Origin of the sequence: Phytohabitans aurantiacus, from assembly GCF_027923225.1 — a bacterium.
GTDB classification, from domain to species: domain Bacteria; phylum Actinomycetota; class Actinomycetes; order Mycobacteriales; family Micromonosporaceae; genus Phytohabitans; species Phytohabitans aurantiacus.
Genome location: NZ_BSDI01000041.1, coordinates 1 through 92,342, shown reverse-complemented (window position 1 = coordinate 92,342; position 92,342 = coordinate 1). Strand labels below are relative to the sequence as shown.

The 92,342-nt window shown below is 70.8% G+C and carries 80 protein-coding genes; 31 read left to right on the top strand and 49 right to left on the bottom strand.

All coding sequences use genetic code 11. The annotated features are described in order from the left end of the window. Positions 1 to 229: 229 nt before the first annotated feature. A complete protein-coding gene (locus QMG73_RS32465) occupies positions 230 to 2,122 on the bottom strand; it encodes a beta-galactosidase (protein WP_281902083.1) in 1,893 nt (630 codons plus the stop codon). A gap of 180 nt (positions 2,123 to 2,302) precedes the next feature. Between QMG73_RS32465 and QMG73_RS32460 the strand changes: the two genes are divergently transcribed. Beyond that, entirely contained in the window at positions 2,303 to 2,977 is a 675-nt protein-coding gene (locus QMG73_RS32460) for a S1 family peptidase (protein ID WP_281902082.1), read from the top strand. A 72-nt stretch (positions 2,978 to 3,049) separates the two neighbouring features. Here QMG73_RS32460 and QMG73_RS32455 read toward each other — a convergent pair whose 3' ends face one another. Genes QMG73_RS32455 through QMG73_RS32445 form a run of 3 tightly spaced genes read right to left on the bottom strand, consistent with a single transcriptional unit; the run spans position 3,050 to position 6,695 of the window. After that, entirely contained in the window at positions 3,050 to 3,970 is a 921-nt protein-coding gene (locus tag QMG73_RS32455; RefSeq protein WP_281902080.1) for a carbohydrate ABC transporter permease, read from the bottom strand. Next, positions 3,967 to 5,019: an ABC transporter permease gene (locus tag QMG73_RS32450; protein WP_281902078.1), complete on the bottom strand. Its 1,053-nt coding sequence runs from the start codon at positions 5,017 to 5,019 to the stop codon at positions 3,967 to 3,969. The genes QMG73_RS32455 and QMG73_RS32450 overlap by 4 nt, the downstream gene beginning before the upstream one ends. Next, a complete protein-coding gene (locus QMG73_RS32445; RefSeq protein ID WP_281902076.1) occupies positions 5,016 to 6,695 on the bottom strand; it encodes an extracellular solute-binding protein in 1,680 nt (559 codons plus the stop codon). Before QMG73_RS32445 ends, QMG73_RS32450 begins: the two co-directional genes overlap by 4 nt. A 180-nt stretch (positions 6,696 to 6,875) precedes the next feature. On the opposite strand from QMG73_RS32445, the gene QMG73_RS32440 reads away from it, so the two are divergent. The 3 genes from QMG73_RS32440 (at position 6,876) to QMG73_RS32430 (ending at position 12,279) form a co-directional block, all read left to right on the top strand. Further along, positions 6,876 to 8,102, top strand: a complete 1,227-nt coding sequence (locus QMG73_RS32440; protein WP_281902074.1) for an ROK family transcriptional regulator — start codon at positions 6,876 to 6,878, stop codon at positions 8,100 to 8,102. A 267-nt stretch (positions 8,103 to 8,369) separates the two neighbouring features. Then, positions 8,370 to 11,237 (top strand): glycoside hydrolase family 3 protein, encoded by a 2,868-nt coding sequence (locus tag QMG73_RS32435; RefSeq protein ID WP_281902073.1) that lies wholly within the window; start codon positions 8,370 to 8,372, stop codon positions 11,235 to 11,237. Further along, complete coding sequence (locus QMG73_RS32430; RefSeq protein ID WP_281902071.1) at positions 11,230 to 12,279, top strand: LacI family DNA-binding transcriptional regulator; 1,050 nt, start codon at positions 11,230 to 11,232, stop codon at positions 12,277 to 12,279. The genes QMG73_RS32435 and QMG73_RS32430 overlap by 8 nt, the downstream gene beginning before the upstream one ends. Here the strand turns inward: QMG73_RS32430 and QMG73_RS32425 are convergent, their stop codons facing one another. The 6 genes from QMG73_RS32425 to QMG73_RS32400 form a co-directional block, all read right to left on the bottom strand. Next, positions 12,280 to 13,188, bottom strand: a complete 909-nt coding sequence (locus QMG73_RS32425; protein WP_281902093.1) for a sulfite exporter TauE/SafE family protein — start codon at positions 13,186 to 13,188, stop codon at positions 12,280 to 12,282. It abuts the gene before it with no gap. A gap of 96 nt (positions 13,189 to 13,284) precedes the next feature. Further along, positions 13,285 to 13,734 (bottom strand): RrF2 family transcriptional regulator, encoded by a 450-nt coding sequence (locus QMG73_RS32420; protein WP_281902069.1) that lies wholly within the window; start codon positions 13,732 to 13,734, stop codon positions 13,285 to 13,287. Positions 13,735 to 13,831: 97 nt separating this feature from the next. Further along, a complete protein-coding gene (locus tag QMG73_RS32415) occupies positions 13,832 to 14,707 on the bottom strand; it encodes an acyl-CoA thioesterase (protein WP_281902067.1) in 876 nt (291 codons plus the stop codon). Then, positions 14,704 to 16,155: a pyruvate kinase gene (pyk, locus tag QMG73_RS32410; protein ID WP_281902065.1), complete on the bottom strand. Its 1,452-nt coding sequence runs from the start codon at positions 16,153 to 16,155 to the stop codon at positions 14,704 to 14,706. The genes QMG73_RS32415 and pyk overlap by 4 nt, the downstream gene beginning before the upstream one ends. A gap of 89 nt (positions 16,156 to 16,244) precedes the next feature. Further along, on the bottom strand, positions 16,245 to 16,505 hold the full coding sequence (locus QMG73_RS32405) for an HPr family phosphocarrier protein (protein ID WP_281902063.1): 261 nt from the start codon (positions 16,503 to 16,505) through the stop codon (positions 16,245 to 16,247). Further along, positions 16,489 to 16,866: a PTS-dependent dihydroxyacetone kinase phosphotransferase subunit DhaM gene (locus QMG73_RS32400; protein WP_281902062.1), complete on the bottom strand. Its 378-nt coding sequence runs from the start codon at positions 16,864 to 16,866 to the stop codon at positions 16,489 to 16,491. Before QMG73_RS32400 ends, QMG73_RS32405 begins: the two co-directional genes overlap by 17 nt. Positions 16,867 to 16,891: 25 nt before the next feature. On the opposite strand from QMG73_RS32400, the gene dhaK reads away from it, so the two are divergent. From dhaK to QMG73_RS32380, 4 genes are all read left to right on the top strand, one after another. Then, on the top strand, positions 16,892 to 17,890 hold the full coding sequence (dhaK, locus tag QMG73_RS32395) for a dihydroxyacetone kinase subunit DhaK (RefSeq protein ID WP_281902060.1): 999 nt from the start codon (positions 16,892 to 16,894) through the stop codon (positions 17,888 to 17,890). A gap of 1 nt (position 17,891) precedes the next feature. Next, entirely contained in the window at positions 17,892 to 18,503 is a 612-nt protein-coding gene (gene dhaL, locus QMG73_RS32390) for a dihydroxyacetone kinase subunit DhaL (protein WP_281902058.1), read from the top strand. Next, entirely contained in the window at positions 18,500 to 20,020 is a 1,521-nt protein-coding gene (locus QMG73_RS32385; RefSeq protein ID WP_281902057.1) for an aldolase/citrate lyase family protein, read from the top strand. The genes dhaL and QMG73_RS32385 overlap by 4 nt, the downstream gene beginning before the upstream one ends. 118 nt (positions 20,021 to 20,138) lie before the next feature. Continuing rightward, complete coding sequence (locus QMG73_RS32380; RefSeq protein ID WP_407676888.1) at positions 20,139 to 20,906, top strand: matrixin family metalloprotease; 768 nt, start codon at positions 20,139 to 20,141, stop codon at positions 20,904 to 20,906. A gap of 21 nt (positions 20,907 to 20,927) precedes the next feature. Here the strand turns inward: QMG73_RS32380 and QMG73_RS32375 are convergent, their stop codons facing one another. The 5 genes from QMG73_RS32375 to gltB form a co-directional block, all read right to left on the bottom strand. Beyond that, positions 20,928 to 22,508 carry an amidase gene (locus QMG73_RS32375; RefSeq protein WP_281902056.1) on the bottom strand — a complete coding sequence of 527 codons (1,581 nt, stop codon included), beginning with the start codon at positions 22,506 to 22,508 and terminating at the stop codon, positions 20,928 to 20,930. Further along, positions 22,505 to 22,804, bottom strand: coding sequence for a hypothetical protein (locus QMG73_RS32370; protein ID WP_281902055.1), 300 nt, complete (start codon positions 22,802 to 22,804; stop codon positions 22,505 to 22,507). Before QMG73_RS32370 ends, QMG73_RS32375 begins: the two co-directional genes overlap by 4 nt. A 110-nt stretch (positions 22,805 to 22,914) precedes the next feature. Next, positions 22,915 to 23,442 (bottom strand): ATP-binding protein, encoded by a 528-nt coding sequence (locus QMG73_RS32365; protein WP_281902053.1) that lies wholly within the window; start codon positions 23,440 to 23,442, stop codon positions 22,915 to 22,917. A 426-nt stretch (positions 23,443 to 23,868) separates the two neighbouring features. Further along, on the bottom strand, positions 23,869 to 25,344 hold the full coding sequence (locus tag QMG73_RS32360) for a glutamate synthase subunit beta (protein WP_281902051.1): 1,476 nt from the start codon (positions 25,342 to 25,344) through the stop codon (positions 23,869 to 23,871). Next, positions 25,337 to 29,905, bottom strand: coding sequence for a glutamate synthase family protein (gene gltB / locus QMG73_RS32355; protein WP_456107258.1), 4,569 nt, complete (start codon positions 29,903 to 29,905; stop codon positions 25,337 to 25,339). The genes QMG73_RS32360 and gltB overlap by 8 nt, the downstream gene beginning before the upstream one ends. Before the next feature lie 115 nt (positions 29,906 to 30,020). On the opposite strand from gltB, the gene QMG73_RS32350 reads away from it, so the two are divergent. After that, positions 30,021 to 30,848 (top strand): GNAT family N-acetyltransferase, encoded by an 828-nt coding sequence (locus tag QMG73_RS32350; RefSeq protein ID WP_281902047.1) that lies wholly within the window; start codon positions 30,021 to 30,023, stop codon positions 30,846 to 30,848. On the opposite strand, the gene QMG73_RS32345 is transcribed toward QMG73_RS32350, so the two are convergent. From QMG73_RS32345 to lgt, 3 genes are all read right to left on the bottom strand, one after another. After that, positions 30,845 to 33,832, bottom strand: a complete 2,988-nt coding sequence (locus QMG73_RS32345; RefSeq protein WP_281902045.1) for an AfsR/SARP family transcriptional regulator — start codon at positions 33,830 to 33,832, stop codon at positions 30,845 to 30,847. The two genes, QMG73_RS32350 and QMG73_RS32345, sit on opposite strands and share 4 nt — an antisense overlap. Before the next feature lie 129 nt (positions 33,833 to 33,961). Continuing rightward, positions 33,962 to 35,158, bottom strand: a complete 1,197-nt coding sequence (locus tag QMG73_RS32340; RefSeq protein ID WP_281902044.1) for an FAD-dependent oxidoreductase — start codon at positions 35,156 to 35,158, stop codon at positions 33,962 to 33,964. Positions 35,159 to 35,176: 18 nt separating this feature from the next. Then, positions 35,177 to 36,439, bottom strand: a complete 1,263-nt coding sequence (gene lgt / locus QMG73_RS32335; RefSeq protein WP_281902042.1) for a prolipoprotein diacylglyceryl transferase — start codon at positions 36,437 to 36,439, stop codon at positions 35,177 to 35,179. Between the two features lie 118 nt (positions 36,440 to 36,557). On the opposite strand from lgt, the gene QMG73_RS32330 reads away from it, so the two are divergent. Continuing rightward, on the top strand, positions 36,558 to 37,064 hold the full coding sequence (locus QMG73_RS32330; protein WP_281902040.1) for an NUDIX hydrolase: 507 nt from the start codon (positions 36,558 to 36,560) through the stop codon (positions 37,062 to 37,064). 68 nt (positions 37,065 to 37,132) lie between these two features. Here QMG73_RS32330 and trpA read toward each other — a convergent pair whose 3' ends face one another. From trpA to trpC, 3 genes are read right to left on the bottom strand one after another with little or no spacing between them, the layout of a single operon-like run. After that, complete coding sequence (gene trpA / locus QMG73_RS32325; RefSeq protein ID WP_281902038.1) at positions 37,133 to 37,951, bottom strand: tryptophan synthase subunit alpha; 819 nt, start codon at positions 37,949 to 37,951, stop codon at positions 37,133 to 37,135. Further along, positions 37,948 to 39,165 carry a tryptophan synthase subunit beta gene (gene trpB / locus QMG73_RS32320; RefSeq protein ID WP_281902036.1) on the bottom strand — a complete coding sequence of 406 codons (1,218 nt, stop codon included), beginning with the start codon at positions 39,163 to 39,165 and terminating at the stop codon, positions 37,948 to 37,950. Before trpB ends, trpA begins: the two co-directional genes overlap by 4 nt. Then, positions 39,162 to 39,965, bottom strand: a complete 804-nt coding sequence (gene trpC / locus QMG73_RS32315; RefSeq protein WP_281902091.1) for an indole-3-glycerol phosphate synthase TrpC — start codon at positions 39,963 to 39,965, stop codon at positions 39,162 to 39,164. Before trpC ends, trpB begins: the two co-directional genes overlap by 4 nt. A 378-nt stretch (positions 39,966 to 40,343) precedes the next feature. Here trpC and QMG73_RS32310 point away from each other — a divergent pair, with 378 nt between their 5' ends. Beyond that, a complete protein-coding gene (locus QMG73_RS32310; protein WP_281902035.1) occupies positions 40,344 to 40,610 on the top strand; it encodes a hypothetical protein in 267 nt (88 codons plus the stop codon). Here QMG73_RS32310 and QMG73_RS32305 read toward each other — a convergent pair. The 3 genes from QMG73_RS32305 to hisI form a co-directional block, all read right to left on the bottom strand. Next, the gene (locus QMG73_RS32305) at positions 40,538 to 41,011 is read right to left on the bottom strand and encodes a Trp biosynthesis-associated membrane protein (RefSeq protein WP_281902034.1); all 474 of its coding nucleotides are present in this window, start codon (positions 41,009 to 41,011) and stop codon (positions 40,538 to 40,540) included. The genes QMG73_RS32310 and QMG73_RS32305 overlap by 73 nt on opposite strands. 65 nt (positions 41,012 to 41,076) lie before the next feature. Next, positions 41,077 to 42,609: an anthranilate synthase component I gene (locus tag QMG73_RS32300; RefSeq protein ID WP_281902033.1), complete on the bottom strand. Its 1,533-nt coding sequence runs from the start codon at positions 42,607 to 42,609 to the stop codon at positions 41,077 to 41,079. Next, positions 42,606 to 43,022 carry a phosphoribosyl-AMP cyclohydrolase gene (gene hisI, locus QMG73_RS32295; RefSeq protein WP_281902031.1) on the bottom strand — a complete coding sequence of 139 codons (417 nt, stop codon included), beginning with the start codon at positions 43,020 to 43,022 and terminating at the stop codon, positions 42,606 to 42,608. Before hisI ends, QMG73_RS32300 begins: the two co-directional genes overlap by 4 nt. Positions 43,023 to 43,556: 534 nt before the next feature. On the opposite strand from hisI, the gene QMG73_RS32290 reads away from it, so the two are divergent. The 4 genes from QMG73_RS32290 (at position 43,557) to QMG73_RS32275 (ending at position 50,969) form a co-directional block, all read left to right on the top strand. Beyond that, positions 43,557 to 45,113, top strand: coding sequence for a hypothetical protein (locus tag QMG73_RS32290; RefSeq protein WP_281902029.1), 1,557 nt, complete (start codon positions 43,557 to 43,559; stop codon positions 45,111 to 45,113). A gap of 272 nt (positions 45,114 to 45,385) precedes the next feature. Then, positions 45,386 to 46,249 (top strand): SCO2525 family SAM-dependent methyltransferase, encoded by an 864-nt coding sequence (locus QMG73_RS32285; protein ID WP_281902027.1) that lies wholly within the window; start codon positions 45,386 to 45,388, stop codon positions 46,247 to 46,249. Between the two features lie 2 nt (positions 46,250 to 46,251). Continuing rightward, complete coding sequence (locus QMG73_RS32280) at positions 46,252 to 47,124, top strand: 50S ribosomal protein L11 methyltransferase (protein ID WP_281902025.1); 873 nt, start codon at positions 46,252 to 46,254, stop codon at positions 47,122 to 47,124. 107 nt (positions 47,125 to 47,231) lie between these two features. Then, positions 47,232 to 50,969, top strand: coding sequence for a P-loop NTPase fold protein (locus QMG73_RS32275; RefSeq protein WP_281902022.1), 3,738 nt, complete (start codon positions 47,232 to 47,234; stop codon positions 50,967 to 50,969). Here the strand turns inward: QMG73_RS32275 and QMG73_RS32270 are convergent. Genes QMG73_RS32270 through QMG73_RS32260 form a run of 3 tightly spaced genes read right to left on the bottom strand, consistent with a single transcriptional unit; the run spans position 50,962 to position 53,176 of the window. Next, positions 50,962 to 51,762, bottom strand: coding sequence for a nucleotidyltransferase domain-containing protein (locus QMG73_RS32270; protein ID WP_281902089.1), 801 nt, complete (start codon positions 51,760 to 51,762; stop codon positions 50,962 to 50,964). The genes QMG73_RS32275 and QMG73_RS32270 overlap by 8 nt on opposite strands. Before the next feature lie 53 nt (positions 51,763 to 51,815). Continuing rightward, the gene (locus QMG73_RS32265) at positions 51,816 to 52,811 is read right to left on the bottom strand and encodes an aldo/keto reductase (protein WP_281902020.1); all 996 of its coding nucleotides are present in this window, start codon (positions 52,809 to 52,811) and stop codon (positions 51,816 to 51,818) included. Further along, a complete protein-coding gene (locus QMG73_RS32260; protein ID WP_281902017.1) occupies positions 52,808 to 53,176 on the bottom strand; it encodes a MerR family transcriptional regulator in 369 nt (122 codons plus the stop codon). The genes QMG73_RS32265 and QMG73_RS32260 overlap by 4 nt, the downstream gene beginning before the upstream one ends. 111 nt (positions 53,177 to 53,287) lie before the next feature. On the opposite strand from QMG73_RS32260, the gene QMG73_RS32255 reads away from it, so the two are divergent. Genes QMG73_RS32255 through QMG73_RS32245 form a run of 3 tightly spaced genes read left to right on the top strand, consistent with a single transcriptional unit; the run spans position 53,288 to position 55,349 of the window. Next, positions 53,288 to 54,007, top strand: a complete 720-nt coding sequence (locus QMG73_RS32255) for an ABC transporter ATP-binding protein (protein ID WP_281902015.1) — start codon at positions 53,288 to 53,290, stop codon at positions 54,005 to 54,007. Beyond that, positions 54,004 to 54,741 (top strand): ABC transporter permease, encoded by a 738-nt coding sequence (locus QMG73_RS32250; protein ID WP_281902013.1) that lies wholly within the window; start codon positions 54,004 to 54,006, stop codon positions 54,739 to 54,741. Before QMG73_RS32255 ends, QMG73_RS32250 begins: the two co-directional genes overlap by 4 nt. Positions 54,742 to 54,752: 11 nt before the next feature. Further along, entirely contained in the window at positions 54,753 to 55,349 is a 597-nt protein-coding gene (locus tag QMG73_RS32245; RefSeq protein WP_281902011.1) for a TetR/AcrR family transcriptional regulator, read from the top strand. Between the two features lie 58 nt (positions 55,350 to 55,407). Here the strand turns inward: QMG73_RS32245 and rpsD are convergent, their stop codons facing one another. Continuing rightward, complete coding sequence (gene rpsD, locus QMG73_RS32240) at positions 55,408 to 56,016, bottom strand: 30S ribosomal protein S4 (protein WP_281902009.1); 609 nt, start codon at positions 56,014 to 56,016, stop codon at positions 55,408 to 55,410. A gap of 66 nt (positions 56,017 to 56,082) precedes the next feature. On the opposite strand from rpsD, the gene QMG73_RS32235 reads away from it, so the two are divergent. Then, positions 56,083 to 56,844: a DUF2470 domain-containing protein gene (locus QMG73_RS32235; protein ID WP_281902007.1), complete on the top strand. Its 762-nt coding sequence runs from the start codon at positions 56,083 to 56,085 to the stop codon at positions 56,842 to 56,844. Positions 56,845 to 56,902: 58 nt separating this feature from the next. Here QMG73_RS32235 and QMG73_RS32230 read toward each other — a convergent pair whose 3' ends face one another. Beyond that, complete coding sequence (locus QMG73_RS32230) at positions 56,903 to 58,645, bottom strand: ABC transporter ATP-binding protein (protein ID WP_281902005.1); 1,743 nt, start codon at positions 58,643 to 58,645, stop codon at positions 56,903 to 56,905. Then, entirely contained in the window at positions 58,642 to 60,450 is a 1,809-nt protein-coding gene (locus QMG73_RS32225; RefSeq protein WP_281902003.1) for an ABC transporter ATP-binding protein, read from the bottom strand. The genes QMG73_RS32230 and QMG73_RS32225 overlap by 4 nt, the downstream gene beginning before the upstream one ends. A gap of 94 nt (positions 60,451 to 60,544) precedes the next feature. Here QMG73_RS32225 and QMG73_RS32220 point away from each other — a divergent pair, with 94 nt between their 5' ends. Then, positions 60,545 to 61,174 carry a TIGR03085 family metal-binding protein gene (locus tag QMG73_RS32220; protein WP_281902001.1) on the top strand — a complete coding sequence of 210 codons (630 nt, stop codon included), beginning with the start codon at positions 60,545 to 60,547 and terminating at the stop codon, positions 61,172 to 61,174. 28 nt (positions 61,175 to 61,202) lie between these two features. Here the strand turns inward: QMG73_RS32220 and QMG73_RS32215 are convergent, their stop codons facing one another. Beyond that, positions 61,203 to 61,637, bottom strand: a complete 435-nt coding sequence (locus QMG73_RS32215; protein WP_281901999.1) for a septum formation initiator — start codon at positions 61,635 to 61,637, stop codon at positions 61,203 to 61,205. A 252-nt stretch (positions 61,638 to 61,889) separates the two neighbouring features. Here QMG73_RS32215 and QMG73_RS32210 point away from each other — a divergent pair, with 252 nt between their 5' ends. From QMG73_RS32210 to QMG73_RS32185, 6 genes are all read left to right on the top strand, one after another. Further along, positions 61,890 to 62,297, top strand: a complete 408-nt coding sequence (locus QMG73_RS32210) for a hypothetical protein (protein WP_281901997.1) — start codon at positions 61,890 to 61,892, stop codon at positions 62,295 to 62,297. A gap of 201 nt (positions 62,298 to 62,498) precedes the next feature. Continuing rightward, positions 62,499 to 63,179, top strand: coding sequence for a response regulator transcription factor (locus tag QMG73_RS32205; RefSeq protein WP_281901995.1), 681 nt, complete (start codon positions 62,499 to 62,501; stop codon positions 63,177 to 63,179). Continuing rightward, a complete protein-coding gene (locus QMG73_RS32200) occupies positions 63,176 to 64,399 on the top strand; it encodes a sensor histidine kinase (RefSeq protein WP_281901993.1) in 1,224 nt (407 codons plus the stop codon). The genes QMG73_RS32205 and QMG73_RS32200 overlap by 4 nt, the downstream gene beginning before the upstream one ends. 156 nt (positions 64,400 to 64,555) lie before the next feature. Then, on the top strand, positions 64,556 to 65,011 hold the full coding sequence (locus QMG73_RS32195) for a PepSY domain-containing protein (RefSeq protein ID WP_281901991.1): 456 nt from the start codon (positions 64,556 to 64,558) through the stop codon (positions 65,009 to 65,011). Positions 65,012 to 65,149: 138 nt separating this feature from the next. After that, positions 65,150 to 65,545, top strand: a complete 396-nt coding sequence (locus QMG73_RS32190) for a GNAT family N-acetyltransferase (protein WP_281902087.1) — start codon at positions 65,150 to 65,152, stop codon at positions 65,543 to 65,545. A 99-nt stretch (positions 65,546 to 65,644) separates the two neighbouring features. Then, positions 65,645 to 67,471: an AMP-dependent synthetase/ligase gene (locus QMG73_RS32185; protein ID WP_281901989.1), complete on the top strand. Its 1,827-nt coding sequence runs from the start codon at positions 65,645 to 65,647 to the stop codon at positions 67,469 to 67,471. Between the two features lie 9 nt (positions 67,472 to 67,480). On the opposite strand, the gene QMG73_RS32180 is transcribed toward QMG73_RS32185, so the two are convergent. From QMG73_RS32180 to yczR, 3 genes are read right to left on the bottom strand one after another with little or no spacing between them, the layout of a single operon-like run. Then, positions 67,481 to 68,722: a low temperature requirement protein A gene (locus tag QMG73_RS32180; RefSeq protein ID WP_281901987.1), complete on the bottom strand. Its 1,242-nt coding sequence runs from the start codon at positions 68,720 to 68,722 to the stop codon at positions 67,481 to 67,483. Further along, complete coding sequence (locus QMG73_RS32175) at positions 68,712 to 69,269, bottom strand: DUF1349 domain-containing protein (RefSeq protein ID WP_281901985.1); 558 nt, start codon at positions 69,267 to 69,269, stop codon at positions 68,712 to 68,714. The genes QMG73_RS32180 and QMG73_RS32175 overlap by 11 nt, the downstream gene beginning before the upstream one ends. Next, entirely contained in the window at positions 69,266 to 70,723 is a 1,458-nt protein-coding gene (gene yczR, locus QMG73_RS32170) for a MocR-like transcription factor YczR (RefSeq protein WP_281901983.1), read from the bottom strand. The genes QMG73_RS32175 and yczR overlap by 4 nt, the downstream gene beginning before the upstream one ends. Before the next feature lie 58 nt (positions 70,724 to 70,781). Between yczR and yczE the strand changes: the two genes are divergently transcribed. Both yczE and QMG73_RS32160 read left to right on the top strand, forming a co-directional pair. Continuing rightward, entirely contained in the window at positions 70,782 to 71,393 is a 612-nt protein-coding gene (yczE, locus tag QMG73_RS32165; RefSeq protein ID WP_281901981.1) for a membrane protein YczE, read from the top strand. Between the two features lie 96 nt (positions 71,394 to 71,489). Continuing rightward, on the top strand, positions 71,490 to 71,924 hold the full coding sequence (locus QMG73_RS32160) for a hypothetical protein (protein WP_281901979.1): 435 nt from the start codon (positions 71,490 to 71,492) through the stop codon (positions 71,922 to 71,924). 11 nt (positions 71,925 to 71,935) lie between these two features. Here QMG73_RS32160 and hisF read toward each other — a convergent pair whose 3' ends face one another. The 8 genes from hisF to hisD form a co-directional block, all read right to left on the bottom strand. After that, complete coding sequence (gene hisF / locus QMG73_RS32155) at positions 71,936 to 72,694, bottom strand: imidazole glycerol phosphate synthase subunit HisF (protein ID WP_281901977.1); 759 nt, start codon at positions 72,692 to 72,694, stop codon at positions 71,936 to 71,938. A gap of 115 nt (positions 72,695 to 72,809) precedes the next feature. Beyond that, positions 72,810 to 73,529 (bottom strand): bifunctional 1-(5-phosphoribosyl)-5-((5-phosphoribosylamino)methylideneamino)imidazole-4-carboxamide isomerase/phosphoribosylanthranilate isomerase PriA, encoded by a 720-nt coding sequence (gene priA / locus QMG73_RS32150; protein WP_281901975.1) that lies wholly within the window; start codon positions 73,527 to 73,529, stop codon positions 72,810 to 72,812. 10 nt (positions 73,530 to 73,539) lie between these two features. Further along, a complete protein-coding gene (locus tag QMG73_RS32145; protein ID WP_281901972.1) occupies positions 73,540 to 73,857 on the bottom strand; it encodes a hypothetical protein in 318 nt (105 codons plus the stop codon). A gap of 84 nt (positions 73,858 to 73,941) precedes the next feature. Then, a complete protein-coding gene (hisH, locus tag QMG73_RS32140) occupies positions 73,942 to 74,550 on the bottom strand; it encodes an imidazole glycerol phosphate synthase subunit HisH (RefSeq protein WP_281901971.1) in 609 nt (202 codons plus the stop codon). Then, the gene (locus QMG73_RS32135) at positions 74,550 to 74,720 is read right to left on the bottom strand and encodes a hypothetical protein (protein ID WP_281901969.1); all 171 of its coding nucleotides are present in this window, start codon (positions 74,718 to 74,720) and stop codon (positions 74,550 to 74,552) included. The genes hisH and QMG73_RS32135 overlap by 1 nt, the downstream gene beginning before the upstream one ends. Next, positions 74,717 to 75,328, bottom strand: coding sequence for an imidazoleglycerol-phosphate dehydratase HisB (gene hisB / locus QMG73_RS32130; protein WP_281901967.1), 612 nt, complete (start codon positions 75,326 to 75,328; stop codon positions 74,717 to 74,719). Before hisB ends, QMG73_RS32135 begins: the two co-directional genes overlap by 4 nt. Further along, positions 75,325 to 76,377 carry a histidinol-phosphate transaminase gene (locus QMG73_RS32125; protein ID WP_281901965.1) on the bottom strand — a complete coding sequence of 351 codons (1,053 nt, stop codon included), beginning with the start codon at positions 76,375 to 76,377 and terminating at the stop codon, positions 75,325 to 75,327. The genes hisB and QMG73_RS32125 overlap by 4 nt, the downstream gene beginning before the upstream one ends. After that, complete coding sequence (gene hisD, locus QMG73_RS32120) at positions 76,374 to 77,663, bottom strand: histidinol dehydrogenase (RefSeq protein WP_281901963.1); 1,290 nt, start codon at positions 77,661 to 77,663, stop codon at positions 76,374 to 76,376. The genes QMG73_RS32125 and hisD overlap by 4 nt, the downstream gene beginning before the upstream one ends. Positions 77,664 to 77,749: 86 nt before the next feature. On the opposite strand from hisD, the gene QMG73_RS32115 reads away from it, so the two are divergent. Further along, entirely contained in the window at positions 77,750 to 78,448 is a 699-nt protein-coding gene (locus QMG73_RS32115; RefSeq protein ID WP_281901961.1) for an LON peptidase substrate-binding domain-containing protein, read from the top strand. Here QMG73_RS32115 and QMG73_RS32110 read toward each other — a convergent pair. Then, positions 78,363 to 79,169: a DUF2567 domain-containing protein gene (locus tag QMG73_RS32110; protein ID WP_281901959.1), complete on the bottom strand. Its 807-nt coding sequence runs from the start codon at positions 79,167 to 79,169 to the stop codon at positions 78,363 to 78,365. The genes QMG73_RS32115 and QMG73_RS32110 overlap by 86 nt on opposite strands. Before the next feature lie 881 nt (positions 79,170 to 80,050). Next, a complete protein-coding gene (dnaE, locus tag QMG73_RS32105; protein ID WP_281901957.1) occupies positions 80,051 to 83,605 on the bottom strand; it encodes a DNA polymerase III subunit alpha in 3,555 nt (1,184 codons plus the stop codon). 271 nt (positions 83,606 to 83,876) lie between these two features. On the opposite strand from dnaE, the gene QMG73_RS32100 reads away from it, so the two are divergent. Next, complete coding sequence (locus QMG73_RS32100; protein ID WP_281901955.1) at positions 83,877 to 85,646, top strand: hypothetical protein; 1,770 nt, start codon at positions 83,877 to 83,879, stop codon at positions 85,644 to 85,646. Positions 85,647 to 85,926: 280 nt separating this feature from the next. Here QMG73_RS32100 and QMG73_RS32095 read toward each other — a convergent pair whose 3' ends face one another. The 5 genes from QMG73_RS32095 to QMG73_RS32075 all read right to left on the bottom strand — a co-directional run bounded on the left by QMG73_RS32095 (position 85,927) and on the right by QMG73_RS32075 (position 90,325). Beyond that, complete coding sequence (locus QMG73_RS32095) at positions 85,927 to 87,204, bottom strand: AAA family ATPase (RefSeq protein ID WP_281901953.1); 1,278 nt, start codon at positions 87,202 to 87,204, stop codon at positions 85,927 to 85,929. Positions 87,205 to 87,405: 201 nt separating this feature from the next. After that, entirely contained in the window at positions 87,406 to 88,380 is a 975-nt protein-coding gene (locus QMG73_RS32090; protein ID WP_281901951.1) for a hypothetical protein, read from the bottom strand. Between the two features lie 24 nt (positions 88,381 to 88,404). Further along, positions 88,405 to 89,334: an RluA family pseudouridine synthase gene (locus QMG73_RS32085; protein WP_281901948.1), complete on the bottom strand. Its 930-nt coding sequence runs from the start codon at positions 89,332 to 89,334 to the stop codon at positions 88,405 to 88,407. Continuing rightward, a complete protein-coding gene (gene lspA / locus QMG73_RS32080) occupies positions 89,331 to 89,939 on the bottom strand; it encodes a signal peptidase II (RefSeq protein ID WP_407676887.1) in 609 nt (202 codons plus the stop codon). The genes QMG73_RS32085 and lspA overlap by 4 nt, the downstream gene beginning before the upstream one ends. Beyond that, positions 89,903 to 90,325, bottom strand: coding sequence for a TraR/DksA family transcriptional regulator (locus QMG73_RS32075; protein ID WP_281901945.1), 423 nt, complete (start codon positions 90,323 to 90,325; stop codon positions 89,903 to 89,905). The genes lspA and QMG73_RS32075 overlap by 37 nt, the downstream gene beginning before the upstream one ends. Between QMG73_RS32075 and QMG73_RS32070 the strand changes: the two genes are divergently transcribed. Beyond that, entirely contained in the window at positions 90,306 to 91,559 is a 1,254-nt protein-coding gene (locus QMG73_RS32070; RefSeq protein WP_281901943.1) for a hypothetical protein, read from the top strand. The two genes, QMG73_RS32075 and QMG73_RS32070, sit on opposite strands and share 20 nt — an antisense overlap. Positions 91,560 to 92,342 lie beyond the last annotated feature (783 nt).

Sequence of the window (92,342 nt, the reverse complement as noted above, 5' to 3'; positions counted from 1 at the left end):
CAACTCAACCGACGGCCACGACAAACCCTGAACTGGCATACTCCAGCCCAGAAGCTCAACCAGCACCTCGTTGCACTGACCCCCTGAAACCGCCGATCCAACCACGTGCGTTCGCCCTTGATCGGCGAACGCGGCGCGCGAACAGCGGCGCGCGGACGGCGGCGCGCGGACAGTGCGCGGCAAAGCGGCGCGTGGACGGTGGTGTTGGAGGGTGGGGCTGTGTCGGCTGTTAGGGGTGGGGGCGGATTATGGCGTACGCGCCGGCAGGCAGGGTCAGGACGCCGGTCACGGGGGCACCGGTCAGGATCTCGATGCCCTCGGCGGGTATGTCGTGGGGCTCGTCGGTGTGGTTGAGGGCGAACACCCATCCCCCATCGCGGCGCACCACCTCGACACCGGGCGCGACGCCGGCAATCGCCACTCCGGCGTCGCGTGCGGCCGCTGTCAATACGTCCTGGTATGTGGGGTCGTCTAGGCGCGCTGAGATGTACCACGCGATGCCCGCGCCGTACTCGTGCCGCGTTACGCCTGGCTGTACCTGTGTCGCACCGGCCAGGCTCACCAGCTCCGCCCAGCCTTCCGGCGACGGCTGGAACTCTTCGACCCGTACGCCCAGCACGTCGCGGAGCGCGCCGGGATAGCCGCCGAGCCGGACTCGGCCGTGCTCGTCGGCAACGCCGGAAAGGTAGGTTGCCACAAGGTGGCCACCACTGTCCACATAGGCGCGCACCGCCTCAGCCGCCTCGTCGGAAATCAGATAGTGCGCGGGGAGGACCAGCAACGAGTATGGCAAGGGATCGGTGAGCGCGACGAAGTCGGCGGTCACCCCAGCGTGCCACAGTGCGCGGTGAGCCGCCTGCACCTCCGCCGCGTAGTCGATTTCCATGGGCATGCCGGGCGCCTGCAAGGCCCACCACGACGCGGCGTCCCACGCGATGGCTGTTGATGCCATGACCGATCCATCTACTTCGGACAGTCGAGACAGGACGCCGCCCAGGGTCACCGCCTCGCGGTAGACGCGGCTGTCTGGTCCGGCGTGCGGCACGAGTGCCGAGTGGTACCGCTCGGCTCCGCCCCGCGGCGCCCGCCATTGAAAGAACATCGCGCCGCGCGAGCCGCGCGCCACGTGCGACAGGCTGTGCCGGATCATCCGCCCCGGCTCTTTGGCGTGCATGCGGTCGCGAGTGTAGATGAGGTTCGGCGCGCTCTCCATGAGCAGCCACGGCTTGCCGCGCGCCCATGAGCGTGCCAGGTCGGCGCCGAACGCGGTCTGTTCCTCTGCGCCCAGGCCGGCGTCCGAAGGGTAGTGGTCGATCGCGACCAGGTCGACCTCGCGTGCCCAGCGGGCGTGGTCGACGGGCACCCAGCCGCCGAAGACGTAGTTGGTGGTGATGGGCACGTCGGGTGTGGCGGCGCGGAGCAGGTCGCGCTGCTCCACGTACGCGGACAGCAACTCGTCGGACCAGAACCGCCGGAAGTCCAACAGCTGTCCCGGATTCGGCATGTACTGCGTCGCGCGCGGCGGGAAGATCTGCTCCCACGCCGAATAGTGCTGGCTCCAGAACGCGCTCACCCACGCGTCGTTGAGCGCGTCGAGGTCGCCGTACTCCTTGCGCAGCCAGCCACGGAAGGCGGTCGCCGCGTGGTCGCAGTGGCACGCCGTGCCGTACTCGTTGTGCACGTGCCACAGCGCGAGCGCGGGATGTCCGGCGTAGCGCTCGGCCAGCGCCCCCGCGATCCGCCGGCACGCGTCGCGGTACGCGGGCGCGCTCGCGCAGTACGTGTCGCGGCTGCCGTGCAGCAGCCGCGTGCCGTCACCGCGCACCGGCAGCGCGTCGGGATACGCCAGAGAGAACCACGGGGGCGGTGACGCGGTCGGCGTCGCGAGTGCCGCTTTGACGCCGCCCTCCGCCAGCAGATCGAGTATCCGGTCCAGCCACCCGAAGTCGTAGTGGCCCTCGACCGGCTCCAGCCTCGACCAGGCGAACACCCCGACGCTCACGAGGTTGACGCCGGCGCGGCGCATCAGCTCGATGTCTTCGCGCCACACGTCTTCGGGCCACTGCTCCGGGTTGTAGTCGCCGCCGTAGCAGAGCCCATCCACGCCCTTCGGCCAGTGCACCGTCCGCCCCCTCCGCCTTTTGTTTGGAGTCCAGCCGAAGTATGGTAGCTGGCAAGGCGCGTGGTGCCATGGTGGGGGCACCACGCGCTATTACTGAAGCGGTATCGATCCACCCTTGTAGATGCACCGATACCGCCCTAGCCTGATGCGTCAAACGGCCCCTCCCATAAGGAGTTCACCGTGCGCATCCGTCTGGTCCTCGCCACCCTCGCCACCACCGCCCTCACCGGCGTGCTGCTCGCACCCACCGCGGCCAGCGCCGCCCCGCAGCCGATCATCGGCGGCGGCACCGTCTCGTCCGCGCCGTGGGCGGCGGCGATCTTCAGCGGTGGCTCGTTCACCTGCTCCGGATCGATCGTCGCGTCGCGCTGGGTGCTGACCGCCCGCCACTGCGTCGGCGGCAGCATGTCGGTGCGGGTCGGCAGCGTGTACTACGCATCCGGCGGCGTGACCCGGACCGTCACCTCGACGTCCACCCGTTTCGACCTGGCCCTGCTGTACCTGAACAGCGCGGTCAGCACGACGTACGTGACGCTCGCCAACAGCAACCCGCCGGTGGGCTCGACCAACCAGATCTACGGCTGGGGCCGCACCTGCACCAACTGCGCCGCGTCCGCGCAGCTGAAGACCGCTAACGTCCAGGTGACGAGCAACAGCGCGACCGACGCGTACGGCGGCCAGGCGATCCGCAGCACCGGCGTCAACGGCGTGGCCTGGCGTGGCGACTCGGGTGGCCCGCAGTTCTACAACGGCCAGCAGGTCGGCGTCTGTTCGACGGGCAACGGCTCGACGTACCAGAACTACGGCAGCGTGGCCAACAGCCGCGCCTGGATCACATCGGTCGCGGGCGTCTAAACCCCCATGATCAGGGCGTCCCTCAAGTTGCTCTAACGACTTGAGGGACGCCCTGATCACGGAGGGAAAGGGTTAGCCCTTGATGGCGCCGAGGATGACGCCCTTGACGAAGTGGCGCTGGATGAACGGGTACACGATGGCGATTGGGGCGACCGCCACGACGACAACCGCCATCTTCACCGCCAGCGTCGGCGGCATCGCCGTGCCGACGGGCAGGCCGGAGAAGGTCGGCGACTGCCCCTGCAGGACGATGCTTTGCAGGATCCGCTGGATCGGGAACTTGTCGTTGTCGTCGATGTACAGCAACGCGTTGAACCACGTGTTCCAGTACCCGACCGCGTAGAAGAGGCCCACCACCGCGATCACCGCCTTCGACAGCGGCAGCACGATCCGGATCAGGATGCGCAGCTCGCCGGCGCCGTCGATGCGCGCGCTGTCGAGCAGTTCCTGCGGGATGGCCTGGAAGAACGCCCGGATCACCACGAGGTTGAAGACGCTGACCGCGGTCGGCAGGATCAGCGACCACAGGCTGTCTTTGAGCCCGAGCCCGGTCACCACCAGGTAGCTGGGCACCAGGCCCGGATAGATGAGGAACGTCAGCAGGAAGTAGAACAGCAGCGACCGGTGCCCGAGCGAGCCCGGGCGGGACAGCCCGTACGCGGCGAGCACGGTCAGCAGGAGGCTCACCGCGGTGCCGGCGACGGTCACGAGGGTGCTGATCCACAACGCCTTGGTGACGGTGCCACCGGAGAAGATCGTCACGTACGCGGACGCGTCGATCCCCTTCGGAATCATCACCAGGCCGCCCGCCTCGTTGATGGTCTGGCGGGACGAGAGACTCGTTACCACGACGGTCCACAGTGGCACGAGCACGGCGAGAACCACGGCGGTGAGGACGAGGCCCTTGACGGCGAGGCCAACCGGGGTCGGCTTCTCCTCCCAGGCCGGACGGCGCGATGGCTTGCGCAGCTTGGTGGCGAGTTGGACGCTCATGATTTCGAGTAGATCCCCCGTTCGCCCAGCAGGTGTGCCATCTTGTTCGCGGCCAGGATCAGCACGAGCCCGATGGCCGCCTTGAAGAGGCCGGCCGCGGCTCCGAAGCCGTAGTCGCCGGTCGCGATGGCGTGGTAGTACACGAAGGTGTCGAGCACCTCGGCGGCGCCGCGGCCGACCGCGTCGCGCTGCAGGATGAACTGCTCGAAGCCCACCGACAGCGCGTCGCCGAGCCGCAGGATCAGCAGCAGTACTATGACCGGCCGCAGGCCGGGCAGGGTGACGTGCCACAACCGCCGCCACCGGCTCGCACCGTCCACAGCAGACTGTTCATAGAGGTCGGTGTCGATGGTCGACAGCGCGGCGAGGAAGATGATGGTGCCCCAGCCGACGTCTTTCCACACCGACTCGGCCGTCACCAGGATGATGAACGTGTCCGGGTTGGTCATGATGTTCCACGGCTGGAGGCCGGCCTCGCGCATTTCCTGCGCGAGCAGGCCGGCGCCGCCGAGCATCTGCACGAAGAACGTCACCACCAGCACCCAGCTGAAGAAGTGCGGCAGGTACACCACGGTCTGGATGAACGACCGCAGCCTCGTCGACAGCACGCTGTTGAGCAGGATCGCGAGCGCGATCGGCAGCGGGAAGAAGAACACGAGCTGGAACGCCGTGATGGACAGCGTGTTCCAGACCGACTCCCAGAACGCGTCGCTGCTGAAGAGGTTTTCGAAGTTGGCGAACCCGATCCACTCGCTGCCCAGAAACGCCTGGAGCGGGCTGTCGCCGGCAAACGGGTTGTAGTCCTGGAAGGCGACCACGTTGCCCAGTGCCGGCAGGTAGTGGAAGACGAGCAGGACGAGCGCGCCGGGCAGGGTCATCAGCAGCAGGGGCCAGTCGCGGCGCAGGCGGGCCCGGAACGGTACCCGATGGCGCTTTGAGGGCTTGCGGCGTGCGGACACCGCGCCCTCCGCGGCGCGCGTGGTGCCCGGAGGCGGGGTACGGGACGCGCCCGACCCCGCCGCCGGTGGTGCTTCTTCGCGAGTGCTCATTTTCCAGCGTCGGACAGCGTCTTGGCGAGGAAGTCGCGGGCCTCGTCACCGCCGTTGCTGCGCCACTCCTGCACGACCTTGTCGAGGTCGCTCAGCGGGCGCCGGCCGCGCACGACGTCAGTGATCTTGTCTTCGGTGGGGACGGTCTCGGCCTTGTACTTGGTCGGGAACTCCAGCTTGAAGTCGTCCCAGGGGCTCTTCTCCAGGAACTTGACCATCGAGTTCGAGTACGTGATCAGGTCCTTGACGTAGTTCGGCGTCTGCGGGGTCGGCGCGACGACCGGGCTGCGACCGCTGACGAAGAAGTACTGGTCGCCTGCCTCCTTGAAGCCCAGCTCGGTCTTTTGCGGCCCGGTCGGCGTCATCGTGTAGTGCGTGCCCTCGACGCCGTACTGGCGCAGCTGCCACTCCTTCGTGCCGAACGGCGCGGAGCACCAGTTGATCACCCGAAGCAGCTCCTCGACCCGCTCCTTCCCGAGGCCCTTCTTGATGAAGGTGTACGAGATCGGCTTGTCGTCACCCCAGACCAGCGGGTCGCCCCCGGTCGCGGAGAAGATCGGCACCGGCTGGATGTTGAAGCCCGGCGTGACCTTCTGCTGCTCGGCCTGCATGCCCTGCCACATGCCCATGCCGTCCTGCTTGAAAAGGATCTTGCCGCTCTCCAGCAGCTTCTTGGAGTCGGCGCCCTTGCTGGCGACCAGCTCCGGGTGGACGAGGCCGTCCTTGTAGATCTGGGCCATCACCTCGGCGGCCTGCTTGAACTCGGCGGTCTCGTACTTGTGCTCCGGCGTGCCGTCCGCCTTCAGGCGCCAACCGGTGTCGGCGCCCGGCACCTTGTGGAACATCTGGACCATCGCGAACATGTCGTCGAACGCCCACACCCCCTTGCTGGGGTTGGTGACCGCCTTGCCGACGGCGAGCAGCTCCTCGATGCTCTTCGGGTACGTGTGGCCGAGGGCGTCGAGCAGATCCTTGCGGTAGAAGAAGCCCCAGGCGTAGGGGCCGTCGGTCGGGTTCGGGATCGCCATCAGGCGCTCGTTCCACACCGACCGGCGCCAGGCGCCCGTCGGGAAGGTCGCCATCATCGGGTACGCGTCGATCTTGTCGCCGGAGAGGTAGTCGGTGAGGTCCTCGAAGAGCGCCTTGACCGCGTCACCGAAGCGCGGCAGCTTCTCGACCTCCCAGTCGGGGATGCAGAGCAGGTCGGGCACGTCGCGGGCGGCGAGCAGGGCGTTCATCTTGTCCGCGTACACCAGGCCGTCCTGCGCGCTGGGGTCCACGTCGATGCCGAGCTCTTTGTTGACCGCGGCGAGGTACTGGTTGGAGCCCAGCGCCGGCGCCGGCGGGCCCCAGGCCGGGTACATCGTCTTGATGACCTTGCCGCTCTTGCCCGGCGTCTCGCTGATGGCGTCGACGAGCGTGGACGGGTAGGTCGTATAGCCGTCGGCGATCGGGCGCACGCCCGGCACGTCCGGCTTGGGGATGCCGAGGTTGAGCTCCTTGAGCCTCGGCAGCAAGCTGGCGATCTTGTCAGTCCCGGTCGCAGCGCCCTCGCTGCCGGTCTCTCCGCCGCAAGCGGAGAGCAGGCCGCCGCCGGCGAGAGCCGCCACGCCGAGACCCGCCAGGCCGAGGAAGTTTCTGCGGTTGGTGGCCGCGCCCGCGAGGGGTGACGTCACGGCGCACTCCCTTCCGTTGCTAAAAAGTGATAGAACTGTAGAGTTAGTTCGTCTGCCGACTAAACAAACTAGACCAACGGTGACCGCCGCCACAAGGGCGCACCCGGTACGGCATGATGGTCAAGCCAGCCCGGGGCACCATCAAGACATCTCGCCGGGAACGGGGCTGACTTGATCACGATGCAGACAGGGCCACAGCCGGCCGACTTCGCCGACGTGCGGGCCACCAACCTCGCCGTGGTGCTGCGTCACGTCCGCAACCACGCGCCCTGCTCGCGCGCGGACATCGCCGCCGCCACCGGCCTCAACAAGGCCACCGTCTCCAGCCTGGTCGCCGACCTCATCGAGCGGCGGCTGTTGCGCGAGACCGGCCTCGCCGAGCACCGCATCGGCCGGCCCGCGACCATGCTGGTGCTCGACGGCCAGCCGTACGCGGCGATCGGGCTCGCGGTCAGCGCCGACCAGCTCACCGCCGTCGCCGTCGACCTCGCCGGCGAGCAGCTGCTGTCGTGGCGCCGGTCATTCCCCGCGCTCGCCTCGTCGCCGGGCAAGGCCGTCAGCGCCATCGCCGCCCTCGCCGGCCGGGTCGCCGGGCGCGTCGGCAGCCAGAATCGGCAAGTACTCGGGCTCACCGTCGGCGTACCGGGACTCGTCGACTCCGACGGCACCGTGCGCCTCGCCGCCAACCTCGGCTGGCGCGACGTCGACCTGCGCGCCGACCTCGTGCACGCGCTGCGCGATCCCAAGTACGACGTGGCGGTCGACAACGACGCCAACCTGTCGGCACTGGCCGAGCACCGGTACGGCGCCTTCGCGGGCTCGTCCGACCTCGTGTACCTGACCGGCGAGGTCGGCATCGGTGCCGGCGTGATCGTCGATGGCCGGCTGCTGCGCGGCGGTCGCGGGTTCAGCGGCGAGATCGGCCATGTCCAGATCGACCCGAGCGGGCCCCGCTGCCCCTGCGGGCGCACCGGCTGCCTCGAAGCCATGGCCGGCATCCCCGCGATCATCCGCCGGGTGCTGCCCGACGCCGAGGCCGACGGCCCGATCACCGACTTCGCCCCCGAGGTCGACGAGGTGGTCCGGCTCGCCCGGCGCGGCGATCCGGCCACAGTGGACTCGCTCGCGGCCGTCGGCCGGCACCTGGGTCATGGGGTGGCCATCCTCACCAACGTCATCAACCCCGACGTGGTGGTGCTGGGCGGCAACTTCGTGCCGCTGGCGCCGTGGCTGCTGCCCGCCGCCGAGGCCGAGCTGGCCGCGCGGGCGGTCGCGCCGGACGCCGGCGGGTGTCGGATCGTCGCGTCGACGCTCGGAGCCGGGACGGCGGCCGTAGGTGGCGCCGCTCGCGCCTTGGCCACGGTAGACGCTGGTCACCTACCCCCGCCCCCCTCGCCACCGTCGTGATCAGGGCGTCCCTCAAGTCGTTAGGGCGACTTGAGGGACGCCCTGATCACGGAGGCCAGGGATTTGGGAGCGCTCCCTATTGACCTCAACCACTGTGTGATGCCAGTCTCAAAGGGCTCCGGCGTAACACGGCGGAAACTCGTGCCAGCGACGGAGTTTTCTTCGACAGGTTGTCGAAGCGCTTCGAGACCGGCGACTCAGCTGCGGGTGGCCTGTCGAAGCGCTTCGCGTGATAGCCCAGGGCACACGAAGATCGGGTGATCGGTGATGACAGAAGCACCGGAGGGAATGCTCTTCCGCGACCCTGACCAGCCCCTCCCCGCCCGAGTCGCTGACCTGGTCGGCCGGCTCACCCTCGCCGAAAAGGTCGGCCTGCTGCACCAGTACCAGGCGCCGATCCCCCGACTCGGACTCGGCCCGTTCCGCACCGGCACGGAAGCCCTGCACGGCCTCGCGTGGGTCGGTCCGGCCACCGTCTTTCCGCAGGCGGTCGGGCTCGCCACCACGTGGAACCCCGACCTCGTGCGCGAGGTGGGCAGCGCCGTCGGCGACGAGGTGCGCGGCTTTCACCACAAGGACCCGGAGCGGATAAGCCTCAACGTCTGGGCGCCCGTGGTCAACCTGCTGCGCGATCCCCGCTGGGGGCGCAACGAGGAGGGGTACGCCGAGGACCCGTGGCTGACCGGCGTCATGGGCACCGCCTACTCGAACGGCCTGCGCGGCGACCATCCGCGCTATCTGAAGACGGCTCCGACGCTCAAGCACTTCCTCGGGTACAACAACGAGACCGACCGCTGCACGACCTCCAGCAATCTTCCGCCGCGGGTGCTGCACGAGTACGAGTTGCCGGCCTTCCGGGCACCGATCGAGGCGGGCGCGGCGGTCGCGGTCATGGCGTCGTACAACCTCGTCAACGGCCGCCCGGCACACCTCAGCCCGCTCATCGAGGGCGAGCTGCGCCGCTGGACGGCTGACGACCTGATGGTCGTCAGCGACGCCGCCGCCGCGTCCAACATCGCGGGCGCACAGGGCTATCACACAGACCATCCGGCCGGGTACGCCGCCGCGCTGCGCGCCGGGATCGACAGCTTCACCGAGGACGACGCCGACTCCAACCCGACCATCGAGCGGCTGACGGCGGCCCTGGAGCGGGGCCTCATCGACGAGTCCGATGTGGACCGTGCGGTGCGGCGGGTGCTGTCGACCCGGTTCCGACTGGGCGAATTCGATCCGGCGGAGGCCAACCCGTACAACGCGGTCACGGCCGAGGTCATCAACTGTGCCGCGCATCAGGAGCTGGCCCGCGAGGCGGCCCGCCAGTCCATCGTGCTGCTGAAGAACGACGGCCTCCTTCCCCTGTCCACCACCAAGGTCGCCGTGATCGGGCCGCTCGCCGACACCGTCTACGAAGACTGGTACAGCGGCACGTTGCCGTACGCGGTCACGGCGTACACGGGACTGGTGAACCGGCTCGGCGCGCACGGCGCGGTCTTCCATGAAGGTGTCGACCGCATCGCGCTGCGCTCCTCCGGCGGGTACGCGTGGGCGGTCGACCGCCAGGTGGGCGGCCCGGTGCGGGCCGACGTGCCGGTGGCGGCGCCGGAGGCGTGGTTCGACGTGTTCGACTGGGGCGAGGGCGTGGTGGCGCTGCGCGCCTCGGCCAACGGTCGCCACGTCGGCGTCGACGACGACGGCACCCTCGTCAACGACCGGGCGCAGCCTGGCGGCTGGGTGGTGACAGAGACGTTCCGCCTCGTCGAGCGCGGCTCCGGACACGTGGTGCTGCACCACCTCGCCACCGACCGCTACGTCACCGCGGGCGCCGACGCGGTGCTGCGCGCGGACGCGGAAGACGCGGAGCGCGCCACGGAGTTCACAGTGGAGCTTGTCACCGACGGCGCGCGCGACGCCGCGGCGCTGGCCGCTGACGCGGACGTCGCCATCGTCGTGGTCGGCAACCACCCGATGGTGAACGGGCGGGAGACGGAAGACCGGGCCAGCCTCGCCTTGCCGGCCGGGCAGGAGGCGCTCCTCAAGGCGGTGCACGCGGCCAACCCGCGCACCGTGCTCGTCGTCAGCAGCAGCTACCCGTACGCGGTGGGATGGGCAGACGAGCACCTGCCCGCGGTGCTGTGGTCGTCGCACGGCGGCCAGGAGTACGGCCACGCGCTCGCGAGCGTGCTGCTCGGTGACGCCGATCCGGGCGGCCGGCTCACGCAGACCTGGTATCAGAGCGCGGCCGAACTGCCCGACCTCCTCGACTACGACATCATCGCGTGCGACGCCACCTACCTCTACTACCGCGGCACACCGCTGTACCCGTTCGGGCACGGCCTGAGCTACACCACCTTCGAGTACGGCGATCTGCGGCTGCAAGCGACCGAAGTGGACGCCGACGGCACCGTCGAGGTCAGCGTCGACGTCACCAACACCGGCAACCGCACCGGCGACGAAGTGGTGCAGCTCTATACGCGGCAACGGCGCTCGCAGGTGAAGCAGCCGCTGCGGCAGCTGCGCGGGTTCCGCAAGCTCACGCTGGCACCCGGCGAACGGGCCACCGTGACCTTCGAGCTGCGGGCGGCCGACCTGGCGTTCTGGGACGTGACCCGGGGCGGGCCCGTCGTCGAGACCGCGCGGCACACCATCCAGGTCGGACGGTCCAGTCTGGACATCGCGCTGACCGCCACGCTCTCCGTACGCGGTGAGGTGATCGCGCCCCGGCACCCGGTCGATGGTCCACTGCGAGCGATCGACAACGACGGGTACGCCGGCACCGTGCCGCTCGACGACGTACCGGGCGGCATCGACGCGGTCGGCGCGGCCGAGCCGGCGGGCTGGATCGGCTTCGAGCGGGTCGATTTCGGCGCTGGCGCCTCGGCCGTGGCCGCGCGGGTGACCAGCCGCAGCCGGGAGGCCGCCGGAGCACGGGTCACGCTGCGCCTCGACGACCCGGTGTCCGGTCCGGTCGCCGGTACGGTCACTGTCCCGTCGGCGACCGGACGGCACGACTGGACCGAGGTGCGAGCCCCGGTCACCGGAGCGGCCGGGGTACGCGACCTTTACCTGTCGTTCGAGGCGCCAGGCGCTACCGTGAGCTATCTGACTTTCGAAGAAAATAAGGAGTCTGGTGGCTGAGGGCGGGGCGAAGCGCGCCGACATGGTGACCATCACCGACGTCGCGCGGCACGCGGGCGTCGCGGTGAGCACGGTCTCCTATGTGCTGAGCGGCAAGCGGGCGATCTCGGCGACGACGCGGCAGCGGGTGCTCGCCAGCATCCGGGCACTGGGCTACCACCCCAACGCGGGTGCCCGCGCCCTCGCGAGCCGCCGCGCCAACGTGATCGCGCTCGTCCTGCCGCTTCGCTCCGGCATGCACCTGCCCGTGCTGATGCAGTTCGCGACGGCGGTCGTGACGACGGCGCGCCAGTTCGACCACGACGTGCTCCTGGTGACCGCCGACGAGGGCCCCGACGGGCTGCGCCGCATCGCCGCCAGCGCGATGGTCGACGGCATCGTCCTCATGGACATCGAGATGCACGACCCGCGCGTGCCGCTGCTGCGCGACCTGGAGCGGCCGAGTGTCCTTATCGGCTTCCCCGCCGAGGCCGCCAACCTCACGTGCGTCGACCTCGACTTCTATCGCGCCGGCGCCATCTGCGTGGAGCATCTGGTCGCGCTCGGCCACCGCGACATCGCGCTGCTCGGCGCGCCGGCGGTGGTCTACGAGCGCGACACCGGGTTCGCGCATCGCACGCGCGCGGGATTCACGGAGACGGCCGAGCGCTACGGCATCGACGCGATCGCGCAGCCGTGCGAGGAGAGCTTCGACGGGGTACGCCAGGAGTTGGCCGGCCTCCTCGAACGCCACCCGAACCTGTCCGGCCTGGTCGTGCACAACGAGGCCGCGGTCGCCCACGTGCTCGCCACGCTGCCGCTGCTCGGGCGCCAGGTGCCGCACGACATCTCGGTGGTGGCGATCTGCCCCGACGAGGTGGCCGAGCGCGCCAGCCCGGCCCTGTCGTCGGTGCTCATCCCCGCCGAAGACGTGGGACGGCAGGCGGTCGCGCTGCTGATGCGCAAGCTGGAAGGGCATCCGGTGCCGGCCGCGACGCTGCTCGACCCGCGCCTGACCGTCCGCGCCAGCACGGCGGCGGTGGCCACCGCGGTCTCTTCGTAGTCAGGCGGGGTCGAGAACCGGCACGGGGGCTGGAGCGGGAGCTGCGGCTGCCCGGCGGGTGCGACGCAGCGCGCGCACCGACAACGTGATCGCCAACGCCCAGGCGGCCACCACGAAGGCGTACACGATGGGCCTGATCCCCGACGCGACGTCCGCGGCTTTCATGATCGTGCGAGCGTTTGTCAGGACGATCACGCCGCCCACGGCGGCGCCGAGGAGCTGGGCTGGGACGATGCGCACGAGGTACGCGGCGATCGGCGCCGCGATCAGGCCTCCGATGAGCAGTGCGGCGACCGTCGGCAGCACGAAGCCTTCGGAGCCGAGCCCGATCAGGAAGCCCACGCTGGCCGCCCCGGCGACCATGAACTCGGCGGTGTCGACCGACCCGACCACCTTGCGGGGCTCCATCCGGCCGGAGACCAGCAGCGACGGGGTGGCGACCGGGCCCCAGCCGCCGCCACCGGTGGCGTCGACGAAGCCGCCGACCAGTCCGACCGGCGCGAGGAACGCGGTGCGCGGGCTACGGTTCGAGGTGCGCGGGCGGAGCGGGCGGGCGAACCGGACAAGAAGGTAGATACCAAGCGCGAGCAGGATGCCGGACATCCAGGGCGCGGCCGCCTCCGTGGAGATCGAGCTGAGGAACGTCGCTCCCGCGAACGCCCCGATCGCGCCCGGCAGCGCGATGCGCCGGACAACACTCCAGTCGACGTTGCCGAACCGCCAGTGTGCCGCGCCCGCCGCCAGGGTGGTGCCGAGCTCGGCCAGGTGCACGGAGGCCGAGGCGGACGCCGGCGCCAGCCCGGCCACGAGCAGGAGCGACGAGGAGGTGACGCCGTACGCCATGCCGAGCGCGCCGTCGACGAGCTGGGCAAGGAGCCCGACCAGAGCGAGCACGATGAGCTTTCGCACTGTCACCTACCTCCTTGGCATTTCCGATCGACTTGGTCGAGAATCGCTCATGCCAGGGGTACTGGTCAACCCTCGTACCGCGTCCTGAGATGCGGGTTACTCCCAGGCGCTCGGATTCGCGGCCAGGTCGCGGACACGGTCGGGGAGCTTGCCCGTCGCCACGTCGGCCAGCGTCACCAGTTCGAGGATCTCGCGCTCGCTGGCGCGCAACGCGATCCACACCTCCTGGAGCGCGGCCGCCGATCCCCCGTAGCCAACGTCTTCGGGGCGCTGGCCACGGATGTGCGCGAGCGGGCCGTCGACCACCCGGATGATCTCGGCCAGGGAGATCTCGGCGGCCGGGCGGGCGAGCCAGTAGCCGCCCTCGGGCCCGCGCTGGGCGTGCGCGATGCCTCCCCGGCGCAACTGCAACAGGATGCTTTCCAGAAACTTGGGCGGGATTTCCTGCGCCTTCGCGATGCGCTCGGCCGTGAGTGGCCGGTCAGGCGAGGCGGCGAGCTCGGCAGCGGCGCGTAGCGCGTAGTCGACCCGGGCGGACAGTCGCATGAAACCTATTATCCCGGTCGGCTTTACCGACCTGGTGATCAGGGCGTCCCTCAAGTCGTTAGGGCGACTTGAGGGACGCCCTGATCACGGTGAGGAGCTAGGCGCCGACGCGGCGGAGGAGGCCCTCCTGGACGGCGGTCGCTATGTGGCGGCCCTCCAGGGTGAACATGCGCCCGGTCGCCAAGCCGCGGCTGCCGGACGCCGACGGGCTCCAGCAGTCGTACAGGAACCACTCGTCGGCGCGGAACGGACGGTGGAACCACAGCGCGTGGTCGAGGCTGGCGCCCACGACACCGCCGGGCCCCCACACCTCGCCGTGTACGGACAGGACGGAGTCGAGCAGCGTCAGGTCGGACGCGTACGTCAACGCGCAGGCGTGCAGCAGCGGATCGTCGGGCAGCTTGCCGTCGAGGCGCATCCACACTCGCTGGTGCGGGTCGGCGGGACGGTCACCGGGGCGTACCCAGCCGGGCTCCCCCACGTACCGGACGTCGATCGGGCGCGGGATCGCCGCCCAGATGCCGGCGCGCTCGGAGTACTTCGCCAGCCGGTCGGCCATCGTGGGCAGCTCGTCGGGGCGCGGCACGTCGAGGGGCGCCGGCGCGTGGTGGTCGAGCCCCTCCTCCTGGCGGTGGAACGAGGCCGACATGAAGAAGATCGGCTTGTCGTGCTGGTACGCCACCGAGCGGCGAACCGAGAACGAGCGCCCGTCACGGATGTTCTCCACCCGGTACTCGATGGGCTCGGTCGGATCGCCCGGCCGCACGAAGTATCCGTGCAGGGAGTGCACGAAGCGGCCGGGGTCGACCGTGCGACCGGCCGCCACCAGCGCCTGGCCGGCGACCTGCCCGCCGAAGACCCGTTGCGGGCCGACCGGCGGGCTCTCGCCGCGAAACGCCGACTCTCCGGTCTGGGTCAGGTCGAGCAGTTCGAGGAGCTGGTCGACCGCCGACTGGCCGGTGAGCCCGCTCATCGCGTGCCGCGGGCCGCCGACGCCGCTTCCACCAGGGAGCCGAGCTGGTGCACCCGCAGGGTGTTGGTCGAGCCAGGAGCGTTGGGCGGGCTGCCGGCGACCACCACGACGTAGTCGCCCGGGTTGGCCCGGCCGAGGCCGATCAGCGCCTGGTCGACCTGCCGGAACATGTCGTCGGTGTGCCGCACGAACGGCACCAGGAACGTCTCGACGCCCCACGAGAGGGCGAGCTGGTCGCGCACCTCCTGCACCGGGGTGAACGCCAGCAGCGGCAGCTCGCAGTGCAGCCGCGACAGCCGCCGGACGGTGTCGCCGGTCTGCGAGAACGCGACCAGCGCCTTGGCGCCGATGTTGCGCGCGATCTGGGAGGCGGCCACGGTGAGCGCGCCACCGTGCGTGCGCGGGTCGTGCTGGAGCCGCGGCACGTTGATCGAACCGGCCTCCGTCGTCGTGATGATCTTCGCCATCGTGCTGACCGTGAGCACCGGGAACTTGCCGACGCTCGTCTCGCCGGACAGCATCACCGCGTCGGCGCCGTCGAGCACGGCGTTGGCGACGTCGGATGCCTCGGCGCGGGTCGGGCGCGAGTTTTCGATCATCGAGTCGAGCATCTGGGTGGCCACGATGACCGGTTTGGCGTTTTCGCGGCAGAGCTGCACGGCGCGCTTCTGCACCAGCGGCACCTGGTCGAGGGGCAGCTCGACGCCCAGGTCACCCCGCGCCACCATGACGCCGTCGAACGCGTCGACGATCGCCTCCAGGTGGGTCACCGCCTCGGGCTTCTCCACCTTGGCCAGTACCGGCCGGATCACGCCCTCCTCGTGCATGATCTGGTGCACGAGCTTGATGTCTTCGGGTGAGCGCACGAACGACAGCGCCACCAGGTCGACGCCCAGGCGCAGCGCGAAGCGCAGGTCTTCGGTGTCCTTCTCGGACAGCGCGGGCACGCTGACGGCCACGTTGGGCAGCGAGACGCCCTTGTTGTTGGAGACCGGACCACCCTCGACCACCAGGCAGCGGATGTCGTTGCCCTCGACGGCGCTGACCTCGACCGCGACCTTGCCGTCGTCGATGAGGAGCCGGTCGCCGGCCTTGACCTCCTGCGGCAGCTTCTTGTAGGTGCAGGAGACCCGGTCCTGGGTGCCGAGCACGTCGTCACTGGTGATCACCACAGAGTCACCGGTGCGCCACTCTACGGGACCGTCGGCGAAACGGCCGAGCCGGATCTTCGGCCCCTGGAGGTCGGCCAGCACGGCCACCGCACGTGCCGTGGAGCCGGCCGCCGAACGGACCAGGTGATAGACCTCTTCGTGATCGGCGTGGCTGCCGTGGCTGAAGTTCAGCCGCGCCACGTCCATGCCCGCGTCTACGAGACCGCGAATGCGCTCTGGCGACGAGGTAGCAGGTCCGAGTGTGCAAACGATCTTTGCGCGGCGTGTCACGCCCATCAGGCTAGTCCCCTCGCTGGAACGGCCGTCTTCCGGCCGACCCCAATTGACCCCTCGTTAGGGCGGGCACCAGCGACCGCCGGATCAGCTTAGCTCGCGGAGGTCAACACGGCGGCAACGGCCTCGACGGCCGCGGCCGCATCGGCGCCCGTCGCGCGCAGGGTCACAGCAGCACCTGCGGTCGCACCCAGCCCCATGAGTCCGAGTACTCCTCGTGCGTTCGCGACGCGGTCCCCGTACCCGATCTCCACCTGTGCGTCGAACCCGGCAGCGGCCTGCACCACCTTGCCCGCCGGCCGGGCGTGCAGGGCGACCGGGAGCACGACGGTGGTCTCAGAACTTGCGGACATCGCGCGCCTCCTCCGCCGCGGCCGCGACGGCCGCCAGGTCGGCGCCGGTCGACGCGGTGACCGCCGCGGCGACCGCGCCCTCGACGAACGGCGCGTCCACGATCAGCGCACCCGGCACCGGATGGTCTTCGAGCACCGCCCGCGCGGTGAGCACCGAACTGCCCAGGTCCGGCAGGACGAGCACCCCGGCGCCGGCGTCCGCGCGGCCGATCGCCGCCCGCACCAGGTCGTAGCTGGTGCCCAGCTCGCCCTCCGCGGTGCCGCCGGCCACCTCGACGGCCCCGGCGCCCATCTGGAGCAGCAGCGCGCGCAGGCCGCCGGCCAGCTCGGCGCTGTGCGAAACCAACACGATCCCGACCACGGGCGAATGCTACTAGCGTGTCGGCATGAAGAAGTTCGTCAACGAGCCTTCGGCGGTCGTGAAAGAGGCGCTCGCGGGCATCGCCGCCGCGCATCCCGAGCTGCGCGTCGACCTGGAAAACCAGATCATCGTACGGTCGGACGCGCCCCGACGCGGCAAGGTCGGCCTCGTTTCCGGCGGCGGGTCCGGGCACGAGCCGCTGCACGGCGGGTTCGTCGGGCTGGGCATGCTCGACGCGGCCTGCCCGGGCGAGATCTTCACGTCTCCGGTACCGGACCAGATCCTCGCCGCCACCCAGGCGGTCGACGGCGGCGCGGGCGTCGTGCACGTGGTGAAGAACTACACGGGCGACGTGATGAACTTCCAGATGGCGGCCGAGCTGGCCGGCGACGAGGGCGTCGAGGTCCACACGGTACTGGTCGACGACGACGTCGCCGTCGAAGACTCGACGTGGACGGCCGGGCGCCGCGGCACCGGCGCGACCCTCATCGTCGAAAAGGTTGCCGGGGCGCTGGCCGAGACCGGCGCCTCCGCCGCGGCGGTCGCCGCCGCGGGCACGCGGGTCAACGAGGCGAGCGCTTCGTTCGCGGTCGCACTGACGGCGTGCACCACGCCGGCGTCGGGCCGCCCCGGGTTCGACCTGCCCGACGACGAGATGGAGGTGGGCGTCGGCATCCACGGCGAGCCGGGACGGCGCCGGGAAAAGCTGCGCCCCGCCCGCGAAATCGCCGCGCTCGCGGTCGAGGCCGTGCTGGGCGCCAAGCCGCTGAGCGCCGGGTCAGAGACGATCGTGCTGCTCAACGGGTTGGGCGGCACCCCGCTGATCGAGCTCTACCTGCTGTACGGGGAGGTGGCGGCGCTGCTCGACAAGGCGGGCGTGCGGATCGCCCGCAACCTGGTCGGCAACTACGTCACGAGCCTCGACATGGCCGGCGCGTCGTTGACGGTGTGCACAGTGGACGCCGAGGTGCTGCGGCTGTGGGACGCGCCGGTGCGTACGCCCGCGCTGCGGTGGGGAGCCTGACGTGGATGCCGCACTCGCGCGGGCGTGGGTCTCCGCCGTCGCCGCGTCCGTCGCCGCACAAACCGAGCTTCTGACCCAGCTGGACGCCGCGATCGGCGACTCCGACCACGGCGTCAACCTCAACCGGGGCTTCACGGCGGTGCTGGCGGTACTGGACGGTCCTGAGACACCGGGCGAGGTCTTCGCGGTCACCGGCCGGACCTTGGTGTCGAAGGTCGGTGGCGCGTCGGGGCCACTGTACGGGTCGCTGTTCCGGGCGCTGGGCAAGGCGTTGGGCACGGCCTCCACAGTGGATGCTCCCGAGGTTGCCGCCGGGTTGCGGGCGGGGCTGGACGCGGTACGCAAGCTCGGCGGTGCGGCACCCGGCGACAAGACCATGGTCGACGCGTACGAGCCGGCGGTGGTGGCTTTCGAAAAGGCGGCCGCCGACGGGCTGGCCGCCGCGGCGCGAGCGGCTGCCGACGCGGCGGCCGCAGGGATGCGTGCCACCGTGGACCTGCGGGCGCGGAAGGGCCGCGCGTCGTACCTCGGCGAGCGCAGCATCGGTCACCAGGATCCGGGCGCGACGTCGACGTGGCTGGTGTTCGAGGCGCTGGCCAGCGTCACGGCATGAGGTACCGCGGCACGGCCGGCGCTCCCGGCGTGGGCATCGGCCACATCTGGCACGTGATCAGGGCGTCCCTCAAGTCGTTAGAGCGGCTTGAGGGACGCCCTGATCACGATGTGATCGCGGCGTTCGACGCGGTAGCGGCGCGGCTGCGGGCGCGGGCGTCAGCGCTGCGGAATGACGGGCTCGACGAGCCGGCCGACATCGCCGAGACGATGGCGCTCATCGCCGACGACCCCGACCTGCGCGACGCCGCCGTGACATCGGCACGCGCCGGGCAGGCCGCCGACATGGCGGTTCGCGTCGCTGTCGAGCACTACGCGAGCATGCTCGCGGCACTGCCCGATCCGACGCTCGCGGCACGGGCCACCGACGTGCGGCAGATCGGGCGGCGGGCGGTCGCGGTGCTGCGGGGCGACGTGGCATCCACTGTGGAAGGGCCGCTCGTGCTCGTCGGGCGGGAGCTGGGCGCCGACGACCTTATCGACGCACCCGACGAGGTGGCGGGTGCGGTGTCGCTGCTCGGCGGACCCAACGCGCACGTGGCCATCGTGGCGCGCGCTCTGGGCGTACCCCTGGTGTTTGGACTGGAACTGGAGGCGCCCGACGGTGCTCTGGCCATCGTGGACGGCGCTTCCGTGGTGGTCGCGCCAACCGGCGAGGAGCAGCACGCCGCGCGGGTGGCGATGCGGGCGGCTGCGGAGCGGCGGGTGACACTGGCGTCCGAGCGCGAGTTGCCGGCGGTCACGCGCGGTGGGCGAGCCATCACGTTGCTGGCCAACGTAAGCACACCCGACGACGCCATCGCGGCGGTGGCCGCCGGTGCCGCGGGCGCGGGGCTGGTGCGCACCGAGCTGCCGTTCCTCGCGACGACATCGTGGCCCACCGAGGCCGACCACATGGCGGCACTGCGACCGGTGCTCGCTCCGCTGGTGGGACGGGTCGCGACGGTGCGGACGCTGGATTTCGGTGGCGACAAGGTGCCACCGTTCCTCAGTGGACAGTCGTTGCGAGGTATCGCGCTGTCGCTGTCGGCGCCCGGCGCGCTCGCCGCTCAACTGCGCGCGATCCGGCTGGCCGGCGCCGGCACGTCGCTGCGCGTCATGCTCCCGCTGGTGGAGTCGGCCGAGCAGGTGCACGAGTGCCGCGCGCTGCTCGCGTCGCCGTCCACGCCACTTGGCGCCATGATCGAGTCGCCGCCGGCGGTAGCCGCTGTCGACGAGATCGCGGAGGCCGCCGACTTCCTCTCCATCGGCAGCAACGACCTCAGCGCCAGCCTGCTCGGGCTCGACCGCCGCGACCCGCGACTCAACCCGGGCAGCGCGGCCGAACCCGTTGTGCTGCAAGCCATCGCGGCTGTCGTCGCCGCCGGTGAGCGGCACGGCAAGCCGGTATCGCTATGCGGTGACGCGGCGGCCGACCCGTCCGTGGTGCCGCTGCTGATCGGTCTCGGCTGCACGGTGCTCTCCGTCGCGCCGTCCGCGCTCGACGAGGTACGCACACTGGTACGAAACCGCCTTTGACGTAGTCGGACGCGTATCGGTTGCGGCGCATGCGAAGTATCACGGTCGCTCGACGCCGGCCTCTGTGGACTGTCACCATCCGTGGGCATTTGATCAAAAACTACCTGGGGAGGTGCCCATGAAAACACGCAACCGTACGTTCATCGCGGCGGCGATCGCCGTCCTGGCCGGCACGATCGGCATCGCGACACCGGCGCACGCCGACGAGACCGAGGCTTTCGCGGAGGTCTCCTCCGTCACCGTCAACGCGGATGGCACGGTGACGAAGCGCATCTTCACGCCGGCGCCGGACGTCACGCCCACCGAGCTGGCGCGCATGCTGACGGAGAGCGGCGTGCCGAACGTGGTCGTCCACACGGAGGGCGACATCTCGGCGCAGGCGGCCGCGTGCTCACTGGGCACAGCACGCACGTGGCCCACCTCGACCACGTGCTTCTGGAGGTGGGCCTACAAGGGGCAACCGCGACCGATCCTCCACTTCCTCGACCGCACGAGCGCGGCGTGGCCGGTCGGCCGCGCGGCCACCGAATGGAACACGGTCTCCGGCATCGACTCCATCCGCCGTACGCCGAGCGCCGGCTGCCTGAGCAGCGCTCACTGCATCGACATGGTCAGCGCCAACTACGGCAACACCGGCTGGGTCGGCGAGACGTGGGTGCGCTGGAACGCCGCGGAGACGTACGCCACGAGCGCGGCCATCTACCTCAACGACTACCACGCCAACACCGAGACCGAAAAGTGGACCGCGGCGTGCCACGAGATGGGACACGCCCTGGGACTGGACCACAACACGTCGACGGGCAGCTGCATGTACGGGAAGCTGGTCGCGGGCATGAGCAAGTACCCGAACGCCAACGACAAGGCGTTGCTCGAGCGCTACTACTGAGTCACTGCGTGGTGTACTGAGTCACTGCATCGTGGCGGCCACCTCTTCGGCGGTGAGCCGGCCACGGTCGGGTGCGGCGGCGCGCAGCGCCGTCGCACCCGGCGCCTGCGGATCCGCCGGTCGGCGCAGGTGCCAGTCCGACACCGCCTGATAGGCGGCGACGACCGAGAGCAGCCGATCCTCCGCGTACGGCTCGCCGCCGAGAATGGTGCCAATGGGTACCCCGTCGGCGGTGAACCCGATCGGGAACCCGATCTCGGGCAGGCCGAGGATGTCGAAGGGTACCGGGCTCGTCTGCACCACGACGTCGCAGCGCTCGAAGATCTGGTCCAGTACCCGCTCCAGCAGGAGCAGCTTCGCGCGCTGCCCGGTGAGGAACTCGTTCGCCCCGAGCAGCACGCCCTGGAGCCAGCCGGTCACCGATACGCCGAAGCCACGCAGGTCCTTGCGTAGATACGGCATGAACGGTTCGCTGCGCTCGGGCAGCCGCACGTTGTTGAACGCGGTGCCGGTCAGCAGGTCCCACTCATCGGGGAGCGGCACCTCGACGAGGCTGGCGCCCGGTACGGCGTCGATTGTGGACAGGAACGCGCGGCGGGCAGCCGCCGTCTCGGACGTGCCGTCGGCGTACCCGGGCAGCACGCCGATCCGCGTGCTACGCCGCAGCTTCACGCGGCGTCCCGTGTAGACGGGCGTCGCGGCCTCGATCAGATCCGGGACCGCCGGCAGGCCTTGCGTCCGCGGGTCGTTGGCGTCCTCGCCGGCCATCGCGGTGAGCATGATGGCGGCGTCCTTGGCGTCCCGGGCCAGCGGGCCGGGATGGTCGCGCGTGTAGCTGAGCGGGATGATGCCGTACAGCGACACCCGACCCATGGTCGGCTTGAGACCGGTGAGGTTCTGGGCGTTCGACGGTGCGGTGATGGATCCGCCGGTCTGCGTGCCGGTCCCCGACGTCGCGAGCCGGCCCGCGACCGCGGTGGCCGTGCCCGTCGACGAGCCGCCCGGGTCGACGCCCGGTCGCGCCGGCGTCCACGCGTTGACGGTCGTGATGACGCCCGCCGGTGTGGTCGCCCGAGTGGTGGCGAGCGGGCCCATCTGGGTCTTGCCGAGCACGATCGCGCCCGCGCTCTTGAGCCGCGCGACAGCCGTACCGTCAAAGGGCGGCACGAAATCCTGGAACAGGTAGGAGTTCGCGGTGGTGCGCACGCCGGCCGTGTAGTAGTTGTCCTTGATGGCGAGCGGGATGCCGTGCAGCGGACTCCGATGTGGACTCTTCTTGATGGCTCTGGCGGCCGCGCGCGCCTCATCGGCGAGCACCGTGTTGAACGCCTGGTACGTCGCGTCGTGCGCCGCGATCCGGTCGAGGTACGCCTCGACGAGCTCCAGCGGCGTGATCCGTCCAGCGCGGACCATCCACGCCGCCTCGGCGAGGGTCAGCTCGGTCGGGTCCGCGAGCGCCTCGGGACGCGGCTTGACGTACGCGTTCTGTCCAAACCTGGGTGCGGCGTTGGCGATCCTTGGCAGCGTGACCCCGACCGTGGTCGTCGCCGCCGCGAGCGCGGCGGTGCGGGCGAGGAACGCCCGCCGGTCGACGGCGCTCACTTGCGCCACTCCATGCTGATCGACGGGTACAGCATGGGTGCCGGCTGCTGCGACAAGGGCGCCGCAACCGCTGGGTCGGTGCCCGCGGGCGCGGGAAGCTGGTAGGCGGCGATCGTCGTCACCGTGCCCCGCACGAACGAGCGCAACGAGGCGAGCACGGAGTCCCGGCCCGGCGATCCCGTCACCGGGTCAGCCGTCGCACCGGGCGGAAGCTGGTCGAGGTCGATGCCCAGCGACGCGAGCCGCGCCCTGATCAGGACGTCGAGCTCGGCGTCTGTGGGTGGGGTGGGTGCCATGCCCCCACCCTTAGCCCTCGCTGTGTCACCCGGATATCCCCAAGATCACATACCCGTGACGTGACGACTGGACCACGGACGAGGCGCGCAGCTCGCGGACGGCCGGGCGATCAGGACGCGATCATGGCGGTGTGGAGGTTGGCTTCGATCGCGTCGACGGTCTGCTCCGCGGTGAGATGGGTGGTGTCGAGCCACAGGCCCGTGCGGGGCATGGTGGTGCGCAGCTCGGTGTCGAGGTGCTTCCACATCTCGAAGACATGCTTGTCGCGGCCCCCGTCGCGGCGCTCGATAGTCGCCAGGTCGGGGATGAGCTGCACGAACGCGAACGGCTTGGTGGCGAGGCGGTCGAGGTAGACGTCGAGCACCGATGGTGACACGACCACGTCGTCCAGCACCGGCACGAAGCTCGCCTCGGCGTACTCGTCGGCCATGCGGCACATGATGCGGCGGCGCAGCAGGAGCTGGGCGTCGGCCTCGTCGGCAGGCGAACCGCCGGGCAGCACGCACCCGTTGACGATGAACCGCTCCCCCACGATGTCGCCCTCGATGTGCGCCGACCGCGGATACCGCGCGGCGAGCATCCGGGCGACGGTGGTCTTGCCCGCGCCAGGCAGGCCAGAGATCAGGATCGCGCGCACGCAGCGACGGTAGCTGGTTTGTGGCGACCTGCTGCCCTTGGAGGGGCAGCAGGTCGCCACAGTCTCCACGGCGCGCGTCATGTGGACGGACCGCGCCGCCGGCTAGGCCGGCACTCGTGCCGGCGAGGCGTCAGGTCCGTGCGGCCGGCGCGCGGGGCGCGCGGGGCGCGCCCGAGGCGCGCGGACATCGCGCGGTGGGGAGGGCGCCGCCCGGCGGCGCCGATCAAGGTGATTTGCATGGATCAAGGGCGAACGCACGTGGAAGAGAGATCGAACCACGTGCGTTTGCCCTTGATCGACGCGAAGGCGGGCGCCGCGCGCGGCGCGCGGCGCGCGGGGCGCGGGGCGCGGGGCGCGGGGCGCGGGGCGCGGGGCGCGGGGCGCGGGGCGCGGGGCGCGGGGCGCGGGGCGCGGGGCGCGGGGCGGTTAGGCGTGTAGGGGGATGGCCGCGGGGGTTACGGGAGCGGGGAGGTCGCCGGCGCCGCCTACGTAGCTGTGGATGGCTGCCGCCGCCGCCCTGCCCTCGGCGATCGCCCACACGATCAGCGAGGCGCCGCGGTGCATGTCGCCGGCCACGAAGACGCCGTCGGCCGCGGTCTGCCAGTCGGGGCTGGCGTCGATGGCACCGCGACGGTTGCGGATCACGCCGAGCTGATCGAGCAGCGGCTGCTCCTCGGTGCCGTCGAAGCCGATCGCCAGCAGTACCAGGTCGGCGGGGAGCTCCCGCTCGGAGCCCGGCACATACGTCATGATGCGCTGGCCGTCGCGCTTCTCGACCTGTACCTCCGAGATGCGCACCGCCCGCACCTGGCCGGTGCCGTCGTCGACGAACTCGCGCACCGCGACGGCGAACACGCGCGAACCGCCCTCTTCGTGAGCGGGGTAGTTGCGCAGGATCCACGGCCACGTCGGCCACGGGTCGCGGTCTTCGTCGCGGGACGACGGTGGCTCGGGGTAGATGTCGAGCTGGTTGATGCCGGCCGCGCCCTGGCGGTGGGCCACGCCGAGGCAGTCGGCCGCGGTGTCGCCACCACCGATGATCACGACGTGCTTGCCGGCCGCGTCGATCGGGACCGAGTCTTGAAGGCCCGCGACGACACGGTTGGCCGGTACCAAGTGGTCCATTGCCAGGTGGACGCCGCGCAACTGGCGGCCGGGCGTCTCAGGAGTGTCGCGGCCGGCCAGCGCGCCGCAGGCGAGCAGCACCGCGTCGTGCGTCGCGCGCAGGTCGGCGGCGGTGACGTCGACGCCCACGTTGACGGACGTGCGGAACTGGACGCCCTCCGCTGCCATCTGGGCGAGGCGCCGGTCGATGTGCTGCTTCTCCAGCTTGAAGTCGGGGATGCCGTACCGCATGAGGCCACCGATGGCGTCGTCGCGCTCGTACACGATGACCTCGTGGCCGGCGCGGGCGAGCTGCTGCGCGGCGGCGAGCCCGGCGGGCCCGGAGCCGACGACGGCGATCCGCTTGCCCGACGGCGGCGGCACCGCCTGCGGCGTGACGAAGCCGTAGTCGAAGGCCCGGTTGATGATCTCGACCTCGACCTGCTTGATCGTCACGGCGTCGCCACCCGCGATGCCGAGCACGCACGCGGCCTCGCACGGCGCCGGGCACAGCCGCCCCGTGAACTCCGGGAAGTTGTTGGTGGCGTGCAGTGCCTCGATGGCGGCCGCCCAGCTGCCGGTGCGGACCAGGTCATTCCAGTCCGGGATGCGGTTGCCGAGCGGGCAGCCGTCGTGGCAGAACGGGATGCCGCAGTCCATGCAGCGGGTGGCTTGATCGCGGATCAGTCCGTCGCTGGCCACCGGGTAGACCTCGCGCCAGTCCTGGATGCGCACGGGCACCGGGCGGCGGCTGGGCAGCTGGCGGTCGTAGCGAAGGAACCCTTGAGGATCAGGCACGAGCGACCTCCATCACCGCTTCGTCGATGTTCCGACCGGCGGCTTCGGCGGTGCGGATCGCTTCCATGACGCGCTTGTAGTCGCGCGGCACCACGGCGGTGAACTCGTCGACCGCCTCGGGCCAGCGCTTGAGCAGCTCTTCGGCCACGGCCGAGTCGGTCTCGGCGAAGTGCCGTTCGACGAGGGCGCGCAGGCTGACCTGCTCTTCGTCGCTGAGCGGTTCGAGCTCGACCAGTTCGGGGTTGACCTTGCTCTTGTCGAGGCGCCACACGAACGCGGTGCCACCCGACATGCCAGCGGCGAAGTTGCGGCCGGTCTGGCCGAGCACCACGACGGTGCCGCCCGTCATGTACTCGCAGCCGTGGTCGCCGACACCCTCCACAATGGCCACACCGCCGGAGTTGCGGACGGCGAACCGCTCGCCGACCCGGCCGCGCAGGAACAGCTCACCGGCCGTCGCTCCATAGAGGATCGTGTTTCCGGCGATGATGTGCTCTTCGGCGGTGAACGGCGCGCTGGCGGCCGGGCGCACCACGATGCGGCCGCCCGATAGCCCCTTGCCGACGTAGTCGTTGGCGTCGCCGTGCAGCCGCAGGGTCACCCCGTTGGGCAGGAACGCGCCGAACGACTGCCCAGCCGTGCCGTGCAGCGTGATGTCGATGGTGTCGACCGGCAGGCCGGCACCGCCGTACCGGCGAGCCACCTCGCCGCCGAGCATCGCGCCGACGCTGCGGTGCTCGTTGCGCACCGCGACCTCGGCACGTACCGGCTCGCGGTCGGCCAGCGCCGGCTGGGCCAGCGCGATCAGCTCGTTGTCGAGCGACCGCTCCAGGCCGTGGTCCTGCGACCGGACACGCCGGCGGGCGGCGCCCTCGGGCAGGTCCGGCACGTGCAGCACGGGGGTCAGGTCGAGGCCCTTGGCCTTCCAGTGCTCGACCGCGGGCGCCACCTCGAGCAGCTCGGCGTGGCCGATCGCGTCGTCGAGGGAGCGGAAGCCAAGCTCGGCAAGGTACGCCCGGACCTCCTCGGCGAGGAAGAGGAAGAAGTTCTCGACGAACTCGGGCTTGCCCGTGTACCGCTCGCGCAGCACCGGGTTTTGCGTGGCGATGCCGACCGGACAGGTGTCGAGGTGGCAGACCCGCATCATGATGCAGCCCGAGACGATCAGCGGGGCCGTGGCGAACCCGTACTCCTCGGCGCCGAGCAGCGCGGCGACCACCACGTCGCGGCCGGTCTTGAGCTGGCCGTCGACCTGCACGGTGACCCGGTCGCGCAGCCTGTTGAGCAGCAGCGTCTGCTGCGTCTCGGCGAGGCCCAGCTCCCACGGCGTGCCGGCGTGCTTGAGCGAGTTGAGCGGCGAGGCGCCCGTGCCGCCGTCGTGCCCGGAGATCAGGATGACGTCGGACTTGAGCTTCGCGACGCCCGCGGCGACCGTGCCGACACCGATCTCGGAGACCAGCTTGACGTGTACCCGGGCGCCCGGGTTGACGCACTTCAGGTCGTGTACGAGTTGGGCGAGGTCTTCGATCGAGTAGATGTCGTGGTGCGGCGGCGGCGAGATGAGGCCGACGCCCGGGGTGGCGTGCCGGGTCTTGGCGATCCACGGCCACACCTTGTTGCCCGGGAGCTGGCCGCCCTCGCCCGGCTTCGCGCCCTGCGCCATCTTGATCTGCAGGTCGTCGGCGTTGACGAGGTACTCGCCGGTCACGCCGAAGCGGCCGCTCGCGATCTGCTTGACCGACGAGCGCCGGGCCGGGTCGTAGAGCCGCTCGACGTCTTCGCCGCCCTCGCCGGTGTTGGACTTGCCGCCGAGGTTGTTCATCGCGATGGCGAGCGTCTCGTGCGCCTCGGCCGAGATCGACCCGTACGACATGGCACCCGTGGAGAAGCGCTTGACGATCTCCGAAGCCGGCTCGACCTCGTCGATCGGCACCGCAGGCCGGACGCCGGTGCGCAGCGTGAAGAGGCCGCGCAGCGAGCCGGCGTCCTTGGCGAGCTCGTCCACCTTGGACGTGTACCGCTTGAACACGTCGTACTGCCGGCTCCGCGTGGCGTGCTGGAGCAGGAACACCGTCTCCGGGTTGAAGAGGTGCACCTCGCCCTCGCGGCGCCACTGGTACTCGCCACCCACGTCGAGCCGGCGGTGCGCCCGCTCGGCCTCGTTGGCGGGGTACGCCCGCGCGTGCCGAGCCTTGATCTCTTCGTGGATGCCGGCCAGGCCGACTCCGCCGATCTTGCTGGGCGTGCCCGCGAAGTACCGCTGGACGAGCTTGGCATCGAGGCCGACCGCCTCGAACACCTGCGCGCCGCAGTACGACGACACCGTCGAGATGCCCATCTTCGACATGATCTTCAGGACGCCCTTGCCGAGCGCCTTGACGTAGTTGCGCACGCCCTTGGCCGGTTCCACGCCGGCCAGCGCACCCGTGGAGACCAGGTCTTCGACCGACTCGAACGCCAGGTACGGGTTGACCGCCGCCGCGCCGTATCCGATCAGCACGGCCGCGTGGTGCACCTCGCGGCAGTCACCGGTCTCGACGATCAGCGCCACCTGGGTGCGGGTCTGCTCGCGCACCAGGTGCTGGTGCACGGCCGCCGTGAGCAGCAGCGACGGGATCGGCGCGAGCTGCGCGTTGGAGTCGCGGTCGGAGAGCACCAGGATGCGCACGCCGTCTTCGATCGCCTCGGAGACATGCCGGCAGATCTGCGTCAGCCGCGCCTTGATGCCCGCGGCGCCGTCACGCAGCGGGTACAGGCCGGAGACCCGGACCGCCTTGAAGCCGGGCAGGTCGCCGTCGTCGTCGATCGACAGGATCTTGGCGAGCTCGTCGTTGTCGATGATCGGGTACGGCAGCACGATCTGGCGGCAGCTCGCCGGGCCCGGGTCGAGCAGGTTGCCCTCGGGGCCGATCGTCGACTGGAGGCTGGTGACCAACTCCTCGCGGATCGCGTCCAACGGCGGGTTGGTGACCTGCGCGAACAGCTGGTGGAAGTAGTCGTACATCAGCCGCGGCCGGCTGGACAGCGGCGAGATCGGCGTGTCGGTGCCCATCGAACCGAGCGGCTCGGCGCCGGTGCGGGCCATCGGCGCCAGGAGGATCTTCAGCTCCTCCTCGGTGTATCCGAAGGTCTGCTGGCGGCGCTGCACCGAGTCGTGCGTGTAGACGATGTGCTCGCGCTCGGGGAGGTCTTCCAGGTTGATGAGCCCGGCGTGCAGCCAGTCGTCGTACGGCTGCTCCACCGAGAGCGACGCCTTGATCTCGTCGTCTTCGACGATGCGACCCGAGCCGGTGTCGACCAGGAACATCCGGCCGGGCTGGAGCCGCCCCTTGGCGACGACGGTGGCCGGGTCGAGGTCGAGCACGCCCGCCTCGCTGCCCAGCACCACCAGGCCGTCGCTGGTGCGCCACCACCGGCCCGGACGCAGGCCGTTGCGGTCGAGCACCGCGCCGACGACCGTGCCGTCGGTGAAGGCGACCGCCGCCGGACCGTCCCACGGCTCCATCAGGCTCGCGTGGAAGCGGTAGAAGGCGCGCCGCTCCGGGTCCATGTCGGTGTCGTTCTCCCACGCCTCCGGGATCATCATCAGCATGGCGTGCGGGAGGCTGCGCCCGGCCAGGTGCAGCAGCTCGAGCACCTCGTCGACGTTTGCCGCGTCGGAGGCGTCGGGCGTGCAGATGGGGAACAGGCGCTTGATGTTGCCCGGGATGTTCTTCGAGGCCAGCAGCGCCTCGCGGGCGTTCATCCAGTTCTTGTTTCCGCGGATCGTGTTGATCTCACCGTTGTGGGCGATGAACCGGTACGGGTGGGCCAGTGGCCACGACGGAAACGTGTTGGTGGAGAAGCGGGAGTGCACCAGCGCGATCGCGCTCGCCACCCGCTCGTCGAGCAGGTCGGGGAAGAACGCCGGCACCTGCTCGGGCGTCAGCATGCCCTTGTAGACCATCGTGCGCGACGACAGCGACGGGAAGTACGCCGGCACGCCCCGCTCGGCGGTCTCGCGCTCGGTGCGCTTGCGCACGCAGAACGCGACCCGGTCGAGGTCGATGCCGGTCAGCGGGGAGCCCGCCGGGCCATCCGGAGAGTCGGTCAGCCGGTGCGCGGCGATGAACAGCTGCCGGATGTGCGGGCGCGCCGCCTCGGCCGTCTCGCCCAGGTCGGACGGGTCGACCGGCAGCTCCCGCCAGCCGAGGATGTCGGCGCCCTCGACGAGCGCGTACTTCTCCAGCACCTGCAGCGCGCGTGCCTGCTCCGCCGGGTCGTGCGGCAGGAACACCAGACCTGTCGCGTACCGCCCCGCGGGCGGCAGCTCGAACTCCACCACGGCACGGAAGAACTCGTCGGGAACCTGGACCATGATCCCGGCGCCGTCACCGGTGTTCGGCTCCGCACCCCGGGCACCCCGGTGGTCCAGCCGGCACAGGGCCGAAAGCCCCTTCGCCACCACGTCGTGTGAACGGCGACCGGAGAGGTCCGCCACGAAGGCCACGCCGCAGGCGTCGTGTTCGTACGCCGGGTCGTACAGCCCTTCGGGAGATGGCTGAAGGTGCGGATGAACCACCGGGCCTCCTGTCGTCGCTCGCACTGAATCAAAGATCGGGACGACGTCGGCCCTGCTGAGTCATTCGAGTCTACGTTAGGGGTTACCGAACTCCACCAGCGGAGATAGATCACACGTGACTGAGCTGTTTGACCGTTTGGAACGCTTCTACGACGCCGTGCCCCGTGACGGAGCCCACACCGAAGACTTCGGTGGGCTGGTGCTCTTCGTGCGCGACGGCGCGGGTTGGCCGTACTACGCGCGGCCCCGGCTGGGTGCTGCGGAGCCGCCCTCCGCAGCCGATGTTATCGCGGTTCGCGCCCGTCAGCGCGAGGTTGGAGCGCCAGAAGCATTCGAGTGGGTCCATGAAACGAGCCCCGACCTGCTCCCCGTGGCGCGCTCGGCAGGACTGCGCGTGCTCGAAGCGCCACTGCTCGTGCTGGATCGGGCGGCGGCGCCGGCGCCGCCGCCAGTACCGGTGACGATCCTCGATGCCGAGGCGCCGTCGTTCGCCGCGGACCTCGCGGCGCGGCGGGCCGTGGCGGCGATCGGGTTCAGCGTGCCGGGCACCGCGGCCGGAAGCGCCGGTCCCACGGAACGGGACGTCGCGACGGTGCCGCTCGCCGAGGACGAGGTCGAGAGCGAGCGGCGGGCGGCGCTCGCGGGCAAGCGGGCGTCCGCGCTGGTGCCATCTCCCGATGGGGTACTGGCCAGCGGCATGTACCAGCGCGTCGACGACGTCGCCGAGATCGTCGGCGTTGCCACCCTCCCGTCGGCTCGCCGCCGCGGCCTGGGCGCCGCCGTGACAGCCGCCCTCGCCAGTCACGCCCTCAGCAACGGCACCGACCTGGTCTTCCTGTCTGCCGGCAGCGAAGACATCGCGCGGGTCTACACGAGGGTCGGCTTCCGCCGCATAGGCACAGCCTGCATAGCCGAGCCGGAGCACATCCCTCCGCCCGCTTAGACGAGGGCGCGGGGCACCAGCGCCTCGTCCAGCGGCAGGGTGCGGGCCTCGGCGTACAACGCGTCGAAGGCCCCACCCAGCGCGGCGCGGACGCCTGCCGTGGTCACCGCCAGGTCGGCGCGCTCGCAGGCGGGGACGGGTGCGCCGATCTCGGCCCGGATGCGGGCGGCCGCGCCCAGCAGGCGGGCGGCCCGGCGCGGGTCGCCCGTGCGGTGCACCTCGGCGAGGGCCTCCAGCACGCTCGCGGTGCGCCACCGGTCGCCCACCTCGCGGTGCGTCGCCAGGCTCAGCGCCAGGTGCGCCTCGGCGCGGTCGATCCGGCCGATACGCAGCTCCACCAGGCCGCGCAGGTTGTGCGCCCAGCCGAGGCCCTCCGGGAACCCGAGCGCCGCGTACCGCTCCAGAGCCGCGTCGAGCAGCGAGCCGGCCCGGTCGATGTCACCCCGGTACAGGGCGACGGCACCCAGGTTCATCAGGGCGGTCGCCGCCTGCTCCGGGTCGTCCAGCCGCTCGAACCAGCGCCGGCACGCCCGCAGCCGCGACTCGGCCCGTTCGAGGTCGCCGGCCAGCCACGCGGTGAAGCCACGCAGCAGTACCGCCCGCGCCTCGCCCAGCTCGTCACCGCACTCGACGCACGTGGCGGTGGCCGCGTCGAGGTGGGCGGCGGATATCGCGTACTGGGCGCGCTCGCGAGCCACCGAACCGAGCGTCATCACCACGCGGGCCTCGGCGCGGCGGTTGCCGGTCGCCCGGTACGCCGAGCGGGCTTCCTCGGCGTAGTCGGCGGCCGTCGCGTAGTCGCACAGCAGCATGGCGAGCATCGCCGCGTCGGCACCGGCGGCGGCACGCAGCGGGGCCGGCGCGTCCGGGTGCCGCACGAGGGCCGCCGACAGCCAGCCGAGCGCCTCGCGGTACTGGCCGCCGATCCGGCACGCCATCGCCAGGGCCGTCGAGAGCCGCAAATCGCCGTGCGGCACGGCCGCCGCGCCCGACTCGGCCAGCCACGCCATCGCCGCCCGCAGGTTTGCCGCGTCGGCGCGCAGCCGGGCCAGCCCGAGCTCCTGCCCGGACCCGCGCAACTGGCTGTCTGCCGACTCCGCCACCGCCAGGTAGTGGGCGGCATGAACGCGCCGCGCCGCCGTTTCGCCACCGTCGCGGGCGAGCCGGTCGAGAGCGTGCCGGCGGATCGGCACGAGCATCCGGTACCGGTCACCGGTGCGCTCCACAAGCGACGCTCCGACGAGCGTGGCGAGCGCGTCCGTGCCCGGTGCCTCGGCCGCCATGGCCTGCCGGGCCGCCTCGGCGGCGCTGGCGTCGAAGCCCGCGAACACGGCGAGCCGGTCGAAGTACGCCTGCGTGGCCGGGTCGAGCTGGCGAAGGCTGGACTCCACGGTGGCGGAGACGGTGCGGTGCCGGTCCGGCACGGTCGGGTCGGGGCTGTGCAGCAGGCGCAGGTCGCTGCGGAGCCGGGCGACGATCTCCGGCACGCTGAGCAGCGGGGTGCGGGCGGCGGCCAGCTCGATGGCCAGCGGCAGCCCGTCAAGCTCGGCGCACAGTTGCGCCACCGCACCGGCACTGCCCTCGGCCACCGGGCGGCCGGAGCGGGCCTGCGCGCGCTCCAGGAAGAGGCGGGCCGCCGCCTCGGGCAGCAGTGGCGGCACCGGCACCACCAGCTCGTCGGGCACCCGGAGCGCGGCGCGGCTGGTCGCCAGGATCCGCAGCCGCGAGCACCGGCGCAGCAGCCGGGCGACCAGCTCGGCGCAGCCCGCGAGGAGGTGCTCGCAGTTGTCGAGTACCAGCAGGAGGTCCTGGTGACCGATCTCGTCGACGATGGCGTCGACCGCGTCGCCGCTGGTCTCCTGCCGCAGGCCCAACGCCTCGGCGACCGCGCCCGCGACGCGTACCGGAGACTCCACGGAGCTCAGCTCGACGAACCAGGGCACCGGCCCGCGGACCTGGCGCGCCGCCGCGATGGCCAGCCGGGTCTTGCCCGCACCGCCCGGACCGACCAGCGTGACCAGCCGGCGGTCGCGCAGCCAGCCGGCGAGCGCGTCGAGCAGGGCGTCGCGCCCGAGCAGGCTCGTCAGCGGTACCGGCAGGGTCGCGAGGTGGGCGGCGCGCACCGGAGTCATCGTGGCCGGCCGGACCTGGTCGGGGTCGGCTTCGGCCAGATCGCCTCGCTCGGCGGCACCCGCCAGGGCGCGCAGCCGCTCACCGGGCTCGACGCCGAGCTGGTCGAGGAACGTCTGGCGGGCCCGCTCGAACACCGCGAGCGCCTCCCTGCGGCGTCCACTGAGGAACGTCGCGACGAGCAGCAACTCCCAGCGGCGCTCGCGCAGCGGGTGGGCCTCGACCGCCTCTTCCAGTACCGGAATCGCGTCGATGGCGTCGGCGGCCGCCGCGATGCCCGCCGCCACCGCCTCCCGGTCGGCCACCGGGGCGCCGCTCGCCCGCACCGCCGCGCGTGCCAGGCGCAGCGCGCAGTCCCACCGGTCTTCCAGCGCCACCGTGCGGCTCTCGCGCAGCCTGCGCACCTCGGCGCCCGCCCAGCCGGACACCCGCGCCTCGGCCAGCGGCTCCGGCCCGCGCCAGAGCACCAGCGCGCGGTCGTAGAGGCGTACCGCGCCCGCCAGGTCGCCACCGCGCCGGCACGCCTGCGCCCGGCGTACCGCGCTCTGGAATCGCCGCACGTCGATCTGCCGCGTCACCAGCCGGTATCCCGCCGGGCGCACCTCAAGCGAGCCGCGCAGGCCGCAGCGGGCGAGGGCGCTGGAAAGGACGGCGGCGTCACGGTCGAGTGTGGACGGCTCGCGACCCGCCTCGCGCAGCAGCGCCCGGCTGACGGTTTCGCCGGCGCGGAGGGCGAGCACGCACAGCAGGTCTCGCGGACCTCCGGCCAGCGCGGTCGTGCCGTCCGGGCCCGTGAGCTCCACCGGGCCGAGCAAGCGAATGCGCCCCTCGACTCCACGCCGCCCGTTCGTCATCCCGCGTAGTGTGCACCTTGCGGAGCGCGACGGTCAGCCGGCCATTCGGTTCATTCGGTCTCCCCCTTCTCCGTGATCAATGCGTCATTCACGTCGTAAGGACGCCTTGAATGACGCAATGATCACGGGTCAGGCGGGGGGTTTCCAGGCGGCAGCCGCGGTCGCGGCGCTGCTCATCAGGCGGGGGCTGATCGTGCCGAGAGCGGCATCGCGCGCCCGCAACGCCAGGCGCCCGCGCGTCTGGAGCACCGCCGACATGCGGCGGGTCTGGCGCACGACGGTCACCGCGCGCGGCCGGCGCATCCGCGAGTACGTCTCGACGGCCGCCTGCGCCTGCTGGCCGGGAACGACCTCGCGCAGGACCGATCGCAGCGTCGCCGCGTCTTCCAACGCGAGGCACGCGCCCTGGCCGAGGTGGTGGGGCATCGCGTGCGCGGCGTCGCCGAGCAGCACGAATCCGCCCGTGCCCGCCGGGAACCCGTATCCCCTTGGCAGCGGCCGCAGCTCGCGTACCTCCTGCTGCACCAGGTCGTCGGGCTCGGTGGCGGCGAGCAGGTCGCCAACGGGGGCGTGCCAGTCGGAGAACCACCGGCGCAACAGCGTGAGCTGGGTCGCGGGCGACTCGGGGCGGGGCGCACCGGCGGCCGTGGCGATCCAGTAGATGCCGCCCCGCGTGGAGGCGCCCGCCGAGCCGCGCTCACCCAGCGAGGCGGCCACGAACCGGTATCCGGCGCCGAGGGTCTCGCCGCGCACCGGTACGTCGCCGGGGAGGCGGGGCGCCCGGTACCACGGGATCACGGCCCGCCACGCCGCACAGCCGGAACTGACCACGGTGGACTCCGGCGCGAGACGCTGCCGGACGGCGCTGTCGATGCCGTCGGCGGCCACCACGATGTCGGCCTCGTACGTGTGGCGCCCGTCGCCGACCGCCGGCCGGTCACCCGGGTTGGCGCGTACCGAGCGCACCGCGGCGCCGGTGCGGATCTCGACCCGGTCGCCGAGGCCCGCCACCAGCGCGTCGTGCAGGTCGTCGCTGTGCACCACGACCGGCAGCCGCGTGCCGCCGATCCGGGGCTGCACGAGCCACTGGCCGTCCGGACGGCGTACCCCGGTGTCGGGCAGCGGCGTGGCGATCGCGGCCAGCCCGTCGGAGATGCCGAGTGATTCGAGGGCCCGTACCGCGTTGGGCCACAGGATCAGCGCGGTGCCACCGGCGCGTATCCGGTCGTCACGCTCCAGCAGCGTCACCTGCCAACCGGACCGGGCCAGCCCGCCCGCGGCCGCGAGGCCACCGATCCCGGCACCCACGACCACTGCGGTACGCATGGGCTGCGCCCCCTTACTTCAGCGGTCGCCGGTGCTGACGGCCGGATCGCCGCCATTCTCGGCGCGGCTCCGGGCGTCGGTGTCGGACTCGTCGTCCGACTCTTCGTCCGACGTTTCGCCACTCTCAGAGCCGGTCTCCGACCCGCCGCCTGAGCCGCCCTCGCCATCGTCGTCCGCGTCGTCGTCCGGCCCGTCGCTGGCCACGTCGTCGTCGGGCTCGTCCTCCACGTCATCCACGTCGTCGTCGGCGAAGTCGTCGAGGAGGTCGCCCTTCTCCTCGGGAATCACACCCGTCTCCTGGTACGCACGGTACTGCTCTTCTGTCACCGCGCGGTACCGCTGAGGCTTGCGCGCGGTAGCACCGGACGCACCCGACACGTCGCGCTGCGACACGTCACCGCCGGCCGCCCCCACCGGCGCCACCACCGGGGCGTCGACCGGCACGAGGTACTCCCGGGTGCCGCGGACCCGCAGGAAGAAGATGAGCGCGCCGAGGAAGACGATGATCGAGGTGAACACGTTGAGGCGGACACCGAGGATCTTGTTGGCCTCGTCGGTGCGCATCAGCTCGATCCAGAACCGCCCCACGGTGTAGCCCATCACGTAGACCGCGAGCGCCCGCCCCTTGCCGAGCTTCCACTTGCGGTCGGCCCAGATCACCAGGCCGGCGACGCCGACGTTCCACAGCGCCTCGTACAGGAACGCGGGGTGAAACGGCCCGCCCGGCTCCAGGATCGGATCGCCGTTCTGGTCCTTGAGCGCCTCGCCGGGGTTGTCCGGGTCCATCTGGTGCACGTTGAGGCCCCACGGCAGGTCGGTGTGACCGCCGTACAGCTCGTTGTTGAACCAGTTTCCGATCCGGCCGACCGCCTGCGCGAGCGGCAGGCCCGGCGCGGCCGCGTCGGCCACCACCGTGAACGGGATGCCGAGCTGGCGGGCTGCCAGCCACGCGCCGAGCGCGCCACCCGCGATGGCTCCCCAGACGCCGAGGCCGCCCTCCCAGATGTAGAGCGCCCGGATGGGCTCGCCGCCGTCACCGAAGTAGTCCTGGGGCGATGTGATCACGTGGTAGAGCCGCGCGCCGACCATGCCGAACAGCACCGCCCACAGCGCGATGTCGAGCACCGCCCACTGCGGGCCGCCCCGGCGGCGCAGCCGCACTTCGGTCACCGCGCACGCCACCGCGATGCCGAGGATGATGCAGAGGGCATACGCCCGGAGCGGGATCGGGCCGAGGTGCCAGACGGCGGTGCTCGGGCTCGGGATTGCGGCGATTGTCACGGGTGCACACGCTACCGTCGCCAGCGCCGGTCGCGTCACCCCGGTCGGCAGCTCTTTGACCTCTGTTTGCCCTCGCCGGAAGGCTGACTTGGGGTCCGGGCGGCCTTAGGCTCGATGCATGAGCTCCTTGACCTCCGCGGTCGCCGCCGTCATCACCGACGCCGCCGGCCGCGTACTGCTCTGTCAGCTACGTCAAGGGCACCGCCTCTGGTGCCTGCCCGGCGGTCGCATCCGCCAGGCCGAGAGCCCGATGCACGCGGCTGTGCGCGACATCCGCGAGGAGACCGGGCTGGAGACGCACATGGTCGACCTGCTGGGCATCTACCAGCTCACCGGCGACGCGTGCGGCGAAGACATGCCCGACGTGCTCATGCACGTCTTCCGCGCGGAGATCGCCGGCGGCGAGCCGTCGGTCAACTCGCCGGGCCGCATCAGCCGCCTCTCGTGGCACGACCCCGACTCGCTGCCCGAGCCGATGACCCCGACCGCGCGGGCCGCCGTCGCCGACGCGGTGTCTGGGCGGAGCGGCGTGCTGCGCGAGGTCCAGCGCGACAAGGAACCCGAGCTCCCCGAGGCGGTCGAGGCCGACCAGCCCGTCGCGGCGCTCGCGACGTCCCTTCCGTGATCAGGGCGTCCCTCAAGTCGCCCTAACAACTTGAGGGACGCCCTGATCACGGTAGTGCGGGGCTGAATCTAGGCGCGGACGCCGGCCGCCAGGTCGGCGCTCAGCGTGCGGAGGGCGTCGAGCCCCGCCGCCTCGTCCGGTGCCTCCAGGACGCACCGGATCAGCGCGCTGCCCACGATCACCGCGTCGGCGAACCGCCCCACCTCGCCGGCCTGCGCGCCGTCGCGGACGCCCAGGCCCACGCCGACGGGGATGTCGCTGACCGCGCGCACGCGGGCGACCAGCTCCGGCGCCAGCGACGAGGTCTGCTCGCGCGCACCGGTGACACCCATGATCGACGTCGCGTAGACGAACCCTCGGCAGTGCTCGACGGTCATCGCGATCCGGTCGTCGGTCGACGACGGGGAGACCAGGAACGTCCGGTCGATCTTGTGGGCGTCGGACGCGGCCAGCCACTCCTGCGCCTCGTCCGGGATCAGGTCCGGCGTGATCATGCCGGTGGCGCCGGCGGCGGCGAGATCGCGCGCGAAGGCGTCGACGCCGTACTTCTCGATCGGGTTCCAGTACGTCATCAGCACGACCGGCACACCGGTGGCCGCGACCGCCTCGATGATGCGCAGCGTGTCACGGGTGCGTACCCCGGCCGCCAGCGCGATGTCGCTCGCCTTCTGGATCACCGGGCCGTCCATGACCGGGTCGGAGTACGGCAGCTCCACCTCGATCACGTCGACGCCGGCCTCAGCCATCGCCTTCATCGACGCGATGCTGCCCTCGACCGTGGGGAACCCGGCGGGCATGCACCCGACGACGAGGGCCCGCCCGGGGCGCTCCCGCCCGCTGGGCCTCGCCTCGGCCCGCGCCTTCTCGAAGGCGACCGAAATACTCACTTCAGGATCCCGAAGTAGGCGCCGGCCGTCTCGACGTCCTTGTCGCCGCGCCCGGACAGGTTGATGATGATCGTCGGCTCGCGCCCGAGCTCCTCGCGGAGCGCCGGCACGACCTTGATGATCCCGGCGACCGCGTGCGCGCTCTCCAGCGCCGGGATGATGCCCTCGGTGCGGCAGAGCAGCTGGAACGCGCCCATCGCCTCGTCGTCGGTCACCGGCAGGTACGACGCGCGGCCGTTGTCGTGCAGCCACGCGTGCTCGGGTCCGACGCCGGGGTAGTCGAGCCCCGCCGAGATCGAGTGTGATTCGAGGGTCTGCCCGTCGTCGTCCTGGAGCACGTACGTGCGCGTGCCGTGCAGCACGCCCGGGGTGCCGCCGGAGAAGCGCGCGGCGTGCCGGCCGCTGGAGATGCCCTCGCCGCCCGCCTCGAACCCGTACAGCCGCACGCCCTCGTCACCGACGAACGCGTGGAAGATGCCGATCGCGTTGGAGCCGCCGCCGACGCAGGCGCCGACCGCGTCGGGCAGCCCACCGGTCAGGTCGAGGCACTGCCGCCGCGCCTCGACGCCGATGCCGCGCGCGAAGTCGCGCACCATCGCGGGGAACGGGTGCGGGCCCGCCGCCGTGCCGATGCAGTAGTGCGTGTGGTCGACTGTGGACACCCAGTCGCGGAGCGCCTCGTTGAGCGCGTCCTTGAGCGTGCGCGAACCACTGGTCACCGGCACGACGGTGGCGCCGAGCATCTTCATGCGGGCGACGTTGAGCGCCTGCCGCTCGGTGTCGACCTCACCCATGTAGACGACGCACTCAAGATCCATGAGCGCGGCGGCGGTGGCGCTGGCGACGCCGTGCTGGCCGGCACCGGTCTCGGCGATCACCCGGCGCTTGCCCATCCGCTTGGTCAGCAGCGCCTGGCCCAGTACGTTGCGCACCTTGTGCGCGCCCGTGTGGTTGAGGTCTTCCCGCTTGAGCAGGATGTTGGCGCCCACCGACTCGGACAGCCGGGTGGCCCGATACAGCAGCGAGGGCACACCGGCGTAGTCACGCAGCAGCGCGCCGAACTCCGCCTGGAACGCCTCGTCGGCCATCGCGTGCCGGTAGGCGGCGTCGAGCTGGTTGAGCGCGGCGACCAGCGCCTCCGGCACGAACCGGCCGCCGTACCGCCCGAAGTGACCGGCGACGTCGGGCAGGAGGCCGGCGAGGGAGGCCGTCACCGGACGGGCCGCGGGGTGGCGGGGTGGTTGCCGGCGTTGACCAGCTCGGCCACGGCGTCGCGGGGGCTCTTCTGGGTCACCAGGCCCTCGCCCACCAGGACCGCGTCGGCGCCCGCCGAGGCGTACCGGATGAGGTCGTGCGGACCCCGCACGCCCGACTCGGCGATCTTGACGACGTTGCCGGGCAGCCCCGGGGCGATCCGCTCGAACACCGACCGGTCGACCTCCAGCGTGCGCAGGTCACGGGCGTTGACGCCGATCACCTGTGCGCCGGCCTCCAGCGCGCGGTCGGCCTCTTCTTCGGTGTGCACCTCGACCAGGGCGGTCATGCCCAGCGACTCGATGCGCTCCAGCAGGCCGGTGAGCACGTTCTGCTCCAGGGCGGCCACGATCAACAGCACGAGGTCGGCGCCGTGCGCCCGCGCCTCGTGCACCTGGTAGCTGGAGACGATGAAGTCCTTGCGCAGGACCGGCACATCGACGGCGGCGCGTACCGACACGAGGTCTTCGAGAGACCCGCCGAACCACCGCCCCTCGGTGAGCACGCTGATGCACCGGGCGCCGCCGGCCGCGTACTCGGTTGCCAGGTCTGCTGGGTCCGGGATCTCGGCGAGCTGTCCCTTCGAAGGGGACGACCGCTTCACCTCGGCGATCACCGCGACGCCCGGCTTGCGCAGCGCGGCGTACGCGTCGCGCGCCGGCTTCGCCGCGGCGGCCAGCTCCTTAACCCGCTCCAGCGAGACCTGTCGTTGTCGCTGCTCGACGTCTTCGCGCACTCCAGCGAGAATCTCGTCGAGCACACTCACGGATGGCCGGTTGCCATCGTCATCCGCGCTTGCATGCTCAGCAGTCACCAACGGACTCCCCTTTCCGGGTGTCATTCGCCCGATGCTAGGCGCCGCCACGGAATAGTTGGAGTCCGGGGTATGGCAACCCTCACTCGTTGGAATGCGGCATAATGCCGGCCGCCCGCTACGAGAACGTCACGGTGCGCGATCATGAAGGCGTTTCGGACAAGCCCGGCATTCCGGTGTGACGAGCATGGCGTTGCCGATACGGCTCGGAGACCGGAGAGTTGATGACGCGGTCACCACCCCGAAACACGCCCCCGGCAGGGTGGCTATCGGGCAGACTATTCGACGGCGTCCCACCCGGCTGATCACATGCGGAGCGAAGCCATGAACACACCCGAGAGCGGTTTCGTCGCCATCCCTCGCACGGTTCTCTCCATGGCGGTCGGCGTCATCGACACCGTCGAGCGGGCCGTCGTCGGCGAGGGCCGCATACGCACCGCCCGCGGCAACGCCTGGGAGGCCGTCTGCGCCGACCGGGCCCGGGCCGACCGCATCGCCGAGGTCCGCCGGCAGCTCAGTCAGCGCAGCGTCGGGTCTTCGCCCCGGTCGAGCGCGTCCCAGTCCGAGGTCACGACCGGCGCGCGCTCGTAGCGCGTACCAAGGCTCGGCCATCCGCCGCCGCGCACGACGGCAAGCGCGCCCCCGGCGGCGAGCAACACCCCACCTGCTACGCAGGCCAGAGGCCAACCGGTGGCATCGGCCAGACCGAGAGCCCCGCTGGTCGCCACTCCAGCACCGTTCAGAAGCAGCAGTACGCCCAGCCACCTGCGCGCCCGCCCTTTGGTGGCCACCAGGGCGCCGGCCCCGGCCAGTCCGACGAGTGCGAGCGCCGGCAGTAGACCGCCACCGTCGTGAGGCGTGCGGGTCGCCGGCAACGGCGCCGGCCGCGGCACCACCTCGACCCACCACGTGCGAGTGGCCGCGAAGAGGGCAAGCCCAGCCCCGGCGGCACTGAGCACCACCGCGATGCTGATCTCCCGCCGAGCGTTCATCTCGCCCCCTTCTTCGTGATCAGGGCGTCCCTCAAGTTGCCCTAACGACTTGAGGGACGCCCTGATCACCGTGCTGGTTTCAGCGTCTCCGCGGCAGCGATGGCGGCCAGTACCGCCGCTGCCTTGCTCTGCGTCTCGCGCTCCTCGGCGAGCGGGTCCGAGTCGGCCACGATCCCCGCGCCCGCCTGCACGTACGCCCGGCCGCCCCGGAACAGTGCCGTGCGGATCGCGATCGCCATGTCCATGTCGCCGCCGAACCCGAAGTACCCGACCGTGCCGCCGTAGAGTCCCCGGCGGGTCGGCTCCAGTTCCTCGATGATCTCCATCGCGCGCACCTTTGGCGCGCCGGAGAGCGTGCCCGCCGGAAACGTGGCGGCGAGCGCGTCGAACGCCGTCTGGTCCTCGCGAAGCTCGCCCACGACGGTCGAGACGATGTGCATGACGTGGCTGTACCGCTCGACCATCGCGAACTCGGGCACCTCCACCGTGCCCGGCCGGCACACCCGGCCCAGGTCGTTGCGGCCCAGGTCGACCAGCATGACGTGCTCCGAGCGCTCCTTCGGGTCGCCGATCAGCTCGGCGGCCAGCGCGCCGTCCTGCTCGGGGGTGACCCCGCGTGGCCGGGTCCCGGCGATCGGGTGCAGCAACGCCCGCCGGGTCGGCGCACCGGTCACCTTGAGGTGTGCCTCCGGCGACGAGCCAACGATGTCGAACCCGTCGAACCGCAGCAGGTACATGTACGGGCTCGGGTTGGTGGCGCGCAGCACCCGGTACACGTCGAGCGGGTCCGCAGCGGTCTCCCGCTCGAACCGCTGCGCCACCACGATCTGGAAGCACTCGCCGGCCCGGATGGCCTCCTTGGCCGTCTCGACCGCCTTCGGGTACGCGCCCGGCTCGGTGCGGCTCACCACATCACCCAGCGCCGCACTGTCTACAGTGGAGATCATCGGCGGGATCGGGCGGGACAGCGCCGTCGTCATCGCGTCGAGCCGGCCCACCGCGTGGTGATACGCGGCCGCGCGGGCGGCGTCGGTGGCATGCTCGGGAAGGATCGCGTTCGCCACCAGGATCGCCGAGCCGTCGTAGTGGTCGAGTACCACCAGGTCGGTCGCCAGCATCATGCCCAGCTCGGGCAGCCCGATGTCGTCGGTGGCGAGGCTCGGCAGCCGCTCGAACCGGCGCACCAGGTCGTAGCTCAGGTATCCGACCATGCCACCGGTCAGCGGGGGCAGGCCGTCTACAGCTATGTCACCCGTCAGCGCCGCGACCGTCTGGCGCAGCACCGCCACGGGATCGCCTTCGGTGGGCAACCCGGCCGGTGGCGTGCCCAGCCACTCCGCCTGCCCGTCGCGCTCGACCAGCGTGGCGGCGCTGCGCACCCCGACGAACGAGTACCGCGACCACGCCGTACCGGCCGAGCCGGCGCCCTGCTCGGCCGACTCCAGCAGGAACGTGCCCGGGCCGCCGGCCAGCTTCCGGTACACACCCACCGGGGTCTCGCCGTCGGCCAGCAGCCGCCGCGTCACCGGTACCACCCGGCGGGTGGCCGCCAGCTCGGCGAAGGTGCGCTCGTCGGGGCTCACGGCACCGGACGTCATGCGGGACTCCCCTGCTTCGCGGGCAACTCGGTGAAGAAGCACGTGCGCGCGCCCGTGTGGCACGCCGCGCCCACCTGCTCGACGCTCACCAGGACGGTGTCGCCGTCACAGTCGATCGCCACCGACCTGACGTACTGGTGGTGCCCCGACGTCGCGCCCTTCACCCAGTACTCCTGGCGGCTGCGCGACCAGTACGTCGCACGGCCGGTCGTGAGCGTGCGGTGCAGCGCTTCGTCGTCCATCCACGCCATCATCAACACCTCGCCGGTGGTGTGCTCGCGCACGATCGCGGCGACGAGACCGTCGTCGTTGCGGCAGAGCCGGCTGGCGATCTCCGGGTCCAGGGCGGACGACCGTACGCGGCCGGTCGGCGGATCAGGTACTGGCACAGTGCCCGATTGTTCCGTACGCATCCGACCGCGGTTTCAGGGGCTGTGCGATTTGTGTTCCGGCGGTAGGTTGACTGGTGCGCCGCCACGGGTCGTCTCCGGCGGGGCGCGCTCCCCCTTCTCTGGTCATCGGGCCCACGGGCCTGTGTCCAAGTGGGGGCCGGAGCGAGGCGAGGCCCAGGCGGCGATCCGGCGCTGCCGGTCGTCGTCTGAGTCCGCCGCATTCCGGTCATCCACTTCGACACAGGCCCGGGGTCACCGATCCAGCCTTCGTCGGGTCAGCGACGCCGAAGAACCCTGTACGGGCGCACCGGGGCGCACCGGCACCCGCCCGCCGGTCGCGCTCAGCCGAGCGGACGGAGGACACACAGCATGCAGCCCAGCCCGACCTCGACACCTGACCAGAATGGCCAGGCAGAACCCACCATCGCCATCCCCGCGCCAGGCGCCATCCCACTTCCCGGCCCGCGCCCACCCACGGACGCACCCGTGCTCAACGAGCCGACGACCGAGATGCCGGTCATCCGTCCCCGCCTCGAAGACGAGCCGCCGAGCCCATTGCCGCCCATCGCCACCCAACTGATCGAATCCGCCACGCCCACCGAGCCGCCAACGGCCGCGCTCGCCACCCCATACGCCCCGGCCGGCGCCCCGGACCCCACCGACACACTCGCCCCATCTACCGCCCCCGCAGACCTGGCGTCCCCGGCCCTTGATGACGTCGACGAAGCGTCCCCGGCCTCCGCTGACTTCGAGGCCGCCGCGACCACCGCTGCCGAGACGGACCTCGACGAGGCGGACGCCCTTGCCCCCTCCGACGACGCGGGCCTCGACGAGACGGACGCCCTCGCGGAGCCAGCGACCACGGACGAGGCCGACGAGACTCTCGCGGAGATCGACGACACGCTCGCGGCGGTCGCGGACACCACCGACGCGGACGACCTCGACGGCGACGCGGACGCACTCGCCGACACAGACGCACTCACCGACACGGACGACGAAACCGACACCGCCGAAGCGCTCGCCGGCACGGACACCGCCGAGTCCGACGCCGACGAGTCCGACGCCGCAGACGCGCTCGCGGAGACGGAAGACGAAGAAGCCAACGCCGCCGACGCGCTCGCCGAGACCGAAGACGACGCGGACGAGACCGACACCGCCGACGCGCTCGCCGAGACGGAAGACGACGAGTCCGACAGCGCTGAGGAGGCGGACGCTCTCGCGGAGGCTGATGTAGACGAGGCCACGGCCGACACCGACGCGCTCGCCGAGTCAGAAGACGACGACGAGGACGAGGACGACGAACCGGACGAGGCTGAGGCGCTCGCAACGCCCGACGCCGACGAAGCGGGCGAGGGCACGGACGACGCCGAAGCGCTTGCGGAGACAGGCGAAGACGAGGACACGGACGAGGCGGAAGCGCTCGCGGACGACGGCGAAGACGACGAAGACACTGAGGACGGCGACGAGGCCGAAGACGCCGAAGCGCTCGCGGAAGCGGACGACGAAGACGAAGGCGCGGACGAGGAAGACAGCGTCGACGAGCCGGTGGCCGAGGGTGACGCTGGGGACGAGGGCGTGGAAGCCGCCGACGATACCGCCGACCTCAGTGAATTGTTGACCGCTCCGCCAGTACTCGATGAGACGACCGCGGACGGCGAGCCGGCGACGGACGGCGAGGGTGAACGGCACGGCCCCGATGAAGAAGAGGGTGACGGGCCCAACGACGAGGACGAGCACGACTGGGGCACGCCACCCCCCACTCCCCCGACGGACGGCGAGGCGGCTAAGGAACCGGCGCTGGTCGCGGCCGCCAGCCCGATGCGGCCGGGCGACGTGGCGGAGACGCCGATCGCGGTGTGGGGCGAGGACGACGCGGAGCGGTATCGGGACGACTGGCACCAGGTGAAGTCGCTCTTCGTCGACGATCCCGAGGCGGCTGTGGCGCAGGCACAGGCGCTCGTATCCAGCGCGGTGCACACGCTCGCCGAGCGCCTCCTGGCCGAGCAGGTCGACCTCGACCCGCGACGGCAATCGGACGCCCCCGACACGGAGGCGATGCGGGTGGCGATGCGGCGGTACCGGGACTTCCTGGACCGCGTGCTCGCTCTTTAGAAGATTGAACCCTTCACATAGGCCGAACGGCGCCCGGATGGTTGGCCATCCGGGCGCCATTGCCATTGATGGAGGTTGAGCCGGGCGCCTTTTGGGTATCAAGGTCGGATACGAAACAGTCGGTAATGCCGAGGAGTGCTATCGTGCGAATCCGACACAGCGTTGCCGTGCCCGACCTTGGGCGGCCCCTACGTGCCGCGCCGGGTCGCGGCCGGCGGAGTGTTCTGCCGGCCGCCTTGGTTCACTTGGTCGCAGCGCTGAGGGGTACGTGGATGTCGCTCACGGATTCACAAGCACGGCCCGTGCGTCTTGCGGCGCCTCCGGCCAATGCCGACTGCCCCTGGGAGCTGTTCGATCCCGACCGCTACCTGCAACACAACTACGGTGAGTTGCGTCCCCCCGATCAGACGATCATCAAGCACGTCGGCCGGTTCTTCGCCGCCCAGCGGGCGCTTCGGGAGAGATCTGGGAGGCAGTGGCACGGCATCGATGTCGGCTCCGGCACCAACCTGTATCCGGCGCTGGCGATGCTTCCCCTGGCCAGCACGATCACCCTTTGGGAGCATTCGGCGACCAATGTCGCCTGGCTGGAACGGGAGACCAGGCCTTACCGGCGATCGTGGGAACCATTCTGGGGCGTACTGGTCGCCGCCGCTGACATGTATCGCCGGTTGGCTCGCCCCGATGAGGCGCTCTCGGCCGCGGTCAAGGTAGAGAAGGCGAGCGTCTTCCACCTGCCCGAGGCCCAGTGGGACATGGGAACGATGTTCTTCGTGGCCGAGTCGATCACCGGTCGTCGCGCTGAGTTCGAGTCCGCGACCAGGCGGTTCCTCCGTTCGTTGAAACCCGGTGCACCGTTCGTCGCGGCGTTCATGGAGAATTCTCGGGGTTACTCCGTGGGCGATCAACAGTTTCCAGCAGTTGCCATCACCGAGCGTGATCTACGGCCGGTCCTGCGCGAGCTCACGAGTGCGTCCAAGATCCATCACATCGCCCCTCAGCAGCAATTACGCGACGGATACGACGGCATGATCTTGGTTACCGGCATTACACGAGCGCATCCGTCTAGACGATTCCTGGTATTATCAGGGGTTGGCACCCGGCTGGTGCGCGCCCTTCGACACAGAAGCAGGTAGCGGTGGTTTCCTCCAGCGATTCTGGCGCGGCAGCCAGCAACGACGTCACTGACAAGGCGTTCACGACATACGACATCCAGGCGTGCCTTTTCGACCCGCAGCGGGTCGAGTACCTGCGGAACGCCATCTTCCAGACCGTCAAGCCTGGTGATGTCGTCGTCGACGCCGGAAGCGGTTCTGGGCTGCTTGGGATGTTCGCGGCTCAGGCCGGCGCGGCTCGGGTCTACTGCCTTGAGCTGAACCCCGAGTTCATCCGGGTCATCGAGGAAAACGCGCGACGCAACGGCCTCGAACACAAGATCATCGCGCGCTGCGGCAACGCGGCCACGTACGAGCTGCCGGAGAAGGTCGACGTTCTCATCAGCGAGGTGATCAGCGCCGGCTTCTTCTTTGAGCCGCAGCTGCAGATCGTCGGGCACCTGCGCAAGTTCCTGAAGCCCGGCGGCGCCGTCGTGCCGAGCCTCATGAAGAATTACGTCGAGCTGATCGACGCCCAGGAGGAGCTGTACGGGCTGCGCCTCAACTTCGACTCGCGCTTCACCGAGTTGGCGGGCGACCACTCACTGAGCCGCGCCGCGCCGTACCTGGACACCGACTTCCTCGACCCCTCCGACCCCATGGTCGATGCCCGGATACGGGTGATGGGCACCGGCGAAGGCATGGCCAACGCCGTAAAGATCACCTACGACATCGAATTCGCGGCGGGTATCTGGGCCGACAAGCCGACAGAGTTCCTGCTCAACCCGCAGATCATTTTCCTGACGACGGGTCCGGTGCAGATTCACGCCGGCCAGGAATACGAAATCTCGCTAAATTACCTGGCCGGCGATTCGCCCCTGACGTGCAAGATTGGGGTTTTGCCGGCAGGCGCATGACGCGGTCACCCGTTCGAGCACCACAATTGTCGGAGTGCTGCTAGCGGCACTCCGACATTTATTTTGATCATTGACACTGGAAGCCCCGGATCGAACGGAAGCTTCCTATGGTCGAAGCCGCAGACATCACGACCGCATCCCTACCGTGGCTCGCACCAACGGCCGGCGGCGTGGGCGCTCTGGCCGCGTGGACGGCGGCGAGCGGCGCGCCACGGCTGGCCTCCTCGGGTACCGACGGCACCATCCAGGTCTGGGATCCCGAGGCCGGTGTCACGATCGGGTCGCCGCTCGTCGGCCACAGCGCGACCGTGCTGAGCCTGGCGGCGTGGACCGGTTCGCACGGGCGGCTGTTGGCATCCACGAGCGAAGACGGCACGATCTGCGTCTGGGACCTCGATGCGGAGGCACCGAGCAGCGCCCAACTCGCCGGACATGACGGCTGGGTGCAGGCGGTGACGTTCTGGGTGGGGGCGGATGGCGCGCCACGGCTCGCGTCGGCGGGTGCTGACGGCACGGTACGCCTGTGGGATCCGCTCAACGGCGAACAGCTCGAACCACCCCTGCTGACCGGCCAGAAACGGCTGGCGGCACTCTCGGCGTGGTCCACTGTGGATGGTGTCCGGCTGGCGGTGGCGGACGGCGAAGGTGCGATCACCGTATGGGATCCGGAGAGCCGTTGCGGTGCCGGCGCCCGGCAGATGAACCACAGCGGTGGTGTGTGGACACTCGCCAGGTGGGCGATGCCCGACGGTGCGCCGCGGTTGGCGTCCGGCGGATACGACGGCACGATCCGGATCTGGCAGCCGGATACCGGGCGTGAGATGGTGCCGCCGCTACGAGGACACGACAACTGGGTACCGGCACTCGCCGCATGGACGGGTGCCGGCGGTGACACCCGGCTGATCTCGGCCAGTACCGACGGGACGGTACGCGTCTGGGACGCGGCAATCGGCGCGCCGGTCGACGTACTGCCGAACCTGACCGGTCCCAACTCGCTGCCGACGCTCGTCACGTGGGTCGGCGCCGCTGGACGCCCCCGGCTGTCGGTGGCCGCCAGCGGCGGGGCGATCCGTTCCTACGACCTGGTGACCGGTCAGCCGACCGGTGAGCCGCTCATCGGCCACGTCGCCGGCATGTGGGCGCTCGCCAACTGGCGGGAGGTCGACGGCACCCGGCTCGCGCGCAGCGGCGATGACGGCATGATCCGGATCTGGAACGCGGATACCGGCCAAGCGGTGGGCCAGCCGCTCACCGGCCATACGGCCGCGGTCTGGGCAATGGTGACGTGGATGGACCCGGCCGGTACGCGGCTCGCGTCGACCGGCGACGACGGAACCGTCCGTGTCTGGGACGGCGCGACCGGCGCCGCGATGGGCGACCCGCTGACCGGGCACGCCGGCTGGGTACCGGGGCTGAGCGCCTGGCAGCGGCCGGACGGCTCGATCGCGCTGGCTTCGGCCGGCATCGACGGGACGATCCGCCGCTGGGATCCGCGGAGAGTCGACGAGATCGGCGACCCGCTACAGGGGCACGACGGTTGGGTGTTGTCGGTCGTGTCGTGGCAGGGACCAGACGGCTGCCGGTTGGCGTCCGGAGGCGTCGACGGCACGATCCGGCGCTGGGATCCGGAGAGTGGCACGCCGGTCGGCCCTCCCGTGGTGGCGCACGACGGCTGGGTCCGGGTCCTGGCGGTCTGGCAGGACGGCACCCGGACATTGCTGGTCTCCGGTGGCTACGACGGGACGGTACGAGTCTGGGACGCCGACACTGGCGCGGCGCTCGGCCCTCCCCTGACCGGTCACACGGGACGGGTGAGTGCCCTGGCCATATGGACGGCGGCCGACGGCGGCCCCCGGTTGGCGTCGGGCGGTGCCGACGGCGTCATCTGTCTGTGGAACCTGGACGCCCACGAGCGGATCGGTGACCGTCTCGGCGGGCACGTCGCTGGCATCTGGGCGCTGACGAGCTGGTACGACCCGGATACCGGCGTCCGGCTGGCGTCGGCGGGACAGGACGGGTCGGTGCGGCTGTGGGACCCGGAGCGCGGGCACGCGGTACGCACCATCGAGATCGGCCCGGTTTCGATGTGGGGCGTGTCGGACGCGCCGACCCGGCGGGACGTGATCGGCCGGCAGCCGCTCGCCGACGCGATCGCCGACCAGCTCCGGCAGCCGCCCGGCGATCTGAATTCGGCCCACGGTGACGGGCCGACCGTCGTGAGCGTCGAAGGGCCGTGGGGATGTGGCAAGAGCACGCTGATGAACCTGGTGCGCGAACGGCTACCCACGCCGACGGCACGGATCGCGACGTCGGAGCGGCATCTGACGGTACGCGCCGTGCTACGCGCGATCCGGCGGTACGCGGCACGCCCGGCCCGGCAGGAGCCAGCTCCACCACCGGCGCCGACCGCGATGGTGACCGCGTGGTTCAACCCGTGGGCGTATCAGTCCGGGGAACAGGTCTGGGCCGGTCTCGCCAACGAGATCATCGAGGCGGCGGGCGACGTGCTGTACCCGACCGAGCCCGACCGCGAGCACTACTGGCTGGTGCGGAACCTGGGGCGGATCGATCGGTACGCGCTGGGCCGCTCGCTGCGCCAGCGCACCCGCTCACCGATCCTCGGTATCGGCATGGTGGCGCTGGTCGTACCGCTGCTGCTCGCGATCGTCCGGCTGGACGCGCCGGTCTGGGCGATCGCCGTCGCGGCAGCGACCGTCGTCGCCGGCGCCTTGCACACGGTGTGGCGGCGATGGTTCGGCAAAGCGGTCAGCTACCTGCCGACCGACCTGTTGACCGGTCCGGTCGCCGAGGGCACGCAGGTCGGCGGCGACGAGCAGAAGGATGCCGACAGCGACCCACTGCGCAGGGCCCGCACCGGTGCCCTGTACCTGCACCAGCACAACATCGGCGACCTGGTCGACGACCTGGCCGCCGCCGGATATGGACTCGTGGTCTTCGTGGACGACATCGACCGATGCCGCCCGGGCACGATCGCCGAGGTGTTCGAGGCGATCAACCTGTTCTTGTCCAATGTGGCCTCGCGTGGCGGGCTGCGAGCCCACTTCGTCGTCGGACTCGACTCGGCGGTCGTCGCCAGCCACCTGGACACCACGTACGGCAAGCACACCGACCCTGCGGCGGCGCTGCACGGCGACGATCCCTCACCGGGTTGGGCGTTCCTGCGCAAGCTCATCCAGTTGCCGGTGCTCGTGCCGGAGATACCCGACGATGGCGTGCGGCGTCTCGTCGACGAGGTGACGGCGCCCGGCCCGGCAGCCGAAAGGCCCGCCGTCAGGGCACCCGCTGTTGCGGTGGCACCGCCAGCACACGCGCGGCCGATCGCCGCGCTGGCGGCCCCGTCGCGGGCCAGGCCCACCACCCGGAAGGCGCCACGGCCACGCACCCCGGTCGACACGATCACCTGGCGGTCCGCCGAGGGGCATCCGGAGGTACGTGACCTGCTGATCCGCCGGCTGTCGGGACAGTTCAACAGATCGGTACGGGAGGCCAAGCGCCTGATCAACGTCTGGCAGTTCTACGAACGGATCATGGAGGTGGTCGAGCCGCTCGCCGAACCGGACGCGATGGTGGTTCGTGCCCGACGCCTGATCATCCTGGCCGAGATCGTCACCCGCTGGCCGGCGCTCCAGCGCGGCCTGCACCGGCACGTGAACGGCCAGCGCGGGTTGCAGTTGCTCGCGGCGGCGGCCGGCGACGAGCTCGCCTGGAAGCAGGCGGCGGTGGCCCTCGGCCTGGACGGTCAGCCGGCCATGACCGGCCTGCGGTCGCTGCTGCGCGACGAGGACGGTCCAGCCGTCGCCGACCTGGCCGCGCGGCTCATGTGAAGCGGTGTGGCCGCAGTTGCGACAGATAGCGGTCGAGCCGGCCGTCGACCAGGGCCGCTCCCAGGTCCGGCCCGACCGACTCGGCGAGTTCGTGGGCGTACGGACGCACCGTCGCCACCGTCCCGCTGACCAGGCGGCGCGCGGCCGCGTACACGTCGGATGGTGAACCGCCGGCGAGGCCGAGACAGGTGAGCATGGCCTCGCGGTAGCCGGGCGGCGCGGCCGGTAGGCCGAGCGCCGCCTCCAGGGCCTCGCGGCGGCTGGCGACGGTGACCGACGGGTTCGCGAGCCGGAGCACGGACGGGCAGCGGCGGGCGAGGTCGCTGGCCGCGAAGCGCCCGCCGAGGTCGTCGCCGGCGGCGAACGCGCCGGCGACCTTGCCGAGGCCGGCGACCAGCGCTTCGAGCTCGGGCCGCGCGGGTGGCTGATTGATCTCGGTACGGTCGAGCCGCTCGCGCCACTCGCTGGCGGCCCACAGCACCCGCATCGGCGAGCGTACCGGCAGCCCGAAGGCCCAGTCGGCGGGTGCGGCGACGTGTGCGGCCCAGGATGCCGCGTCGGTCATGGCGATGGAGAGGTGCACGAGGCGCCCGACGCCGGTCTCGGCCAGGTACGCCGGGTACGTCTCGTAGCTGGAGCCGGTGACGATCACGTCGAGGTCGACGTCGCTGTACGGGGTGGCGGCGGCGCGGGCGTAGCTGCCGCGCAACAGGATCCCGACCACGGGTGGGCCGGCCGCCGTCCGCAACCGGTCCACCCACTCCCCCAGGAAGCCCGACTCGACGACCGGCATTTCGATCACGGCGTCATCGTGCCGTACGCCCCGATCCAAGAGCAATATTCACCTCAGTGTCCGATGAATCGCATTGCTGCCTCGGCGTACCGTTCTCCCGCGACCGCGCCGGGTGGGACCGCGGCGGTGAGCCGGGCGAGCTGATCGGCGGTGAGCCGAAGGTCGGCGGCCGCGGTGTTCTCCTCCAGGTACTTCACGCGCCTGGTGCCGGGGATCGCCACCACCTCGTCGCCCTGGGCGAGCAGCCAGGCGAGCGCCGCCTGTGCGGGCGTACAGCCGATCTCGGCGGCCACCTCGCGGACCCGCTCGACGAGGGCGAGGTTGGCGTCGAGGTTCTCGGGCGCGAACCGCGGTGCCGCGGTGGCCCGGAAGTCTCCGTCGCCGAGTTGCGCGGTCGAGGTGATCGCGCCGGTGAGCAGCCCGCGCCCGACCGGCGAGTACGCGACCAGGGTCACGCCGAGTTCGCGGCAGGTGGCGAGCATCTCCCGCTCGACGTCGCGGCTGAACAGCGAGTACTCCATCTGCACCGCGGCGATCGGATGGATCGCGTGGGCCGCCCGCAGCGTCGCCGGGCTGACCTCGGACAGGCCGAGGTGGCGCACCTTGCCGGCGGCGACCAGTGCGGCCATCGCGCCGACGGTCTCCTCGATGGGGGTGGCCGGGTCACGCCGGTGCAGGTAGTACAGGTCGATCGTGTCGATGCCGAGCCGCGACAGGGACGCGTCGCAGGCCTCGGTGGCCCACTCGGCGCTGCTGTCGACGCGGGTGCCGGGCGTGGCCGAGTGCGAGGCGCCGGGCGGCATGCGGATGCCGAACTTGGTGGCCAGGTACACGTCTGCCCGGCGGGCCTGGACGACCGGCGCGAGCAGCCGCTCGTTGGCGCCGGCGCCGTACGCGTCGGACGTGTCGAGGTGGTTGACGCCGAGGTCGAGTGCCCGGTGCAGGGTGCGAGTGGATTCGGCGTCGTCCGTCGGGCCGTACGCCACGCTCATGCCCATGCATCCGAGGCCGATGGGTGCGACGTCGGCGTCGGCGATCTTTCGCGTCACAGCAGTTCCCGCTCCATCTTCTCGTAGATGTCGATCTTGTAGTTGAGCACCTTGAGGTCCTCTTCCAGCTCGCCGATGCGGGCCAGTACCCGATCCCGGTGCGCCTCGAAGAGCGCCCGGCGCTCGCCGAGCGTGCGGTCGCCCTGGCGGGCCAGCTCCGCGTAGCGACGCATGTCACGTACCGGCATTCCGGTGCGCCGCAGCCGGGTCAGCAGTACCAGCCAGTCGACGTCCTGATCGGAGTACCGCCGGCGGCCGGCCGAGTCGCGGTCGACCGGCTCCACCAGCCCTTCCTGCTCGTACCAGCGCAGCGTGTAGGTGGTGAGTCCGACCCGTTCCGCCGCCTCGCTCACGGTCATCGTCATGCCTCAAGAGTTCCAGTTCGAGCACACTCGAAGTCAAGCCCTGATTGCGCTGTTCCAAGATTTCATCTAGCGTTGAGTTCATCAGGCGTTGAATTCTTCTAAGGAGCGCACATGGACACCGCGATCGAGGTCCGTGACCTCGTGATCGAGCGCGGTAAGAGAACCGTGCTGCACGGCTTCACCTGCACGATCCCGCGCGGCAGCGTCACCGGCCTGCTCGGACCGAGCGGCAGCGGCAAGACCACGCTCATGCGGGCGATCGTGGGCGTGCAGATCGTCAAGTCCGGCTCGATCACCGTCTTCGGCGAGCCGGCCGGATCGGCGCCACTGCGCCACCGGATGGGCTACCTCACACAGGCGCCGAGCGTCTACGCCGACCTGACCGTGCGGGAAAACGCGCGATACTTCGCCGCGCTGTACGGGCTGGGTGCCGCCGAGGCCGACCAGGCGGTCGCCGACGTCGGGCTCAAGAAGGCGGCCGGCCAGTTGGTCGGCACCCTCTCCGGCGGGCAGCGCAGCCGCGCCTCGCTGGCGTGCGCGATCGTCGGCAACCCCGACCTGGTCATCCTCGACGAGCCCACCGTCGGGCAGGACCCGGTGCTGCGCGACGAGCTGTGGAAGAGGTTCCAGGAGATGGCCGCGAACGGCGCCACGCTGCTGGTCTCCAGCCACGTCATGGACGAGGCGGCCCGCTGCGAGCGGCTGCTGCTGATCCGGGAGGGCCGGCTCATCGCCGACGACACTCCCGCCGCGGTGCGGGCGAGCGCCGGCACCGACGACCTCGACGAGGCGTTCCTGCGCCTCATCCGCGCGCAAGGGGTGGCGGCGTGAATCTCCGAATCTTGACTGTGACGACCGGGCGCATCCTGCGCCAGCTGCGCCACGACCGGCGCACGATCGCGCTGCTGCTGCTGGTACCCGTCGTGCTGCTGACCCTGCTGTACTTCATGTTCGACGACCAGCCGCAGGTCTTCGACCGGATCGCCCTGGTCATGCTGGGCGTCTTCCCGTTCATCATCATGTTCCTGGTGACCAGCATCGCGATGCTCCGCGAGCGCACCACCGGCACGCTCGAACGGCTGCTGACCACGCCACTCAACAAGGTCGACCTCCTCTTCGGATACGGGATCGCCTTCGGTATCGCGGCGGCGGCACAGGCGGCGGTGGCCTCGGCCGTGGCGTACTGGCTCTTCGGCCTCGACACGCAGGGCAGCCCGGCGCTGGTGATCCTGATCGCGGTGGTCAACGCCGTGCTCGGCGTGGCGCTCGGCCTGTTGTGCAGCGCTTTCGCCCGTACGGAGTTCCAGGCCGTACAGTTCCTACCGGTGGTGGCGTTCCCGCAGATCATGCTCTGCGGGTTGTTCGTCGCCCGTGACCAGATGGTGGGTTGGTTGGAGGCGATCAGCGACGTGCTGCCGCTGTCGTACGCGGTGGAGGCGCTCCAAGAGGTTGGCGTCCACACCGATCCCACCGGCACGATGTGGCGCGACCTGGCGATCGTCGCCGGCGCCGTGATAGTCGCTCTCGTACTGGCCGCCGCGACCCTGCGCCGGCGCACCGCCTGAGGATTCGCGCGATGGCACGACGCACCGGGCGACGCCCCGGCAACCCCGACACCCGCGAGGCGATCCTCGCCGCGGCACGGGAGGCGTTCGCCGAACGCGGGTTCGACGCGGCATCCATCCGCGGCATCGCCACCAGCGCCGGGGTCGACCCGGCGCTGGTGCACCACTATTTCGGCACCAAGGAGCAGCTCTTCCGGGCCTGCATGGACTTCCCGATCGACCCGTCGACCGTGCTGCCCCAGGTGCTGGACGGCGGCATGGACGGGATCGGCGAGCGGCTGGTCCGCATGTTCCTGTCCGTCTGGGACTCGCCCGCCGGCGCGGCGGGCGTCGCGCTGATGCGCTCCGCCCTCAGCAACGAATGGACCGCGCGCCTGTTGCGCGAGTTCGTCACGACACAGATGCTCCGGTACGTCCTGCCGAAGTTGAGCGTGGAGCCTGGCGAGGCCCGGCTTCGGGCCAGCCTCGTGGCCAGCCAGATGGCCGGGCTCGCCATGGTCCGGTACGTGCTGAAGCTGGAGCCGCTCGCCTCCGCCCCGCCCGACGTGGTGATCTCGGCGATAGCCCCGACCATCCAGCGCTACGTCGCCGGCCCTCTCCAAGCGTGATCAGGGCGTCCCTCAAGCCGTTAGAGCGACTTGAGGGACGCCCTGATCACGGTGGGGGCTAGCGGGAGTAGAACTCGACGACGAGCTGCTCGTCGCAGAGCACCGGCACCTCGCGCCGCGCGGGCTCCTTGAGCAGCGTCACCCGCAGGTCGGAGAGCGCGACCGACAGGTACGGCGGGGTGGGGCCGTCGGCGTGCGCACCGGCGGCCGCGATCTGGAAGGGCGGCTTCTGCCGGCTCGACTCGCGCACGGCCACGACCTGGTAGGGCTTGAGCCGGTACGACGGGATGTCGACCTTGCGACCGTCCACAGTGAAGTGACCGTGCGCCACGAGTTGGCGGGCCTGGTAGATCGTGCGGGCCAGCCCGGAGCGCACCACGACCGCGTCGAGCCGCCGCTCCAGCAGGCTGACCAGGCGCTCGCCGGTCTTGTCGGTGCTGCGGGCCGCCTCTTCGAAGGCGCGCCGCAGCTGCGCCTCGCTGATGTTGTACTGGTGCCGCAGCCGCTGCTTCTCCAGCAGCCGCACCTGGTAGTCGGAGGTCTTGCGCCGCGTCCGACCGTGCACACCGGGCGGGAATGGCCGGCGCTCGAAGTACTTCACGCACTTCCGCGTCAGCGGGATGCCGAGCGCCCGGGAGATCTTCGCCTTCGGTCGGGCCTGGTTCACGTAGACGCCTCCTGACAGGATAAGTTAGCCTTGCCTTACTAAGCTTAGCCTAACCGGAGGTCAACGATGCAGCCCAGCCCCGCCGAGGTCGCCCGCACGCTGGCGGCCGGCCGGCTTTCCGGTAACGCGCACATCGCCTGCCGGCCCGGCCCGTACCGCGTGCGGCACGCCACCGATCGGGCTGGACGTGTTTTGATGCTGGTCCCCGCCGACAGCGACCTGACCCGCGCGCTGCGCCCCACGGACGGCGCCGACGACATCGCGGTCGTCCTCGACGTCCCCGACGTACCGCCGGTGGCCGGCTCACCGTCGCTCGGGCGGGTGTGGGTGTCCGGCTGGGCCGTGGCGCTCGACGGTGCCGAGGCGCGCGAGGCGGCTCTCGACTTCGCCGACTGCGACCCGACCGGCGACCTGCTCGACGTCGGCGAGAGCCAGGTGCTGTACCGGATGGAGCCGGCCGAGGTGCGGCTGGAACGGGCCGGCGGCACGGTCGAGGTGGACCCGGACGAGTACGCCGCCGCCGAGCCCGACCCGCTGCACCACATCGAGTGGGACCTGCTCACCGACCTGGCCGACCACCACGTACCGGAGATGACGGGCTTCATCGAGCGCCAACTCGCCGGCAGCGGCCACACCGCACCGGCCGGCCCGACACCTCGCGTGGTCCGCCTGGACCGCTACGGCTTCGTGGTGACCCTGGGCCCGCCACCCGCCGAGTACCGCGTCCGCCTGGCCTTCCCGCGCCCGGTAGAGGACCGCGCCGACCTGGCCCGCCTACTCCACCCCGTGCTGTGCCGCCACTGCGGCTCCCCCACCACCACAGCGTGATCAGGGCGTCCCTGAAGTCGTTAGAACGACTTGAGGGACGCCCTGATCACCGCGCGCGTCAGCGGGTTTGCTCCAGCCAGCTCGCGTACAGGCGGGCGTAGACGCTGTCGGGGTTCTCCAGCAGCGACGCGTGGGGGCCGCGCTGGACCACCTCGCCCTTGTCGACCACGATGACCTCGTCGGCGGCCTGGGCTGTCGACAGGCGGTGGGCGATCGCCACCGTGGTGCGGCCGCGGGTGACCGCGTCCAGGGTGCGTTGCAGGCGCACCTCGGTCGCGGGGTCGACCGCGCTGGTCGCCTCGTCGAGCACCAACAGGTCCGGGTCCGCCACGTACGCCCGGGCCAGCGCCACGAGTTGCCGCTCACCGACGCTCAGCGCCTCACCGCGCTCGCCCACCGGTGTGTCGGCGCCGTGCGGCAGGCCCTCGACCCAGTCCGCCAGGCCCAGCTCGGCGAACGCCAGCGCGAGCTGGGCGTCGCCCAGCCCCGGGTGTCCAAAGCGGACGTTCTCGGCCACGGTCGCGTCGAAGAGGAACCCGTCCTGCGGCACCATCACGACGCGGCTGCGCAGCGACGCGAACCGCACGCGGTCGAGCGGTGCGCCCGACAGCAGTACGGCGCCCTCGCTCGGGTCCATGAGCCGGGTCAGCAGCTTGGCGAACGTGGTCTTCCCGCTCCCCGTCTCGCCGACGACGGCCACCCGGGTCTTCGCCGGTATCTCCAGGTCCACATCGGACAGGACGCGAGGGCCGTCCGGATACGCGAACGAGACGTGGTCGAAGCGGACGTCGAGGGGACCGGCCGGCAGGTCGACGCCGTCTGCCACCGGGTCTGCCACGTCGGGCTCGATGTCCAGCACGTCGAGTACCCGGCGCCAGCCCGCGACCGCGTTCTGCGCCTCGTTGAGCACCTCGGTCGCGATCTGCACCGGCTGGACGAACATCGTCACCAGGAACAGGAACGCGGTGAGCTGGCCGATGCTGATCTGACCGTCGACGCCGAGCAGTACGCCGATCACCACCACGGCACCGAGGGCGATACCCGCGGCCAGTTCCCCGGTGGAGAACCCGGTGACGCTCAACCGGAGCGCCCGCTGCTGCGCCCTGCGCTGCCCCTCGATCGCCTCGTTCAGCCGGGTCGCGGTGCGCCCGGACACCCCGTACGCCCGGATGACCTCGGCGCCCACCACGCTTTCCGACACGGCCGCGAGCATGGCGCCGGTGCGCTCCCGGACGACCCCGTACGCCCCGCGCAGCCGCCGCTGAAACGCCCGGATCACGATCACCGCGGGCAGGAACGCGCCGAAAACGACGAGCGTGAGCTGCCACGAGTACACCGTCATGACGATCGACGTGACCGCGACCTGGCCGAGGCTGATCAGCAGGATCACGCCGCCCCACTGGAGGAACTGGGTGATCTGGTCGACGTCGCTCGTCACCCGCGACACCAGCGAACCGCGCCGCTCCGACTGCTGGTGCAGCATCGACAGGTCGTGGATGTGCCGGAAGGTGCGGATCCGCACGTTGGCGAGCGCGGTCTCGCTCACCGTGAACAGGCGGCGCATCATCAGGTACCCGCACAGGGTGGTGATCGCCAGTACCCCGACGGTGGCCGCCACGACGGCGCTCACCACCCCGAGATCGGGGCCGCCCGGCGCGCGCACGCCGCGGTCGATGCCCTGCTGGATCGCCACCGGTACGGCGGCCCGCCCGGCCATGGACACGAGCGCGAAGAACAGGGTGCCGGCGAGCCCCGCGCGCAGCTCGGGCGACAGGGCCAGCCCGCGTCGCAGCGTGTTCACGGGGTCACCTCCTCATATGCGTGCTCGCGTTCGCGTTCCGCCTCGGCCTTCTCGTAGGCGGTGACAAGGTCCGCGTACCCGGAGACGGTGGCCAGCAGCTCGGGGTGCGTCCCGTGCGCGATCACCCGGCCGTGCTCGATGTAGACCACCTCGTCGGCGAGCGCGATCGTGGCCCGGCGGTACGCGACCACCAGGATCGAGGCGCTCGCGTCGGCAGAGCGCAGGGACGCCAGGATCGCCGCCTCCACTCTCGGGTCGACGGCACTGGTGGCGTCGTCGAGTACCAGGAGCCGCGGGTGGCCGGCGAGGGCGCGGGCCAGTGTCAGCCGTTGCCGCTGCCCACCGGAGAGCGAGGTGCCGCGCTCGCCCACCATCGTGTCGAGCCCGTCGGGCAGCCGCGCGACGAACCCGTCGGCCTCCGCCAGCCGGAGCGCCGCCCAGATGTCCTCATCGGTCAGTCCCGGCCTGTCCAGGCCGACGTTGGCCCGGACCGTGTCGTCGAACACGAACGGCACCTGCGGCACCAGCGCGATCGAGCCGGCCAGCGCGTCACCGGACAGCGACCGCAGATCGGCGCCGTCGAGGCGCACCGCTCCCGCGGCCGGGTCGACGAGGCGGGCCGCCAGCGAGGCGATCGTCGACTTGCCGGAGCCGGTCGGCCCCACGAGCGCCACCGTCTTGCCCTCCGCGACGGTGAAGCACACATCGTGGAGGACGGTGCTGTCGTCGTACCCGAAAGACACCTGCTCGAAGCCGATCGCGGCCGGCGTGCGCCGCTCCTCGGTGGACGCTGTGCCATAAGGCATCTCGCCCGTGGCTGTCAGGACGCGCTGGACGCGGTCCCAGCCGGCGACGCTGCGCGGCAGTTCGGCGAGCACCCAGCCGATCGCGCGCACCGGGAACGCCAGCACGGTGAACAGGAACGCGACGCTGACCAGCTCGGTGACCGTCACCGCGCCCTGGCTGAGCCGCCACGAGCCGACCAGCAGCACCGCGAGCGTGCCCAGGCTGGGCAGCGTGTCCAGTACCGGGTCGAACAGCCCCCGCAGCCGGCCGACGTTGATCAGCGCGTCGCGCAGCTCGCGGGCGCGGGCCGCGAACCGGTCGGTCTCCTCCGCCTCGCGCCCCATCGCCTTGACCACCAGCGCGCCGTCGAAGCTCTCGTGCGCGATCGCGCTCACTTCGGCGCGCAACTGCTGCGCGCGGGCCTGGCGGGGAGCCATGCGGCGGGAGTACACGACGTTGAGGCCGAAGAGCGCCGGGAAGATCAGCACGCCGACGAGCGCGAGCACCCAGTCGGTGGCGAACAGCGACACGAACGCCGCCAGCAGCATCACCACCGTGCCGACCGCGAACGGCAGCGGCGCGATGGGGAACCAGGTCGCTTCGACGTCGGAGTTCGCGTTGGAGAGCAGCGTGCCCGTGGCGTTACGGTGGTGCCAGGAGACCGGCAGGTCCAGATAGCGGCGGGTCACGCGGCGACGGTAAAGGGCCTGGAGCCGGAACTGCATGAACCCCGCGCCCAGCCGCCGCCCGAAGATGGCACCCACCTTGAGCACGCTCAACCCGAGCAGCGCGGCGGCGATCAGCCAGAGGAGTCCGGTGTCGGCGCGACCGTCCTCCAGCGACGGCACGACCACCTCGCCGACGATCGCGCCCACGATGAACGCGCTGCCCACCGTCAGCAGCCCGAAGAACGCGCTGCCCACCACGCCAGCCGTAAAGATCCACGGCTCCTCGCGGATGCCGTGCCCGAGGACGCGCATGCCTCTACTCAGCACGTCTCGGCTCGTCTTGTCGGTCACGCACTCCCCCGCCGTAAGTACTCCCGGTCCATAACATCCTTACCAAAGCGATCCGTTACACGGTTGTGTCGGCGGTCACAGATACGCTCGTGGCGTGGCTTCGTACGCACAAGACGAACGTCGAGCACTCGCCGATCTGTTCCTCGCGGTGGGGCCAGACGCACCAACCCTGTGCGAGGGCTGGACCACGCGCGACCTCGCCGCGCACATCGTGATGCGAGAGCGCCGGCCCGACGCCGCCGCCGGCATCGTTGTCGGCGCGCTGAGCGGCCACGCCGAGCGGGTGCGCCGAAAGCTCGCCGACAAGCCCTACCCCGAGCTGGTCGGCCTCGTGCGCACGGCACCCTGGTGGAGCCCGGTGAGCAATCCTCTCACCGACGCCTCGGTCAACACCCTCGAATTTTTCATCCACCACGAAGACGTGCGCCGGGCCGCGCCCGGCTGGCGGGCCCGCGAGCTGCCGCACGACTTCCAGAAAACCCTGTGGCGGCGAGCCAGGGGTTCGGCTCGGCTCGCGCTGCGCCGCGTGCGCGCCGCCGTGCTCATCCAGGCTCCCGGGTACGGCGAGACGACCGCCGGTGCCGGAGGGCAGCGGGTACGCCTGATCGGTCCACCGGGCGAGCTGGCCCTTTTCCTGAGCGGCCGCCAACGAGCGACCCGCGTCCAGGTAGACGCCCCACCCCCCGTGGCCGACCACCTCCGCACCGCCCGCTTGGGCATCTAACCCCGCCGCCCCCGCGCCCCGCGCGGCGTCAGTCGTCCTTCTCGCGGCTGATCGCGGGCTTGCCCGCCGTGCAGACGACCTTGACCTCGACCCGCTCGCTACCGCGAGCGAACTCCACCTCGGCCTCGTCGTCCGGCCCCGGGTCCGCCTCGACCACGCTGTACCCCTGTTCGGGCGCCCACGACAGCAGCGTGACCAGCCCGTTCTCGCACGTCGCCACGATCGTGCCGGCAGCGCTCGTGAGCACGGTGCCACCGCCCTGGCCCGCGCTCGCGTGTGGCGACACGGTGACACCGGGCCGTGCGGACGCGAGCCGCTCCTCGACCTCACGCTCGCTCAGCGTCGCCGCGGCCGTGCCCGTGATGCCATCCCCGATGACCCGCACAGCCGCGAGCCCGGTCAGCGTCGCGACGGTCGCGGCCACCAGCCAGCCCGCAACGGCCAGGAGCGTAGGACGGCTCATGCCCCGACTATGCCCCCTCCACCGTTAAAGCCAGCGCCAAGCACCCCTAACAGCCGGTTAACGCGCCGCCGAATCTGGCGGGACCGCACCACGATTCCGGCGCTGCCAGGATGGCCGAGTGCATGTCTTCATCGACGAGTCGATGCGACGCGACCTCTTCCTGCTGTGTGCGGTGACATACGAGTCGCGATCCCTCGCGGCGGCGCGCGCCATGGTGCGCCGGCTCTGTGGGCGGGGCAGAACCGCATTCACATGACCAAGGAACGCGCCAGTCGGCGTCGCGAGATTCTCAGCGCCGTCGTCGACTCGCCGGTGCAAGCCCGCATCTACATCTCAACAGGTCGTCCGGTGGAGGCGCGCCGCCGGTGCCTCGCACACATGCTCCACGACCTGGCCACGCTGGGTGCCCGCGTACATCGGATAGCGTTCGAGTCCGCTGGCGAGCCGGAAGACAACCGCGACCGCGCCACGATCGTCTCATCCCGCCACCTGTACCCGTCGCTGCATGAGACGTCGTACGAACACTTCCGGCCGCACGAAGAGCCGCTGCTCTCCATCGCCGATGTGATCGCGTGGGCGTACGGAGCCGGCGGGATGTGGCGGCAGCAAGTAGAGGGGGTCGTCGAGAAGGTCGTCGCTTTGGACGAAAACGGACCCTGAACAGCGCGAAACCCGATCCCAAACCGTCCGGAGAGAGATCGGGCCCACTTCCTCGGGCTAAGCAGCCCTCGACGGTTCAATGATGCCACTGGGCTCTCGGACCTCGCAACAGGCATCGCCACCGTTAAAGCCAGCGCCGGCGGACGCTAATGGATGGTTAACGTGCGCCTGGCAGGGCGGTGGGACGGATACGGTGCGAGGGTGGCCCGGCTGCTGCTGATCGAAGACGACCCCGCCATCCGTACGCCGCTGCTGCGGGCGCTGCGCGAGCGCGGGCACGCGGTGGCCGCCGCGCACACCGCCATGGGCGGCCTGCAGACCGCTCTCGACGAACGGCCCGACCTCGTCGTGCTCGACCTTGGCCTGCCCGATCTCGACGGGCTCGAACTGCTGCGGATGCTGCGGGGCGTCAGCACGGTACCCGTCATTATCGCCACGGCGCGTGACGACGAGCGGGAGATCGTGCGCGGCCTCGACGCCGGCGCCGACGACTATGTGGTGAAGCCCTTCACGGCGGCGCAGCTCGACGCGCGGGTGCGCGCGGTGCTGCGGCGCGGCGCCGGCGACCCGGACGAGAGCGCCGTCGTCGTGGGCGAGCTCCGCGTCGACCCTCGCTCTCGCGAGGCGAGCCTTGGCGGTACCGCGCTCGACCTGACGCCGCGCGAGTTCGACCTGCTGCACCACCTTGCCAGCCGCGCCGGCCAGGTCGTGTCCAAACGCGAGCTGCTGACCGAGGTGTGGCAGGTGCCCTACGGCAGTACCGACAAGACGGTCGACGTGCACCTGTCCTGGTTGCGCCGCAAGCTCGGCGAGACCGCCCAGGAGCCCCGATACTTGCACACCGTGCGCGGCGTCGGCGTACGCCTCACGGCACCGTCATGAGACGCCGGCTCGCGCTGCTGGTGGCCGCGACGACCTGCCTGGTGCTGGTGGCGTTCCTGGTGCCGCTGGCCGTGCTGCTGCGAGCGGTCGCAGCAGACCGCGCGGTGGTGGCGGCCACCGCGGAGGTCCAGTCGCTCGTACCGTTCGCCGCCACCGCCTCACTGACGGAGCTGACCGACCTGGCCGGACGCTCGTCCCGTCCAGTCACCGTGTACCTGCCGGACGGTTCGGTGCTTGGGGCGCCGGCTGGGCGTACCCCCGCTGTGGAACTCGCCGCGCGGGGCAACAGTTTGACGGCGGCTGCCCACGGCGGACGCGAGATCGTGGTGGGCGTGCAGGGGCGTTCCGACGGCGCTGTCGTGCTGCGGACCTTCGTCCCGGACGCCGAGCTGTCGCGCGGGGTGACCCGCGCGTGGCTGGTGCTCGCCGGGCTGGGGCTGACGCTCGTACTGCTGGGCCTCTTCGTGGCCGACTGGCTCGCGCGCAGCCTGATCCGGCCGATCGGTGAGCTGTCCGCCGTGTCGCACCGGCTCGCACACGCCGAGCTGACCGCCCGAGCCACCCCCGCCGGGCCGCCCGAGCTACGTGAGGTGGCCGGCGCCCTCAACCATCTGGCCGGCCGCATCCAGGATCTCCTTCGAGCCGAACGTGAGGACGTGGCCGACCTGTCGCACCGGCTGCGTACGCCGCTGACCGCCCTGCGGCTGGAGGCCGAGTCACTGGGTGACCCGGCCGAGGCGTCCCGCGTGACCGCGGCCGTCGACGGGCTCGAACGCGCGGTGACCGGGCTGATCCGTGAGGCGCGACGACCGTCTGGCGCGCCTGTGGAACCGTGTGACGCCGCTGCTGTGGTGCGCGAGCGGGTCGCGTTCTGGTCGGTACTGGCCGAGGACACCGGTCGCACCGTCACCCTCGACCTCGCACCCGGCCCGCTGATGGTGGCCACCGGCGCTGATGACCTGGGTGCGGCGATCGACGCGGTACTGGGCAACGTGTTCGCGCACACGCCGGACGGGACGGGGTTCGCGGTGACACTGACGGCGGACGCGGTGTTGACGGTGGCCGATGAGGGCCCCGGCCTCCCGCCCGACGTGGCCGAACGCGGCGCGAGCGGGGCCGGTTCCACGGGCCTCGGCCTCGACATCGCCCGCCGCGCCGCCCGCACCCTGACCGTGTCCGCCAGCCCGCGCGGCGGCGCGGTAGTAACACTCCACCTGTAAGTGATCAGGGCGTCCCTCAAGTCGCTAGGGCGACTTGAGGGACGCCCTGATCACGGAGTGGGGGGCCGGGAAGCGGGGGCTTTAACCCGGGCTTAGGGATCGCACAGCGTGCCGCTAGCGCGTTCTCGGCGAATGTACAGATCAAGGAGGTGCGTTATGACGCGCAAAACGATTTTGGCTCTGGCCGCCGGTGGCTTCGCTGCTCTCGCTATCACCGGCACGGCGCTCGCGGCGGGCGAGCCCACCTCGCCCCCGCCGACGCCGGTCCTGTCGCAAACGACGACCCCGACCACCCCCACGAGCACGGCTCCCGGCGATGATGCGATCGCGCGGGAACGGGCGGTCGAGATCGCGCTGGCCGAGGCTGGTGGCGGCCAGGTGACCGAGGTCGAGCGGGAGCGGGAGCATGACCGCCCGACGTGGAAGGTCGAGATCGTGAACGGTGCCACCGAGCACGAGGTGTACGTCGACCGCGAGAACGGTCAGATCGTGAAGTCCGAGCGTGAAGCGGCCGACGACGACGGTGACGACCGGGACGACGCTGACGACCGAGACGACGATGGCCCCGACGACGACCGCTACGACGATCGTGACGACCACGACGACGACTAACGGTCAGGCATCGCGTGCGGCCCGGCACACCGCCGGGCCGCACGCGGATACAACGCCGGGCCGCCGCACGCCGCTGGATAGGGTCGAAACGTGATCTTTCGCGAAGCGGTACTCGCCGATCTGCCCGCCATTCTCGCCATGCTCGTCGACGACCAGCTCGGCGCGAGCCGTGACGTGGCGGTCGTGGATGAGCGGTACCAGCGGGCTTTCGCGGACATCACGGCTGATCCTCGCAACATGCTCGCGGTCGCCGACGACAGCGGCGAGGTGGTCGGGTGCATGCAGATCACGTACATCCCGGGGCTGAGCCGGCACGGCGCCGAGCGGTCGCAGATCGAGGCGGTGCGGGTACGGGCGGATCGGCGGGGCTCCGGGCTCGGGCAGCGGTTCATGGGGTGGGCGATCGACCAGGCGCGCGAGCGGGGATGCGCGCTCATGCAGCTCACCACCGACAAGTCGCGCGCCGACGCGCACCGTTTCTATGCGAGGCTCGGATTTGTCGCCAGCCACGAGGGCATGAAACTTAAGCTGTAAAGCTGGGTCTAGCGGCAGAGACGCAGGGCGACTACCGTACGGTAACCTCGCAGTAACGTGACGGTGGTCACCCTGGCTTTGAATAAGGCGGCCCTCGCAATGGCTATTGACGTTCCCTACCAGTCCATTCCGGACATGTTTCTTAAGCGCGTCGCCGCGACCCCAGACAAGGACGCGTTCGCCCACCCGGCCCCGGACGACTCCGGACCGGTGTGGCTCACCTGGGGCAAGGTCGGCGAGCGGGCCAAGGCGGTCGCGGCCGGCCTGCGCGGCCTCGGTGTCGAGACCGAAGACCGGGTGGCGATCATCAGCAACACCCGGCTCGAATGGGTCATCGCCGACCTCGGCATCATGTGCGCGGGCGGCGCCACCACCACGGTTTACCCGACGACCGAGCCCGAAGATGTCGCGTACATCGTGGGCGACTCGGGCTCGAAGGTCATCGTCGCGGAAGACAAGGGGCAGGCGGCGAAGCTCAACAGCGCCACCCTGCCCGGGGTGACCCACGTGATCCTGATCGACGGTGCGGCTGACCCCACCGCGACGCCGACGCAGCTCACGCTCGCCGAGTTGGAGGCGCGCGGCACGGCGCAGCTGGCGGCCGATCCGAGCATGATCGAAAACATCGTGTCGACGATCGGGCCGGACAATCTCGCCACGCTCATCTACACGTCCGGCACGACGGGGCGGCCGAAGGGCGTCGAGCTGCTGCACCGGGGCTGGTGCTGGGAGGGTGTGGCCCAGTCCGACCTCGGCCTGCTCGAACCGCAGGATTTGCAGTACCTCTGGCTGCCGCTGTCGCACTCGTTCGGCAAGACGCTGATCTGCGGCGTCATCCACGTGGGCCTGCCGACCTATGTGGACGGCCGGATCGACAAGCTGGTCGACAACCTCGCGATCGTCAAGCCCACGCTGATGTGTGGCGCCCCGCGCATCTTCGAGAAGGTCTACAACAAGGCGGTCACCAACGCGCAGGCCGCGGGCGGCGCCAAGGCCAAGATCTTCGGCTGGGCGGTCGCCGTCGGCAAGCAGAAGGTCGCGCTGGAGCAGGCCGGCAAGCCGGTGCCCGGCGGCCTGAAGTTCAAGTACGGGATCGCGAACAAGCTGGTCTTCAGCAAGCTCCAGGCCCGTCTGGGAGGACGGATTCGGGTACTGGTCTCCGGCGCGGCCCCGCTCTCGGTGCCGATCGCCGAGTTCTTCGCCGCGGCGGGGCTGCCGATCAGCGAAGGGTACGGCCTCACCGAGACGAGTGCCGGCAACTTCGTCAACCGTGCCGGCAACATCAAGATCGGCACCTGTGGACCGGCGCTCGGCGACCTGGAGTGCCGCATCGCCGAAGACGGCGAGATCCTGGTGCGCGGTGCGCCGGTGATGCGCGGGTACCACAACAAGCCCGAGGAGACGGCGGCCGCGTTCACCGAAGACGGTTTCTTCCGCACCGGCGACATCGGCGAGCTCAGCGCAGACGGCTTCCTGCGCATCACCGACCGGAAGAAGGACCTGGTCAAGACGTCCGGCGGCAAGTACATCGCGCCGTCGCACATCGAGGGCATGTTCAAGGCGCTGTGCCCGTACACGTCGCAGGCGGTCGTCATCTCGCAGGCCCGCAACTACTGCACGATGCTCGTCACCTTCGACCCGGACGCGATCGTCGGCTGGGCGGCGGGCAGCGCGCTGGAAGGCAAGTCGTACGAGGAGATCGCCACGTCGCCGGAGGCGCACGCGATGGTGGCCGGGTACGTGGAGGAACTGAACGCCAAGCTCAACCGCTGGGAGACGATCAAGAAGTTCACCATCCTGCCGCGCGACCTGACCATCGAAGACGGCGAGATGACCCCGTCCATGAAGATCAAGCGTCGCTCGGTGGAGGAGAACTTCGCCGGCGACATCGACAAGATGTACGAGGGCTCGCTAGCCGAGATCTGATTCCCAGAGTCAGTGGGAAGCCGCCGCGGAGGCACGGACCTCCCGGCGGCTTTCCGCGTACAGGACGGTCTCGACGAGCACGAGGACCACGCACACGACGGCGAGCATCGCCAGGGCCACCAGCGCCGGCACCCGATCGGCCACCGGCAGGAGAACCACCAGCAGCGCCACCGCCGCCGGCCGGGTCCACCCGACGTGCCCGAGCGTGCGCAGCTTGAAGCCCAAGTGACCGAGCAGGTAGATGATCACGCCGCCGTAGAGCGCGAACAGGCCCACCCCGTGCAGCGGGTCGGACAGCTCGTGGTGCCCGGTGTCGCCGACGTACTCGAACACCTTCTTCAAGCCGAGCGACATCACGATGATGCCGGCCACGAGCGGCAGGTGCAGGTAGGTGTATCCGTCCCGGCCGAGCCCGGCCCGCGCCGAGCCGTCGACCCGGGCCAGCGCGTGCTCGGCCATGAGCGCGGTCATGTCGAAGTACGCCCACCAGAGCGCACCGGCGATGGCTACTCCGAACACCGATCCCAGAATGATCGGCCAGGAGATCGGCAGGGCGGTCACGCCGACGCCAATGGACACAATGGACTCGCCGAGCGCGACAATGACGATCAGCGCGTGCCGCTCGGCCCAGTGCGCGGCCGAGTTGATGCGCCACGCCTTGACACCGCCCAGCAGCACGAGGCTGTAGTCGAGAGCCAGCGCGAGCGCCCACAACGCGGTGCGCGTGGCGACGTCGTCGATGGCGGCGGCGGCGAAAAGCGGCGTCGCGCCGGCGATCAGCGGCAACAGCGACGTGGTCAGCAGTTGCCGGCGCAGTGCCGGGTTGCCGGTGGCTGCCTGCCAGTACACGAGGAAATGCAGGAGGCGGACGGCCAGATAGCAGGCCGCGAAGACCAGCGGCGCGGGCAGGCCGCCCGGAAGGTCTTCGAATGCCTCGGGAATCGTCAGCGCGACGACGAACATCACGGCCATCACGGCGAAGAGCGCGAGCTTCGTGAAGCCTTCATCGGCGCGGACGCTGTTGCCCAGCCACGCGAAGCAACACCAGCACCACCACAGCAGCGCCAGCACCAGCAGGCCACGGCCCACGCCGTCCCAGGTCGCTTTGCCGTCACCCGCCATCAGCTCGGTGACCTGGGTCAGCGCGAAGACGAACACCAAGTCGAAGAAGAGCTCCAGGGGCGTGACCCGCGCGCCCTCGGTGACCGGCAGCATGCGCGCCGCCGATCTGATCCTGCCGTTACTCGCCACTCCGCAAGTCTGCCAGCCGCTCCGCGATGAAGGTGACCTGGTCGAACGAGACCGTGCACCCATCACCCATCGGCGCCTGCGCGAGCAGCCCGACAAGCACCGGCTCGTCGGTCTCCGCCAGCGCGAAGTGCCGCACGAAGTGCCAGTACTTGCCGTCGGTGCTGGCGTGGAAGGCCCAGTTCGGGCCGAGGCGAGACACGCGCAGCCACAGTGGACCGTCGGCCGGCGCGGTGAATCCGTTGGCGTCGTCGGAGTATCCGCGGGTGACGACGGAAACCGCCATCGCCTCACGCTGCGGCGAGTACTCGAAGCAGAGCTTGCCCCAGTTACGCTCGCCGGTCCACACAAGCAGCGCGCCGGCGTCGTATGTGCCGTTGAAACCGACCCGCACCCGTGCGGAGAACTGGAACGGCCCGTCCGGCACCGTGCCGAGCACGCGCTCGGCGTTGAGCGTTGGCTCAGCGCGACCCGGGTCGATGAAGAGGTCGGTGCGCGCCGGCGCCGTGAGGTCGAGCCGCTCCGGCAGCTCCGTGATGGTGATTGTCATGCGAACACCGCCGGTTCTCTCCACTGTGGACGTGTTGTGCGGTCGAGGTCGTAGCGGACCGCCGCGAGCCGCTTGACGGCGTCGACGAGTTCGGCGGCCGGCAGCGTGAACGGCAGGCGCAGGAAGCGTTCCAGCGTGCCGTCGACGCCGAAGCGCGGGCCGGGCGCCAACCGCACACCGACCTCCTCGGCCGCGCGCGCGAGCGCGCTGGAGATGGGCCCGTCCAGCTCGGCCCACAGCGTCACGCCGCCGGACGGCAGCGTGAAGCGCCACTCCGGCAGGGCTTCGCGTAGCGCGGCCGCGAGGGCGTCGCGCTGCTCCGCGAGCTGCACCCGCCGCGCCGGGACGATGGCGTTCGCGCCCGCCAGCAGGTGCACCGCGACGAGCTGGTCGAGCACCGGGCTCGCCATGTCGACACCCACCCGCAGGGCGGCCAGCCGCTGCACGAACGGCGCCGACCCGCGCACCCAGCCGATCCGCATCCCGCCCCAGTAAGGCTTGCTCATCCCGCCGATGCAGACCACCCGCGAGTGCCGGTCGAAAACGGCGGTGGGCGGGGGCATCCCGGTGCCGTCGAGCGCGAGGTCTACAAAGGACTCGTCGACCACCAGGTCGGTGCCGCTCGCGTGCGCGGTGGCTACGACCCGCTCGCGCAGCTCGGCCGGCATGAGGTGCCCGGTGGGATTCTGGAACTCGGGAATCAGGTACGCCAGGCGCGGTCTCGTCTGCCGGATGGCATCGAGGAGCAGGTCGGTGTCCCAGCCCTCGCCGAGCGCGTCCAGGCCGTGCGTGGCGATCCGCGCCCGCCGCGCGGACAGGGCGGCCAGCGCGTTCGGATAGGTGGGTGACTCCACGAGTACGCCGGCGCCGGCCGGCACGGTCAGCCGCAGTACGAGGTCGAGTGCGTGCTGCGTGCCGTTGGTGACCATGATCTGCTCGGGCGAGGTGGTCAGCCCGCGCTCGGTGTACTCCCGCGCGATCGCCTCCCGCAGCTCCACGATGCCGGTCGGGTGGTAGCCGGCACCGTCGAGGTATCGCGGCAGGTCTTCGGCGGCGGCGCGCGCGGCGGGGAGCAGCTCGGCCGGCGCGGCGAGGGCCGCACAGCCGAGGTCGATCATGTCCATGTCGTCGAGCGGGGTCCACAGCCCCGAACTGGCCACCCGGTGGCCGCGCGGCAGCGTGGTCCAGCTGCCGGCGCCGCGGCGGCTGGTCAGGTGACCAGACTCACGCAGCTCCCGGTAGGCGGCGGTGACCGTGGTGCGGCTCACCTTCAACGCCTCGGCCAGCTCCCGCTCGGCCGGCAGCCGTACGCCCAGCGGCAGCCGCCCGTCGGCCAGCAGCCCGCGTACCGAACCGGCGAGCGCGGCGTAGTCAGGACTGCGCCGGCGCCCGGGCAGCGCGTGCCAGTGCCCGAGCAAGCGGGCCAGTTGACTCCCCCGGACCGTGCTCGTCATGCCACCCCTCCCTGATTGGCCCTTTCCAACATCTTAATTGGCCTTCAGGGTGGCACGTATGATCATCCCGAGCAAGACCAATCTCCGGCGGTACGGGCAGCTCCTCGGCGGCCTCCTGCTGTACGGCCTCAGCATGGCGCTGATGGTCGAGTCGTCGCTCGGGCTCGACCCGTGGGACGTCTTCCACCAGGGCGTCGCCGAGGTCACCGGACTGAGGTTCGGCTCGGTCGTGATCATCACCGGGGCGGCGGTGCTGCTGCTCTGGATACCGCTGCGGCAGCGGCCCGGCGTCGGCACCATCGCGAACGTCATCGTGATCGGCCTCACGGTCGACGGCGCGCTCGCACTCCTACCCGCCGCACAGGGCCTACCGGCGCGGGTGGCGTTCCTGATCGCCGGCATCCTCCTCAACGGCGTCGCCACCGGCCTCTACATCGGGGCGCGCCTCGGGCCGGGCCCCCGCGACGGACTCATGACCGGATGGGTGGCATTGAAACCCGGCCGGTCAATCCGCCGCACCCGTACGGTCATCGAGGTGGCCGTACTCGCCATCGGCTGGCTCCTTGGTGGCACCGTGGGTATCGGCACGGTCGCGTACGCGGTAACCATCGGCCCGCTGGCGCACGCGTTCATACCGCTGTTCACCGTGCCCGCCCCTGAGTATGTCTAACGTGGACGATGCCCCGACAGTTCAAGAAAACTGAGCGATGCTCAGCAGATCACATCCGCCTTCCTTGAACCGGTTCCGCCAAGGCATCATGGCGCCATGGCGGATGCCGGTTGGGAGTGGAGCGACGCGTGGGTCTTCGTGTCCGTGGTCATCGGGGGTGGGTCGGGGCGACACCTGAGAGCGGCCAACACCCGCAGACCCGAAGGCGTGGCGCTCGCCGACCTGCTCGCCACGGCTGCCCACCTCAACGACACCATCCCCACGCGTGACGACGTCGAGGTCGCGATCCACCGGCTTTCCGGCGCCGGCCTCGTCACGGTGGCCGACGGCTTCTTCGGCCTCACCCAGATGGGTGAACGCCTGTGGCGCGGCCGCCCCCGCACGGGGCTCGCCACGGCGGTCGACACCATCCAGGGCGTCCTCAACCGCTCGATCCGTCCCGGCCCCCCGGCCAGCACCACCTGGACCCTCGGCGAAGACGACTACGCCGCGGCCGTACGCGAATACACCGTCCGCTATCTAGCTCCCTGACGACTGGCGCCTTAGCGGACGGGGTGGCCGGCCTCCCGCAACGTTGCCTTGACGTCGCCGATGGTCAGCTCGCCGAAGTGGAAGACGCTCGCGGCCAGCACCGCGTCGGCTCCCGCCTCCACCGCCGGCGGGAAGTCGTCACGCTTCCCCGCACCGCCACTCGCGATGACCGGGATGTCGACAGCGGCGCGTACCAGCCGGATCAGCTCCAGGTCGAACCCGGCCTTGGTGCCGTCGGCGTCCATCGAGTTGAGCAGGATCTCGCCCGCACCCAGCTCGGCGCCGCGCCTGGCCCACTCGACCGCGTCGAGCCCCGCGCCACGGCGACCGCCGTGCGTGGTGACCTCGAAGCCGCTCGGCATCGGCCCGCGCCGCACGTCCAGCGACAGTACGAGCACCTGGTTGCCGAACCGGTCGGCGATCTCCGAGATGAGCGAAGGCCGGGCGATGGCGGCCGTGTTGACGCCCACCTTGTCGGCACCCGCCCGCAGCAACACGTCGACGTTGGAGACCGACCGCACGCCCCCGCCAACGGTCAGCGGGATGAACACCGACTCGGCGGTGCGGCGTACGACGTCGAGCATCGTGCCGCGGTCGTCTGACGAGGCGGTCACGTCGAGGAAGGTCAGCTCGTCGGCACCGGCCGCGTCGTACGCCGCCGCCAGCTCGACCGGGTCACCGGCGTCTCGCAGGTCAAGGAAGTTGACGCCCTTGACCACCCTGCCGGCGTCGACGTCGAGGCAGGGAATCACGCGCACCGCGACACTCACTGTGCCTCCTGTTCGCTCGGTCGGGCGGCGCTGAAGGCGACGCCTTCCCTCACGCCGCGCACCGACTGCGTCGGCGCGTCGCTCAGTCCAGGCGCCGCCGCGCCACCTCCCTCGCTCACCGCACGACCTCCAGCGCCTCCGCGACGGTGAACGCGCCCGCGTACAGCGCCTTGCCCACGATGACGCCCTCGACGCCCTCCGACGCCAGGCCGGACAGCGCCCGGAGGTCGTCGAGCGTGGAGACGCCGCCGCTCGCGATGACCGGCTTGGCGGTACGCCCGCACACCTCGCGCAGCAGGTCGAGGTTGGGGCCGGTGAGGGTGCCGTCGCGGTGCACGTCGGTCACCACGTACCGCTGGCAGCCGGCCTTCTCCAGCCGCTCCAGCACCTCGAAGAGGTCGCCGCCGTCGCGGGTCCAGCCGCGCGCGGACAGCGTGTGGCCGCGCACGTCGAGCCCGATGGCCACCCGGTCGCCGTACTCGCCCACGACCCGGTCGCACCACTCGGGGTCTTCGAGGGCGGCGGTGCCGATGTTGACGCGGGCCGCCCCGGTCGCGAGCGCGCGCTCCAGGGACTCGTCGTCGCGGATGCCGCCCGAGAGCTCCACGGCCACGTCGAGCCGGCCGACCACGTCAGCGAGCTGCGCGGCGTTGGAACCCCGGCCGAACGCCGCGTCGAGGTCCACGAGATGCACCCACGAGGCACCGTCCCGCTGCCAGGCGAGCGCGGCGTCGAGCGGGTCGCCGTACACGGTCTCGCTGCCGGCGGCGCCCTGGACGAGGCGGACCGCCTGGCCGCTCGCGACGTCGACGGCGGGAAGGAGGACGAGGCTCACGAAACAACTCCTAAGTGCGGCGGCCGAACGCGATCACCACGACGGCCGGGAGGACGAGCACGAGCAGCGCGATCAGCGCCACCCGCAGAGCGATCGGGTCGACGAACACCCAGACGACCGTCAGCAGCACGATGCACAGGGCCACGATGCCGGCGCGTTCGGTGCGGCTGCGGCGGGCGAACAGGCGGCCGGTGCGGGGGCGCCGGGGCAGCTTCGGCTTGAGCCGGCGCAGCCGCGCGCGCCGCTCCCGGCGCCGGGTCGCGACGGCCCGCTCGCGCGCCGCCTCCGCCTCACGCAGGGCCCGGCGCTTCGCCCGCTCCTTAGACACCGCGCGCACCCCGTCCGTGATCACTGCGTCGTTCAAGTCGTAAGGACGCCTTGAATGACGCAATGATCACAGCGGATGGGGGCGTCACAGGGAGGTCACCCAGTTGCGCAGGAGGGCCGCGCCGGCGTCGCCGGACTTCTCCGGGTGGAACTGCGTCGCGGACAGGGGTCCGCGCTCGACCGCGGCCACGAAGGGGGCTTCCTCATGGGTACAGGTCGTCACGCCGGGACCGGCACCGAAGGCGGCATACGAGTGGACGAAGTAGAACCGCGTGCCCTCCGGGAGCCCCGCGAAGAGCACCGAGTCGTCGACAGCCCGAACCTCGTTCCAGCCCATGTGCGGCACGCGCTCGGCGGGCAGCCGGGTCACGCCGCCCGGCAGCAGGCCCAGCCCTTTCGTGACGACGCCATGCTCCTCGCCGTACTCGAAAAGGATCTGCATGCCGACGCAGATGCCGAGCACAGGGCGACCGGCGGCGACCCTCTCGGCGATGGTCGGACCGGCCTCGAGCGCTTCGACGCCGGCCATGCAGGCGGCGAACGCGCCGACGCCCGGCACGACGAGCCCGTCAGCGTCGGCGGCGGCCGACAGGTCAGGGGTGACCGTGACGTCGCCGCCGGCCCGGGCCAGCGCGCGCTCGGCGGAGCGCAGGTTGCCGGAGCCGTAGTCGAGTATCACCACGCGCGGCGCCATCAGCCGTCTCCCGGGATGAGCCAGAGGACTCCGCCCGCGACGGCCAGCGCGGCGAGCACACCGACGAAGCCGACCGCCCCCTTCGCGGCGCCCTGGCGGTGCATCGACCAGGCCCCGCCGACCAGTACGCCGGCGAGGGCGAACAGCACGACGGGCAGCGCGCTGCTCATATGACGCCCTTGGTGCTCGGGATCGCGCCCGCCGCACGCGGGTCGATCGACACGGCCTCGCGCAGCGCCCGCGCCACCGCCTTGAACTGGCCCTCGACCACGTGGTGCGCGTCGGGGTGACCGCCAGGGCGGGCGGCGCGCAGCACCGTCACGTGCAGCGTGATCTTGGCCGACTGGCCGAACGACTCCCAGATGTGGCGGGTCATGCTCGTCGGGTAGACCGGCCCGATGTAGGGGGCCAGGGCGGGCTCGTCGTGCACCACGTACGGCCGGCCGGACAGGTCGACGGCGGCCTGCACGAGCACCTCGTCCATCGGGATGACGGCTGAGCCGTACCGCCGGATGCCCGCCTTGTCGCCGAGCGCCTCCGCGAAGGCCGACCCCAGCGCGAGCGCGGTGTCTTCCATCGTGTGATGCGCGTCGATCTCCAGGTCGCCCACCGTGTGGACGGTCAGGTCGAAGCCGCCGTGGCGGGAGATCTGGTTGAGCATGTGGTCGTAGAAACCGACGCCGGTGCTGATGTCGGCTTTGCCGCTGCCGTCGAGGTCGACCTCGACGAGCACCTTGGTCTCCTTGGTCGTCCGCTCGACGCGGGCGGTGCGACTCATGCTTGCGCCTCCAAAAAGGCATCTGTCTCGTCTGGGGTGCCGGCGGTGACTCGCAGCCAGCCGGCGAGGCCGACGTCGCGCACGAGCACACCACGGTCGAGCAGCGCGCGCCACGCGATTTTCTGGTCGCCGCCGACTTCGTACAGGACAAAGTTGGCGTCGCTGTCGGCGACCCGCCGGCCGCGCGACCGCAGCACCTCGACGATGCGGTCGCGCTGCTCCTTGATCGCCTCGACGGTCGCGAGCAGGGCTTCGCGGTGGGCGAGCGCCGCGCGGGCGGCGGCCTGCGTCAGAGCGCTCAGATGGTACGGGAGCCGGACCAGCTGCACAGCGTCGATGACCGCGGGATCGGCGGCGAGGTAGCCCAGCCGACCGCCAGCGAACCCGAACGCCTTGCTCATCGTGCGGGTCACCACGAGCCGCTGGTGCCCAGGGAGCACGCTCAGCGCGCTCGGGGTGCCCGGCCGGGCGAACTCCGCGTATGCCTCGTCGACCACCACGATGCCCGGTGCCGCGTCGAGCACGGCCGCCGCGACGGCGGGATCGAGCGCGGTGCCGGTGGGGTTGTTGGGCGAGCAGAGGAAGACAAGATCAGGGCGGTGCTTCTCGACCTGCGCCACGGCGTGCTCGACGCTGAGACCGAAGTCTTCGGCCCGGTATCCGTCGACCCAGCGAGTGCCGGTGCCGGTGGCGAGCAGCGGATGCATCGAGTACGCCGGGGTGAAGCCGAGCGCGGTGCGCCCCGGCCCGCCGAACGCCTGGAGCAGCTGCTGCTGCACCTCGTTGGAGCCGTTGGCGGCCCAGACGTTTTCCGTCTGCAGACCATGCCCGAGGTAGTCGGCCAGGTCGGCGCGCAGGGCCACGGCGTCGCGATCCGGGTACCGGTTGAGGTCGCGCAGCTCGGCCTGGAGCGCCTTGCCGATGGCCTCGACCACCGCCTCCGGTACCGGATAGGAGTTTTCGTTGGTGTTGAGCCGGACCGGCACGTCGAGCTGCGGCGCTCCGTACGGTGTCAGGCCTCGAAGGTCATCGCGAATCGGCAGGCTCACTTGAACCTCACCGAAACGGCCTCGCCGTGTGCGGGCAGGTCTTCGACGTTGGCGAGCGTGACGACGTGGCCCGCGACGTCGCGCAGCGCCGCCTCGTCGTAGTCGACGATGTGGATGCCGCGCAGGAACGACTGCACGGACAGCCCCGACGAGTGCCGGGCGCAGCCGCCGGTGGGCAGGACGTGGTTGGAACCGGCGCAGTAGTCGCCCAGCGACACCGGCGAGTACGCCCCCACGAAGATCGCGCCGGCGTTGCGCACCCGCAGCGCCCACTCGCGCGCGTTTTCCGTCTGGATCTCCAGGTGCTCCGCGGCGTACGCGTCGACCACCCGCAGCCCCGCCGCCAGGTCGTCGACCAGTACCGCGCCGGACTGCGGCCCGGTCAGCGCCTCGGTGATCCGGGCGGTGTGCTTGGTGGCGGCCACCTGCCTGGTCAGCTCGCGCTCGACCGCCTCGACGAGCGCCTCGGACGGCGTGACCAGCACGCTCGCGGCCAAGGGGTCGTGCTCGGCCTGGCTGATCAGGTCGGCGGCGACGTGCACCGGGTCGGCCGTATCGTCGGCGAGGATCGCGATCTCGGTGGGGCCCGCCTCGGCGTCGATGCCCACCACGCCGCGCAGCAGTCGCTTGGCAGCCGTCACCCAGATGTTGCCCGGCCCGGTGATCATGTCGACCGGAGCGCACTCGTCGACCCCGTAGGCGAGCATGGCGATCGCCTGGGCGCCACCGACCGCGTACACCTCGTCGACGCCGAGCAGCGCGCACGCCGCCAGCACCCGGGCGTCGGGCAGGCCGCCGTTGTCGACCTGTGGCGGACTGGACACGACCAGCGACTCGACGCCGGCCACCTGGGCGGGCACCACGTTCATGACCACGGTGGACGGGTACATCGCCAGGCCACCCGGCACGTACAGCCCGACACGCGCCACTGGCACCCAGCGCTCGGTGACCGTGCCACCCGGCACCACCTGCGTGGTCACGTCGGCGCGCCGCTGGTCGGAATGCACCTTGCGCGTCCGAGCGATCGCCTCGGTCAGCGCGGCCCGCACGTCGGCGTCCAGCGCCTCCACCGAAGCCGCGATCGCCTCGGCCGGCACCCGCAGCGCGCCCAGGGTCACCCCGTCGAACCGCTCCGTCGCCTCCCGGACCGCGGCGGCACCATGCTCGCGAACCGCCTCCACGACCGGGCGGATCTTGTCGACCGCGACGGAGACGTCGAGCTGCGCACGAGGCAGGAGGCCGCGGGGGTCAGTGGTACTGCCCCGCAGGTCGATCCGGTTCAACACGCCGCAAGTCTATGCGGCCTTTCGCTGATAGAGCCGCGCCCGTCCGGCGGGTCCAGGCAGTGAGATCGGTCCTATAGGGTTATGAAGTGGATCAGCGGTTGCCGGTGTTCCCGCTGGGGACGGTGCTCTTTCCGGGACTGGTGTTGCCGCTGCACATCTTCGAGGAGCGCTACCGCGAACTCGTGCGGCACCTCGTCTCACTACCCGATGGCACGCCCCGGGAATTCGGCGTGGTGGCGATCCGGCGCGGCTGGGAGACCCTGCCCACCGCCGGCCCGGCTTCCCCGTCTTCTGAGGACCTCAGCCTCCACGAGGTTGGGTGCACCGCCGAACTGCGCCAGGTCAACGAGCTGCCCGACGGGCGGTACGACATCGTGACGGTGGGCCGCCGCCGGTTCAGAATCATCGACGTCGACACCGACTCCACGCCGTACCTCACGGCCAACGTCGAATGGCTGCCCGAGCCCGCTGGCGAAGAGGAGATCGCCGACCTGCTGGCGCCGCGCGTCCTGTCGGTCTTTCGGCAGTACCTGAGCCTCATGCGCGCCGACCCCGACGAGGCCACCGAGCAGCTCCCCGACGACCCGACCGTGCTGTCCCACCTCGTAGCGGCCACGACCGCCCTGACGCTGGAAGACCGCCAGCGGCTCCTCGCGGCCCCCGACACGGCGACGCGGCTCCGGGCCGAGCTCCGGCTGCTCAGTCGCGAGGCGGCGCTGCTGAATCAGGTGCGGGCGGTGCCGGTGCCGCTGACGGAGCTTGCGGTGCCCCTGAGCCCCAACTGAGCCGCTGCGCCTCGTCGTCGACCGCTCCACCATCGCCCGTCCGCTGCCCACCGTCCGATCCCGCTTGCCAGCCGTCGGTCACGTGCGGCGGCAGGGCGCCGTCGATGGCTTCCGGGCCGTCGAGCTCGGGCTCCGGTCGCAGTCCCGGATACTTGGACCAGCCGGCCAGCAACGTGTACATGACCACCCCGCCGAACGCCGGAATCAACACGTCACCGCGCAGCGTCGGGATGAAGCCGTACAACCACTCGAACCCGCCCGCCCGCAGATCCGGCGGCCGGCTCAACGCCTGACCAACCTGCGCGGCCGCCACCACCTGATCGAAGTCGTTGAGCGCGAGCTTGCTCCCCAGCCACCATGCCACCAACCCGGCCCCCACCGTGCCGACCGCGATCCCCGCCATCATCGCCGGCCCCCGGTACCGCCGCAGCACCATCCACAGCACGATCGCCGCCACGACACCGAACCCGAGACCCAGCAGCGTGAACCACCCGTCAGCCGCGACAAACTCCTCCGGCTGCGGATCCACCAGCCGCGCCCCCTCGGCCGTCTTCACCATGGGCACACCCGGCGCGACTGCCTTCCACAGCAAGCCGAGCGGCGCACCCAACACGGCAAGCACCACCGCGACCAGGGCCGCGACGCCCAGTACCCGCAGCAGACGCGGCCGCGCCGGCGCCGTACGAAAATCGAGTCCTGGCTCGTGCAGCTCCTCGGTCACGCCCCGATCCTCTCAGCCTCCCGCACTCCCACCCACCCGGGTGCCCCACCCTCCTCTCCTCCGATCGCCCCTTTCAGCCCCACCGCGTCGCCGGCCACATCCCGCCACCCGGGCCACAGCCAGATCTTGGAGCTCTACCGTCGCCCCTGGCGACGGTAGAGCTCCAAGATCTACACACGGACGCCGTCACGTTGCCGCAACATCCCCGAAAACGCGGCCTCCGGAAGGCAGCGACGCCGCAAAATCCCCGAACATGTCCCCTCCACCCACCGCCGCAAGACCGACCCGCCTGGACAGCACCCACCGGCACGGCGGCGCCGCGCCAGCCAAAGTCCGCAGGCCAGGAAAACGGACCAAGCCACGCCGATCAAGGGCATTCGCATCGATCAAGAAGCCCTGCCCTGCGGGCCGCCCGCCGGTGACGGCGTGTCGCCACGCCCAGCACGCCGATCAAGGGCGAATGCACGCGGTTTGATCTCAAACCGCGTGCATTCGCCCTTGATCGATGCGACTGCCCTTGATCGGCGCGCAGGGGCGCGGCGACACACCGCCGCCAACCCCCTCAAACCCCGACGACCAGCCCCGGCCACGACGGCGCGCCGCCTCACCCACCCGGCTCCCTACCCACACATCGGGGCGAAGAGCCGTGCATTGCCCTTGATCGACGGAAAAGGTGCCGGTCGCGCCCCCGCCGCGCAAGCGCCACAGACGCCCGGACCACCGTGCACCCTCGCGCAACGGCAAGAACCAGGCCGCGCCCACCGCGCAGCCGCAACAGACGCCCGGACCGCCACGCACCACCACGCAACGGAAAGGCCGGCCGCCGCGGCGGCGCTGGAAGCGCACCCGCCGCGTGCAAAAGCGCGGCGGGGCGGTGCGCGTTAGCTGGCTAAGGCGTTGGGGCCTAGGAGGGCCTTGAGGTCGGCCATCAGGGCCGTCGTCGGGGCGACCCGGGTCGGGCCGAGGCGCAGGAGCGTCGAACGGGAGCCGTTGACCAGTTTGACGTGGACCTCGGCGCTGCCCGGATGGCTGGTCAGGACCTCGCGCAACCGCTCCACCAGCGGCGGCGTGCAGCGTGACGGGGGCAAGGCCAGCACGATGGGCTTGACCTCGTCGGCGGCGGTGATCTCGGGGATCGACATGTCCATCGCCATCAGCCGCGGCTGGTCGTCGCGCCGGTCGACGCGGCCCTTGACCACCACGATCGCGTCTTCGGCGATGTACTGCCCGACGACCTCGTACGTGTTGGGGAAGAAGAGCACCTCGACGGCGCCGCCCAGGTCTTCCAGCGACGCCGACGCCCACGCCCGGCCCTGCTTGGTGATGCGCCGCTGCACACCGGAGAGGATGCCGGCGAGCGTGATGACCGCGCCATCGGACACGTTGCCTTCTTCGGCGAGCGAGGCGATGGACATGTCGGCGGCGTCTCGCAGGACGTGTTCGACGCCGAGCAGCGGGTGGTCGGACACGTACAGGCCGAGCATCTCGCGCTCGAACGCGAGCAGGTCTGACTTGTCCCACTCGTCGGTCGGGATGACCGGGGTCACGACCATGCCACCGCCGCCAGCGTCGTCGCCGGCGCCGAACGCGTCACCGAACAGGTCGTACTGGCCAACGGCCTCGTTGCGCTTGATGTCGAGGAAGGAGTCGATCGCGTCGGCGTGGATGGCGAGCAGACCCTTGCGGCTGTGGCCCAGCGAGTCGAACGCCCCCGACCTGATGAGCGCGTCGACGGTCTTCTTGTTGCAGGCGACGGCGTCGACCTTGCGAAGGTAGTCGTAGAAGTCGGTGTAGGCGCCCTTTTCCTTGCGGCAGCGCCGGATGGACTCGACGACGTTGGCGCCGACATTGCGCACGGCGGCCAGCCCGAAGCGGATGTCGTTGCCGACGGCGGCGAACCGGGCGTTGGACGCGTTGACGTCGGGCGGCAGCACCTTGATGCCCATGCGCCGGCACTCGGCGAGGTAGACGGCGGACTTGTCCTTGTCGTCACCGACCGAGGTGAGCAGCGCGGCCATGTATTCGGCGGGATAGTTGGCCTTGAGGTACGCGGTCCAGTACGAGACGACGCCGTAGGCGGCGGAGTGTGCCTTGTTGAACGCGTAGTCGGAGAACGGGACCAGGATGTCCCACAGCGTCTTGATCGCCGCGTCGGAGAAGCCGTTGGCCTTCATGCCGGCGGAGAACGGCTCGAACTCCTTGTCGAGGATCTCCTTCTTCTTCTTGCCCATGGCCCGGCGCAGCAGGTCGGCGGCACCGAGCGTGTAGCCGGCGAGCTTCTGGGCGATCGCCATGACCTGCTCCTGGTAGACGATCAGCCCGTAGGTGTCGCCCAGGACGTCTTCGAGCGCCTCGGCCAGCTCAGGGTGGATCGGCACCACCGGCTTGCGCTTGTTTTTGCGGTCGGCGTAGTCGTTGTGCGCGTTGGCACCCATCGGGCCGGGCCGGTAGAGCGCGCCCACGGCGGAGATGTCTTCGAAGTTGTCGGGCGCCATCGAGCGGAGCAGTGCGCGCATCGGCCCGCCGTCGAACTGGAACACACCGAGCGTGTCGCCGCGCGCCAGCAGCTCGTAGGTGGGCTTGTCGTCGAGCGGAAGCTCTTCGAGCACCACGTCGACGCCCCGGTTGTCGCGGATCGCTTCGAGGCAGTCGTCGAGGATGGTGAGGTTGCGCAGGCCGAGGAAGTCCATCTTCAGCAGGCCGATGTTTTCGCAGGCACCCATGTCCCACTGGGTGATGATCGCGCCGTCCTGCTCGCGCTTCTGGATCGGCAGCACGTCGACCAGCGGGTCGCGGGAGAGGATCACGGCCGCGGCGTGCACGCCCCACTGCCGCTTGAGCCCCTCGAGCCCCTTGGCGGTGTCGACGATCTTCTGCACTTCGGCGTCGGAGTCGTAGAGCTGCCGGAACTCGACCGCCTCGGGGTATCGCGGGTGGCTCGAATCGAAGATGCCGCCCAGCGGGATGTCTTTGCCCATCACGGCCGGCGGCATGGCCTTGGTGATCTTGTCGCCCATCGCGAACGGGTACCCGAGCACCCGCGCGGCGTCCTTGATCGCGGCCTTCGCCTTGATCGTGCCGTACGTGATGATCTGCGCGACCCGCTCCTGCCCGTACTTCTCCGTGGCGTACCGGATCATGTCGCCGCGCCGGCGCTCGTCGAAGTCCATGTCGATGTCGGGCATCGAGACGCGGTCGGGGTTGAGGAACCGCTCGAACAGCAGGCCGTGCTGCATCGGGTCGAGCTCGGTGATGCCCAGCGCGTATGCGATCAGCGCACCCGCGGCCGAACCACGGCCCGGCCCGACCCGGATGCCCTCCTTCTTGGCGTGCGCCACCAGGTCGGCGGTGACCAGGAAGTAGCCGGGGAAGCCCATCTTGAGGATGACGTCGAGCTCGTACTCCGCCTGCTGCCGCCGGTCGTCTGGCACCCCGTTGGGGAACCGGTTTTCCAGCCCGCGCAGGACCTCCTTGCGCAGGAACGACTCTTCGGTCTCCCCCGCCGGCACCGGGAACTGCGGCATCAGGTCGCGCGACGCGAACAGCGTCGAGTAGTCGCCGATCTTCTCCGCGATCTCGAGCGTGTGGTCGCAGGCGCCGGGCACCTCGGCGTCCCACAGCTTGCGCATCTCGGCGGGCGACTTGAGATAGAAGTCGCGGGCGTCGAACTTGAACCGCTTCGGGTCAGCCATCGTCGAACCGGACTGCACGCAGAGCAGCACCTCGTGCGCGTCGGCGTCCCTGTCGTACGTGTAGTGCAGGTCGTTGGTGGCGACCGGCTTGAGCCCCAGGCGCTTGCCGAGCCGGATCAGGTCTTCGCGCACCCGGGTCTCGATGCCGAGCCCGTGGTCCATCAACTCCAGGTAGAAGTTGTCGGCACCGAAGATGTCTCGAAACTCGGACGCCGAGGCGCACGCCTTCTCAAAGTCGCCGATGCGCAGCCAAGTCTGGATCTCGCCGGACGGGCAGCCCGTGGTCGCGATGATCCCCTTGGCGTACTGGTTGAGCAGCTCGCGGTCGGCGCGCGGCTTGTAGAAGTAGCCCTCCAGGCTGGCCAGCGACCCGAGCCGGAAGAGGTTGCGCAGGCCGGTGGCGTCGGCCGCGAGCATGGTCATGTGGGTGTAGGCGCCACCACCGGAGACGTCGTTTTCCCCGCCGTCGGCCCAGCGGACCCTGGTGCGGTCACGCCTGTCCGTATTGGGCGTTAAGTACATCTCGCAGCCTATGATCGGCTTGACGCCGGCGGCGGTGGCCTGCTTGTAGAAGTCGTACGCACCGAAGAGGTTGCCGTGGTCGGTCATGGCGAGGGCGGGCATCTCGAGCCGCCTGGTCTCGCTGAAAAGATCTTTGAGCCGGGCGGCACCGTCGAGCATCGAATACTCGGTGTGCACGTGCAGGTGCACGAACGAGTCAGATCCGCCCCGACGCTCAGACACCCAAGCCCCCTTCCCGTCGACGCACGCCTTACCGGTCACAGAGCCTAGCCCGGGGGTCCGACACCCGGCAGGGGCGACACGGCCTCAGGTCGTGCCAACTGGATCACGTGGCACACAGTCCACAGTGGACACGGGTGAATTGCCCGATACCGCGGACATGACCAAGCGGCTCACCCTACGGTAGGGGGAGCGACGCCATCGGGCCGTTACGTGGCTCGGGTATTCTCTGCCGCCGCGGGCTTCCGCAAACCCACGGGGCGAAGGTGGATGGATGGTAGCGGAAGATTTGGTGGGAGACACCGCGAAACCGGCAGTGGGCCGGAAACCGGAGGTAATTCCGGTCGAGCAACTGCCCGAGGACCCGCTGCCGCCGGATGAGACCTCACCAGCACCAACAGTCACAGAGGAGCCGGCGGGCCCACCCGTCAAGCGCCAGCGCTGGCGCCAGTGGCTGCGCGCGGTGTGGATACCGCTGGAGATCGTCACCGCCGTCTTCACCGCCCTGATTTTCCCCTTCTGGGCGAAAGACATCGACGTCAACCCGATGAATCGGATCGGTCAGGTAAGCGGGCTTTCCGCGCTCCAATTCCGGTTCGCCATCATCGCGGCCGGGATCGTGACGATCCTCGTCATCGCCCACAAGCTGCTCAACCCGTACTGGCGCGACGTCGTCGTGCGGATCGGCTGCGCCGCCGTCGCGGGCCTCACGACCGGCATCGTCGCGGGTGGCATCCAGGTCGCCCTCCGCGACACGCCGCTGCCGCTGTGGGCCGGCGGCGGCGACTACGTCTGGATCCTTCAATGGACCGACATGCTCATGCGGGGCGAGGACATCCCGGACCATTACGGTCCGCTGCCCTTCACCATCATCCAGTACTGGTCAGAGCGTTACGACCAGATTCCCCTGTACGCCCTCAAGGACCTGCAGATCTTCGGCACCGCCCTCTTCGGCCCGGCCGCGTATCTCGCCTGGCGGATGACTCTGCGCCCCATGTGGGCGCTCGGCATCGGCGTCATCGCGATGCTGCCGTTCATCGAGCCCGTCAAGCCGTACCCGCAGCTCACGCTCGTCATGATGATCCCGGTGCTGGTGGCGCTGCTGCGCCAGGCCCGCCGCTCGGATCGCCTGCATCCGCTGCTCGCCCTGCTCTACGGCGCCGGGTTCGGCGCGATCCTGGCGCTGCAGTTCCAGTTCTATACCGGCTGGTTCGTCTGGTGCGCGCCCGGCGTGGTGCTCGCCTTCCTGATCGTCACCCCGTGGCGGCGCGGCTGGGTCAAGGCGTTGCTGCTCGCCGGCAGCGCGCTGCTCATCTTCCTGCGCATCACGTGGGGCACGATCATGGGCCTCTTCTCGCCCACCGGCGCCACCAGCGACAACTACTTCTACTTCGACACCAACACCGAGCCCACGTACTTCGCGATGTGGCGCAACGACCGGCCCGGCGCCGAGTCGTTGCTGTGGCCGCCCACGGGTGAGCTCGGCGGGGTCGGCGTGTTCACGCTGCTGCTCGCGCTCGGCATCGGCGCGGCGCTCTGGTTCGGCTGGCGGCGCAGCGCGGTGATCTCGCTCGGCTGCTTCGCGGCCGGTGCCTGGATCCTGCGCATGTGGCTGGCCAGCGAGCAGTGGGAAACCATGACCGTCCGGCTGTACCCGCGCACGACCGCCGTGCTGCTGTACTGCACGTTGCTGCTGACCGGGTTCGCGGTGCTGTACGGCGTCAAGGCGGTGCGCCGGATGATGGCGCACCGGCTCGAACCGAAGTCGGCCAACGGCGGCGCCCCGGCGGGCCTCATGCTGATCCCGATCATGCTGGTGCTGGCGTCCGGCGCCTCGGCCACCGCCAACCGGTACATGCCGGACACCGAGCGCCGCGACACCGTCGGGTACATGTCGTGGATCGCCCACATGAAGCGGCTGCCAGACGGATCGTGCCCGCGTTGGGGCATCGTCTACGGCTGCCGCCCCGACCCGCGGCCGAAGGTCGAGAAGGACATCCTGCCGAAGTCGTGGCCCCCGCAGCGCCCCGTCATCAAGCGCTAGACGATCTATTCCAAGAGATGCCGGGCTACCGCGACGTCCGCGGCGCTCGAGAGCCGTTGCTCCCGCGGCCTCACCCGCCGCCGCCACACGACCCGCCCGGACGTGACAGCGAAATCCCTGATATCGCGGCTTCCGAGCGCGTCTGAGGCGACAAAATCAGGGATTTTGTCGGGATCTTGAGCGTGACTGGACGCGGAGGGCGAGGCTGCGGGAGCGACGGTCCGCGCCACGACGGGCATCGCGGTAGCTCGAATCCTGGTTTTGACCCAGATCCAATCGTCTAGCGGACGAAGGGCTCCAGCATCACTGACGCCGCCTTCAGCCACGCCTCGCGGGTCTCGGGCTGCAGCTGGGCGTACTCGATGGAGGAGCCGGCCTCCAGCGCGGGGTCGTAGGGGACGACGGCGACCGCCCTGGTCCTGCCCTCGAAGTGCCCCGCCAGGTCGTCGAGCAGCGGCGACTTGGCCGGGGTGGGGCACGAGAGCAGCGTGACCGCGTTTTCCGCCAGCTCGCCCATGCCCACCTCGTAGAGCAGGTCGAGCATCCAGTCGGCGGTGAACGCGGCGTCTTCGCGCGGCACCGTGGTGATCACCAACTGGTCGGCCGCCTGGAGCACGGTCTGCCAGTTGGCGCTCTCGACGTTGTTGCCGGTGTCGACGCAGATCACGTCGTGCGTGCGGCGCAGCAACTCCAGCACCCGCCGCACCGTGTACTGGTCGAGGCGCTGCGCGAATCGCGGGCTCTCCTCGCCGGCCAGTACGTCATAGGAGCCGTCGGAGGCGTGCCGCAAGTAGTCGTCGAGGGTGTCTTTCAGGTCGATCCCGTGCATGCCCTCGACGTCGGCGAGGTCGGCGATCAGGTGCCGGATGGTGCGCGCGTGGCGCGCGCTACCGGCGCGCAGGCCGAGCGTGCCGCGCAGCTCGTTGTCGTCCCAGGCCAGGACGCCGCGCCCGCGGACGCTGCCGACCGTCGCCGCGGCCAGCACGGTCGCGGTGGTCTTGTGGACGCCGCCCTTGGGATTGGCGAACGCGAGCACCTTCGGGTTGCCCAGGTCGCGGCGCAGCACGCCGACGGCGCGCTCCACCTCGGGGTCGGGACGGGTCTGGCGCCATTCGATGCGCGACGCGTACGGGTCGGGTGCCGGCGGGGCGTAGCCGTTGCTCGGCGACTGCGGAGGCAGGTAGCGCTCCTCTTCCAGGGCGGCGTACCGGCTGTACTCCTCGCGTTGCGGGTAGCGCCGGTCGTAGTCGTCGGGGTAGCGCGGCGCCGGATCCCGGTACTCGTCGCGGTAACGCGCGTCGGGCGGGTAGCCGTCGTCGTAGTCCTGCGGGTAGCCGCCGTAGCTCTGGCGGCCGTTTATGCCGTTGGCGCCATTTGCCCCATTTGTCCGAGAACGACCGTCGAGCGGGCTCGGCGCCCTTCGCATCATGCCCTGCTGATCGACCACGATCTCTGGGTCTTCCCCCGAACGATTGCCTAGCAGGGCACGGTCCAGCAGCGCACGCCATCGCGGCGCTGGTTCCGCAGGCCGGCCCCAGCCGGTCTCGGTGCCCTCCACGGCTCGCCCCTCCCAGCGCCATCTCGGTCCCGCATTTCTCAGCAAGGACCCCGCATGACAGGCTACGAACAAATCCTTATTGAGACCACACCATCGGCCCTACGAGAGCACGACACTCCGACCGCCACGATTCTGGACACGGGCCGCACCCACCTAAAGGTTCAACGGCCGGACGGGCCGCGAGATGCTGCCGAACGATTGTCACTCGGACGCGGGGGCCGTCGTCGGCACGTCACTCGGTGAGGGCTCCGGAGTCGCGGAGGACGGCTCGACCGACGGCGATGGCTCCGTCGACGGCTCCGGTGACGGCGCCGAAGCTGAGGGACTTTCCGCAGGCGGGGTGGGTGTTTCCGGGGCCGGCGGCCCCGAGGGCAGGGCGGTGTGGACGGGCGGGCGGACGACGTCACGCTGCTCGGGCAGCGGCGGCAGGAACACCGCTCGGTCCAGCCGACGCACCTCCGGCGCGGCGTCGACGGCCCGCACCTCCGGTCGCTCGAAAACCCGATCCAGCGCCGGCGGTGTGGCGCGAACCACAGCCGCGTACACACACGAGCAGCCGCCGCGGTACGCCTCCGCCTCAGCGATCGCGACCTCGGCACCGCTGTCGTAGACCTGGCGCAGCTCCCGCTCGCGCGCGCTGTCGCCGGTCAGCTTGCTGCTCATCTCGCGGTACTCGGTCGCCTCGGCGTTTTTGCGGTCGGCGACGATCACCATCCCCGCCGTGACGTCGTCTGGCACGCGCAACGCCGGAATGCGCACTATCTGGGTTTGAGCGCCGGGGAGCGGCACCCGCCCGAAAACCTGCGACACCGAAATCCCGCCGAGGATCGGCTTCAGCCTTTCGGGTGCCAGGTACGCCGAGAGAGTGACCAGCGCGTACGTCTCCTGGTCCGCGGCCAGCGTCGCGAGCTCGCTGCGACTCGACCGCACGTACTGCGGGATCGACTCCCCGTCGGTCACACCGACCCGCACGACATCACCCACCGTGACGTCACCGGGCGGCTCACCGCGCCCCGCCGTCCACACCGCGGTGAGCAGCACCGCGCTCACGGACAGCAGTGCGGTAGCGGTGAGTACACGCATGCGAACCCGACCGTGTGCGAGCCGTGCCAGCGCTGCCGCCAGGGGCGGCAGCAACCGGCTGTCAAGCCGGCGCAGCAAATCGCCAGCGCGCACGGCGTCGCTCCTCAGGGTGAGATGTCAGGCGGCGTCGCGCAGCTTCGTCAGCGCCCTCGCCAGGTCATCAGGGTAGTCGCTGACGAACTGAACCTCTTCCCCCGTACGGGGGTGCAGAAAGCTGAGCGCCCGGGCATGCAACCACTGTCTGGACAGCCCCAACCGGGCCGCGAGTGTCGGATCAGAACCGTACGTCAGGTCACCCACGCACGGGTGCCGCATGGCCGAGAAGTGGACCCGGATCTGGTGCGTACGGCCGGTCTCCAAGCGGACATCGACGAGGCTCGCGGACGGAAACGCCTCCAGCGTGTCGTAATGCGTGACGCTGGGCTTACCGCCTGACATCACCGCCCACTTCCAGTCGTGGGTCGGGTGCCGGTCGATCGGGGCGTCGATCGTGCCCCGGAGCGGGTCGAGATGCCCCTGGACCACCGCGTGGTACCGCTTCTCGACCTCGCGCTCCTTGAACGCCCGCTTCAACACGCTGTAAGCCTGGTCACTCTTCGCGACCACCATCAGCCCCGTCGTGCCGACATCGAGCCGGTGCACGACGCCCTGCCGCTCGGCCGCGCCGCTCGTCGAGATCGAATGCCCCATGCCGGCCAGGCCGCCGATGACCGTCGGCCCCGTCCACCCCGGACTCGGGTGCGCGGCCACCCCCACCGGCTTGTCGACCACCACGATGTCGTCGTCGCTGTAGACCACGCTGAGGCCGGGCACCGCTTGCGGTACGACCTCCACCGGCGCCGGCGGCGCCGGCAGCGTCACCTCGAGCCACGAGCCAGCGCTGACCTTGTCGGCCTTCGGCCGGGGCACGCCGTCCACGAGCGCGTCACCGGCCTCGACCAGCGCGGCCGCGGCAGTGCGTGACAGCCCGAAAAGGCGTGAGACGGCCTGGTCCAGGCGCAACCCATCCAAGCCATCGGGTACCGGTAACGAGCGGGTCGCGGTCACGAGGGATCCTTCTTGGATCGCACTCGCGTGCCGTCGCGCTGCCGTCCCGTCAACTCCAGCACCACCGCGAGCACGACACCGCACACCAGGGCGCTGTCAGCCAGGTTGAAGATCGGCCACACCTGGCCGTACGGGTCGAAGAGACTGACCATGTCGACCACGTGCCCCACGAAGGGGCCCGGCGCCCGAAACAGCCGGTCGACGAAGTTGCCGAGCCCGCCACCGAGTACCAGACCGAGCGCAACCGCCCACGGCAGCGACCGCAGCTTCAGCGCCATGAAGCAGATCCACGCCACGACACCGGCCATCACCAGCGGAAACACGAACGTGTAGTCGCTGCCCAAGCTGAACGCGGCACCACTGTTGCGGGTCAGCGTCAGATAGACCGCGCCGCCCAGCAGCTTCACCGGATCGCGGTTTTCAAGCGTCGCGAGCGCCCAGTGCTTGGTACCAAAATCAGCAAGGCACACGACGGCGGCCGTCGCTGCCAGGATGGTGACCGCGCGTCTGCGCGTGGTCGCCTTTGTCCCGGCCGTCGAATCGGCCGCCGTCGTCTCCGCGTCCGCAGTCAGCGCCGCTCCTCCAGTTGCTTGCAGGTCACGCACAGTGTCGCGGAGGGGAACGCGGCAAGCCGCTCCACCGGAATCGGGTTGCCACACCGCTCACACCAGCCGTAGCTGCCCTCGTCGAGCCGCTCCAGCGCCCGCTCCACCTGGCTGATCCGCTCCAGGATGCCGTTTACGAGGGAGATCTCCTGCTCGCGCTCGAGCGTCTTGGTGCCCGTGTCGGCCTGGTCGTCGCCGGCCGAGTCGGTCAGCCGCTCGCGCTGAAGCTCGGTAATCTCGCTCAGCGTCTGATCGTACTCGGTGCGAAGCTCGTCCAGCCGAGCCGCCAGCGCGGCCTTGATCTTCTCCGTCTCCGCGGCAGTGCGGGTGCCCTTTGCCGGCTTGCGGCTTGCGGCGGTGGTCTTCGTGTCGGCAGTCTTCGCCATCGTCGCTCCCTTGTCCGCGGTCTGCGCGGCGGTCGGCTGGGCCTGGGTGGCCGCGGTCGGTGTGGTGATCTCCTCAGCGCTACGAGCGGGTCTCGCCGTAACGTCCGGAGCGGCGGTGACCGTCTCTTCAGACGGTCCGGTGGCCGGGGTCGTACCGGCCGTCGTGTCATCTCGCACGTCGCTCACCGGCGACGCCGTTTTCGTCGCGCCCGACTCGGCAGCCTTGACCGCACGCTTAGCGGCGGTAAGGCTCGCGGGCGCGGCCTTCTTACTTGGTGCCGCCTTCGTCGTTGAAGCCGACCTCTTCGACGGTGCGGCCGCCTCAGCCGGAGCCTCCGGCCCGGCGGCGCCCTCCGCGCCCTTCACGCCGTTCACAGCCCCGCCAGCGTCGGCCGCTTTCGCAGCCTTCGCGGCTTTCGTAGTGGCCTTGGCGGTGCTGGCGCTCTCCGTGCCGGCCTTCTTGGCCGCCGCCTTCCCAGCCGCAGCCTCGGCCGTGCTGGCCTTTTCGGTCGCCGTCTTCCCAGCCGCGGGCTCCGCAGCGGCCTCGGCCGTGCTGGCCTCCGTGCCGGCCTTCTTGGCCGCTGTCTTTCCAGCCGCGGCCTTCGCGGTAGGCGCGGCCTTCGTCGTTTTGGCCTCCGCGGCCGGCGCGGCTTTCGTCCCCGACGGCGCCTTCGCAGGCCCGGCCTTCACGGCGGGCGCCGCCTTCCCGGCCGGTGCGGTCTCCGCGCTGGACGTCGCCGCGGACGCGCCCTTCACCGGCGCCGCCTTCGCAGCTTTCGTCCCAGACGGCGCCTTCGCAGGCGCCTTCGCGGCGGGCGCCGCCTTCTCAGGTACGGCCTTCGTCGCGGGCGCGGCCTTCGTCGTTGCCTTAGCAGCCTTGCTCGCCGCTTCGCTTGTTGCGGCCTTGCCGGTAGCGGCCCGGCTCGCCTTCACAGGGGCGGCCTTCTTGGCCGTGCCGGCCTTGGCCTTCGACCCACCGCTCGCCGCCGTAGCCGCCGTCTTCTTCGCCGTCCCGGCCTTGCTCGCAGGCGCGGCCTTCGCCGTGGACGCCTTCGCCGTGGACGCGGCCTTCGCCTTGGGCGCAGACTGCGCCCCCGCCCCAGCCTTCGCGGCAGGCGCGGCCTTTGACCCAGATGCGACCTTCGCCGCAGGCGCGCTCGTCCTAGCCGATGCGGTCTTAGCCGGAGCCGCGGACTTGCGGGCGGTCTTGGCCGCCGCCCTCGTGGGCGTCTGAGCCTTTACGTCTGACTTGCCCCGAGGCGCAGCTTTATCTGCGGACGCCGCCTTCGCCGCAGGTGCGCCTTTAGCCTTCGTGGCAGGCGCGGCCTTAGAACGAGGCACAGCCTTCGCGGCAGGCGCGGCCTTAGTACCAGACGCGGCCTTCACAGCGGGCGCCGCTTTAGCTGCCGACGCGGCCTTGCTTCCAGCAGCGGACTTTGCGCTGCTCGCAGCCTTCTTACCGGGCCCGGCCGCTTTGGCAGGCGCGGCCTTCCGGCCAGCTGGCGCCGTCGTCGCCGGCGCACTCTTCCCCCGCGACGCGGTCGCCCGCGCCCCTGCGGCGCGCTGCGTAGCAGCACCGCTCTTCGATGCCGCCTTGCGTGCGGCATTCGCCCGCTCGGCCATCGCGTCCCCCACTAGCAAAACGGGCGCGCGGCAGGACGCCGCGCACTCCGGTGGCTGGCAAGAATACGGAACGTGAAGACGTCCGACAACATGCCGCACCGCTGGTACCCAATTCAGACCACCCTAAACCCACAAACAACGCAAAACGCCCAACATCAGCAACAAACTCGACACTCCCGCACCCGAGCCCCGTGACACGCCGAACCCGCCGCCAGCATGCCGCCGTCCGCGCCGGATCTTGACGCGTAGCTTTCCCTGGCGGTCGCCGCGCGCCAGATCTTGGCGCTCCAGCGTCGTCCTGGGCGGTTTCAAGATCTGGCTGCAACACCCACGTTTCTGCAGGTAGGAGTGGGTTGTGGCAGAGAGATTGTCCGCGTTGGAGCGGGAACGGATC

Excerpts from the sequence above, each read along its gene's own strand:
- QMG73_RS32455 (WP_281902080.1), bottom strand. The coding sequence starts at position 3,970 with ATGAGCGTCCAACTCGCCACCAAGCTGCGCAAGCCATCGCGCCGTCCG.
- QMG73_RS32450 (WP_281902078.1), bottom strand. The coding sequence starts at position 5,019 with ATGAGCACTCGCGAAGAAGCACCACCGGCGGCGGGGTCGGGCGCGTCC.
- QMG73_RS32440 (WP_281902074.1), top strand. The coding sequence starts at position 6,876 with ATGCAGACAGGGCCACAGCCGGCCGACTTCGCCGACGTGCGGGCCACC.
- QMG73_RS32435 (WP_281902073.1), top strand. The coding sequence starts at position 8,370 with ATGACAGAAGCACCGGAGGGAATGCTCTTCCGCGACCCTGACCAGCCC.
- QMG73_RS32420 (WP_281902069.1), bottom strand. The coding sequence starts at position 13,734 with ATGCGACTGTCCGCCCGGGTCGACTACGCGCTACGCGCCGCTGCCGAG.
- QMG73_RS32415 (WP_281902067.1), bottom strand. The coding sequence starts at position 14,707 with ATGAGCGGGCTCACCGGCCAGTCGGCGGTCGACCAGCTCCTCGAACTG.
- pyk (WP_281902065.1), bottom strand. The coding sequence starts at position 16,155 with ATGGGCGTGACACGCCGCGCAAAGATCGTTTGCACACTCGGACCTGCT.
- QMG73_RS32405 (WP_281902063.1), bottom strand. The coding sequence starts at position 16,505 with ATGTCCGCAAGTTCTGAGACCACCGTCGTGCTCCCGGTCGCCCTGCAC.
- dhaK (WP_281902060.1), top strand. The coding sequence starts at position 16,892 with ATGAAGAAGTTCGTCAACGAGCCTTCGGCGGTCGTGAAAGAGGCGCTC.
- QMG73_RS32385 (WP_281902057.1), top strand. The coding sequence starts at position 18,500 with ATGAGGTACCGCGGCACGGCCGGCGCTCCCGGCGTGGGCATCGGCCAC.
- QMG73_RS32380 (WP_407676888.1), top strand. The coding sequence starts at position 20,139 with ATGAAAACACGCAACCGTACGTTCATCGCGGCGGCGATCGCCGTCCTG.
- QMG73_RS32370 (WP_281902055.1), bottom strand. The coding sequence starts at position 22,804 with ATGGCACCCACCCCACCCACAGACGCCGAGCTCGACGTCCTGATCAGG.
- QMG73_RS32345 (WP_281902045.1), bottom strand. The coding sequence starts at position 33,832 with ATGACGAACGGGCGGCGTGGAGTCGAGGGGCGCATTCGCTTGCTCGGC.
- QMG73_RS32340 (WP_281902044.1), bottom strand. The coding sequence starts at position 35,158 with ATGCGTACCGCAGTGGTCGTGGGTGCCGGGATCGGTGGCCTCGCGGCC.
- QMG73_RS32330 (WP_281902040.1), top strand. The coding sequence starts at position 36,558 with ATGAGCTCCTTGACCTCCGCGGTCGCCGCCGTCATCACCGACGCCGCC.
- QMG73_RS32310 (WP_281902035.1), top strand. The coding sequence starts at position 40,344 with ATGAACACACCCGAGAGCGGTTTCGTCGCCATCCCTCGCACGGTTCTC.
- QMG73_RS32305 (WP_281902034.1), bottom strand. The coding sequence starts at position 41,011 with ATGAACGCTCGGCGGGAGATCAGCATCGCGGTGGTGCTCAGTGCCGCC.
- QMG73_RS32300 (WP_281902033.1), bottom strand. The coding sequence starts at position 42,609 with ATGACGTCCGGTGCCGTGAGCCCCGACGAGCGCACCTTCGCCGAGCTG.
- hisI (WP_281902031.1), bottom strand. The coding sequence starts at position 43,022 with ATGCGTACGGAACAATCGGGCACTGTGCCAGTACCTGATCCGCCGACC.
- QMG73_RS32285 (WP_281902027.1), top strand. The coding sequence starts at position 45,386 with ATGTCGCTCACGGATTCACAAGCACGGCCCGTGCGTCTTGCGGCGCCT.
- QMG73_RS32275 (WP_281902022.1), top strand. The coding sequence starts at position 47,232 with ATGGTCGAAGCCGCAGACATCACGACCGCATCCCTACCGTGGCTCGCA.
- QMG73_RS32270 (WP_281902089.1), bottom strand. The coding sequence starts at position 51,762 with ATGCCGGTCGTCGAGTCGGGCTTCCTGGGGGAGTGGGTGGACCGGTTG.
- QMG73_RS32260 (WP_281902017.1), bottom strand. The coding sequence starts at position 53,176 with ATGACGATGACCGTGAGCGAGGCGGCGGAACGGGTCGGACTCACCACC.
- QMG73_RS32255 (WP_281902015.1), top strand. The coding sequence starts at position 53,288 with ATGGACACCGCGATCGAGGTCCGTGACCTCGTGATCGAGCGCGGTAAG.
- QMG73_RS32245 (WP_281902011.1), top strand. The coding sequence starts at position 54,753 with ATGGCACGACGCACCGGGCGACGCCCCGGCAACCCCGACACCCGCGAG.
- QMG73_RS32235 (WP_281902007.1), top strand. The coding sequence starts at position 56,083 with ATGCAGCCCAGCCCCGCCGAGGTCGCCCGCACGCTGGCGGCCGGCCGG.
- QMG73_RS32215 (WP_281901999.1), bottom strand. The coding sequence starts at position 61,637 with ATGAGCCGTCCTACGCTCCTGGCCGTTGCGGGCTGGCTGGTGGCCGCG.
- QMG73_RS32210 (WP_281901997.1), top strand. The coding sequence starts at position 61,890 with ATGACCAAGGAACGCGCCAGTCGGCGTCGCGAGATTCTCAGCGCCGTC.
- QMG73_RS32200 (WP_281901993.1), top strand. The coding sequence starts at position 63,176 with ATGAGACGCCGGCTCGCGCTGCTGGTGGCCGCGACGACCTGCCTGGTG.
- QMG73_RS32195 (WP_281901991.1), top strand. The coding sequence starts at position 64,556 with ATGACGCGCAAAACGATTTTGGCTCTGGCCGCCGGTGGCTTCGCTGCT.
- QMG73_RS32190 (WP_281902087.1), top strand. The coding sequence starts at position 65,150 with ATGCTCGTCGACGACCAGCTCGGCGCGAGCCGTGACGTGGCGGTCGTG.
- QMG73_RS32185 (WP_281901989.1), top strand. The coding sequence starts at position 65,645 with ATGGCTATTGACGTTCCCTACCAGTCCATTCCGGACATGTTTCTTAAG.
- QMG73_RS32175 (WP_281901985.1), bottom strand. The coding sequence starts at position 69,269 with ATGACAATCACCATCACGGAGCTGCCGGAGCGGCTCGACCTCACGGCG.
- yczR (WP_281901983.1), bottom strand. The coding sequence starts at position 70,723 with ATGACGAGCACGGTCCGGGGGAGTCAACTGGCCCGCTTGCTCGGGCAC.
- yczE (WP_281901981.1), top strand. The coding sequence starts at position 70,782 with ATGATCATCCCGAGCAAGACCAATCTCCGGCGGTACGGGCAGCTCCTC.
- QMG73_RS32160 (WP_281901979.1), top strand. The coding sequence starts at position 71,490 with ATGGCGGATGCCGGTTGGGAGTGGAGCGACGCGTGGGTCTTCGTGTCC.
- hisH (WP_281901971.1), bottom strand. The coding sequence starts at position 74,550 with ATGGCGCCGCGCGTGGTGATACTCGACTACGGCTCCGGCAACCTGCGC.
- QMG73_RS32135 (WP_281901969.1), bottom strand. The coding sequence starts at position 74,720 with ATGAGCAGCGCGCTGCCCGTCGTGCTGTTCGCCCTCGCCGGCGTACTG.
- hisB (WP_281901967.1), bottom strand. The coding sequence starts at position 75,328 with ATGAGTCGCACCGCCCGCGTCGAGCGGACGACCAAGGAGACCAAGGTG.
- QMG73_RS32100 (WP_281901955.1), top strand. The coding sequence starts at position 83,877 with ATGGTAGCGGAAGATTTGGTGGGAGACACCGCGAAACCGGCAGTGGGC.
- QMG73_RS32075 (WP_281901945.1), bottom strand. The coding sequence starts at position 90,325 with ATGGCGAAGACTGCCGACACGAAGACCACCGCCGCAAGCCGCAAGCCG.